The 115343-nt window shown below is 61.8% G+C and carries 95 protein-coding genes (2 of these 95 only partly in view); 57 read left to right on the top strand and 38 right to left on the bottom strand.

The window, feature by feature from the left end; translation table 11 throughout:
* On the bottom strand, positions 1–113 hold the 5' portion of the coding sequence (locus U5A67_RS17665) for a tyrosine-protein phosphatase (protein WP_321815494.1). The gene continues 1873 nt to the left of window position 1, outside the view; the window shows 113 of its 1986 coding nt (coding positions 1–113); its start codon is at positions 111–113; its stop codon lies off the left edge, out of view.
* A 339-nt stretch (positions 114–452) separates the two neighbouring features.
* Between U5A67_RS17665 and U5A67_RS17670 the strand changes: the two genes are divergently transcribed.
* Positions 453–1031 (top strand): TetR/AcrR family transcriptional regulator, encoded by a 579-nt coding sequence (locus U5A67_RS17670; protein ID WP_205980583.1) that lies wholly within the window; start codon positions 453–455, stop codon positions 1029–1031.
* 202 nt (positions 1032–1233) lie between these two features.
* On the top strand, positions 1234–2169 hold the full coding sequence (gene catA / locus U5A67_RS17675; protein WP_321815495.1) for a catechol 1,2-dioxygenase: 936 nt from the start codon (positions 1234–1236) through the stop codon (positions 2167–2169).
* A 90-nt stretch (positions 2170–2259) separates the two neighbouring features.
* Here the strand turns inward: catA and U5A67_RS17680 are convergent, their stop codons facing one another.
* On the bottom strand, positions 2260–3660 hold the full coding sequence (locus tag U5A67_RS17680; protein WP_321815496.1) for an MFS transporter: 1401 nt from the start codon (positions 3658–3660) through the stop codon (positions 2260–2262).
* A 352-nt stretch (positions 3661–4012) separates the two neighbouring features.
* Here U5A67_RS17680 and U5A67_RS17685 point away from each other — a divergent pair, with 352 nt between their 5' ends.
* Entirely contained in the window at positions 4013–5125 is a 1113-nt protein-coding gene (locus U5A67_RS17685; RefSeq protein ID WP_321815497.1) for a porin, read from the top strand.
* Here U5A67_RS17685 and U5A67_RS17690 read toward each other — a convergent pair.
* Together U5A67_RS17690 and U5A67_RS17695 are read right to left on the bottom strand one after the other, a co-directional pair.
* The gene (locus U5A67_RS17690; protein WP_205980587.1) at positions 5122–6162 is read right to left on the bottom strand and encodes a LysR family transcriptional regulator; all 1041 of its coding nucleotides are present in this window, start codon (positions 6160–6162) and stop codon (positions 5122–5124) included. The genes U5A67_RS17685 and U5A67_RS17690 overlap by 4 nt on opposite strands.
* Positions 6159–7139, bottom strand: a complete 981-nt coding sequence (locus U5A67_RS17695) for an AraC family transcriptional regulator (RefSeq protein WP_321815498.1) — start codon at positions 7137–7139, stop codon at positions 6159–6161. Before U5A67_RS17695 ends, U5A67_RS17690 begins: the two co-directional genes overlap by 4 nt.
* Before the next feature lie 239 nt (positions 7140–7378).
* Between U5A67_RS17695 and U5A67_RS17700 the strand changes: the two genes are divergently transcribed.
* Positions 7379–8491, top strand: coding sequence for an NAD/NADP-dependent octopine/nopaline dehydrogenase family protein (locus U5A67_RS17700; protein ID WP_321815499.1), 1113 nt, complete (start codon positions 7379–7381; stop codon positions 8489–8491).
* Positions 8488–9495 (top strand): 3-hydroxybutyryl-CoA dehydrogenase, encoded by a 1008-nt coding sequence (locus U5A67_RS17705; protein ID WP_321815500.1) that lies wholly within the window; start codon positions 8488–8490, stop codon positions 9493–9495. The genes U5A67_RS17700 and U5A67_RS17705 overlap by 4 nt, the downstream gene beginning before the upstream one ends.
* 54 nt (positions 9496–9549) lie before the next feature.
* Here the strand turns inward: U5A67_RS17705 and hpaC are convergent, their stop codons facing one another.
* On the bottom strand, positions 9550–10083 hold the full coding sequence (gene hpaC, locus U5A67_RS17710) for a 4-hydroxyphenylacetate 3-monooxygenase, reductase component (RefSeq protein ID WP_321815501.1): 534 nt from the start codon (positions 10081–10083) through the stop codon (positions 9550–9552).
* A 274-nt stretch (positions 10084–10357) separates the two neighbouring features.
* Between hpaC and U5A67_RS17715 the strand changes: the two genes are divergently transcribed.
* Positions 10358–10993, top strand: a complete 636-nt coding sequence (locus tag U5A67_RS17715; protein WP_205980592.1) for a response regulator transcription factor — start codon at positions 10358–10360, stop codon at positions 10991–10993.
* 53 nt (positions 10994–11046) lie between these two features.
* Here U5A67_RS17715 and U5A67_RS17720 read toward each other — a convergent pair whose 3' ends face one another.
* The 5 genes from U5A67_RS17720 to U5A67_RS17740 are packed head-to-tail and all read right to left on the bottom strand — an operon-like array spanning position 11047 to position 15157.
* Positions 11047–11790 (bottom strand): SDR family NAD(P)-dependent oxidoreductase, encoded by a 744-nt coding sequence (locus U5A67_RS17720; RefSeq protein WP_321815502.1) that lies wholly within the window; start codon positions 11788–11790, stop codon positions 11047–11049.
* Between the two features lie 44 nt (positions 11791–11834).
* Positions 11835–12968, bottom strand: coding sequence for an amidase (locus tag U5A67_RS17725; protein ID WP_321815503.1), 1134 nt, complete (start codon positions 12966–12968; stop codon positions 11835–11837).
* On the bottom strand, positions 12965–13504 hold the full coding sequence (locus tag U5A67_RS17730) for a nuclear transport factor 2 family protein (protein ID WP_321815504.1): 540 nt from the start codon (positions 13502–13504) through the stop codon (positions 12965–12967). The genes U5A67_RS17725 and U5A67_RS17730 overlap by 4 nt, the downstream gene beginning before the upstream one ends.
* A 9-nt stretch (positions 13505–13513) precedes the next feature.
* Positions 13514–13885 (bottom strand): hypothetical protein, encoded by a 372-nt coding sequence (locus U5A67_RS17735; RefSeq protein WP_321815505.1) that lies wholly within the window; start codon positions 13883–13885, stop codon positions 13514–13516.
* Between the two features lie 54 nt (positions 13886–13939).
* A complete protein-coding gene (locus tag U5A67_RS17740; RefSeq protein ID WP_415767860.1) occupies positions 13940–15157 on the bottom strand; it encodes an acyl-CoA dehydrogenase family protein in 1218 nt (405 codons plus the stop codon).
* A gap of 215 nt (positions 15158–15372) precedes the next feature.
* Here U5A67_RS17740 and U5A67_RS17745 point away from each other — a divergent pair, with 215 nt between their 5' ends.
* Positions 15373–16842: an ATP-binding protein gene (locus tag U5A67_RS17745; RefSeq protein ID WP_321815506.1), complete on the top strand. Its 1470-nt coding sequence runs from the start codon at positions 15373–15375 to the stop codon at positions 16840–16842.
* Here U5A67_RS17745 and U5A67_RS17750 read toward each other — a convergent pair.
* From U5A67_RS17750 to U5A67_RS17760, 3 genes are read right to left on the bottom strand one after another with little or no spacing between them, the layout of a single operon-like run.
* On the bottom strand, positions 16839–17225 hold the full coding sequence (locus U5A67_RS17750; RefSeq protein WP_321815507.1) for a tautomerase family protein: 387 nt from the start codon (positions 17223–17225) through the stop codon (positions 16839–16841). The genes U5A67_RS17745 and U5A67_RS17750 overlap by 4 nt on opposite strands.
* Before the next feature lie 52 nt (positions 17226–17277).
* Positions 17278–17778: an aromatic-ring-hydroxylating dioxygenase subunit beta gene (locus U5A67_RS17755; protein WP_205980600.1), complete on the bottom strand. Its 501-nt coding sequence runs from the start codon at positions 17776–17778 to the stop codon at positions 17278–17280.
* The gene (locus U5A67_RS17760; RefSeq protein WP_321815508.1) at positions 17775–19052 is read right to left on the bottom strand and encodes an aromatic ring-hydroxylating dioxygenase subunit alpha; all 1278 of its coding nucleotides are present in this window, start codon (positions 19050–19052) and stop codon (positions 17775–17777) included. The genes U5A67_RS17755 and U5A67_RS17760 overlap by 4 nt, the downstream gene beginning before the upstream one ends.
* A 131-nt stretch (positions 19053–19183) precedes the next feature.
* Here U5A67_RS17760 and U5A67_RS17765 point away from each other — a divergent pair, with 131 nt between their 5' ends.
* Positions 19184–20200 (top strand): LysR family transcriptional regulator, encoded by a 1017-nt coding sequence (locus tag U5A67_RS17765; protein WP_321815509.1) that lies wholly within the window; start codon positions 19184–19186, stop codon positions 20198–20200.
* Here the strand turns inward: U5A67_RS17765 and U5A67_RS17770 are convergent.
* The gene (locus tag U5A67_RS17770; RefSeq protein WP_321815510.1) at positions 20145–21119 is read right to left on the bottom strand and encodes a PDR/VanB family oxidoreductase; all 975 of its coding nucleotides are present in this window, start codon (positions 21117–21119) and stop codon (positions 20145–20147) included. The two genes, U5A67_RS17765 and U5A67_RS17770, sit on opposite strands and share 56 nt — an antisense overlap.
* Before the next feature lie 157 nt (positions 21120–21276).
* Positions 21277–23226, bottom strand: a complete 1950-nt coding sequence (locus U5A67_RS17775; RefSeq protein WP_321815511.1) for a TonB-dependent siderophore receptor — start codon at positions 23224–23226, stop codon at positions 21277–21279.
* Between U5A67_RS17775 and U5A67_RS17780 the strand changes: the two genes are divergently transcribed.
* Positions 23225–23425 (top strand): hypothetical protein, encoded by a 201-nt coding sequence (locus U5A67_RS17780; RefSeq protein WP_241023107.1) that lies wholly within the window; start codon positions 23225–23227, stop codon positions 23423–23425. The genes U5A67_RS17775 and U5A67_RS17780 overlap by 2 nt on opposite strands.
* Positions 23426–23606: 181 nt before the next feature.
* Here the strand turns inward: U5A67_RS17780 and U5A67_RS17785 are convergent, their stop codons facing one another.
* Positions 23607–24488: an MBL fold metallo-hydrolase gene (locus tag U5A67_RS17785; RefSeq protein WP_321815512.1), complete on the bottom strand. Its 882-nt coding sequence runs from the start codon at positions 24486–24488 to the stop codon at positions 23607–23609.
* A gap of 173 nt (positions 24489–24661) precedes the next feature.
* Positions 24662–25756, bottom strand: coding sequence for a porin (locus U5A67_RS17790; protein WP_321815513.1), 1095 nt, complete (start codon positions 25754–25756; stop codon positions 24662–24664).
* Between the two features lie 165 nt (positions 25757–25921).
* Here U5A67_RS17790 and U5A67_RS17795 point away from each other — a divergent pair, with 165 nt between their 5' ends.
* The gene (locus U5A67_RS17795) at positions 25922–26899 is read left to right on the top strand and encodes a LysR substrate-binding domain-containing protein (protein ID WP_321815514.1); all 978 of its coding nucleotides are present in this window, start codon (positions 25922–25924) and stop codon (positions 26897–26899) included.
* 120 nt (positions 26900–27019) lie between these two features.
* A complete protein-coding gene (locus tag U5A67_RS17800) occupies positions 27020–27931 on the top strand; it encodes a LysR family transcriptional regulator (protein WP_205980608.1) in 912 nt (303 codons plus the stop codon).
* Here the strand turns inward: U5A67_RS17800 and gabP are convergent.
* The 3 genes from gabP to U5A67_RS17815 all read right to left on the bottom strand — a co-directional run bounded on the left by gabP (position 27901) and on the right by U5A67_RS17815 (position 31330).
* Positions 27901–29319, bottom strand: coding sequence for a GABA permease (gabP, locus tag U5A67_RS17805; RefSeq protein ID WP_321815515.1), 1419 nt, complete (start codon positions 29317–29319; stop codon positions 27901–27903). The two genes, U5A67_RS17800 and gabP, sit on opposite strands and share 31 nt — an antisense overlap.
* 123 nt (positions 29320–29442) lie before the next feature.
* Positions 29443–30861, bottom strand: coding sequence for an FAD-binding oxidoreductase (locus U5A67_RS17810; RefSeq protein ID WP_321815516.1), 1419 nt, complete (start codon positions 30859–30861; stop codon positions 29443–29445).
* A complete protein-coding gene (locus tag U5A67_RS17815; RefSeq protein ID WP_321815517.1) occupies positions 30845–31330 on the bottom strand; it encodes a cupin domain-containing protein in 486 nt (161 codons plus the stop codon). The genes U5A67_RS17810 and U5A67_RS17815 overlap by 17 nt, the downstream gene beginning before the upstream one ends.
* A 326-nt stretch (positions 31331–31656) precedes the next feature.
* Between U5A67_RS17815 and U5A67_RS17820 the strand changes: the two genes are divergently transcribed.
* From U5A67_RS17820 to U5A67_RS17830, 3 genes are read left to right on the top strand one after another with little or no spacing between them, the layout of a single operon-like run.
* Positions 31657–32430: a DUF4118 domain-containing protein gene (locus U5A67_RS17820; RefSeq protein WP_205980690.1), complete on the top strand. Its 774-nt coding sequence runs from the start codon at positions 31657–31659 to the stop codon at positions 32428–32430.
* Between the two features lies 1 nt (position 32431).
* Positions 32432–33361: an alpha/beta hydrolase gene (locus U5A67_RS17825; protein WP_321815518.1), complete on the top strand. Its 930-nt coding sequence runs from the start codon at positions 32432–32434 to the stop codon at positions 33359–33361.
* Entirely contained in the window at positions 33358–34161 is an 804-nt protein-coding gene (locus tag U5A67_RS17830; RefSeq protein WP_415767861.1) for a MipA/OmpV family protein, read from the top strand. The genes U5A67_RS17825 and U5A67_RS17830 overlap by 4 nt, the downstream gene beginning before the upstream one ends.
* Before the next feature lie 17 nt (positions 34162–34178).
* Here U5A67_RS17830 and U5A67_RS17835 read toward each other — a convergent pair whose 3' ends face one another.
* Positions 34179–35150 (bottom strand): aliphatic sulfonate ABC transporter substrate-binding protein, encoded by a 972-nt coding sequence (locus U5A67_RS17835; RefSeq protein ID WP_321815519.1) that lies wholly within the window; start codon positions 35148–35150, stop codon positions 34179–34181.
* Between the two features lie 265 nt (positions 35151–35415).
* Here U5A67_RS17835 and U5A67_RS17840 point away from each other — a divergent pair, with 265 nt between their 5' ends.
* From U5A67_RS17840 to U5A67_RS17850, 3 genes are read left to right on the top strand one after another with little or no spacing between them, the layout of a single operon-like run.
* On the top strand, positions 35416–36918 hold the full coding sequence (locus U5A67_RS17840) for a sugar ABC transporter ATP-binding protein (RefSeq protein WP_321815520.1): 1503 nt from the start codon (positions 35416–35418) through the stop codon (positions 36916–36918).
* Positions 36915–37988 (top strand): ABC transporter permease, encoded by a 1074-nt coding sequence (locus U5A67_RS17845; RefSeq protein ID WP_415767862.1) that lies wholly within the window; start codon positions 36915–36917, stop codon positions 37986–37988. The genes U5A67_RS17840 and U5A67_RS17845 overlap by 4 nt, the downstream gene beginning before the upstream one ends.
* A gap of 43 nt (positions 37989–38031) precedes the next feature.
* Entirely contained in the window at positions 38032–39102 is a 1071-nt protein-coding gene (locus U5A67_RS17850) for a substrate-binding domain-containing protein (RefSeq protein WP_415767863.1), read from the top strand.
* Positions 39103–39184: 82 nt separating this feature from the next.
* Here U5A67_RS17850 and U5A67_RS17855 read toward each other — a convergent pair whose 3' ends face one another.
* A complete protein-coding gene (locus U5A67_RS17855) occupies positions 39185–39547 on the bottom strand; it encodes a cupin domain-containing protein (RefSeq protein ID WP_205980695.1) in 363 nt (120 codons plus the stop codon).
* 202 nt (positions 39548–39749) lie between these two features.
* Here U5A67_RS17855 and metE point away from each other — a divergent pair, with 202 nt between their 5' ends.
* A complete protein-coding gene (metE, locus tag U5A67_RS17860; RefSeq protein ID WP_321815521.1) occupies positions 39750–42044 on the top strand; it encodes a 5-methyltetrahydropteroyltriglutamate--homocysteine S-methyltransferase in 2295 nt (764 codons plus the stop codon).
* Between the two features lie 107 nt (positions 42045–42151).
* Positions 42152–42370 carry a hypothetical protein gene (locus tag U5A67_RS17865; protein WP_321815522.1) on the top strand — a complete coding sequence of 73 codons (219 nt, stop codon included), beginning with the start codon at positions 42152–42154 and terminating at the stop codon, positions 42368–42370.
* Positions 42371–42381: 11 nt separating this feature from the next.
* Here U5A67_RS17865 and U5A67_RS17870 read toward each other — a convergent pair whose 3' ends face one another.
* The 8 genes from U5A67_RS17870 to phnX form a co-directional block, all read right to left on the bottom strand.
* The gene (locus tag U5A67_RS17870; protein WP_321815523.1) at positions 42382–43239 is read right to left on the bottom strand and encodes a helix-turn-helix transcriptional regulator; all 858 of its coding nucleotides are present in this window, start codon (positions 43237–43239) and stop codon (positions 42382–42384) included.
* Positions 43240–43272: 33 nt separating this feature from the next.
* The gene (locus tag U5A67_RS17875; protein WP_321815524.1) at positions 43273–43830 is read right to left on the bottom strand and encodes a carboxymuconolactone decarboxylase family protein; all 558 of its coding nucleotides are present in this window, start codon (positions 43828–43830) and stop codon (positions 43273–43275) included.
* A 93-nt stretch (positions 43831–43923) separates the two neighbouring features.
* Positions 43924–46401, bottom strand: a complete 2478-nt coding sequence (locus U5A67_RS17880) for an NfrA family protein (RefSeq protein WP_321815525.1) — start codon at positions 46399–46401, stop codon at positions 43924–43926.
* Complete coding sequence (locus tag U5A67_RS17885) at positions 46398–48581, bottom strand: glycosyl transferase family protein (protein WP_321815526.1); 2184 nt, start codon at positions 48579–48581, stop codon at positions 46398–46400. Before U5A67_RS17885 ends, U5A67_RS17880 begins: the two co-directional genes overlap by 4 nt.
* Positions 48578–50836, bottom strand: a complete 2259-nt coding sequence (locus U5A67_RS17890) for a cellulose biosynthesis cyclic di-GMP-binding regulatory protein BcsB (protein WP_321959729.1) — start codon at positions 50834–50836, stop codon at positions 48578–48580. Before U5A67_RS17890 ends, U5A67_RS17885 begins: the two co-directional genes overlap by 4 nt.
* 961 nt (positions 50837–51797) lie before the next feature.
* Positions 51798–53249 (bottom strand): MFS transporter, encoded by a 1452-nt coding sequence (locus U5A67_RS17895; RefSeq protein WP_321815715.1) that lies wholly within the window; start codon positions 53247–53249, stop codon positions 51798–51800.
* A gap of 31 nt (positions 53250–53280) precedes the next feature.
* Positions 53281–54408, bottom strand: coding sequence for an iron-containing alcohol dehydrogenase PsrA (psrA, locus tag U5A67_RS17900; RefSeq protein ID WP_321815528.1), 1128 nt, complete (start codon positions 54406–54408; stop codon positions 53281–53283).
* Entirely contained in the window at positions 54405–55289 is an 885-nt protein-coding gene (phnX, locus tag U5A67_RS17905) for a phosphonoacetaldehyde hydrolase (RefSeq protein WP_321815529.1), read from the bottom strand. The genes psrA and phnX overlap by 4 nt, the downstream gene beginning before the upstream one ends.
* Before the next feature lie 181 nt (positions 55290–55470).
* Between phnX and U5A67_RS17910 the strand changes: the two genes are divergently transcribed.
* Complete coding sequence (locus U5A67_RS17910; RefSeq protein ID WP_321815530.1) at positions 55471–56346, top strand: LysR substrate-binding domain-containing protein; 876 nt, start codon at positions 55471–55473, stop codon at positions 56344–56346.
* A gap of 48 nt (positions 56347–56394) precedes the next feature.
* Here the strand turns inward: U5A67_RS17910 and U5A67_RS17915 are convergent, their stop codons facing one another.
* Positions 56395–57054, bottom strand: a complete 660-nt coding sequence (locus U5A67_RS17915; protein ID WP_321815531.1) for a glutathione S-transferase family protein — start codon at positions 57052–57054, stop codon at positions 56395–56397.
* A gap of 265 nt (positions 57055–57319) precedes the next feature.
* On the opposite strand from U5A67_RS17915, the gene U5A67_RS17920 reads away from it, so the two are divergent.
* Positions 57320–58681: a polyhydroxyalkanoate depolymerase gene (locus tag U5A67_RS17920; RefSeq protein WP_321815532.1), complete on the top strand. Its 1362-nt coding sequence runs from the start codon at positions 57320–57322 to the stop codon at positions 58679–58681.
* Positions 58682–58796: 115 nt separating this feature from the next.
* Positions 58797–59930, top strand: a complete 1134-nt coding sequence (locus U5A67_RS17925) for a GGDEF domain-containing protein (RefSeq protein WP_321815533.1) — start codon at positions 58797–58799, stop codon at positions 59928–59930.
* Positions 59931–59957: 27 nt separating this feature from the next.
* Here the strand turns inward: U5A67_RS17925 and U5A67_RS17930 are convergent, their stop codons facing one another.
* Entirely contained in the window at positions 59958–60716 is a 759-nt protein-coding gene (locus U5A67_RS17930) for a YkgJ family cysteine cluster protein (protein ID WP_321815534.1), read from the bottom strand.
* A gap of 477 nt (positions 60717–61193) precedes the next feature.
* Between U5A67_RS17930 and U5A67_RS17935 the strand changes: the two genes are divergently transcribed.
* From U5A67_RS17935 to U5A67_RS17980, 10 genes are all read left to right on the top strand, one after another.
* Positions 61194–62984 (top strand): methyl-accepting chemotaxis protein, encoded by a 1791-nt coding sequence (locus tag U5A67_RS17935; protein ID WP_415767864.1) that lies wholly within the window; start codon positions 61194–61196, stop codon positions 62982–62984.
* Positions 62985–63107: 123 nt separating this feature from the next.
* On the top strand, positions 63108–63824 hold the full coding sequence (locus U5A67_RS17940; protein WP_205980714.1) for a gluconate 2-dehydrogenase subunit 3 family protein: 717 nt from the start codon (positions 63108–63110) through the stop codon (positions 63822–63824).
* A 46-nt stretch (positions 63825–63870) separates the two neighbouring features.
* Positions 63871–65640, top strand: coding sequence for a GMC family oxidoreductase (locus tag U5A67_RS17945; protein ID WP_205980715.1), 1770 nt, complete (start codon positions 63871–63873; stop codon positions 65638–65640).
* Complete coding sequence (locus U5A67_RS17950) at positions 65637–66917, top strand: cytochrome c (protein WP_321959730.1); 1281 nt, start codon at positions 65637–65639, stop codon at positions 66915–66917. Before U5A67_RS17945 ends, U5A67_RS17950 begins: the two co-directional genes overlap by 4 nt.
* A 340-nt stretch (positions 66918–67257) precedes the next feature.
* Entirely contained in the window at positions 67258–68289 is a 1032-nt protein-coding gene (locus tag U5A67_RS17955) for an ABC transporter substrate-binding protein (RefSeq protein WP_415767865.1), read from the top strand.
* Positions 68290–68352: 63 nt separating this feature from the next.
* Positions 68353–69150 carry an ABC transporter ATP-binding protein gene (locus U5A67_RS17960; RefSeq protein WP_205980717.1) on the top strand — a complete coding sequence of 266 codons (798 nt, stop codon included), beginning with the start codon at positions 68353–68355 and terminating at the stop codon, positions 69148–69150.
* Positions 69151–69202: 52 nt separating this feature from the next.
* Positions 69203–70057 carry an ABC transporter permease gene (locus U5A67_RS17965; RefSeq protein WP_415767874.1) on the top strand — a complete coding sequence of 285 codons (855 nt, stop codon included), beginning with the start codon at positions 69203–69205 and terminating at the stop codon, positions 70055–70057.
* A gap of 88 nt (positions 70058–70145) precedes the next feature.
* Complete coding sequence (locus U5A67_RS17970; RefSeq protein ID WP_321815537.1) at positions 70146–71516, top strand: sensor histidine kinase; 1371 nt, start codon at positions 70146–70148, stop codon at positions 71514–71516.
* Between the two features lie 9 nt (positions 71517–71525).
* Complete coding sequence (locus tag U5A67_RS17975; protein ID WP_321815538.1) at positions 71526–72230, top strand: response regulator; 705 nt, start codon at positions 71526–71528, stop codon at positions 72228–72230.
* A 188-nt stretch (positions 72231–72418) separates the two neighbouring features.
* Positions 72419–73546: a porin gene (locus U5A67_RS17980; RefSeq protein WP_321815539.1), complete on the top strand. Its 1128-nt coding sequence runs from the start codon at positions 72419–72421 to the stop codon at positions 73544–73546.
* A gap of 43 nt (positions 73547–73589) precedes the next feature.
* Here U5A67_RS17980 and U5A67_RS17985 read toward each other — a convergent pair whose 3' ends face one another.
* Positions 73590–73889 carry a hypothetical protein gene (locus U5A67_RS17985; protein WP_205981084.1) on the bottom strand — a complete coding sequence of 100 codons (300 nt, stop codon included), beginning with the start codon at positions 73887–73889 and terminating at the stop codon, positions 73590–73592.
* Between the two features lie 405 nt (positions 73890–74294).
* On the opposite strand from U5A67_RS17985, the gene U5A67_RS17990 reads away from it, so the two are divergent.
* The 12 genes from U5A67_RS17990 to U5A67_RS18045 all read left to right on the top strand — a co-directional run bounded on the left by U5A67_RS17990 (position 74295) and on the right by U5A67_RS18045 (position 94758).
* Positions 74295–74855 (top strand): GNAT family N-acetyltransferase, encoded by a 561-nt coding sequence (locus U5A67_RS17990; protein WP_321815540.1) that lies wholly within the window; start codon positions 74295–74297, stop codon positions 74853–74855.
* Between the two features lie 164 nt (positions 74856–75019).
* Positions 75020–75388, top strand: coding sequence for a DUF6916 family protein (locus U5A67_RS17995; RefSeq protein WP_321815541.1), 369 nt, complete (start codon positions 75020–75022; stop codon positions 75386–75388).
* Between the two features lie 64 nt (positions 75389–75452).
* Entirely contained in the window at positions 75453–76064 is a 612-nt protein-coding gene (locus U5A67_RS18000) for a phage tail protein (RefSeq protein WP_321815542.1), read from the top strand.
* Between the two features lie 49 nt (positions 76065–76113).
* Positions 76114–83379, top strand: coding sequence for a DUF4347 domain-containing protein (locus U5A67_RS18005; RefSeq protein ID WP_321815543.1), 7266 nt, complete (start codon positions 76114–76116; stop codon positions 83377–83379).
* On the top strand, positions 83376–85010 hold the full coding sequence (locus U5A67_RS18010; RefSeq protein ID WP_321815544.1) for a TolC family protein: 1635 nt from the start codon (positions 83376–83378) through the stop codon (positions 85008–85010). The genes U5A67_RS18005 and U5A67_RS18010 overlap by 4 nt, the downstream gene beginning before the upstream one ends.
* A gap of 41 nt (positions 85011–85051) precedes the next feature.
* On the top strand, positions 85052–85831 hold the full coding sequence (locus tag U5A67_RS18015) for an efflux RND transporter periplasmic adaptor subunit (RefSeq protein WP_321815718.1): 780 nt from the start codon (positions 85052–85054) through the stop codon (positions 85829–85831).
* A 4-nt stretch (positions 85832–85835) separates the two neighbouring features.
* Positions 85836–87353 (top strand): efflux RND transporter periplasmic adaptor subunit, encoded by a 1518-nt coding sequence (locus U5A67_RS18020; RefSeq protein WP_321815545.1) that lies wholly within the window; start codon positions 85836–85838, stop codon positions 87351–87353.
* Positions 87354–87371: 18 nt separating this feature from the next.
* Positions 87372–89486 carry an HlyD family efflux transporter periplasmic adaptor subunit gene (locus U5A67_RS18025; RefSeq protein WP_321815546.1) on the top strand — a complete coding sequence of 705 codons (2115 nt, stop codon included), beginning with the start codon at positions 87372–87374 and terminating at the stop codon, positions 89484–89486.
* 771 nt (positions 89487–90257) lie between these two features.
* Positions 90258–90692: a phosphate-starvation-inducible protein PsiE gene (locus U5A67_RS18030; RefSeq protein WP_205980727.1), complete on the top strand. Its 435-nt coding sequence runs from the start codon at positions 90258–90260 to the stop codon at positions 90690–90692.
* A gap of 281 nt (positions 90693–90973) precedes the next feature.
* Entirely contained in the window at positions 90974–91900 is a 927-nt protein-coding gene (locus tag U5A67_RS18035; RefSeq protein ID WP_205981066.1) for a choline ABC transporter substrate-binding protein, read from the top strand.
* A 178-nt stretch (positions 91901–92078) separates the two neighbouring features.
* Positions 92079–93728, top strand: coding sequence for an APC family permease (locus U5A67_RS18040; protein WP_415767866.1), 1650 nt, complete (start codon positions 92079–92081; stop codon positions 93726–93728).
* A 244-nt stretch (positions 93729–93972) separates the two neighbouring features.
* Positions 93973–94758 carry an FkbM family methyltransferase gene (locus U5A67_RS18045; RefSeq protein ID WP_321815547.1) on the top strand — a complete coding sequence of 262 codons (786 nt, stop codon included), beginning with the start codon at positions 93973–93975 and terminating at the stop codon, positions 94756–94758.
* 78 nt (positions 94759–94836) lie between these two features.
* On the opposite strand, the gene betA is transcribed toward U5A67_RS18045, so the two are convergent.
* From betA to betI, 3 genes are read right to left on the bottom strand one after another with little or no spacing between them, the layout of a single operon-like run.
* A complete protein-coding gene (gene betA / locus U5A67_RS18050) occupies positions 94837–96558 on the bottom strand; it encodes a choline dehydrogenase (protein WP_321815548.1) in 1722 nt (573 codons plus the stop codon).
* A 26-nt stretch (positions 96559–96584) separates the two neighbouring features.
* Entirely contained in the window at positions 96585–98066 is a 1482-nt protein-coding gene (betB, locus tag U5A67_RS18055; RefSeq protein WP_321815549.1) for a betaine-aldehyde dehydrogenase, read from the bottom strand.
* A 17-nt stretch (positions 98067–98083) separates the two neighbouring features.
* Positions 98084–98695 carry a transcriptional regulator BetI gene (betI, locus tag U5A67_RS18060; protein WP_205980734.1) on the bottom strand — a complete coding sequence of 204 codons (612 nt, stop codon included), beginning with the start codon at positions 98693–98695 and terminating at the stop codon, positions 98084–98086.
* Between the two features lie 270 nt (positions 98696–98965).
* Here betI and U5A67_RS18065 point away from each other — a divergent pair, with 270 nt between their 5' ends.
* From U5A67_RS18065 to fdhA, 8 genes are all read left to right on the top strand, one after another.
* Entirely contained in the window at positions 98966–100105 is a 1140-nt protein-coding gene (locus tag U5A67_RS18065) for a porin (RefSeq protein WP_415767867.1), read from the top strand.
* 741 nt (positions 100106–100846) lie between these two features.
* Positions 100847–102232 (top strand): L-serine ammonia-lyase, encoded by a 1386-nt coding sequence (locus U5A67_RS18070; protein WP_205980737.1) that lies wholly within the window; start codon positions 100847–100849, stop codon positions 102230–102232.
* Positions 102233–102260: 28 nt separating this feature from the next.
* Entirely contained in the window at positions 102261–103505 is a 1245-nt protein-coding gene (locus U5A67_RS18075; protein WP_321815550.1) for a sarcosine oxidase subunit beta family protein, read from the top strand.
* Between the two features lie 30 nt (positions 103506–103535).
* Positions 103536–103868, top strand: a complete 333-nt coding sequence (locus U5A67_RS18080; RefSeq protein WP_205980739.1) for a sarcosine oxidase subunit delta — start codon at positions 103536–103538, stop codon at positions 103866–103868.
* Positions 103865–106873 carry a sarcosine oxidase subunit alpha family protein gene (locus U5A67_RS18085; protein WP_321815551.1) on the top strand — a complete coding sequence of 1003 codons (3009 nt, stop codon included), beginning with the start codon at positions 103865–103867 and terminating at the stop codon, positions 106871–106873. Before U5A67_RS18080 ends, U5A67_RS18085 begins: the two co-directional genes overlap by 4 nt.
* Positions 106863–107507, top strand: a complete 645-nt coding sequence (locus tag U5A67_RS18090) for a sarcosine oxidase subunit gamma (protein WP_321815552.1) — start codon at positions 106863–106865, stop codon at positions 107505–107507. The genes U5A67_RS18085 and U5A67_RS18090 overlap by 11 nt, the downstream gene beginning before the upstream one ends.
* A complete protein-coding gene (locus U5A67_RS18095; protein WP_321815553.1) occupies positions 107504–107947 on the top strand; it encodes a dihydroneopterin aldolase in 444 nt (147 codons plus the stop codon). The genes U5A67_RS18090 and U5A67_RS18095 overlap by 4 nt, the downstream gene beginning before the upstream one ends.
* 55 nt (positions 107948–108002) lie before the next feature.
* Positions 108003–109199 (top strand): formaldehyde dehydrogenase, glutathione-independent, encoded by a 1197-nt coding sequence (gene fdhA, locus U5A67_RS18100; RefSeq protein ID WP_205980744.1) that lies wholly within the window; start codon positions 108003–108005, stop codon positions 109197–109199.
* 81 nt (positions 109200–109280) lie between these two features.
* Here the strand turns inward: fdhA and U5A67_RS18105 are convergent, their stop codons facing one another.
* Positions 109281–110303, bottom strand: coding sequence for a GlxA family transcriptional regulator (locus tag U5A67_RS18105; RefSeq protein ID WP_321815554.1), 1023 nt, complete (start codon positions 110301–110303; stop codon positions 109281–109283).
* Between U5A67_RS18105 and U5A67_RS18110 the strand changes: the two genes are divergently transcribed.
* Positions 110242–110511: a hypothetical protein gene (locus U5A67_RS18110; RefSeq protein ID WP_321815728.1), complete on the top strand. Its 270-nt coding sequence runs from the start codon at positions 110242–110244 to the stop codon at positions 110509–110511. The two genes, U5A67_RS18105 and U5A67_RS18110, sit on opposite strands and share 62 nt — an antisense overlap.
* Positions 110512–110514: 3 nt before the next feature.
* On the opposite strand, the gene U5A67_RS18115 is transcribed toward U5A67_RS18110, so the two are convergent.
* Positions 110515–110760, bottom strand: coding sequence for a hypothetical protein (locus U5A67_RS18115; protein WP_321959731.1), 246 nt, complete (start codon positions 110758–110760; stop codon positions 110515–110517).
* 19 nt (positions 110761–110779) lie between these two features.
* On the opposite strand from U5A67_RS18115, the gene U5A67_RS18120 reads away from it, so the two are divergent.
* The 4 genes from U5A67_RS18120 to U5A67_RS18135 all read left to right on the top strand — a co-directional run.
* Entirely contained in the window at positions 110780–112054 is a 1275-nt protein-coding gene (locus U5A67_RS18120) for a serine hydroxymethyltransferase (protein WP_321815555.1), read from the top strand.
* 22 nt (positions 112055–112076) lie between these two features.
* Positions 112077–113048 (top strand): dipeptidase, encoded by a 972-nt coding sequence (locus U5A67_RS18125; RefSeq protein ID WP_321815556.1) that lies wholly within the window; start codon positions 112077–112079, stop codon positions 113046–113048.
* 49 nt (positions 113049–113097) lie between these two features.
* Positions 113098–113640, top strand: coding sequence for a DUF5943 domain-containing protein (locus tag U5A67_RS18130; RefSeq protein ID WP_321815557.1), 543 nt, complete (start codon positions 113098–113100; stop codon positions 113638–113640).
* A gap of 132 nt (positions 113641–113772) precedes the next feature.
* Positions 113773–115343 carry the 5' portion of an NADH:flavin oxidoreductase gene (locus U5A67_RS18135; RefSeq protein ID WP_321815558.1) on the top strand. Its footprint extends 493 nt past the window's final position, so only the first 1571 of its 2064 coding nucleotides appear in the window; its start codon is at positions 113773–113775; the stop codon falls past the right edge of the window.

Below are 115343 nucleotides of genomic sequence, written 5' to 3' on the forward strand. Positions count from 1 at the left end.
AGCGTCGAGAGGATCGGGGTATCGATGGCATAGGTGACGTCGCTGGCGTGGGCGTAATTGATCGTCAGACACAGGCTGGTCACCGCGCATGCAATGGCGTTCCGTGCTTGCATATTCTTGTTTTTCCTTTCTTTTGAAATAGTCGGCGCCCCGCCAAAGGCTGTCGCTACGGCGTTTCCCGGCGAATGCGCGGGCGCCATGGAAACATACGGATATGTATGTTTCATGAAAAAATACAGAGTTGTATTTTTTGAATGGGTGTGTATCGAGAGGCCGGAAACGCCGCGCGATGGCTCGATATGTCCGGTCCGGGCCGCCTTGGCTGGCGCTCTAGTAAAATCGGAATTTCCGTTTCTGGATTGCCAGACGGACCAGACCAGACCGATATGTCCGATCAAGCATTTCCCGACTCCAAACCGCTAAGTCCCAAAGCACTTCGCACCCGCGCGCGGATGTTTCAGATCACCGCGGAAATCATCGGCCGCGAAGGCTATAGCGCGTGGAGCGAGGAATATCTCTGCGAGTTGTGCGACTGCACGCGCGGTGCGCTGCGTTATCAATTTCCGCAGGGCCGCTACGATCTGTTTCCTGCCTTTATTGCGTCGGCGCTGGATCACGATGCGGCGATGATGAGCGCCATGCAGTCGCTCACCACGAAAGAACGGCTATATCTGATTCTGAGCAGCCTGGGCGAGCGGCCGCCTTCCGAAATGACGGTGGCGATGCTCGAAATCTGGATGGCTTCGCGTGGCGATGCACGTTTGCAGGAAAAGATCCAACCGTTGTTGGCGGGCGCCGATGGCCGTCTGCTTGGATTGCCCGAAGGCGAGCGTGATCCTGAAGTGCTGGCGCTTTTCAATATCCTCTTTGGTATCAGCCTGAGCAGCGTGCGCGACGATTTCGATCCGGCGGCGCTGAAGGCGTCACTCGACTGGCTGCTGGCTCAATTGCCGGTGCCGGAGTCACTGGCGCGCAAACGCGCTGAACTCACAAAGGCGCGCGAAGCAAAGCGTTTCGCGTCGGCGGGCTGACTGCGGCGAGCGTGTTCTTGCTCGACCTGATTAGTTTGGATTGCAGAATATTGGTGTTCCGAGTTTCGGTGTTTGTGATATCCATCAGATTGATGATGGTGGGAATATATGATTGATTTGACAGATAAATCAGTCATCGCTAATTTGCCCTTCTGAAATCCACGCTGCTGTTCCCCACAATACGAATCAGGAGACACCCGTCATGAGCGTCAAAGTATTCGATTCCCCAGAAGTGCAAGATCTGCTGAAGGCCGCTGCGAATCTCAACGGCAATGCCGGCAATGCACGCTTTCAGCAAATCATTCATCGTTTGCTCGGCGATCTGTTCAAGGCCATCGACGATCTCGACATCACGCCCGACGAAGTCTGGGCTGGCGTCAACTATCTGAACAAATTGGGCCAGGATGGCGAGGCGGCGCTGCTTGCAGCAGGCCTCGGTCTGGAAAAATACCTCGACGTTCGTATGGATGCGCAGGACATGGCAGCTGGTCTGAACGGCGGCACGCCGCGCACGATCGAAGGCCCGCTCTATGTGGCCGGTGCGCCCGTGCGCGACGGTGTGGCGAAGATCGACTTCGACGAAGACGCGAACGCAGGCCCGCTAATCATTCGCGGAACCGTGAAGGGTACGGACGGCAAGCCCATTGCCAATGCCGTCGTCGAATGCTGGCACGCCAATTCCAACGGGTTCTATTCGCATTTCGACCCGACGGGTAAGCAAACTGATTTCAATCTGCGCGGTTCGGTGAAAACCGGCGCAGACGGCGTGTACGAGTTTCGCACGCTCATGCCCGTGGGTTACGGCTGCCCGCCGCATGGCGCCACGCAGCAGTTGCTCGATGGTTTGGGCCGCCACGGTAATCGCCCGGCACACGTGCATTTTTTTGTCACGAGCGGCGATCACCGCAAGCTCACCACGCAATTCAATATCGAAGGCGATCCGCTGATCTGGGATGACTTCGCCTACGCCACGCGCGAAGAACTCATTCCGCCTGTCGTGGAGAAAACGGGCGGCATTGCGCTGGGTCTGAAGAACGATGCGTACACGCATATCGAATTCGACGTAACGCTAACGCCGCTGCTGCAAGGTTCGGACAGTCAGATCGTCAACCGTTTGCGCACTGAGGCCGTGGCGTAAAGCTATTTCCGTTGCGCCGATAGTCGAAAAAAGCCTGCCTGACGAATTATTCGTGAGGCAGGCTTTTTCTATGGCTACCGGGCAGTGCGTTCAGTTTGTCATCGCGCCGAGTTTAGATGTATCGAGCGCACGATCCGTGGTGCCATTGTGCGCGATCTGCTCGCTTGCAAGCGATTCGCGATAGAACCGGCATCCCACGCCGAGCAGCACGACCGCCAACGAAGCCGCGCAGGCATTGACGATCGACACCGAATGGCCGACGGCCAGCGGCGAAGCAAATACCTTATCGGTGAACAGCGCAACGATGGTCGTGCCCAGCCCCAAGGCCAGCAGATTCTGCACCAGCAAAAACAGTGCGGAAATCTGCGCACGCAGTTGATTGGGCGCGAGCGTTTGCATCGCAGCGGTCGAAGTTGGCATGGGAAACGACGCGAAGAACATCGCCACCACGAGCACTGCAAGCGAGCCATACAGTCCCGGCACTTGGGTGAACAATGCGGCGGGTACCAGCATACAGGCCGCGCCGATACAACTCGCGCGCATCGGTGCGTCCTGATAGCCGCGTCGCAGCAGCCAGTCATTGAACCAGCCGCCGCAAAATACGCCTGCAGTATTCGCCACCAGCAGCACGGTGCCGAGCGTATAACCGGCCTGCACTGGGCTCAGGCCAAAGTGGCGAATATAAAAAGCGGGCGTCCAGCTCATCAGCGAGAACAGGGTCATCGCGTAGAAAGAAAAGCCAAAGTAGTGGCAGCCGAACGTGGCGCGATGGCGGAACACGAAACGCAGGGCGTCGGCGGTCGTCATGCGTGCGGCGCGGCCGCTGCCGTCCTGTGCGAGTCCTTTGCGCTGCGGGTCGCGCACGGTGAACAGCACCAGCAGCGCAACCACGAGCCCAGGCAAGCCGACGATGAAAAACGTCATCTGCCACGGATGAATCTGTCCGAATAGCGGCAAGGTGAATGCCGAAGCATGCTTGAGCAGCGCGATCACATAGCCGCCGACCAGAAACGCCACGCCGCCGCCAATAAACGAACCGAGCGAATACACCGCAATCGCGCGCCCCAATTTCTCTTTCGAAAAATAATCGGCCAACATCGAATAAGCCGCCGGCGAAAGCGCGGCTTCGCCCACACCTACTGCCATGCGCGAAACGAACATCTGCAGGAAGTTCTGGCTGACACCGCATGCCGCAGTCGCGAGACTCCAGATCGTTATCCCCACGGAAATCAGACGCGGCCGCGCGTAACGGTCGGCGAGAAACGCAATCGGCAGCCCCATGAAGGCGTAGAACAGCGAAAACGCAAAGCCGCTGAGCAGGCTGAATTGCGTATCGCTGAGCACGAGATCGCGTTTGATCGGCTCGATCATGAGCACGAGGACCTGGCGGTCGATAAACGAAAACACATACGCGAGCATGCAGACAATCACGACATACCAGGCGTAGGCGTCGCGTCGGCCGGGGCGGGCGGCGGCCGCAGTAGTGTTCATACGGATTCTCCAAGGGGATGTGGAATGCGTCCGGTGCGACTGCGCACGCGAGCGGTGTAGGCAAACGCAGGCAATGTAGCCAGCCAAAATCCCGCGACAAATGGGGAGAATTACTTCGCGCTTAGTGAGTTGCCCCCATCGGGCTAAAGAAAACACCCATACGCGCCTGAGTGAAACGCGCGCAAGTGCCGATGGCAAAGGGATTCGCGCCACTGCGCAGATGCCGTCTATAAGCGTTATAGAGAGCGTTTAATCGACCGGAGAATTTGGTCTTCATAGACTCGCAGCGCAATGCAGATCAATGCAAGGCCACACGGCCATGCTGAATTCGGGTCATTAGATAAAGACACAGATGAAACCTCACTCGCTCAAACGCATCTCCCGCGCCGCGTGCAGCGCTGCGCTTCTTTTTCCTGCCCTGGCTTTTGCGCAATCGAGCGTGACCCTGTACGGGCGTATCGATACCTCGCTCGAATATACGAATTTTGGCCCTAACCACGTGATGCGAATGGGAACAGGCAATCTGTTCGCGACTGAATGGGGCATGAAGGGGATCGAAGATCTGGGTGGCGGTTACGCGGCGATCTTCAAACTCGAGAATGGCTTTAGTTCGGCGAACGGCGCGTTTTCGAACAATGGCGCGATGTTCGGGCGTGAAGCGTGGGTGGGTTTGACGAGCCCATACGGCGGCGCGCAGTTTGGCGAACTCTATACGATCCTGCACACCGTACTGGTGACTTACGCTCTGCCTGGTTATGGCGCGGGTCTGGAATGGGGCAATGCGACCAATAACTTTGTCGGGCCTGCGTATCTGCGCGTGCATAACGCGATGCGCCTGACTTCCGCGCCATGGAACGGCTTCATGTTGCGCGCCATTGCGGCGCGTGGCGCGAATGGTGCGAGCGGCCAGCCAGCGACGCTTGGCGATAGCTATGGCGCGGGAATCAACTATGCGCGCGGCCCGCTCTCGCTCGATGTTGCATGGATGGAGCAGAAGTTCAGCCCGGTAACGGCCGCTTCGTTGACTAGCGAAAGCCCTACAGCGCAGGGCAATTATTTCGTGGCAGGCGCATCGTATGACTTCGGCTGGGCCAAACTGGCGGGCTTGTATCTGCGTCACCGTGGCGGGCCGGATGTGCAAACGGCGGTCGATTCGCTGAGTGCCTATCCGCATCACGATGTCTATGAAATCGACGCTACCGTGCCGCTTGGGCGCGCCAAACTGCTGGCGAGCTATGGCCACTATCGCAAGACCAGTGACAGCGACGGTAATGCCGATTCCTATGCGTTGCGCCTCGATTACCCGCTCTCGAAACGCACGGTGCTGTATACCGGCGCGGCGATGGTGCGCAACGGCAGCCATGCGTCGTTCACGATCAACGGCGCGGGTGGCGGTGGCGTAGCCGTGGCGAAGGCGGGCGCCACCGCGAGTTCGCTGGTGGCGGGCATGCTCGTATCGTTCTAGTCGTCGAGGTCGCTGGCGTCGCCGGTCTCCACGCACGGTGACGCGAGCCACGCATCGAATGGCTCGCGCTCGCCGATGCCGAATAACTCCACCAGCAACGCGCGCAGCCAGCGATGTCCGGGATCGACATCGAAGCGCCGGTGCCAGTAGGCGTTGACACTCCAGCTCTGCGCGTCGGCGATTTCGTGGATCGCGCAGGCGTGCTGCGCGGCGAAACTCAATGCGATAGTACGTGGCACGATGGCCGCGTAATCGGCGCCTTGCAGTAGCGATGGCAGCACGAGAAAATCGGGCAGCGAAGCGCGCACGCGCGGCATCAATTCATGCCGTTCGAGCAGCGTCATGGACTGCGGATGCGACATTACCGCCACCAGGCGCAAGCTGGCTGGCGCGCCTGCATCCAGGATGAAATCGTCGCCGAGACCGAGCCTTCGGTGGGCGCCTTCGGAAAGAATCAGCACACAGCGCTCGCTCAGCAATTCCGTACGTTGAAAATGTTCGGATGCCTGATTGAAGTGGCCGATGGCGAAATCGATCTTTCCCGCTTCCAGCGCGATATTGAGTTGCTGCTCATCCAGGTGCAGCGTTTCCACCACGGCGCCCGGCGCGCGGGCGTCCAATGCGCCCAATAAGGTCGGCAGACAGGCGCTCGCTGCGAAATCGTTCATATGCAGGCGAAACACGCGCTGGGTCGTTTCGGGCGTGAAGCTCGCGCCATCGTCGAGTACGTCCTGAAGAATCGCGAGCGCCTTGTCGACCGAAGCCGCGAGACGCCGTGCGCGCGGCGTGGGCTCCACGCCCAGGCCCGTGCGCACGAACAGCGCGTCGCGAAACATCAGACGCAGCCGCCCGAGTCCGTAACTGACCGAAGGCTGGGTCACGCCAAGGCTCAACGCAGCACGCCCCACATGCTTCTCCTGATAGACGGCGCGAAACGTCTTGAGCAGGTTGAGGTCGAGATCCTGCACGCGTAGCGCGGCGGGATGCGCAGGCGAGCTTCCGTTTGTCAGCGTAGTGTCGTTGAGTGGATGACTCATGCGATCCGCCCGCGTGTGGACGAAGGCGCGTGGCCGAAACGGCGCACATAGGCTTTCGTGAAATGCCCGAAGCTTTGCACGCCGCAAGCGAGCATGGTCTGCGCGATGTTCGCCTGCGGATCATGCGTGAGTCGTGCGTGTACCGCTTCAAGGCGCCGCTCGCGCACATAGGCCGCCGGTGACATGTCCAGGAACTGCGCGAAGCCGTTCTGCAGAGTACGCGGCGAGACGCCCGCCACGCGCGCGAGAACGGCAAGCGTGAGCGGCGTATCCAGATGCGCGTCGATATGATCGCGTGCGCGGCGCACATGGGCAGGCAGCGGCGTACGCGTATCGCTGCGCGCCATCGCGTCGCTGTACGAGTGCGGAAGCTGTGTGAGCAGCATCGTCATCAGCCACTGCGTGAGATCCGTGCCGAATAGCGTGGCGGCGCTCGCGCCCTCGCACTGACTGTGCACTCGATGCAGATGGCCCAGCGTGTCGCGCACGATTGCCGCGCCGCGATGCGTGGCGTCCACACTCATGGCAAAGCGCAGCGGCGTGCGCGGCGTGGCTTGAAGCAGTTCGGCCAGCTTGCGTTCGAGCGCCTCGCGTTCGATACGCAGCAATAAGCTGCGGCAATCATGACTCGTTTCGATACGGCTTGCACGCGCGGGAGAAGAGACGCTGATCGCGCCGCGCGTGACCGCTGCATGCTCGCGGCCCGAACTCAATTCACATGCGCCCGCAAGCGTGAGGCGAAACAGGAACTGCCCGGCATTGCCCGCGAAATCGATACGCGTCGCGCGTCCATAGCTGAGTTCGGCGAGACCGCCGTGCGCGAGCGCGACGTCATAGAGTTCGGCGTTCATCGGCTCGCGCCCGCGCGACTGCATGCTGTGGGGACCGAGCAGCCGCGCGACGGTGCGTTCGACATCGGCGCTTGCGTGGGTGGCATGAAGCAGATTGTTGGGCGTGCGGGATAGGGCGGGAGTCATAAGCCGGTCTCGTCGATTCATCGTGCGGGCGGGTTCCATGATCGGCGAGAAAAAAAGTGTTCGCAACCAGGGCTTGCCGGATTCTCACAGAACTTGCGCGAATTGAAGCGACACGGCAGGGCGCCGCGCGTAACTTCATTGCAGTGCGCACGCAAACGCATTCGATGGTTTATCGATGGGGATCGCGTGCCTGATTCACGTAACACAGGCGCGTAACGCGCAATTGAGGAGAAGCTGGAATGAAGGTCTGCGTTCTGGGTGGTGGTCATGGATGCCATGCTGCGGCAATCGATATGCTTGAAAAAGGGCATGAAGTGGCCTGGTGGCGGCGCGATCAGGACGCCGCAAAAAAACTGCGGGCACTTGGCGAACTGGAGGTGCAGGATTGGCGCGGAACCCGGCGCGTACCGCTTGCGGCGCAGCGCACGCCTGGTGCGATTTGCGTGATCGACGATCTGGCGCAGGCACTGGAAGGCGCGCAACTCATTGTGATTCCGCTGCCGGCTACGACGCACGAACCGCTTGCCCTGCAACTCGCGCCATTGCTGAGAGATGGCCAGGTCGTCTATTTGCCTCCCGGCACATTTGGCAGCATGGTGTTCGCCGATGCACTCGCCGCAGCCGGTAATCAGCGCCGTGTGGCGATCGCCGAAACCGGCACGCTGCCGTATCTCGTGCGCACGCATGGTGCGAATCGGGTGGTGATCAGCGCTTACGCCACGCGTCTGCCTACGGGCATTTTCCCCGCCAATGCAGCGAATTGGGCCTTTGAAATCCTCGAAACGGCCTATCCTTCGGTCGAGCGTATTGAAGATGCCTTGTCTGCCGCATTGATGAATGCCGGCCCCGTAATTCATCCGCCGCTGATTCTGATGAACGCCGGTCCGCTCGAACATTTCGAAAGCTGGGATATTCATAACGAGGGCACGCAACCGTCCATTCGCCGCGTGACCAATGCGCTCGACGCCGAACGTATGGCCGTGCGCGAGGCACTGGGATATGGCGCGCCGCATTTCCCGCTGGCCGATCATTACGCGAGCGAAGGCGACGAATGGATGTATGGTCGCGGCGCGCACGGCAAGCTCACCGATAGCGGCGATTGGCGCGAAAAGATCGATTTGCAGACGCATCGTTACATGCTGGAGGACACGCGCCTCGGCCTCTCGTTCATCGTTTCGTGCGGGCGCTATGCCGGCGTGGCGACGCCTGTTGCCCAGGGGCTGCTCGCACTGGCGAGCGCGGTGAGCGGGCGCGATCTCTATGCGCAGGGTCGTTCGCTCGAAGCATTCGATCTCGCGCAATATTCGCCGGAGCAATTGCGCAACTTGCTCGACAGCGGAGTGCGCGCATGAACGCGGCGCTGCATATCGACTGCGTGCATGTCGTGGGCGCGGGGCGCATGGGGCAAGGCATTGCATTGGCTGTTGCGTTTGCGGGTCTACAGGCCACGCTCGTCGATTTCAAGGCGCGAGCCGATGGCGAGCATCAAGCGTTCGTCGACAAGGCGCGCATATCGATTGGCGAACAATTGCAATCGCTCGTGGCGTTCGGTCGCGTGACGGCGGAGCAGGCGGCGTGCGTGCTCGGGCGCATCGGTTTCGTGAACCGTGCATCGGGCGCGGCGGCCTTGCGCGAAGCGAAACTGATATTCGAGGCCGTGCCGGAAGTGCTGGATGTGAAGGCTCAGGCATTGCGATGGATGGAAGAGGCGGTCGATGTACAGGCCGTTATCGCTTCGACGACTTCGACCTTTCTTGTCACGCAATTGCAGGCATTCAGCACGCGGCCGGGGCGCATCATCAACGCGCATTGGCTCAATCCCGCGCATCTGATTCCGCTCGTGGAAGTGAGCCGCAGCGAGACCACCGACGCCGATGCCGTTGCGCTGACAACCGATCTGCTCGCACGTATCGGCAAGCGGCCGATTGTCTGCGCGCCGTCGGCGGGCTATATCGTGCCGCGTATTCAGGCACTCGCGATGAATGAAGCCGCGCGCATGGTGGAAGAAGGCGTGGCCAGTGCCGAAGATATCGATACGGCAATACGTACCGGCTTCGGCTTGCGTTTCGCCGTTCTCGGCTTGCTTGAATTTATCGACTGGGGCGGCTGCGATATTCTGTTTTATGCCTCGCACTATCTCGCGCGTGAAATTGCGCCACGCTTCGAGCCCGCGCAGGCTGTCGTCGAGAATATGGAACAGGGGCGCGATGGCTTGCGGACGCTAAAAGGCTTCTACGATTACGCCGATGTCGATGTGCCGGCCTATGTGCGTCAGCGAGTGCAGTCGTTTGGCGCCTTGCTCGATCATCTGGGGCTCGCGCCAGCATTCGATGGTGCGTTGAGACAACCCGCCTGACGAGCGTATTATCAACACGTCAAAGCGCCCGAAAGGGCGCTTTTTTATGGAGTCTCACGCAAGCGCGGGACGCGCAATCCGATGAAAATTGCGGCTGAAGTAGACCAGCCCGTCGCCGTCGTTGCGCACGCGAATATGCGTGGCTTCGACAAACATCACCGAATGCGAACCGACTTCCTTGAGCTCCACGATACGGCCTTCGATGCTTGCAAGCGCATCGCGCAGAACCGGCACGGCGGATTCTCCGTCGTCCCAGCCGGGCAGCGCGAAGCGCTCTTCCATCGGCAACTTTGTCATACCCGCGAAATGCTTTGCGAGGTCTTCGTGTTCGCCCGGCAACACATTGATGCAGACTCGCCGGTTGCCCTCGAACGCGGCGTGCATGGCGCTGGAGCGATTGAGGCAAACCAGCACCGTGGGCGGTGTATCGGTCACGGAGCAGACGGCGCTGGCGGTAATGCCGCAGCGGCCAAACGGCCCATCGGTCGTGATGATATTCACGGCCGCAGGCAGATGCGCCATGGCCTGACGAAAATGGGCGCGCGCGTCGTCGGCTGCGGCGGGCGTGGTGTGTTGGGAATGGGTCATGACGTCGGTTCCGGGAGTAGGCGATACGTCTAGATTAGGGCACGGGAATTTTGAAAAGTATCGGCGCGAATGGTGCCTGAGTAAGCGCTTGTCCGCACTGTTCTAAAGATTTCTTTAGAGCGGCGCGGCGCGCACGAGCGGCTTTACCTAAGCGCTATTCCTACTTCCCGCCATAATTTCGACCGGCTAGGATAGTGCGCAAGGCGCTATTGCTCATTGCGGCGCACCTTTTGCCACGCGTTTCAAACCGCAGTCACTTTTCTGGAGAGAGCAGATGACGGGCCCTGCTCAGCTTGTTTATGTGGTCGACGATGATAGCGGCATGCGTACGTCGCTGGCGTGGCTGCTCGATTCGGTGGGTATCAAATCGGAAGGCTTTGGCAGCGCGACCGAATTTCTGGCGGCATTCGACGTGAACAAGGCCGCGTGCCTGATTCTGGATGTACGCATGCCGGAGCGTAGCGGTTTCGATGTGCAGGCGGAATTGAACAAGCGGGGCGCGACACTGCCGGTGATATTCGTCAGCGGTCACGGCGACATTCCCATGTCCGTGCGCGCGATGCAAAACGGCGCGATCGATTTCGTCGAAAAGCCCTATAACTCGCAGCAGATGCTGGACAAGGTGCAGCGCGCGCTCAAGATGGCGGGCGAGCGCCACGCGGTCGAACTCAAGCGCAGAGAACTGCGCAAGAGAATCGAATCATTGACGGCCCGCGAAAAGGAAGTGCTGCATGGCGTGGTCGACGGCAAGGGCAGCAAACGTATTGCAGCGGATCTGTCGATCAGCGTGAAGACGGTCGATGTGCATCGCGCCAGCATCAAGGAAAAGCTTGGCGCGGAATCGATTGCGATGCTGGTGCGCGATGTCGTGGCGGTCTGGAACCCGGACGAAGGCGCAGAGAAGAACTGAATCGCCAGACATGCCAGCTTGCCAGCCGCAGCAACGGCCGGCAAGACGCTGCATTAGCGCATATAGAGGCCGCCGTTGACGTCCCAGCATGCGCCGTTCGCGAACCAGGCTTCGCCCGAGGCCAGCAGTATCGCGGCATCGGCAATATATCCGGCGCTGCCCAGACGCCCAACCGGAATACCTGCGATCAACTTGTCGAGCTTGTCCGCAGGCACGCTTTCGTGAACGATCGGCAAATCGAGCGGGCCCGGCGAAATGGCATTGACCGTCACGCCTTTGGCGGCCAGATCGCGCGCGAACACCTTCGTCAACGTAAGCGTGCCGCCTTTGGCCGCCGCGTAATGAGCGCCAGTAGCCGAGCCACCATTCTGTCCCGCAAGAGAAGCGATATTGACGATGCGTCCTTCACCACGATCGGCAAAATACTGGCCAAATACCTGGCAGCCAAATAGCACGCTTTTCAGATTGACGTTGATGACCTGATCGAATTGCTCGCCGGTGATTTCCATCACCGGGACGACTTTGGATGCCCCGGCGTTATTGATCAGCGCATCCACCTGGCCCCAGCGTGCCACGACGGCTTTCAATGCGGCTTCGAAATCGGCTTTCGAGGTGACGTCTAGCGCAATTGCACACGCCGTCGTGCCATCGGGGCTGAGCGAAACCGCCACGTCGTGGGCGGCGTCAAGCGCGAGATCGGCCAATGCAACACGATATCCAGCGGCATGGAATTTCGCGGCGAGCGTGGCGCCCAGTCCGCGCGCTGCGCCGGTTATGACAGCGACTCTTGATGTCATGCGAATAGACTCCGAAAAATTGAGCGTTGTTGCTCGTGCAACGATTACGTATTCAATGCTGCTTCGATTCGCGACGCTACGGCACACACGAGTTCATCGGCGCCATGACGGCCAACAATCTGAAGCCCGGCTTTCAACGCCGTTCCGTGCACCGGAACCGGCAGGCTAAGCGCGGGATGTCCGCTCAGATTGAATGGCCGGATCAGCGACGACATCGCAATGACCGAGGTGCCGTTGCGGGCCTGTTCGAGCGTGATGGGAAAGTCGGGCAGCGTGGGCATCACCAGGACGTCGAATTGCGCGAGTGCGCGATCGACATCGTCGCTAAAGTGCTTTCGCACGCGTTCGGCATTCGCGACATCTTCGTCCGTGGTGTTGGCCGCGGCGCGCAGACGTGCTTCGAGATCGGCTTGAAGCTGGCCTGTTTCGACAAGTCGCCCGAATGCCGAATAAGTTTCGCGATTGATAATGGCAAGGCCAGCGGCGAATGCCTGAGCAAGACCGGGCAGTTCGAGCAACGCAGATGTAAAGTCGGCTCGGCGGACTGCCAGGTCGACCGCGTCCGATATCTCTTTGCGCGCTTCGGCTTGCACAATGCCGACGCGTGCCGAAGCCGCACCGCCTTCAGCGATAGCGCGATCGAAGCGATCGCCAATAGCGGACATCGCCAGCGCAATCGTGCGCATATCGCGCGCAAAAGGGCCAACGCAATCAAGTGTGCTGATGGCCGGTGCTGCGCCGCTGCGAGAAACACGCCCAAACGTAGGCTTGAAGCCAATCACGCTGCAACACGCTGCCGGCCCGCGTATAGAGCCGCCCGTATCGGTGCCGATCGCGGCGTCGGCAATACCCGCACCCACGGCGGCCGCTGATCCGCTGGACGAACCGCCGGGAATGCGCGAGGCGTCTTGCGGATTCAATGGCGTGCCGGTGTAGTCGTTAATGCCGGTCATGCCGAACGCAAGCTCGTGCATATTGGCTTTGCCGACGATTCTCCAGCCGTGATCGAGCAGGTTCTGGACCACTACAGCATGCGACGGTGCAGGCGCGACATCGGCGAGCGCACGGCTTGCGGCCGTGGTGCGATAGCCCTTGATATCGATTGAATCCTTGATGACGATCGTCGGGCTGTCTGCCCCGTTGCCGCCGAGCGAAAATGATTCGAGCAAAGCACTCATGCTGAAAGTTCCTGATCTGTCGATGGCAAGGCCGCGCGCGGTGTCACTGTCCACGGCGCGTCGAACATGCGCTCGGTGCGGAAGTGGCTGATCAGCCAGTCGTGGCCGTTTTCCGCAGGCGTAAAGTCAACCACAAGACGCGCGCCGATCAATTCCGCGCGGCTATCCACGTAACCGGAGGCTTGCAGCATGATCCAGCGTCCTGTTGCCTGTTTGCCATTCACGTGAATCGTTTCCGATGTGACGAAATGCACATTGGTCGTGAAATGCGGCGTGGGCGGCAAATAACGCGAAAGCAGGGCGACGATTTGCGCGCGTCCCACCGAACGGCCGAAGGTCTGTGCGTAATGCGTGCCGATGCCTTCCCAGACGGCGTTTTCGGTGAAGAGCGCGCCCAGCGATTCGCCGTCCAGCACGGTTGCGGGCACGTCGCACAGCGCCATATAGCGCGTGAACGTTTCGCGCACGGCGCGTTCTGCTTCCAGATTAGCGAGCCGGGCTTCGAGTGCCGCGATGCGGACATCGGAATCGGTCATCGCTCGAACTCACGCATTCGCTGCGGGCGGCACGACCAGCTGGCGCCCCACGCGCGCTTCGATCTTGCCGTAGCGCCAGAGGTTGTATTCGCCAACCGGCGTCGTGCGATAGAGATTGCACACGGCCGTGACGGTGTCGAAATCCACCACGTCAGCCATGATGTAAAAGGTCCACGGCGCGCCATCGGACTGACCGACGGTGAGGCGGTCGTCGTCCATGATGCCGAGTATCTGCACGCCTTCCATTGCGTCGATGGCCGAAAGCATCTTGCCGTATGCCTGCCATACGGTACCAATCTGTTCGCGCGGCAGATCGAAAAAGTTCTGCGTCACGCCGCAGCAAAAGAGAACGCGCAGAGGGAGTGTGTTTGCTTGAGTCATCGAATGAATGCCTTTTAAAAGTCGAATGAATGAGTGCGGCCAGTAAAGCGCACGTTACAGATAGCCGGGAATCGGCGGCACGCCCACGAATACGGCGCCTGCGCCGTCGTAATTGCCTTCGGCGAGAAACGCGTGCTGCGTGACGACGATCGCGTCGCGCAAGAGGCGTTGCAGCGGATGCGAGCGGTAGATCGCCATCGTGCCGCCCAGGCGGTAGGCGCGCATGACCACGTCGGCGCCTTCGCGTGCGACCTGCGTGGCTGCCAGGCGCAACAGGCTGACCTGATCGGGCGTGGCGCTATTGCCGGCGGCAATCGACGCCCACACGCTTTCGGTTGCCTCGTAGAAGAAGGCGCGGGCGGAGCGCAATTGAGCTTCGGCTTTCGCCAGTTCGATGCGGTAGTAGGCGCGGTCCGCGAGTTGGGGCGCGCCCGTGGTCGTGCGACGGCCGCCCGACATCTGGTTCGCCACATCGAGCGCGGCCCGCGCGAGGCCAAGATTCACCACGGCGAGCACTTGCGCCGCGTAGGCAACGGTGGGGTAGCGATAAAGCGGTTCATCGACGGTAGCCGGGCCGCCGCGCACAAAGGTCCAGTCGTCGGACACCATCTTGCCTTTCAGGCGCAGGTCGTGGCTGCCGGTGCCCTGCATGCCCACCACGCTCCAGTTCTCGACGATTTCGATATCCGATGCACGAAATACAGCGGTGCGCGGCTTGCCCGGTGCGCCGCCGTCGCCCGCGCCGGTATCGATCCCCACGCCCAGCCAGTCCGCGCCCTTGCAGCCGCTTGCGAACTTCCACGTGCCTTCCACACGCCAGCCGCCGCCCGGCGCGGCCTGAACCTTCTGAACTGGAAACAGCCCCGCGCCGAAGGCCTGGTCCGGGCCCGTCGCATAGATTTTGGCCTGCGTTTCCAGCGGCAGCGCGGCGAGATAGATATTTGCCGAACCGAAACTCGCGACCCACGCAGCCGAGCCATCCGCGGTCGCAATGCGCTCGATCATGCGCAGGAATTCGGCAGGCGGGCGGGCATCGCCGCCGAAGCGCTTTGGCGTGGCGGCGCGATAAATGCCGGCCTGCTTGAACATGTCGATGACATCGCGGGGCACGTGGGAAAGCCGTTCGAATTCCTCGCGACGCGCCACGATGACTTCGACGAGCGCATCCATGACCGCCTCTTCGCTGGCGGCGTCGTGCAGAACGGAAGGCGCGGACGAAGCGGACGGAATGTGGCCGGTCTGCGGCGAAATGGCGGTCGCGGTAGCGGGCATGAAGCTTCTCCTGAATGGGGGCGGCGTGTTGTTGACGATGTGTTCCGATTTGTAGATCAGTCTAGGAACGACAAAATTGACCAGCAATTGGGGCGCAGACTCGAAAAACTGGGGAAATCCAGTGGCCATCTAAAGAAATCTTCAGGTACCGGAGTCGCGCGGCCGGTGCTATCTTTTCAATGGCGCGATCAGACCCATTCGAGAGAACCTTGCACATGACGTCCCTGGCAGAAGCCGATTTCCACCGTTTGCTCGACGCATTGACGCTTTGCGTGCTGCTGCACGACGCGCAAAGCAAGGCCATCGTCTGGGCAAACCGCGCGGCATGCGAGGCACTCGGCTTTAGCGTGGACGAACTGATTCCTTTAAAGGCCGTTGACATGACGCGGCCGGAACCGAAATACGATCGCGAACTCGCTATTGCGGCAATGAACCGGTCGGCCATGCAAGGCCCGCAGGTCTACGAGTGGTGTTATCGCTCGAGGACAGGGCACGACATGCTTTCCGAAGCGATTGCGACCACGGTGAAGCTGGAGGCGCGCACGGTTGTCATGGTGCAGTTCCGCGATATCAGCGCGGAAGAATCGATTAAGCGCAGATTGCGCGCGCACGAGGCGCGCCTGCGTGAATTCATGCAGGATCTCGGCGAAGGCGTTGCGCTGCTCAACGAGGCCGCTGAAATCCAGTACATCAGCGAATCGGGCCGGCGTTTGCTGGGTTTGTCGGTGAACGATGCGGCAGGTTCGATCGTCGATTACACCGCCGCGGAAGAGAGCGCGCGCCTGCTGAATCAACTCGATAATGCGCCCGCAGACGGACCGTCGAGCCCAGGCCGCTATCAATGCGCCGATGGCGAGCGCTGGTTGCGCATTACCTGCCGGCGTATCGATCTGGAAGAAGATTTGCGTGGCGTGCTGATTCACTTTCGCGACATCACCGATGTAGTGCGAACCGAAGAGGCGCGCCGCACCGAAGCGCGCATGCTCGAATACGCGGGGCGTTACAACGCGATGGGCGAAATGGCGATGGCGATCGCGCATGAATTGAGTCAACCGGTAGCGGCAATCAGAAACTTTGTGGAAGGCGCGATTCAACGGCTTGCGCAGGCGGCGCCAGGCGAATCGATTGTCTGGGGTTTGCGTGCCGCGGATCGTCAGGCAGAGCACGCCGCCACGATTATCAAAAGCGTGCGTGAGTACGTGGCGCGGCGCGATCCCAACATTGCCATTACGGATTTAAGGACGATTCTTTCCGAAGCCGCCTGGTTCGTGCAGTTGCGCGCGCGCGAGGCCAATGTCTCTGTTCATGTCGAACTATCCGACGATCCGCTGATGATCGAATGCGAGCGTGTCCTGATTGGCCAGGTGGTACTCAATCTGGCGTTCAATGCCATCGATGCGCTGGCTTCGGCAGAATGCGCGCAAAAGCAATTGACTATCGGCGCGTGCCTGAATGACGGTCAGGCGCTGGTTTTCGTGCGCGATAACGGTCCGGGTATTTCGGAAGGCCACGAACGCCTGTTCGATGGATTTTCATCGTCGAAGGAAACCGGCAACGGCATTGGTCTTTCGCTTTGCAAAAGCATCATCACGCGGCATGGCGGCGTGATTCGCGCCTTCCCCGTGCAAAGCGGCGGACTCGAATGCCGCTTCTGGTTGCCGCTCGACGAGGCAGCCGCAAGCTAACGCCCGAGCGACTTTGCGGTCTTGCCGCCAATGCCGAAATCCGTATTCGGAATGTCCTTGATCATCACGCGCGTGGCGTTGACGGGCGTATCGAGAATACGCGCGCTCGTTTCGCACAGCGCTTGAATGAGTGCGCGTTTCTGTTCATCGGTGCGACCCGCGATCAGTATGGCGACGATAACGGGTAGAGAGGGCGGCGTGTCTTCAGAGGCTGCGCGACCGCCGATGCCGTAATCGCTGGCGGGCAACTCACTGAGCAGAATACGGACTGATTCCGCCGGCGCGCCAATTGCATTCACGGTAGCGTACGTAAGCGTGTCGATAAGCGTGGCTTTGCGCGCTTCGGCATGGCCCGCAGGCATATAGACTTCGAGCGTGGGCATAAGATGGACAGCCAGTGAGAAGGCCCCGCAGACATATCGGGGCCGTTGCGGTTTAAAGAAGGAAGCCGATTGCGTTCAGCGCGTCGGTCGAATCGATCAGCCGGATAACCTTCTGCAGAAGACGCGGTTCATCGCCATCGAAGCGGATGCGATGCGTGAGGTCGGCGGCGAAAATCGTCGGCACCGAGCGCTTGTAGGCCACGATGATCTGCGCCGATTGCACTTCGACTACATTCGCTTCGTCGCTCGCCAGCGTAAAGCGCGAGACCGTCCGCACGGTGCGTGCCGCATCCGATGCAGAAGCCGAGTAGCCCGACGTCATGCGCTCCACGCGTTTCTCGCGCATGTCGTGGTCGTCGTAGGCGTAGTTGAGCGTGGCGGCGAAATCCGTGGTCGTGGGATCGATCGGCACAACATAGAAGCCTTCGGTGTCCCACAACTGCAGCCACTCGTGATATTCGCGGCGATCGAGCATTTCGGCTTCGCGCCAGATCAGGCGCACCGCGCGCGAAAACGTATCTTGCGACATCAACTTGTTGCGATCGTCCATCATGCCTCCATCATCTTGCACCACTGCGCATAAGCTTCGCGCATGCCGGTCTCGTCGGTGGCGTGGGCGGTTTTTTCGCCATTCGGCGCGGTGGTTTCGCGATTCAGGCCACGATTGACGAGGATCGGCGTGTTCGGGCCCGCATGCGCGCCGCGTTGCACGCGCTCCCAGGCTTCTGCGTCGTCGGGGCTGCCGAAACCGAACGGACCCTGAAAGTGTTCGTGAATGCGCAGACGCACGCGATTGGCTTCTTCGGGGCCGCCATCCATGCCCAGCGCCACGTGACGGATTTCCGTTTCATCGGCGGAAATCGGCCGCAACACGCGGAAGAACGCCATGGACAGCGCGAGATTCGGGAACAGGTTGAGATTGAAGCCCACGCCAATGAGCGAGCGCACGATGCGGCGCACTTCTTCGGGTGTGTGCTTTTCAGAAAGCTGCGCCGCGAGTGAATCGAAACGCTCGGGCAGCGGCGCGCCGTCGTCCTGATCGAGATCGACCAGTTCGGGCACGAGCACGGCAAGGCTATGACCATTGCCGAGCGAGCGGCAGAACGCCTGATCGCTGGTCATGAAACTCGTGATGACCGCAGTGGTTTCTTCGTCGATCGATTTGAGCCAGGACTTGTGCACGACCGGGAAGTGATAGAGATCGGTGGTGTTTTCAAGCTGGATCTTCCAGTTGCCTTTAAAGCGGAACTTGTGTTCGCCATTGGCCTTGACCGGATAACCCGCGCCTTGCTTCATGAACAGATCGATCCACGGCTTCGCACCGCCGAGGAAGTCTTCGAGCGGTTCGATATCGGCATTGAAGCTGGCGAAGATCAGCCCTTGATAAACGCCTACGCGTAGCTTTTCCAGTGGCAGATCGCCTTTCTCGCACACGCCTTCGTAACCGTCGCCATAGGGCAGCGCGCGCAGCGTGCCGTCGAGCGCATACGACCAGCTATGGTACGGGCAGGTGAAGCCCTTGGCGTTGCCCTTATGTTCTTCGCAGACCGTCGCGCCGCGATGGCGGCAGCGGTTTTGCAACACGTTGATGGTGCCGGTCTTGTCGCGCACGACGATCACCGGCTGGCGGCCGATAGTCGTGGTGCGGAAGTCGCCGGGATTCGGCAGTTCGCTTTCGTGCGCGACCCAGATCCACGTCTTGTAGAAGATGCGATCGAGTTCCGCTTCGAACAAGCTGGAATCGTGATAGAGAGACGGCGAAATGCGGTCGGCTTCTGCAAGGCCGCGCAGCGCACTCGTGTCGATGCTTTGCCAGGTTTCGCTCATGATGTGAGGTACGGTGGGGTGAGAATGAATCGCTGGCTGCTTGGCCAGTGCGTATAGGCAGTGTCGTCCGGTGGCTCTCATGCGTCAAATTGATCTAAAATTAAGGCGCACATAAACCAGATGGATATCTTATGCAGACGCTCGATGGTGTCGACCTCAACCTGCTGCGTGTTTTCCTCGCAATCGTCGAAGAACAGAGCCTGACCAAAGCAGGCGAACGCCTGGCGCTTTCGCAGCCCGCCATGAGTTATTCGCTCGCGCGCCTGCGCGCCTTGTTCGACGATCCGCTCTTCGTGCGAACGCGTCACGGCATGCAGCCCACACCGATTTCACAGGAACTGGCGGTAATCGTCGAAAGGGCGCTCGATTCGGTTCGCGAAGCGCTTAGGTATGCCGAGCGATTTGATCCGAAGGTGAGCACGCGCGCTTTCCGGCTGTCTTTGTCCGATGCGGGGGAAATGGCGTATTTGCCGTCGATCTGCGAGGAAGTGAAACGTCTCGCGCCGCGCGTCAAGATCTGCATCGAGCCGCAGCCGGTCGGGCAGATCGAAGAGGCTTTACGTTCGCGCAAGCTCGATTTCGCGATCGGCAATTTGCCGGAACTGACGTCGCGTACGCGCCATCAGGTGCTGTTCGAAGAGGGCTATGTGTGCGTGCGTCGGCGGCGGCCGGAAATGGCCCGGCGCCACAAGATCACGTTGGCGGAATTCGTTGAAGGCGAGCACGTGCTGATCCGCTCGGTCGAGCATAGTCATCACGCGATTGACGACGCGCTGCGCACCAAGGGCGTCGCGCGAAATATCGGCCTGGAAGTCCCGCACTTCGTCGCGTTACCGGGCGTGCTGGCCGTAACGGATCTGATCGCGACTTTGCCGCGACGTCTCGCCGATCTACTCGCGCGTGGCGGCGGGTTTGAGATTTTCGAACTGCCAGTGCAGATTCCATCTGCTGCAGTGACGATGCACTGGCACGAGCATTTTCACGAGGACGAGGGGATCGCGTGGATGCGCGATCTGCTCGTGAATATCATGCAGCGGTTTGCTGGCACGGCGGGCGCGGCTGCTGCGCCGCGCGCCGCCAGAAAGCCGGCCGTCAAACGTCCAGCACCAGCAAAGGCGAGCGCGAGCGCGAAACGCAGCAGCAAATAACCTTGTTGCTCGCGCGTTCGGCCTTGCTCAGACAATGGTCGCGATGGTCGGGATCGCCTTCGACCACATCGACCATGCAGGTGCCGCACACGCCTTCGCCGCACGACGTATCGATTTCGATACCGATCGCGGCGAGCGCGTCGACAATGGTGCTGTCTTTGCCCACGCGCACGACCTGGCCGCTGCTCGCGATCCGGACTTCGAATTCATCGAGCGTCGCGCCCGTATCGGTAGCGGCGGCGGGATCGGCGCCGAAGCGCTCCAGATGCACTTCGGCAACGGCGGGCGTGGCTTCGCCAGCCTTGACCACGGCATCCATGAACGGCGCGGGGCCGCACGTGTAGACGTGCGTGCCGCTTTGAATATCGGAGAGACAGGTGTGCAGCGTTGCGTCCAGATCGTCGCTGCCAATGCCAAAGTGAAAGCGCACATGCGATGCAAACGGCTCCTGCGAAAGCACGGGCAGGAAGGCCGCATGTGCTTCGCTGCGCGCGAAATAGTGCAGCACGAAAGGCTCGCCGCTTGCGGCCAGTTGGTAGGCCATCGAAAGCAAGGGCGTAATGCCGATGCCCGCGCCAATCAGCACATGCGCATGGGCTTCGCCCACGAGGCGAAAGAGATTGCGCGGCTGACCCACCAGCAGCTCGCAGCCTACGCGCACATCGTCATGCAGCGAGCGTGATCCGCCACGCGATTCGGGCTCGCGTTTGACGGCGAAAAGCTGAAAATCGCCAACTGCCGGATCGCTGCACAGCGAATATTGACGCGTAATGCCGGACGGCGCGGTCACGTCGATGTGCGCTCCGGGTTCGTAGTTTCCGAACGGCTGGCCGTCCATGCGGGCGATGCGAAACGAGCGAATGCCGTGCGCTTCGTCACGGATATTTTCGACGCGAACTTTGAAGGTATGGGCTTGCATGGGGACACCATTGGGAGGCGATATTTCCTGGGGATGCCACGAGGGCAGTGTGTCGCCGCAGGATATCGACCCTTGATCAATCCGGCAAATTGATGAAAATTTGCCTTATCCATTTGCCGGATTGATATCTGACGCAGTGTCCGCGTGCTGCTCGCGCTCAATAGCGATAGCCCAGCGTGAGCATCAACGAGCGATCGTCGCCCAGCGCTACCGCATTGCTCAAGCCGCCCGTGTAGTAATGCTTGTTGAAAATATTGCTCAAACGCAGCGCGGCGTGCCAGCGCGGCGCGGTATAACCCACGCCTACATCGCTGACGACAAAACCCGGAATCGTGTAGCCATACGCATAGAGATTGCTCTGGCCGCGCACGCCGCCGTTGATTTCCCAGCGATACAGTTCGCCCGGCAGTTTGTAGCGTGCGAAGACGTTGAAACTGTGGCGCGGCACGTTATTGATGCGCGTGCCGTCGGTCGAAGGCGTCTGGCCGCCATCGTCGGCGATCACGGCGGAGGTATAGGCATAGCCACCCGTGATGCTCAGATGGTTCGTCGGCGCCGTGTTGAAGCTGAATTCGAAGCCGCGCGAATGTTCTTCGCCCACGGCAATGCTGTAGCCGTCGTTGTTCGGATCGTCTTCCAGCACGTTGCGGCGGCGCAGATCGAAGGCGGCGACGGTCACGCTCGTGCGGCCTTTTTCGATGTCGAATTTCACGCCGGCTTCCCATTGCTTGCCGGTTTCGGGATCGAATGCCGTACCGCTCACGTCCGCGCCGCTGTTTGGATAGAACGAAGTCGCGTAGCTCACATAGGGACGCACGCCCGGAAACAGTTCGTACATCAAAGCAACCGATCCGGTGGTGGCGTTCGAAGGATTACCGCTGCGTGTGCCGGTGAGTTCGTTGAGCACGTCGCTCGACGCACTGTCGTATCGCACGCCTGCGAGCACGCGCCAGCGCTGGCCCAGCGCAATCTGATCGCGCGCATAGAAGCCAAGATCGCGAATCGTCGTATACGTATGCGTTTTTGGCGTGGACGGGCAGGTGATCGTGCCGGTGTAGACCGGGTCGTACATATTGATCGAACCCACCGAGCAGGTGGTCGAATTCGCGTCCTCGCGCCCGCGCATATAGTCTATGCCGAAGGTCAATTCGTGGCGGCCGAGCGCGGTATCGAAAGTTTTCTGCGCGTTATTGTCGAGCGAGATGGTGTCGCCAGACCATTGCGAATCGGTGGCGGTGCGGCTGAGCGTATAACCGTTCGAAGCGACCTTGCCATTGGCGACAAGCTGGCCGCCCAGCGAGAACTGCTGCCAGCGGAAATTCTGGTTCACGGTCCAGCCCGAATCGAAATGATGCGCGAAGCTATAACCCACGCGCGCTTCGTGGCCCGAATAAGGCTGTTGATCGGGCTCGCCGGTGAAGGTGTCGCGCGACAGGCTGCCGTTCTTGTTCGCGAGTAGCGTGCCGGACCATGGCAGGCCTTGCTGGCGGATGTAATTGCGTTCCTGGTAGCTCGTGAGAATGGTGAATTCCGTGCGCGGACCGAGATCGAGCGAGAGCGACGGCGCGATATAGCGATTGCGCGACCAGACATAATTGGTCTGATCGTTGGAATTCATCGCGAGCGCGTTGATGCGAAACGCGGCCTTGCCGTTTTCCGAGAGCGGCGTGCCCATATCGACGCTGCCCTGGTAGTAGCCGTGACTGCCGACGGTGGCATCGACATCGGCGAAGGTGTAGTCCACCGGGCGCTTGCTGACCATGTTGACCATGCCGCCGGGCAGCACGAGGCCGGAAAGCAGCGTGGCCGGTCCTTTGAGCACTTCGATCTGCTGCAGGCCGAAGGTTTCTTCGGCGAAGCGGTTGTTGATGGCTGCGCGCAGACCATCCAGATAGATCGAATCCGACGCGGTCTGGCCGCGAATGATGAAGTCGTCCCAGCCACGCCGGCCATAGGTGCCGGAGATCACGCCGGGTACGTCGTGCAGCGCGTCGTTGAGCGTCTGGACCTGCTGCGCGTCCAGCAGGTCGCGCGTGACGACGCTGATCGATTGCGGCGTTTCGCTCAGCGGCACCGACGATTTCGTGACCTGCGCAGCCTTGGGCATGTCGAAGGCCGCAGCGGGGGCGCTGCTGGCGGAGATCTTCACGGTGGGCAATTCGGTGGCGCTGTCCGTGCTGGTTGTTGCCGTGCTGGCGGCGCTGGCGGCCGTGGTGCTGGCTGCATCGGCAGCGGCGGCTTGCGCGAAAACCAGCGTAGGCGCCGCCGCGAAGGCGAGCAGGAGTGCGGCGTGGATCGGGCGGTAGCGCATCAAAGGAACCCCAAGCGTAATGCGAATCATTATTAATTGAGTCGCGCATCGTACTACGGGTTAATCCCTACCGGCAATGCGTGTTGTATCGGCGCAAATCGTTTCTGGCGGGTTGCTTTCCGCTGCGGAAGCCGCGCCTGCGGCCGCTGGCACGGCAGGCGCGGGGCAGGCGTTGCTCAGAACTGGTCGAGATCGTGCGCGACGTAGATATCGCCGGCGAAGGTCGTGTGCGCTTGACTGACGAGCCTGGCCGCGCTGGCGTCGGTAGGTCCGACGATGCCCAGGTGCGTGAAGACCAGACGGTGCACGCCCGCCGCGCTGGCCAGTTGCCCGGCCGCTTCGGGCGTCAGGTGCTGGGTGCGTAGATGGGCGATCAGCGCGTCCTTCATCGGGCCTTTCATGTTGGGCATGGCGCGGGCCAGGTCGGCCACTACCCCGTCCACGTCGATCACCTCGCTCACCAGCAGATCCGCGCCATGTTCGAGTTGCGCGACGGCGTCGCTCGGGCCGGTATCGCCGGTGACGCCAATCGAGGCGCCGTTGTAATCGAAGCGATACGCGAGCGACTGCGTGCCGTTATCGGCGTGATGGCCTGGCGCATCGTCGAAATGCGAATTTTGCGCGGCGCGCACGCGCACGCCATCGACATTCAGATCGCTGCCGCCTTCGATCGTGATCACGCGCACCAGATCGTCGGGCGAGCGCTGATGCGAATGTCCTAATTCAATGCGCGCCACCGGTTTCATCGACTGCAATAAGCCTTTCACGACGGCGTCGGTGCTGGGCGGCCCGTAAATGGTCAGCGGCTTTTGCGCGTTCTGCATCCAGCGCAGGCCAATCAGCGCCTGCAGGCCGCCGATATGATCCATGTGCAGATGCGTCACGAACAGCGTATCGACATCCGCGGCACGCAGGCGCAAGGCGGCGAGCCGTTCGAGCGCGCCGTCGCCGCAATCGACCAGCCAATGCCGCTTATCGACGCTCAACAGATTCGCGGGCTGCGAGCGCTCTGCATACAGCGACGGGCCTGCGGCGGTGCCGAGTGTCGTCCACGTCATTGGGCCGGTATTGGTTTGAGTTTGAGCGGCGCTGGCGTGACTGGAGATTGGCACAATGCCGGCAAACAGACAAAGAAAAAGACTCGCGCGTGCAATGCGCCTGGGAGGGGAGCGGAATGATTTCACGATTGACTCGGAGAAGAAAAGCTAAAGGATGCGCGTGCGAGACATCGTTAAAACGAATGGACGATGCTCGCGGTGACGGTAATCTGGTGTGAATTCGATGAGGGCTGCAAGAACAGCAGCGCCGCGTGCTGACCTTGACCGGTGACGTTTTCGATGGCCGTTTCGAGGTTCAATGTGGTTCTCGCCGAAAGCGAATAATGTAGGCCGGCGTTATAGATATGCCAGCGTCCACCCATTCCGACCGAATAGTCATAGCCCGCGCCAGCCAGCAGCGCAGGCGTGATTTGATACGTCACGTCCACTTCGCCCGTTTGCAGTCGCTCGGTCTGGTGATACGCGCGCATATTCGTGTACGCGTAAATGGCGTAGACCGTTGCCTTGCCGATCTGATAGCTGACGTTCGAAGCCGTGGTGAGCAGATTATCGAGCGCAATGCCGTTGGTGATCGTGGCGGAAGCGGGCTTTCCGAACGCATAAGGCAGGCCGATCGATGCCGGGTTGATCGTGATGCCATTGATATTGCTGAGCGTGCTCTGCGCCTGAAAGCCGCCATTGCGATAGCCGATTCTGAAACCATAAGCGCGACCGGTATTGGTCACAGGCGCTGCGGTCGAACCGAAGCTGTACATCGCGCCGAAATCCAGGCCGCGATAGCTGGGACTTTCATACGAAATCGCGTTGTTGAAAAAGGACTGAACGATCTGGTCGAAGTTGCCGGGATGGAAGCCGAAGATCGAACCGTGAGCGGCGACATAGGGCGCGAGGCTCGTCGCGAACTGGCGGATTCGCCCCAGTTTGACGGTGCCATACGTGGTGTCGGAAAGCCCAACCCACGCTTCCTGGCTGAACATCGAACCAGTTGTGTTGATCGCGCCGTTGGTGGGTTTGAAGATGGTGGCGAGCTTGAAAATGGCGCTGGTTCCGCCGCCCAGATTCTCCTTGCCGAGCAAACCGAATTGACTCGGAATGCCGGTGTTATTCGATTCGCTCCAGGATCGATGCCCGCCTGCGTTGCTGTTATAGGTCAGCCCGACATCGACGATGCCAAATAGCGTGACACTCGATTGCGCCTGCGCCACCTCCGCTTGTAAAAGTCCAGCGCACAGCAATGCGCCGCTGGCGCACGCAAATTTCGAGGGCATGGTGTCTCCAGTATTTATTGTGTTGTTGCGCGGCTTGCCGGCCTGCGTACTATGCTGGAGGATTGTGTATCGATTGATGAAAGGTTAAGCTTGATTGATAACTACAGCATATGAGTGTGTTTTCCCATGCGAGCCACTTCAAGAGACCCCCTCGAACAGGGTGAGATGCTTGTCCACGCGAGCGGCGCGATTACTGGTGCGATCGTCGAACAGGCCTTGCGCAAGCTGCGTCTGCGCGATCTGGAAACGCTGCGGATTCTGGATAAAACGCGCAGCTTCGCCAGAACGTCGGAAGCCGTAGCGCTTTCGCAACCTGCGTTGTCGAAGTGGCTGCGCGAACTGGAAAGCGCGCTGGGCATCGCGCTATTCGAGCGGACCACGCGCCGCGTTGCGCCAACCTCCTATGGCGAGGCGCTGCTTGAATTCGTCGGCCGTGTGCTGGCGGAAATGCAGAACGTTGGCCCGACGCTGGAGGCATTGCGCACGGGCACCGGTCGGCCGGTTTCGCTGGGCTGTCTGCCGAATATGGCGCAACTGATCGTGCCGGGCACGCTTGGCAGGCTGGTGGAGAATGGCCATTCGATTCGTCTGAATGTTCAGGAAGGCTCGTTTACGAGCTTGCTGACGCAAGTGGAGCGGCGGGAGCTGGACGTGCTCGTGTGTCATCAGAATGCCACCGTGCTTTCATCGGGGCTTGAAGTCGTGCCGCTGTATCGCGATGAAATCAGTGTGGTGTGCGGGCCGAAGCATCCGCTCATGCGGCGCAAGACAGTCACCTGGCAGGATGCCGCGGAATTTCCATGGATCGCGCCGCCATCGGGCACGGCGTTTCGTAATGCGCTCAACCGGGAATTCGCGGAGGCAGGCGTAGCGCCGCCGCGCGTGATGCTCGAAACGCTCTCGAAGGAAACCAGTGCGCTGATCGCGCAGCGGCTGCCGTGCCTCTATATCACGTCGTTCAAGAACTGGCGGCTTGCCGACCGTCGCGGCGAGAAAGTGCATCGTTTGCCATTGCGGATCACGACGATTCCCGAAGCGGTGTGCGCGGCATTTTGCAAACCGGCGGGGTTCTCGGTTGGCGCGGTGATCGAGGCGATGAAGCAGATCGATTTTGAAGTGGCGGGGGTGAGCGGGTATGGGTGATTGCAGCAGCAGCAGGGCGTTTATTTCAGGTTCTTATGCCTGATTTTCAGGCCAGACGCTAAAATCCCACCAGCCTCACTGAAAAGCATCTGCCTGAGGAGGGCGCCAGACGTGCCGGTTGTGAAGATACATCTCGAAGGGCAGATTTCGGATTTCGATCTGCGCCTGCTGCGTATATTCAAGGTCGTAGTGGAATCAGGCGGCTTTACCGCTGCTGAAGTCGAACTCAACATCTCGCGCTCCGCAATCAGCACCGCCATTGCCGATCTGGAAACGCGGCTCGGTTTCAGTCTGTGCCGCCGGGGACGTTCGGGATTTTCGGTGACCGATGCCGGTGCTCAGGTCTACGAAAAGATGCTGGTGCTGTTCGGTTCCATCGATACCTTTCGCACGCAGATCAATGCCATTCACACGCAACTGAAAGGCGAAATCCGCATTGGCATTACCGATAATCTCGTGAGCATGCAGCGCATGAAGATTGTCGGTTCGCTACGCACGCTCAAGACGGCGGCGCCTGGCGTGCTGATCAATATCCGCATGATGCCGCCTACCGAGATCGAAAAGGCCGTGCTCACTTCCGAACTCGATATCGGCATGATTCCGCAATGGCGCACCACGCCGGGCCTCAATTACGAGCCCATTTACGATGAAGAATCGGGCCTGTATTGCGGCGCGGAGCATCCGCTTTTCTCGATTCCCGATGCACAACTCGATGCCGCTACGGTGCTGAGCCACGACTTCGCGGTGCCCGCTTACGCACAGCCCGAACGGATTCAGGCGATCTACCGCAGCAAGCAGGCATCGGCTACCGTGAGCGATCGCGAGGGCGTGGCTTTTTTGCTGCTCACAGGTTGCTTTATCGGCCTGCTGCCCACGCACTACGCGCAGCAATGGGTGAGCACGGGCATGATGCGCCGTGTGCTCCCCAGTGAGTTCACCTTCGTGAGCCAGTACGTGGCCGTGAGCCGCGCCACCAGTACCGACGACCAGATTCTCGCGACTTATCTGGCCGCACTGCGCAAAGCCGTCTGAGGCGTCACGCGGCGCGCGCGCATGATCCCCAGCAGCGCAATGGCGCCGGCCAGTACCGCCGTCGATCCCACTTCGTAGCGATGCGCGGGCAGCACGACCATCGTGACCAGCACGGCGGCGATCAGCAGAATCACCGCCCATGTGAGGTACGGATAAAGCCACATGCGGCACTCGATACGCACGCCATCTTTCGCGAGCACGCCGCGCATGCGCAGTTGCGATACGGCGATCACCAGATAAACCAGCAGCGCGATCGCGCCCGATCCCGAAAGCAGGAAGGTAAATACTTCGCTGGGCGCAAAGAAGTTCGACGCGGTGACCAGCAAGCCGATGACGGTGCTGCCGATCACCGCCGCGCGCGGCACGCCTTCGCCCGATGTGCGATGAAAACGCTGCGGCGCATCGCCGCGTTTGCTCAGCGAAAACAACATGCGCGACGAAATATAGATCGCCGAATTCAGGCAACTTGCCACCGCGGCCAGCACGACCACGTCGACAATGGCTTTCGCATGCGGGACATGCATCAGTTCGAGCGTGCGCTGATACGAGCCATGCAGCGGCAACAGCGGATCGTTCCACGGCACCACCGAAATCACCACGAATACCGAACCCACATAAAACAGGCAGATGCGCCAGATGACCGAGCGCGTCGCTTTAGAGATCTGCCGTGCGGGGTCTTTCGATTCGGAAGCGGCAATCGTCACGACTTCCGCGCCGATAAAGCTGAACATCGTCGTGAGCAATGCGCCGACCACTGCGCCGGCGCCGTTCGGCGCGAAGCCGCCGTGTGCTTCCACAAGCCGCGAAACCCCACTGATGGGCGCAGCGGGGATCAGCCCGAGTATCGCCGCTACGCCAAAGCCGATAAACAGCACGATCGACACGACCTTCAACATGGCGAACCAGAATTCGAATTCACCGTACTTGCCCACGCTAAAGAGATTCGTGACGGTGAGCAGCGCCGTGATGCCGAGCGCAAATACCCAGACATGCACGGCGGGGAGCCAGGTGTTGAGGATGGTTGCGGCCGCAATCGCTTCGAGCGGCACGACCAGCACCCAGAACCACCAGTAGAGCCAGCCGATCGTGAAGCCCGCCCAGTGACCGATGGCGCGATCCGCGTAGGTGGAGAACGAACCCGTGTCGGGCGAGGCGACGGCCATTTCGCCGAGCATGCGCATCACGAGCACGACCAGCAGGCCCGCGAGAATATAGGCGATGATCGCGGCGGGTCCGGCTGCTGCAATCGCACGGCCCGACGCCACAAAAAGGCCCGCGCCGATCACCCCGGCTACCGAGATCATGGTGACGTGCCGCTGTTTGAAGCCGGGCGTGAGTGACGAATGAGATGCCGGCGGCTGGGCGCCGGCCGTGGGAGATATCGACATGTGTGCTCCTCCATGAAATGGATTGATCGCGTAGTACGTTGCGTATTCAATCGTTCTACTGACGATTTGACGAATGCCGGTTAGGGCGGATAAGGCAACAACGACGATCTTCAATAAGCTGCGTTAGCGCATGAGCAGCGACATCGAATCGCTCAGCTTCATCGCAAAGGCTTTTTTCCACTGCGTTGCCGCGCCAATGCGGCAGAGATTCTCTTCCCACTCGAAGGTGGACATGATGGCGCGCGAGGTGAGCCAGCGGACCGGCTCCGGCTCCCATGCGCGCAGCACGCGGCTGGGCGCCTGGCTGGCGAATACCCAGGGCATGGCGGTGCGTTCGGTTTCGCGGCCCAGCACGAGGTCGGCCAGCGTGCGTGCGAACAGATGCGAAGGCCCGACGCCCTGGCCGCCATAACCGCCGGCCATACCGATACCGCTCGCCTTGTCGAAGACTACGTGCGGCGCGAAGGCGCGCGCCATGCCGAGCGAGCCGCCCCAGCCGTGCGTGATGCGCACGCCTTTGAGCATCGGGAAGAGATCGTAGAGCAGTGCTTCGCGCAGACGGAATTCTGGATCGGCCAGTCGAAACGTACTGCGTGGCCGGCTCCTGAAACGATATCCGCCGCGTGCGCCGAAGATCATGCGGCCGTCGCGCGTGCGCTGGCCATAGCTGACCATCTTGCTGCCGTCGCAGAAGGCGGGGCGCGTGTGCAGACCGATTTCGTCCCAGAGCGCGTCGCTCAGGGGTTCTGTCGCGACGATCAGGCTTTGCACGGGAATCACGTAGCGGCCGAAGCCGGGCACGCTCGACGCATAGCCTTCCAGCGCGGGGATCACGATGGGCGCCTTGACGCGGCCCTGCGCTGTTTCGACGATGCCGGCGCGAATCGCCGTCGCGCGGCTTTGCTCGAAGATCGGCACGCCCAGCCGTTCGACGGCGCGCGCAAGACCGCGCACCATCCGCGCCGGATTGATGGTCGCGCAATGGCGTTTGAATACGCCGCCGAAACCATCGCGCAACTGCACCGTGCGATCGAGTTCGCGCTTGCTCAGCCAGTAGCAATCGTCTTCGGTATGGCCAGCCGCGTAGAGTTGCGCGAGCACGGCGCGCTGGCGCTTTTCCTGTTCGGGGAAGCGCGCCGCCGCGTAGACCACGCCGCCCTTATGGAAATCGGCGTCGATCTGCTCGCGCGCGAGCGCAGCGGCAATCGCATCGACGTTCTCGAACAGCAGCTTGCAGCAGGCTCGGCGCTGCGCCATCGGCAAGGGCGCGACGTATTTTTCGAGCCCCGAAATGTAGCCCGCGACCCAGCCGCCGTTACGCCCCGAAGCGCCGAAGCCCGCCGTTTCCGCCTCGACGATCACGACGCGCAGGTCCGGCGCGTGCTGCTTCAGGTAGTAGGCGCTCCAGAGTCCCGTATAGCCCGCGCCGACGATGGCAACATCGGCATCGATATCGCCCGCGAGGCTCGCGCGCGGTTCAAGCGATTCCACCGATTCGTCCAGCGTGTCGAGCCAGAAACTCGCCTCAGCATACTTGCTCATCGCGCGCCCTCGGCTGGTCTGCAGGCACGGCGGCCGCGGCGCATTTCGCGATCACGAAGTATTTGCGCACGCGCGTGAGCGATTCCCAGGTGCCGTCGAAGCCGGGCTCGACGATAAAGGCGTCGCCGGGTCCGAACGATGCGGTATTGCCGTGCTGGTCGGTGAGTGCGACGGCGCCTTCGAGGATGAAGCAGAACTCCATGCTGTCGGGATGCGCCTTTCGCTTACAAAATGCTTCCGACTCCCAAACACCGCTGCTGACCACGCCGTCGACCGAGTGAAATGCGGGCCAGCTACGCGTATCGCCGTTGCCGCTGATCAGCGCTGCGGGCACGGTCGGGCTGACTTGCGGCGCGTGGCCGGGCAGGGGATTGAGGGGCGTGATGAATGCGACCGGCATGGTGTCTCCTTGTGAACGCCTGATGTCGTGAAAGGTCGATTCACTATAAGGAGCGGCCGCGTCGATCAAATATCGACGTGCTTAAGCTTACTTTAATTCTTGTTGACGTAATCTAACCGTCATCGACGTCAGAAAAATCGAAGCTTAAGGGAAGTCCCGGTTAGGGAAATCGCGACGGATTTAATCTTTCTGATAAGTGGGAAGGGTTGTAATCGGTGGTAATATACGCGGCCGCGAAGGAACCTCGCCGCACCTGCCAGCCATTGGCCAGCCATCTTGCGCCGTCCCTTCCTTACACAGATTACAAAGAGCGCCATCGGCGATATTCGCTGCGCTGGCCGCTCACCTGGCACTTCTCGTATCGGCCCGCCAAAAGAACGGGGCCCTGAATAAACATGAAACTCCGTAATGCCCGACTCTGGGCACCCCGAGGCCCGCGCCGCTGGTGCTATGCCGCCGCCGCGCTTGCGATTGCGAGCGTCGTGCGCATTGCGCTGCATCCGTGGCTCGGTCCGATGATGCCGGGCACGGCGTTCTGTATCGCCGCCTCGCTGGTCGAGTACTACTTTGGACTCGCGCCCGCGCTGACCGTCATGTTCCTCGGTCTCGGTATCGCCGATTATCTGTTCGTGCCGCCTTACGCCAATATTTCCGTGCTCGATTTTCATGACACGGTGCTGCTGGTGTCGTATCCGCTGGTCACGCTGCTTGTCATTACGCTGATCGAGCGCCTGCGCCGCGAACAGTTTCGCGCGCAACTGATTACCTCGGTGGCGCAATCGCGCTATGAAATGCTGCTGCGCCACGACAACGAGCGCGCGCTGGCACGCCGCGCCGAAGACGAAACGCATCGCCTGCTGCGCCATCTTGCGCAGCACCACGAAGGTTTCATCATGATCAAGGCGCTCGAGCGCAACGCCGCGCAGCGCGCGAGCGTGGGGCAAAGCACGGCGGCGCTGCCGGCCGCTACGGAAGTGGCGCCGGGGCCGCTATACGACGCCGTGCATCCCGAGGACATCCAGCGTCTGAGCAATACGTTGTGGCCGGGCCATCATCGCGTGCGTCTGCGTCGCGCGCAGAATGAACGCGAATTCAGGATGACGAACTGTAACTGCGAGCGTTTCACTACGCATGCGGGCGATTTCCTCGTCCTGCGCACGGAGGACTGAGATGGCGACTGCCGAGATGGAACCGGCCGTGCGCGAAGCGCCCGCCCTGCGCGCGACGGGCATTTTCAGCGAAGGTGACGGCCATGCCGTGCTGCTGTTGCACGGGCTGTCGAGTTCGCCGATCGAATTGCGCTACCTCGCGCGCTATCTGCAGAACGAAGGCTTCACCGTTTGCGCACCGCTGATCGAAGGCTATAGCGCCGGCTCGAAAGAGAAGACCATGGAACAGTGGGTCGAGGCCGCCGCGCGCGAATTCGACGCGCTGGCCGCGCGTTACGAGCGCGTGTCGATCTGCGGTCTGTCGATTGGTGGCGCGCTGGCGATGCGCCTGATTCGCGAGCGCCCGGGCGCGCAGTCGCTGGTGCTGCTTTCGCTGACGCTCGCGTATGACGGCTGGGCGATTCCCTGGTATCGCTTCCTGCTGGACTGGGCTTACTACACGCCGTTGCGCCATACCTATCTTTATCGCGAATCGGAGCCGTTTGGCGTGCGCAACGAAGCGCTGCGCAAGAAGATCGCGCGTGCCATGCAGCGCAATTCGTTCAGCGAAGTGGGGCCGTCCACGATCGCGCTGCCCGCGCTGCATCAGGCGTTGCGTCTCGCGCGTGCGGCGCGCAAGGACGTGGCCGCGATCGAGAACGATACGCTCGTGATTCACGCCATCGACGATGAAACCTCCAGCCCGCGTAACCCGCGCTATGTGATCGATCATATCGGCGCGAATTTTCTGCGCACGGTCTGGCTCGACGATTCGTATCACATGATCACCTCGGATAACGAGCGCGAGATCGTTGCGCGCGAAACTACCCTGTTTCTGCGCGAGAGCGAAGTGGCGCACGGCGCGCGCGATGCGCAGAACCAGCCGGTGGTGTCGAAGGCGCTCGCGCGCCGTTTGCGCCAGCTGGCGGCAGTGGGAAGGAAGAAGGCGTGAAGCTGTCGAATCTATTTAAAGCGCTCGCGTGTGCGGCCGTGTTCGCATTCACGCAACAGGCCTACGCCGACGACGCATCGTCGCAAAGCGATAGCAGCACGACGCCAGCCGAATCGCCGTGGAAGATCGCTATCGGGCCCGGCGCGTATTTCGCGCCGCAGTATCCTGGCTCGCGCCATATGAAGGTCTATCCGTTCCCGGCGCTGGATATTTCGTACCGCGATCGCATTTTTTCGCAGGGGCCGGACGTGCTCGGCATCAACGTGCTGACCTCGGAGAATTATCACCTCGGTGCTTCGCTGAGCTTCGATTTCCAGTCGCGCACGGCATCGGATGATCCGCATCTGCGCGGCCTCGGCAACGTGGACGACGGCCCCAAACTGCGTATCTTCGGCGATTACACGGTCTGGGCCTTTACGGGTGCAGTGGCGGTGTATCAGGACATTTCGGGCAATGGGCAAGGCACGACGGCCAGCGCCGATCTCTACGCGTCATTGCCGCTGCAGGGCTGGCTCTTTTCAGTCGGCCCTGGCCTCACGTGGGCGAATGCGGTGTACACGCGCACGTTGTTTGGGATTTCGTCGGCGCAAAGCGCGGCCTCGGGATTGCCGCAATATGCCACGGGTTCAGGCATTCGCGACCTGCATATGACGTTCTACGCCACGCACGATTTTTCGAAGCATTGGGTCGGCTCGGTCAACGCCACGCTGGGGCGTCTGGAACACTATGCAGGCGGCAGCCCGATCACCGAGCGCCGCCGCGAGCTGACGACATTCGCCGCGCTCGATTACCGCTTCTAAAGCGGCGTTTTCCGCGTTTAAACGAACACCTCGGGATAAACGAAACGCGCGACATCCACGCGCTCTTTCACCAGCCCGAGCGTGTGAAACGTATCGACGATATCCTGCTGCTCCTTGACGATATCCGGCGTGACAGCGACGGTGGTGTAATTGCGCCGCCCGGTCGCGAGCTTGAGCACATCGGGGCGCACGCCTAATTGCGGCGCCAGCAGATTCGCGGTGTCCTGCGGATGATGCTGCGTCCACGCATTCGCCTTCGCCAGTTCCTGAAACAGCACGCGGATCACCTGCGGGTTCTGCCTGACGAATTCGGGCCGCGCCAGATGGAAGGTGCGGTTGTTCGACAGACCCGTGCCGTCGCGCAGCTCGCGCGGCGAAGTGGCAAGCTGCTGGCCGGCGAGAAAAGGGTCCCAGAGCCCGGCGGCATCGACATTGCCCGAAAGATATGTCGCGCTCACATCTGCCGCGCTCGTTAAATAAACGGGCTGGATATCGCTGTATTCGAGCCCCGCTTCGTGCAGCGCGCGTACCAATAGATATTGCACATTCCAGCCGCGCCCGATCGCCACTTTCTTTCCCTTCAATTCGCGGATCGAGCGAATGGGTGAATCGGCCGCCACGAAAATGCCAATGCCCTTGGGATAAGGCTGCTCCGCGCCCAGATAGACCGCATTCACGCCCGCAGCGTTGGCGAAAGCCGAAGGCGTATCGGCCGCGTGGCCGAAATCGAGCGCTCCGGCGTTGAGCGCTTCAGTCAGTTGCGGCCCAGCCGCGAATTCCGCCCAGCGCACGTTCCAGTCGAGCGCCTGCAAGGCGCGCTCAAGACTGCCAGTGCCCTTGAGAATATTCAGCGTATTGAACTTTTGATAACCAATGCGCAAAGTGCGCGATTCAGCGGCCTGCGCATTCGCGATGAACGCCGGAACGGTGGCCGCGCCGAGCGCGCTTGCGGAAAGCTGGCGGATAAACTTGCGTCTGCTGTGTTGCATGATGTCGTAATCGTCGATTGAATAAGTTATTCGCGGCGCTGACTCATTACTTTTGGCGCGAGTGGTTTTGCGACGATTTTATGGACGGCTCGCAGCGGATCGAACCAAGCGTTTCGCATAACCTTATCGGGCCGTTGGCATAGCGTCATATCCGCACTCGATGCTTTAGCAAAAGCACGCGCATGGATATGAGCATCGCTTCGTTGGGCGCACGATATCGGCTCGCTACGATGGACGCCATCATTCATCGTGGAGCCGCCGTCTCATGTCCGCCGCCGTCTTTACCGCCCGCTCGATCGCGAAGCGCTTCGGCGCGACCGTTGCGCTCGCGCGGCTCGATCTGACGATCCACGCGGGCGAAATCGTCGCGCTGATGGGCGCCAATGGCGCGGGCAAATCCACGCTTGTGAAGATCGTCAGCGGCGTGCAGCCGGCCGACGAAGGCGCGATGACGCTCGACGGGCAAGCCTATGCGCCGGGTTCGCCGCTGGCCGCGAAACGCGCAGGCGTGGCCACGGTCCATCAATCGATCGCCGATGTGGTCGTCCCCGCACTGCCGATTGCGGACAACCTGCTGCTCGACGAATTCTGCGGCGGCGTGGCGGCGATCTGGACGCCGCGCGCCCGCCGCCTTGCCCGGGCGCGCGAACTGGCGGCACGCGTGGGCCTCGATGACGTCGATCTCGACGCGCCACTCGGCTCGCTCTCATTGGCGTCGCAACAGCGCGTGGTGCTGGCGCGCGCGCTGGCTACGCGCCCGCGTCTGCTGATCCTCGACGAACCCACAGCCAGTCTTTCCGCCGCCGAAGCCGAACGTTTGTACACCTTGATCGATGGCCTGCGCGAAGAAGGCGTGGCTGTGCTGCTGGTTTCGCACCGGCTGGCGGATCTGCGCAGGCTGGCTTCGCGCGTGGCGGTCGTGCGCGATGGCCGCATCGTTGCCGTGCAGGACGTGAAAGACGCGCCCATCGATTTCGATGCTGCGCTGGAGACGATGATCGGCAGGCGGTTGCCGGTATCGGGCACAGCCGCGCAGCAAAGCGGCGCGCGTGTGGCGAAACCGGCGCTGGAATTGCGCGGCTTGCGTCTGGGGCCGCAAACCGATGCCTTCGATCTCGACGTGCGCGACGGCGAAATCGTCGCCGTAGTCGGGCCGGTGGGCGCAGGCAAGACACGGCTGGCGCAGGCGATTTTCGGCGCTACGCGAGCGAGCGCAGGCACGATGCATCTCTACGGCGAACCGTGGTGGCCGCGCACGCCGCGCGATGCGATTCGTGCGGGCGTTTTCATGGCGGGCGAGGACCGTTGGCGCAGTTCGCTGTTTCCCGATGCCGTGCCGTTTGCTTCCGTGGCGGGCACGATCGGCTTTCCATTTCTGCCGCGCTGGAGCCGCGCGGGCGTGGTGGGGCGCACGCACGAGCATGAGGTCGCGCGCGAGGCCATCGAGACGTTCGGCATCCGTTGCACCGGGCCCGACGATCGCGTGGCGCGTCTTTCGGGCGGCAACCAGCAGAAGGTGTTGCTTGCGCGCTGGCATGCTGAACCCGCACGGCTGCTGCTGCTCGACGAACCGTTTCAGGGCGTCGACGCAGGCGCGCGCGCCGATATCACCGCGCATCTGCGCCGCCGCGCGGCGGGCCGCGCCACGCTGGTATTCGTGAGCGATCTGGAAGAGGCGCACGAGGTCGCCGACCGCATCGTGCATTTCGATCGCGGCACGGTGGAATACGTCGATCAACAATCATTAGATATCCTGAATCAAGTATGAGGCCCGTTACCGTGAAAACCGCCGCATCCACGCTTGCCAGCGACCTCGCACCCGACCGTGCCGATACGGCTTCGCGCCGCCGCGCCGCGCTTGCCTGGATCGAACGCCTGAGCCTGCTGGCCGTGCTCGCCGCGATGATCATCCTGTTCGCCGTGCGCGAACCGGCCTTCGTGAGCGTCGACAACCTCTTCAGTATTCTGCAAGCGGTATCGATCGTGGCGCTGCTCGGCATAGGCGTGACGATTACGCTCGCGGCCGGCGGCTTCGATCTTTCGGTGGGCAGCGTGGCAGCGACGGCGCAAATGGCCGCAAGCTACGTACTGGTCGTGTGGCACGGCAATGCGTGGGAGGCCGCGGCGGCCTGTCTCGTACTCGGCATTGCTGCGGGGCTGTTCAACGGCGTGCTCATCACGCGCCTGCATGTGCCCGATCAACTCGCTACGCTTGGCACGCTGTTTCTGCTCGCGGGCCTGCAACTGATTCCCACGGGCGGGCGTTCGCTCGCCACAGGCACGATCCTGCCCGACGGCAACGAAGCAAGCGGTACGTTTCCCGCCGCCTTCCTTGCACTTGGCCGTGCGCGTCTGTTCGACGTCGTGCCTGCGCCGGTACTGGTGTTGCTGGTGCTGACCGTGCTGGTTTCCGCCGTCATGGCGCTCACGCGTTGGGGACGGGTGATCTATGCGATCGGCGGCAATGAAACGGCCGCGCGTCTGGCGGGCGCACCGGCTGCGCGCTATCGCGTGGCGGCTTACGTCGCGTCTGGCGCGATTGCGTCATTGGGCGGTCTGCTGATTGCGGCGCGCGTGGGGCGCGGCGATGTGAGCGCAGGGCATTCGCTGTTGCTCGATGCCGTAGCGGCGGCGCTGGTGGGGTTCGCCGTGTGGGGCGTGAAGCGACCCAACGTGCCGGGCACGGTGATCGGCGCGGTCTTTGTGGGCGTGCTGCTCAACGGCCTGACCATGCTCAACGCGCCGTATTACCTGCAGGATTTCATCAAGGGCGCGCTGCTGGTGGTCGCACTGGCATTCACGTTCAGCATCGGGCATCGCGGCAGCACACATCGATAAAAAACCATGGAATCCTGACGATATCAAGAGGAGCAATATAAACATGGCAAAGCACGGTACGACATCTCGCAGCGCGCTATCCCGCGCAATCGGCACGCTCACGCTTTGCGCGGCGGCCATGTTGAGCGCGGGCGTGGCCCACGCGGGCGCACTCAAAGGCGCGCCCGCGCCGTTCGACAAGGGCGGCGTGAAGATCGCGCTGGTCAATTACCTGTCCGAAGGCGACTTTTTTCAGGCTTACGAGGCGGGCGCGCAGAAACAGGCGAAAGCGCTCGGCATCGATTTGCGCATCTACGAGGGCCGCCAGGACGCAGCGCAGCAGCGCGACCAGATCCAGCAGGCAATCAACCTGGGGGTCGCGGCGATCATCGTGAATCACGGTTTGCCGGAATCGCTCAAGGACGTCGTGCAGCAGGCGCTCGACAAGGGCATCAAGGTCGTGGCGTTCGACGTCGATCTCGCCAATCCGCGCGTGCCGCAGATCGAGCAGAGCGACCACGATCTGGCCTCGCTGCTGCTGCAACAGGCGGTGAAGGACAACGGCGAAGCGTTTTCGGCGGGCTATGTCTATGTGGCGGGGTTCGCGCCGCTCGATCGCCGCGACGCGGTCTGGCAGGCCTTCAAGAGCGCGCATCCGAAGGTGCACGAACAAGCGCGTTGGGGCACGGTGGATAACCCGATTGCGCAGTCGGTGGCGAATCAGGCTTCGGCGGCGTATCGCGCGCACCCGGATATCCGCGTAGTGATCGCACCGTATGACGAATTCGCGCGTGGCGCGAGCCTGGCGGCGGGCGAAGCGAATCTCTCGGGCAAGCTGCGCATCTATAGCGCCGATATTTCGACAGCCGATATCGAGGCGATTCGCGCGCCGAACAGCGCATGGGTCGCCACCGCGGCGACGAATCCGGCGGTCGTGGGCGCAGTATCGGTACGAGCAGCGGCGCTGGACGTGGCGGGGCAACCGCTCGATCATCACATCACCGTAAAGCCCACGCTGGTGACGCGCGACGACCTTGTGAAGAACGACATTCACACCATTGCGGAGCTGGGCGCGAAGTTTCCGGCATTTCGCGTGAGCACCGCAGCAACGGCTGGATGGATTCCGGTGGATTGAAATCGATCGACGTCAGATGGCACGCCGAAAAGCCCTGGGCCATGACTGGCCGCAGGGCTATTTGCTTTCTACGCCTTGTGCTTCAGGCCTTGAATTCAACCGAAACAAACACTTTGCGGCAGCGTTCGACGACTTCCCACGTGCCCTTGAAACCAGCCGGAATCAGAAAGCGATCTCCGGCACGCACGGTACGCTGTTCGCCGGATTCGTCGCGCAGAATCGAAACGCCTTCAAGAATCTCGCAGTACTCGTTCTCCGTGAAATTCACGGTCCATTGACCGCACTCGCTTTCCCAGATGCCGGTGGAGAGCTGACCGCAGGCGCTCGTAAAGTGCATATGGGCAGCCTGGCGCGGCACACCCGAGATAACGGCTTCGGGTTTCGGCTCCCATTCGAGCGTTTCTTTGGCGGGCTGCGAGTAATCGACGATGTCCTGAATACGCATGATGATCCGGGTAGTGAAGGGACCAAAGTGATAACCCGACAAAAAGCCGGACGCAAGCTCATCGCCTCCAGGGATTCCATGAACATGAAGGAATCTAATGAATCAATGAAATAAGACCATTTTTCTTCATATGCGTCTGTCTCTATGATCGCTGCCATTCACAGCTTTTGTTCCTCGCAACCTTTATTGAATGGCACCCGGCATGGTCACGACACATAATCTCGGCTTCCCGCGCATCGGCGCGAAACGCGAACTCAAGTTCGGCCTCGAACGCTACTGGAAGGGCGAATCGTCGCGCGACGAACTGAAGGCGCTCGGCGCGCAACTGCGTGCGCGTCACTGGAGCGATCAGCGCGAACTCGACCTCGCGCCCGTAGGCGATTTTGCGTTCTACGACCAGGTGCTCGATATGAGTTTTACGCTCGGCAACCTGCCGGCGCGCGTACAGGACTTTCATGGCGATGCGCTCGACAATGCCTTTCGTGTGGCGCGCGGCCGCTCGGCGACAGGTGCGCCAGCCCACGCTGGATGCTGCGGTGGCGTTGCCGCCGGCGAAATGACGAAGTGGTTCGACACGAACTATCACTACATCGTGCCTGAATTTACGGCCGATACGCACTTCACGCTGGATGCGTCGCGTCTGGTCGAACAGCTTGCCGAAGCTCGCGCGCAAGGCGTGAAAGCCAAGCCGGTGATTGTGGGGCCGGTCACGTATCTGTGGCTCGGCAAGGCGAAGGACGATTCGGACAAGCTGGCGCTGCTGCCGCGTATTCTGCCTGCTTACGCCGCGCTGCTCGACGCGCTGGCGAAGCAGGGCGTGAAGTGGGTACAGATCGACGAACCGGTGCTCGTGACCGAACTTGACGATGCGTGGCAGCAGGCCTTCGTGACGGCCTACGATGCGCTCAAGACGCGTGAGGTCAAGCTGCTGCTGGCTACGTATTTCGGGCAATTGCAGGGCAATCTCGATCTGGCTGTCGAACTGCCGGTTAATGGCCTGCATATCGACGCGATCAACGCCCGCGAAGAAGTCGCGCTGGCCGCGCAAAAGTTACCTGCGCACAGCGTGCTGTCGGTGGGCGCGATCAATGGCCGCAATATCTGGAAGACGGATTTGAATGCGGCGCTCGAATGGCTGGAGCCGCTTGCACGGCAACTTGGCGATCGTCTGTGGATTGCGCCGTCGTGTTCGCTGCTGCATGTGCCCGTCGATCTCGCCAGCGAACAGAAGCTCGATGCTGAAATCCGCTCATGGCTTGCATTTGCGCTGCAAAAGCTCGATGAAGTGAAGGTACTGGCCATTGCGTTGAATCACGGACGCGAGAAGGTTGCTGCGGAACTCGAAGCCAACGCTGCTGCCATTGCTACGCGTCGCAATTCGCCACGCGTGAATAATCCGGCTGTGAAATCCGCGCTTGCGAGCATCGACGCTAAACTCGGAAATCGTCAGCATGACTATGTAATTCGTGCGCCGAAGCAGGCAGCGATTCTCAACTTGCCTGCGTATCCCACTACTACAATCGGCTCGTTTCCGCAGACCGCCGAAATCCGCCAGGCGCGGAGTCATTTCAAGGCTGGCGCGCTGGATCAAGCCGGCTATCAGGCCGCGATGCGCAAGGAGATCGAGCGCAGCGTGTACGAGCAGGAGGCACTGGAACTCGACGTGCTCGTGCATGGCGAAGCCGAGCGTAACGATATGGTCGAATACTTCGGCGAGCAACTCGATGGTTATGCGTTCAGCCAGTTCGGCTGGGTGCAGTCCTACGGTTCGCGCTGCGTGAAGCCGCCCATTCTGTTCGGCGATATCAGCCGCCCGAAGGCGATGACGGTCGAGTGGATCACCTACGCGCAATCGCTCACGAACAAGCCGATGAAAGGCATGCTCACGGGCCCCGTGACGATCCTTAACTGGTCGTTCGTGCGCGACGACCAGCCGCGTTCGGTGTCGTGCTATCAACTGGCATTGGCGATTCGCGCAGAAGTGCTCGACCTCGAAAAGGCCGGCTTGCGCGTGATCCAGATCGACGAAGCCGCGTTGCGCGAAGGTCTGCCGCTGCGTCGCGCACAATGGAATGAGTATTTGCGTTGGGCGGTCGAATCGTTCCGCATCACGGCCAACGGCGTGCAGGACGAAACGCAGATCCACACGCATATGTGCTATTCGGAATTCAACGACATCATTGCGTCGATTGCCGATATGGATGCGGATGTTATTACCATCGAGACTTCGCGGTCGGATATGGAATTGCTCGACGCGTTCGATCACTTCAATTATCCGAATGAAATCGGGCCGGGCGTGTATGACATTCACTCGCCGAATATCCCTGGGCAGGATCACATCGTTCGGCTGATGCAGAAAGCGGCGGAGCGTATTCCGGCGCAGCGTCTGTGGGTGAATCCGGATTGCGGTCTGAAAACGCGTCAGTGGGAGGAGGTGGTTCCGGCACTGACGAATATGGTGGCGGCGGCGAAGACGTTGCGGGCGCAGGTGCAGTAAGTTTTCGTTTGCCATTGACGGGCAAGGCGTGCGCAATAGGGTTTTTCTGGTGCGCACGCCTTGTCAGAGAGTTTAGCGATATCCATGTGCATGGGAGTGCGCGAGCGATGCCTGAAGAATATCGATTCGATGTATTTGGCCGCCAGATGGCGATCGTGAGAAGCGAAAGCAGGTGGGTGGCGTACCTGATCGGCACGGAAGGCAAACGCCGGCGCGCGGCCTTCGAGATTCCCGATTTCATCGCTGCCGATGAGTTGATGCAGTATCTCGATGATCTCTTTCACGAGGATGCGAGCCCGCAGCGGCCCACTGTCGAGCGGCTTTGACGTTACCGCACTTATACGTCCTCGCCTCCGAACACCTGCCTATGCCACGCCTCGGTTTCATCATCGGCGGGAAACATGCATTCCAGCCGGATCTCCTGCGCGGCCACGCTCGTGGGCGTCCCCACGCTCGTCACCATCGAGAAATAGCGCAACACCTTGCCGTCGCGCTCGAAGCCTAAAGGCACAACCGGCAGCGCGGACGTGGAATCCGCAGGCGCATGATAAGCACGCCAGTCGCGCGGGACATCGGGATACGCCAGCAGTTCGTCGAGCAAGGATTGCGTGCCGCCATCGATTACATGGCCAATTGTCTCGCGATGCACACGTTGCAGCAGACTGCGCGCCACGTTTTCCCATTCATGCACGAAAGACCGCATCCCCTGCGGTTCGAACATCAGATGCAGCATATTGCGCGGCCCCGTGCGCGCATGCATGTCGATGAATTGCCCGAAGAAACGCGGCGCGGCTTCATTGGTCATCAACACATTCCAGTAGCGATCCATCACGATCGCCGGATACGGTTCATGCTGACGCACCACGCGCTGCAACGCGCGAATCACGCCCTGCATTTCCTGCGCATTCCACGGCGCTTCCGAATACATCGGCGCATAGCCTGCTGCGTGCAGCAGCGCATTGCGCTCGCGCAGCGGCACATCGAGTGTCTGCGCGAGCGTGAGGAGGGTTTCGCGGCCGGGCACGCTGCGGCCGCTTTCGATAAAACTGATCTGCCGCTGCGAAATGCCGGCCTGCAGCGAAAGATCAAGTTGACTGACGCCGCGCGCGTCGCGCCAGTAGCGCAGCAGCACGCCCAAAGCGTGACCGGTTTCGCGTGAACTTTGACGGGCGGCGTCTTTCATCGTGATGTCCATGAATCCTCGTGGAGGCTTCCGACTATAACGAATTCAGCGGCCGTTCGCCCGCCACGCGAACGCTTCGAATTGCGCTTCGAGCGCCGGTTGCGTGACGCTGCCGGTGTAGTTCGTAATGGTCGAAGCGGCCACCACTGCGATCACTTCGAGTATCTGTTCAGCACTAAATCCAGCGCCAATAAAGCGCTGCTGATCCATTTCGGCGAGCCGTCCGCGCGTTTCGATCAGCGTGCGTGCCAGTGTAGAAAGCGCCGCGTCTTGCGCGTCGCGAGGCACCCCACCGGCGCGGATCGCATCGACATCGGCATGATCAAGGCCTTGTTGCAAGGCGAGTGCGCTATGAAATGCGACGGCCCATTCGCTGGCATTCGTCACCGCATTGGTGAGCAGCAGCACCTGGATCTGCGTCTCGCTGAAACTGCTGGCGTGAACGCGCTGGAACAGGCTGATAAAGCCATTGATCAGCACCGGCGACGCCGCCATTTTTCCGGCGATATTCGGGATCACGCCGAATGCCTGCTGGAGTTGCTGCAAAACGGGTTGCGATTGTGCGGGCGCGTTGTCGATTGTATAGAGGGGAAAGCGGGACATGATGGCTCCTTGCCGTGGAGCGCGGCCGATTTAGCCGCGCGACAGGCAAAGAGTAGGCGCGTGGGCGCAGCGCGCCAATTACATCCGATGTCATCAATACGAGAACGTCGCGCCAAAGAACACACCTTTCGCGCGATCGTCGCCCGCCACGCGCACGCGATATTGCACCGAAACATCGACGAACGAACGCGGCGCATCATAAGGGCCGCCGCGAAACCAGAAGCGCGCCGCCACGCCCGCGCCGATACCCACGGGCACGCTATGGTCGATCGCCGAATCGTAATCCGCGCCCGCCACCAGATGCGGGAACACCGTGAGGCGCGGGTCGATCGCATCGAGCCTGAAGGTGCGCCCGAGCCGTACATTCGCCGTCGCATACGTCGACGGATGCTCGATATAGTGGCCCACTTCGCCATATGCGATGCCGGTCCACCAGCTCGGCACGTCCTGCCTCAACGTCGTGCCGAAGCCGTCCGACCACGCCGCGCGCGCGAGCCAGTCGCCGCGCACGCTGGAGCCGATCGGCAGGATGCGCTCGAAAGCGAAGATCGCGTTGGTGGACGTGAAGGGCTTCACGCGCGCGCCCAGCGCTGCCTGCAAGGTCTGCACGCCCGAAGGCGAATCGCCCTTGACGCCGAAGTTTTCATAGCCGCGCGCATAGAGTTCGAAGGCGCGTTCGCCGAGGCTGCCAAATGGACGCCAGTACGCTTCGGTGCCCGCCTGCCAGTTGTTGGCGATACCGGGCGTCGGGTTGGTGACGAGGCCGTTCTGGATGCCGCCGCCGCGATAGTTGAGCGAGGCGTTGAAGCCCCAGTTGCGGGTGGCATCGGCGTGGGCGCTGCGGGCATCGGCGAGGGCTTGCGGGGTCATCGGCGTGGCGTTGTCGGCGTCCTGCGTGCCGTGGTCGATGGCGCGTTCGAGCCAGGCGGCGCCCTGCGCGTTATGGTGCGTCTGCAAGGCGGCGTAACCGGCGTCGCCGGTTGCGGAGGCTGGCAGCGCGCCCTGGGCATCGGCCTGGGCGAAGGCCGCGTAGGCGCGCCGGGTATCGCCTGCGCGTTGCGCGAGGTACGCAAGCTGCAGCGGGTCCATGCCGTCGATTACGCCGTTGGCGAGCGCGTCGCGGGCGGCAGCGCGCGCGGCGCGAGCATCGCCGTTCGCAACCAGTGCGTCGATCAATTCCAGCCGATGCTGCGGATCGTCGGGCGCAGCGGCAACAGCGTTGCGCAGCGCTGCAACCGCCGCGGCGTGATCGCCTCGCGCCGTGGCTTCGCGCGCGGCGCGAACATCCGCGAAGGCAGGGTCGGCGGCGTAGAGATCGCACGCAGCGCCGAAGCGATCGTCGTGGCAATCGAAGATCGGGCGCGCGAGCGGGTCGATGTCCGCCACGTTGCGTTGCGCGTGTGACGCAAGCATGCGCTGGGCGCGCTGGCGTCGCAGGGCAATGACGGCGTCGGTATCGTCATGGGCCTTTTCGAGCGGGGCGAGTACGTCTAGCGCATCTTGAGGCCGATGCTGCGCCAGCCGTACATCGGCGATGATGGCGCGTGCGGTGCGGGCATCGCGCGCGGCGCGTTTCGCGTCGTCGCTTTCCTGGTTATCCGAACTATTTTCTGAAAGCGCTATCGCTTGCGAGAAATCATCGTCCGCGCCATGCCCATGCTGGGCCGCGCGGGCATAGCCGCGTAACGTCCATGCGAGCGGATTCGTGCGGTCGTGCTGAATCGCCGCGCTGGCAGCCGTTTCTGCGTCAGCCAGATCGCCACGCGCGAACAGCACATCGAGCAGTTGCATTCGGAATGCGCTTCGGTCCGGTGCGTAAGTGACCGCTTGTTGCGCCAGCTTTTGCGCGGCATCCAGATCGCCGCGCTGGCGCGCGTCATAAGCGGCAATCGATACTTGCGGTGCGAGCTTTGCGCCAATAAATGCGAGCCGTGAACGCAGTTCTCCGGTCGCGCCAAAGCGTGCCGATGCGTCCTGCGCAGCGCTCCACGCTTCAGCGTCGCGACCTGCTGCGGAAAGCGAATCGATCAACAGATAGCGCAGCCGCTCGACATCGGGCGCGAGCGAAATAGCGTTCTGCGCATCGTCGATAGCGGCGTTGTAGTCCTTGCGTGCGTACGCGTTATAAGCGGCGCGTGCTTCCACTCCGGCGCGGCCTGGCAGATCGCTCGCGCCGCCGGCACCGGCCGCCGCGATCTGCGCGCGCCGCGTGACCAGCGCTTCCATCGGCCCAAGATCGCGGATCGCATCGCTCAATTCGCGCTGCGCTTCATCGCGGTGTCCACCCGCCGCCAGTGCATTGGCGCGCAACACGCGTAGCTCGGCCACATCGGGCCGCTGGCGTATGGCTTCGCTTGCCAGCGATGCGCTTTCGTCATAACGGTGCGCGTCATACGCGGCATAGGCTTCGCGCGCGACTTGATACGCTGCGCCCGAAAGCGCCAAAGGCAGCGGATGATCGGCAAAAGCCACGGGGGCGTGCAGGGCGGTGAGCGCTGCCAGAAGCCATCCGGCAGCGGCCGCGCGCGGCGCGCGGCGTTCGGTTGATCGTGCAGGTGCGGCGCGCGTCATCGGCCTCCCGTTTGCGCGTCGCGCAGTTGTTGTTGTGCGGCGATGGCGCTTTGCAGCGCTTCGCGCGAAATGATGTGGCGCGCCACCATGAAGTCGCCGATACGGCCGTCGCGGTCGGGGCGATATTCCTGCAAGGCGGCATCGAATCTAGCCCTTGAAACAAGGCCCATTTCGATCAGCAGGTCGCCCAGCAGCGGCACGCCGCGGGTGGCGCCCAATTCCACTGGAGAAAGCACGGCCACTTCGCCATCGGCATCTACGAGCAGCGGTTCTTCCACGCGGCGCAGAATGCGAAGTCCGGCCGTCACCTCGCTTTCGCGCACGATATGCAGTGCCACCGTGCGTTGCGTGAGTGCGTGCAGTTCGTCGAGCGCCGTATCGGTGAGCAGACTTGCGGCCACGAACACGGCATGACCGCTTTCGTCGATCCCTTGCGGCAGCGTGCGCAGACGCACGAGCACATCCACGGGCACCTGGTTAGCAGGGTTGTCAAGCCGCGCGGGCACGAATTCGCCGCGTGGCAGGTCGGTCTGGAACGCCACGGCTTCGGCGAGCGTTTCCTCGTCCAGCCAGCCATTGGCCATCAGCACGCGCCCGAGCGGTGCTTCTCGTGCATGTTCTTCATGCAGCGCGCGCTCTAGCGTGTCTGGGTCAATCGCTTGCCACGACACCAGCAGTTCGCCCAGCGTCTGTCGCGTATTGCGCAAGCCACCGGCGCTGGGGAAATCGTGCATCGTCTTGTCCCACGTGAGACGCTTGCCCGTGACCAGATGAATGAGAAACAGCCGCCACGCCCGCAGTGCCGCCAGAAAGTTGATGAAGTTGCTGATCACCAGACGCGGCACCGACAGCACGCCATGCTCCCAGCCATAAAGACGCGTCGTAAAGATCACGCGTTGCGTCACGCGCAGCAGCAGCGCAATAAAATTCGCCGTGAGCAGCGTACTCATCCACGGCGAATCGATAAAAGGCGAGGGGAACAGATCGGGCGTGAGGCCAAGCAGCGAAGCGATTGCGAACAGCGTGAACTGGATCACCAGCAGATAGCCCACCATGCCGACAAACGATGTCACGATGCCTTTGCGGTCGCGCATCAGCAGATAGCGGTTCGCCAGCGAGCCGGTCCAGCCGGTGATCGTCCAGCCTTGCAGGCCGATGCCGAGTGTCCATCGCGCGCGTTGTCGATACGCAGTCCGAAGCGTATCCGGGAAGTATTCGCGCACGCACAGCGGCATCGTCATGGTGACTTCACGCTCGGGGCCCAGGCCGAACCATGTCGTGCGATGAGTGACGAACTGCACGGGAAAGCGCGCGAAAATCGACTGCAACCCCATGCGCCCGATGCGCTCGCCGATGTCGTAATCCTCGGTGAGACTTTCGGTGTTGAAGGGTTGTGCCTCGGTATCGGCGATCAAGGCCAGCATGGCGCGGCGCGAGAAGCAGGTGCCCACGCCCGCCGAAGGCACTGTGCCCACGAGACTTTCGCGCACCACCAGATCCTTCGCGTGCCATTCCGCGAATTCATCCATATAGGTGCCCGCGACCAGCTCGCACCATTCGCGTTCGAGCGACGCCACCGGCAACTGGATCATGTCCTTGCGCGGCAGCAGGTAATTGAAGAACTTCAATTCGAGCGGATGCAATACGTCTTCGCTGTCGTGCATGACGATGCCCGCGAATTCGGTGCCGGCCTCGAATTCATAGCGGAAAATCGCCTGCACGATCCAGTTCAGACAATCGGCCTTGCAGGTCGGGCCATCGTGCGGCACTTCCACGCGATGCAGATGCTTGTAGCGGTGACGCATGCGCTCGACTTCGGCGATGGTTGCCGCATCGTTCTGATAGGTGCCGACAAACACGCGATACGCGCGGTAATCGAGCACGCGCACCAGGTCCTCGATCATCGCGGCGATCACATCGTGCTCCTGCCATGCGGGCACCATGATCGCGAGCGGCTGCTCGCTGCGCTGCTTGAGTTGCGCGACGGTGAGCGGCTTGTGTTGCCGCTTCACCGTGAAATGACGCACCGTTTCGCGAATCCAGTACCAGAGATCGATAAACAGATCGTCGAGACTCGAAACCAGAATGATCGCCGACACGATGAAGGCCGCGTGTTCGAGCCACTGGTAATACTCCGCGAGCGCGATGCGCCCATAAAAGCCGAGCGTGGCGAGCATCATGGCTTGTCTCGCGGCGGCGCATTTTTATTGACGCCATTTCCATTTCCATTGCCGTTGCCATCGCCATTACCGTTGCTCGCGCCGGTCGGCGGTTGCTGGGCGGCGGCGCGGCGTTCTTCGCTGGTCTGTGCGGTGCGGCGCTTGCGGGCGAAGTGCGCGATCACGATCAAGGCGAGCAACAGCAGCATCAGCGCGAACGGAATGCCCCAACGTGCCCAGTGGTGCGTGACCCATGCCGTGCTGCCCGTGCCTGTCGCGGCGAGATCGTCGGGATTGATGGTGTCGAAGCGCTTGAGCACGCCGGTGCTATCCACCACCGCAATGTTGCCGCGCGAGAGCTGGAGCTTGTCGGTGAGCACGGGCGCGGTGCCGGTCGATCGATAGACGATGCCGTGCGCGTCGCCCGAGGTGCCAACACTCAGCACCGCGAGACGCGAAAGGCCGGATACGTCGATGAGTTTGTCGCCCTTGGTCGAGTCCAGTTGGAGGCGGTCGGGTGAGAAGGCGACTGGGTCGCTTTCGTCGGCCAGGCCGACATCGGTGGCGAGGAACGGTCCCGTGGGATGCGCAGTCTGGCCATTGGCGACGACTTCGAAATGCGCGGGCAAGGGTGCCACGCCCGCGGCGCCGGTGAGCACGGCCAGACGCGGCACGCTATGCAGCGCATCGTTCAGATACGCTTGCGGCACGATCACCGTGGCGGACGATGCATAGCGCGCGGCCATGCCTACAAAATCGGCGCCTGGCGTGCCGTCCGCGAGCTTCAGATAGCTGCTGGGCAGCACCGCCACAGGATAGGACTGGCGCGCCTGACAACCCGCGTCCGGCTGACGGCGGAAGGTCACGCGCAGATTGTTGGTGCGCGCGAGCGCGTAACGTGGAATCTTCAGGCGCAGACGTTCGCGATGCCCATCCACGTCGAGCAGCTTCGCGCCGATCATCACGTCGTTGAAATAGACCGTGGCCGTGGCGGCGCCGTTGGAGAGCGTGGGCGACGCCGCGAGATCGAGCACGACTTCGTCGGGCAGCTTTTTTTCGCCGGATGCAGCGGCCAGATCGAAGCTTGCTTCCCACGAGTCGATCGAATGCACGTCGACGCTACGCGGTTCGCCGCCGAGGTCGGAAAGCAGAATGGTGTCGCCGTGCAGGTGCGCGCCCGGATCGATGTGGTGCACCACCACGCGCTGCGATACGTCGATGGGACGCCAGCTATGCGCGAGCACGCTCGCGCCCGCGTTGTCGCCCACCACGATCACCGCGCGGCCGCCGTAGTGCGCCACGCGTGCTTCACCGGCCGCGAGCGGCGCGACGATCTGTGCGGCGGTGTTGGCGCGCCAGGCGTCGAAGCCGGGCAATGCGCCTGGCGCGCTCGTGGACACCTGGGCGCGCAAGGCGTCGAGCGCGGCGTTGAAGCGCGTGCGCAAGGCGGCGTCGGCGAGCAGCACGTCGGGGCCGAACGCATTGCGCGGCGCGAGCGCGAGCAATGCGCCCAGTTCGGCTTCGCTGGCGACGACATGATGGCTCGCATCCGGCGCGCCGAAAGCCGTTGCGAGCGCATCGAATGCGGGGATCGCACGCAGCGTGGTGGGAATCGCGCTTGCGTCCAGACCACTTAGATCGACGGGCTGGCCGACAGCGGGCACGGCCTGCATGGTGGGCCGCTTGCCGTCGCGCTGGAGCAGGGCATCGGTGCGCCAGGCCGTGTCGAGCGAGGCGGCGTCCAGGTGCGCGCCCGCTACCGTTAGAACGGGCGCGTAAGGCAGCGCGCTCCATGCGGTGCGCAGATCGCGCACGTCGGCGGGATCGAAACGGTAGCTCAGGCGCGTGGAGGGATCGACGCGCAACACATTGCCGATGGCGGTCTGATCGGTACAGACGTTGTCGTTGATGACCGATGCGTAGCCCAGGCCCAGCCGCACGAAGCCCACGGAACGCGCTGCACCGTCCACGCCCAGATTGACGCTCACGCCGCCTTCGGACTTGTCGAGCGCGCGCGAGGCGACCGGCGAGCCATCGAGCGAAAGCAGCATGGTGGTGCGGCCGCCATCGCCGCGCACGTAGCCGCCGTCGAATTGCAGCGTGGCGTCGCTGATCGGTACATCGGCGGGCACGGGCAGAAAGAACTCGCGGCGCGTATCGGGCGCGGTGAGCGTGACGGCGCTGAGCAGACCCAGCTCGCGCAAGGTGACGACGCGCGTGACCGGAACGCTGCGGTTCAGTTGCGCAAAGCCATCTGTCACGGCGTCGGCCGCCATGGCAGACGTGTTGATTAGTATGCCGAAGCAGATGGCAGGGAGAATGAGCGCGCGCGGCGCGCGATGCGTGCTGGAGATCAAGTGCAGTTCTCTCGGGACGAGTTGGACCGGCAACGGACCGCGAGTCCGTCGCAAGGAGCTGGCGCTGCGTTAGAACGCGCGCTTGCGGCGATCAGTCAGTGAGTCAGAACGATGCGTGCAGCGGTGCAGGCTGCACGCAAGGCAAAGGCGGCGCGTGGGCGTGCACGCACATCGGCCTGTCGTTGCGCTGGGCGCGCGACGCGAGAGAAGGGGCTGCTGAATGCTGGTGCCGGGCCCCGAAAGTCATGCCCGGCTGTACTGCAGAAATCGACCGCGTAGTGTAGTGCATGGCGTCGCCTCTGTTTTATTCGTATTGGGTCAAATATTAATCGGTGACGAATGGATGAAGCGATGCGAACATGTAAAAAAGTTTTTCAGAGAGACTTTCAATAATATGAACGATTAAACGAACAGGAAAATCTTGCGATAAAAAATGGACTAATCTCAGGTGTTCAATTGTCGATTGGGAAAAAACTTCCGCACGTCATTGAACTGGCAATTCGGGTGCATCATTAGCTACCGATAAATATGACGAATGCCCGGCGTAGCGGAGCCTGTGCGGAATGGGGGCGAGCGTTGTCGCAGCGAATGCGCGATTGCGTTTCGCTTTTTCGACAAGGAGTGAGCGCTTAGCGGTGAGTTAATCCTTGGCGGCGCTCTATTGCACCTTTTTTACGTTTCTCTTTGCTGGTTTTTCATGGTCCGGTCCATAGGCTTCTTTATTGTCAAATCAGATAATAATGGGCGGGATGCGCCATCCAGTTATTAAACCGCTTCTTTCAGCAAGAAGCGATCCCGGCATGTCTGTCGCCCAAAAGAAAACGGCGCCCGGTTCTTCATGAACCGGGCGCCGCATCATGCAACACAAGACATTTCGCTATCAGGCTACGCGGGGCACTCCATCTGCCTGCACGGCGTAACCGTCATCGACACTGCCTTCTTCGAGCGAAACGTTGCGCGTTTCGCGGCCCATCATCCACCACGCGGCTGCCGCAATCGGGCCGGGCAGGGCGAGCAGCAGCAGCCCGATCAGCGCTGCCGAAGGCGTGCCCGACGCCGCGTACACATTGGTGAGCATCAGCGGCGCGATCACGGCGCCCAGTCGTCCCACCGCGACGGAGATGCCAAGGCCCGTGGCGCGAATTCGCGTAGGCAGGATTTCCGACGACACCACATAGCCCGAGATATACGCCCACGTCACACCGAACTGGATCAGGCAGTAGCCGATCACCATGCCGGGCAGCGTATGCATCGCGTAGATTACGATGATGGCGAGCGTCGTGAAGGTGTAGCTCACGAACAGCGAGGCGCGTCGGCCCCACGCTTCGACCAGCACGGAGGCGGTCAGGCCGCCTGCGAGCGCGGCCGCATTGCCGTAGACGTAGTAGATCGGCATGTCGGCGGCCGAGACCTTCATATACGGCAGGATCACCAGCGCCATCAGCGAAAGCACGCCATACACCACGGCGGCCTGCGAGAAGTTGAGCGCGCTGGCGAGGCCGCAACGCATGCGGTACGCACCGAACAGCTCACGCACGTTGCGCCAGAAAGCGGGGTGCATCGGCACGAGCGTGGTCTTGGGGTATCGCTGTGCGGCTTGTGCGCGTTCCTGTTGCGAGAGCTTGCTCTGCGCAGCGCTGGCGGCGATGCGCTCGACGATGGCTTCTGCCTCTTCTACGCGGCCCTGTTGCAACAGCCAGCGCGGCGATTCGGGAATCACACGGCGAATCCAGAAGAACAGCAACGCCATGGTGGTGCCGAAGCCAAAGCCCACGCGCCACGAGATCGCACCGGGCAGGTGGTTGAGCACGAAATACGAAATGGCGGCCGAAATCAGTGCGCCCACCGGAAAGCCCGAGAGAATCAATGAATCGGTGCGGCCGCGATGACGCTTGGGAATGAATTCGCCCATCGTTGCGGTGACCGCCGAATATTCGCCGCCCACGGCGAGCGCGGTCATCGCGCGGAAGAACAGGAACGACTCGTAGTTCCACGAAAACACCGTAGCGACGCTGAAAAACGCGTACCAGAGCAGCGTGGCCAGAAAGAGTTTCTTGCGACCATAACGATCTGCGAGATAACCGAAGCCAATCGCGCCCACCAGCATGCCGAACACCCAGATACTCACGGCAAGCGAGCCTTGCGCGGAACTGAGGTGCCATTGAGTCTTCAGGACACCGAATACACTGCCGATAATGTTGGTCTCGAACGAATCGAGCGCCCAGCCCACGCCAAGCGCGACGAGCATCAGCGTATGAAAGCGCGTCCAGGGCATGTTGTCGAGCCGCATGAGCGCGTCGGTTTGGACGGTGCGCGGCGCAGGGTTTTGCATAGTCACGCTGGAATCTCCTGAGCGATGAATATCAGTGCGCGGCGGCAGCTTGCGCGCGCGAGGTGAAATCGATGTGCGGGAAGTTGGCGCGCTGGCCAATGAAGTTGCGGCCACGCGCGCCGTCGAAGGCCTGATCGACGATGGTTTCCCATTGCGCCGCATCCACGCCATAAGCGGCGGGATGCTGCGCGACGCCCAGCGTGTCGAGCAGATCGGCCAGGCGTTCGGGCGCCTGATCGATATCGCCGAAAATCTCACCGATCGCGGCGTCGCAATCCGGGTCCACGCCCAGTGCGGCGGCCATCACGGCGGGCAGGCAGAACGAGCAGGCAATGCCGTGCGCCACGCCGCGCGAGAGCGTGATGGCGTACGAGATGTTGTGCGCGAGCGCGGTGCGCGTATTCGAAAACGCGAGGCCGGCGCGCAGCGCGCCCAGTGCCATCGCGCCACGTGCTTCGATATCCTGAGGATTCGTACTCACACGTTGCAGGCCCGAAATCAATTCGCGCGCCGCGTGAATCGCAAGACCGCGTGTGACGGGATTCGCGTGTACGTTCCAGATACTTTCGAGCGCGTGCGAGAGTGCGTCCAGTCCGCTGGCGATGGTCGGCTGCATCGGCAAGCCCACCATCAGGCTCGGATCGACGATCACCGCTTCTGCGTAGAGGTCTTCGCGCGAAAGCGAGAGCTTGCGATCGTTTTCCGGGTCCCAGACAGTGGCCCAGCAGGTCACTTCGCTGCCGGTGCCCGCCGTGGTGGGAATCGCGATGATCGGCAGCGCGCGACGGCCAGTGGAAGCGGCGCCTTCGAGGTAGGCGAGCACGGGTTCGAATGCGCCGTGTTCGGCGGCCAGCACTTTCGCGCTGTCCATCACCGATCCGCCGCCCAGCGCGATCAGCACTTCGGGCGCTGTTTCCAGCGCGGCGAGTTGCTCGCACGCACGGCGCAGCATCGGCACTGAAGGATTCGCTTCGACCGAATCGATGCGCGCGAGCGCAGCGCCGTTGCGGGCTTCGATGCGATCGGCGAGGGCCGCGAACAAGGCGTCGGGATAAGTGACGATCACATAGCGGCGGCCCGCAATGGCTTCGCCGATTTCATCGAGCGAGCCCGCGCCAAAACGCACGCGCACCGGGTTATGAAAATGCCAGGCGTTCATGCGGCTTCCCCGGTGGCCATGCTGCGCTCGATTGCGTCGATCACGGCGGGCAGTTCGGCAATGCTGTCGATGAGGAAATGCGCGCCGGTGCGGGCGAGTTTTTCGCGCGCGGGGACGAGCAGCGCTTCGCGTGCCGCAGCGTCGAGCGCCTGCCATTGCGCGAGCGAAAGGCCCACTTCGTTGCCGGTCGCGACGATGCCGACGGTCCACATTCCGGCGGCGAGACCGGCTTCCAGACCCGTGGGGCTGTCGTCCACCACCACGCAGCTTTGCACGTGCGCCGCGCCCAGCGCGAGCGCGTTGGCTAGGCACATATCGGGCCACGGCCGGCCGCGCGCCACATCGCTCACGGTGCAGCAGAAGTCCGGCGCATAACCGTGCGCGGCGGCGATCGGCTGAAGATTCTTCATGACTTCACGCGGATAACCCGTCGTGCTGCCGATGGCGATACCGCGTGCGCGCAGTGCCGCGATCGTCTCAAGCGCGCCGGGAATCAGTGCGCTGTATTTGGCGACGTTGACTTCGTCGATGCGCAGAAACGAGGCGTAGAGCGTGTCGATATCGTCTTCGTTCGAAGCGCGGCCGAACTGCGCCTGCCAGCGTGCCTGAACGCTTTCATCGCGCAGGATCAGGGCGATGTGTTCGCGTTTGGCGGCGCCCATCGGTGCGCGTGCTTCGGCCACGGTGATCGGCAGTTGTGCGAGCGCGAAGGCTTCGCAGAAGGCTTCGACCGGCGCGATACAGCCGAAGTCCAGCACCGTGCCGGCCCAATCGAAAATCGCGGTGGTCAGGCGGCCCTGATAAGGCGCTGCGCGGCGCGGATTGCGCACGCGTGGTTCGGCGGCGTCGTGAAGGGAATGAACGTTGAGAGAAGTCGTCATGCTCGCACCAGTGGGGTCGGGGTGTGGGTTTTAGATCAGACGAATCGTCGCTGGATTCGAATGGGTTTCGGCCCGGTGTGAGCAACAGAATAGTTTTGACACATGACGCCGCTATGATCGAAATACCCGTTGAATTTCGGTGTTGCCACCGAAAATTCCGATCGATAAAAATGACGCTTATATGACATTGACCCAGATCCGCGCCTTTATCGCGGTGGTGCGTCACGGCGGCTTCACTGCAGCAGCACGCGCGCTCAATATGAGTCAGACAACCGTGACGTCGCAGATTCAGGCGCTCGAGCAGGAACACGGCGTTCAACTCTTTCACCGGCGCGGCCGCCGCGTCGAACTCTCTGAAGTGGGTCTCGATCTTTTGCCGATCGCGCGCCAGATTGGCGGCCTGGAAAACGACGCGATCTCGCTGCTGCGCGATAGTGGCGCGCTCACGCATGGCTCGCTGAAGATCGGCGCAGTGGGGCCGTTTCATGTAACGGAAATGATCGAGGCTTATCACGCGCGGCATCCGAACATGCATCTCTCGGTGGCGCTCGGCAATTCGGAGCATGTGATGCGCGAACTGGATGCGTACGCCTGCGATGTGGGCGTGGTCGCGCGCGCATCGGCCGACGAGCGCTATCACATGCAGCTATACGCGCGTTATCCGGTGGTGGTGTTCGTGCATGCGGCCCATCCGTTCGCGCAGCGCGGCACGGTCGAACTGGCGGAGCTGGCGAGTGAACGCCTCTTGATGCGCGAAGCCGGGTCGACCACGCGGCTGGCGCTGGAAGAAGCGCTGGCTGAAATTGGCGCGACGCCGCGCGTGGCGATGGAGATCGGCAGCCGCGAGGCGCTGCGCGAAGCCGTGGCACGCGGCCTGGGTGTGGGGACGGTGTCCGAATCGGAATACGTAGCAGACGAGCGTTTGCGCAAAGTGCGTATCGCGGGCGATCCGATTTCAACGCACATCCACGTGTGCTGTCTCAGGGAACGGCGCGAGAGCCGGCTGGTGGCGTCGTTCTTTTCAGCGGTGCAGGGTCTGTGTGCGCCCTTGCAATAATTCGTATGGCGAAATAATGTGGGTAATCATGCACGAAATCATGCGCGATCAGAATTCCATGTCGAGTTCGTCGATATCGATAGTTTCAGCTTGCGCCGCGGCAATCCATTCGGCGACATAAGGCTGCTTGAGCACGCGCATGCAGTACTCGCCGATATCGGCGTCGATCGGCACTTCGTAGGTCAGCAGGCGCGTGACCACCGGCGCGTACATCGCATCGGCGGCGCCAATCTCGCCGAATAGCCACGGGCCGCCATATTGCGCCAGACACTCGCGCCAGATCGTGACGATGCGTTCGATATCGTCCTGCGCGCGCGACCAGATGCGGAAGTTTGGAAAATGTCCGCGCAGATTCATCGGCAGCGCAGAACGCAGCGCGCTAAAGCCCGAATGCATTTCGCCGCACACAGAGCGGCAATGTGCGCGCGCCTTGCGGTCCGTTGGCAAGAGCTTGGCCTGCGGATTGATTTCGTTGAGATATTCGCAGATAGCCAGGGTGTCCCAGATCTCGCTGCCGTCGTGGTGCAGGCACGGGACGAGAATCGACGGTGAAAGCAGCAGCAGTTCGGCGCGCGCGGCGGCATCGTCGACGGGTACGGTGATGGTTTCGAATTCGAGGCCCGCGAGTTTCGCGAGCAGCCAGCCGCGCATCGACCACGAAGAGTAATTGCGGCTGCTGATCGTAAGGCTCGTATTCGTCTGATTCATGCAGGTCTCCTGACCACGGATTTCCAATACTTCACTACTCCATTGCGCATTGCCGAGTACTCGGCAACGCACACATCGCGGGCGCGGCGCACCGTGAATGTCGGCGTCATGCACTACGCTGAGGCACACGAGCATCGCGAGGCTGCGTGAAGCAACGATAGCGCCGATGGGTGCATCGATTCAGGTGCAAGGCTCATGCCAATGCGGCGCGTACTGGCATAGCTATTGCCTGCCATGCAGGGACTTTGCCCGCACGACAGCCGCCATGAATCTGCTTGCCTATCCGATGTATCAAGCGTTCGCCGATCTGATGCGTCCGTGGCGCGCCGCCGCGTCGCTCACGCGCAGCGTGCTGGCGACATGGCCCACGCTGGGCGCCGCATACGGGGCACGCGAACTCGACGCCTGGTGCGAACAACTGGAGATGGCGGGACTCACGCATGCGCGTCCGCCCTTCGATATCGATTCGGTGCTGGTGAATGGCGCACACGTGACCGTGACCGAAGAGGTTGCGAAACGCACGCCGTTTGCCACGCTGCTGCACTTTCGCAAGAACATGGACACAGCGCTTACGCCACAACCGCGCGTATTGCTGGTCGCGCCGATGTCCGGCCACTTCGCCACGTTGCTGCGCGGCACGGTGCGCACGATGCTCGCCGATCACGACGTCTATATCACCGACTGGCACAATCCGCGCGACGTGCCGCTCGCCGCGGGGCGCTTCGGTTTCGACGAATACGTCGAGCACGTGATGGCGTTTATTCGCCGCATCGGCCCCGATGCGCACCTGGTGGCGATCTGCCAGCCCACGGTCGCCGCGCTCGCGGCGGTCGCGCTGATGGCCGCCGACAACGATCCCGCGCAGCCCGCGAGCATGACGCTGATGGCCGGACCAATCGATTGCCGCGTCAATCCCACTTCGGTTAACGACCTCGCCAATAGCAAGCCAATTGAATGGTTCGAGCGCAATCTGATTGGCGCGGTGCCGGGCGGGTTTGCGGGCGCGCATCGGCGTGTATATCCGGGCTTTGTGCAATTGAGTGCGTTTATGTCGATGAATCTCGAACGGCATCTGGCTTCATTCGATGAAATGCGGCGGGAACGCGCCAATGGCGACGCTGCAAAAGCGCAGGCGATCCGCGTTTTCTATGAAGAATATTTCGCCACCAGCGATCTCACGGCGGAGTTTTATCTGGAGACCGTGCGTTCGGTGTTTCAGGAATATGCACTGCCGCTCGGCAAACTCAAGGTGGGCGAGCGGCTGGTGGAGCCGCACGCGATCCGGCACACGGCATTGCTCACGGTGGAAGGCGAAAAGGACGATATCTGCGCAGTAGGGCAGACCGTGGCGGCGCAGGAATTGTGTTCGGGTTTGCGGCCGTATATGAAAACCCATCACGTGCAAACCGGCGTGGGGCATTACGGCGTATTCAACGGCCGACGCTGGGATACGCAGATTTATCCGCTGGTGCGCTCGACCATCCATGCGCATGAACCGCGCGCGCGACGCATGGGGGCGCAGTCGGCGGTGGACGGTTCGAGTCAGGTAACCTTGCGCGCGTTGCTCGATGCCGACGCACACGCGGCCGCCGCCATTGCAAAGGCCGCTGAAACGCAATCCAAATAAGCTTGCGTAACGCCGCATTCAGGCGCTTTGCGCAAAATGAATCATTGCCTGAAACGGATTAAAGGCCCGTGGTGAAATTGCCGATAAGCACGGCATATCCATCCCCGGTGCTCCTGTGACCGAATCAACCTCCATCGGCGAACGTCTGCGTTTGCTCGTGAACACCGTCCAGCATAACGAGCGCGCACTGCAGCGCTTTCAGCATGTCGAGTTGCTGCTGATCGAGGCCGAAGATTTCGCGGCCTTTCTCGACATTCTGACCGGCGAACTCGTGCAGGTTTTCGATCTCGGCGCGGCCACGCTATGGCTCGACGAAGGCGCGCGCCTCGCGGCCGAACTGCACGCGGCCGTCGCGCAGTCCGCACCGGCGAGCGATCACTTGCGCTGGGGACGTACCGCCGAATTCGACTTCCCCGAAGCATCGCCGATGCTCGGCGCCGTGGATGCGCTGAGCGACGAAGTGCGCGCCGCCTTGTTCGGTTCGATATCGGACGATGCGAGCGTCGCTATTCTGCCGCTGCGCCATCGTTCGGGCCCGCTCGGCTATTTGAGCCTGATCGGCAAGAATCGCGAGCGCTTCGCCGACGGCATGGCGACCGATCTGCTCGCGCGGTTCGCGGGTTTCGTGAGCGCGGGACTCGTCAATGTCGCGCAGCGCGAACAGCTCAAGCATCTGGGCATGACGGACTCGCTCACGGGATTGCCGAACCGGCGCTACTTCGAAATGCGGCTCGAAGAGGAATTGCAGCGCGCGGCGCGCCATGGCGTGGCGGTGGCGTGTCTATTCATGGATCTCGACCATTTCAAGCTGGTCAACGATACGCACGGTCACGCCGTGGGCGATCGCGTGCTGGCCGCGGTGGGCGCGTGTATTCGCTCGGCGGTGCGGCTCGGTGAAACCGTCGCGCGCTTCGGCGGCGAAGAATTCGTGGCTGTGCTGCAAGGCGACCGCTCGAATGCCAACGTGGTGGCGGAGCGCGTGCGCCGTGCGGTGGAGGCGCTGGTCGTGCGCAGCAACGACGGCGCGCAGGTGCCGGTGACCTTGTCGATCGGCGTGGCGGTGACGCCGGGCACATCGGCCGATAAAGGTGCGGCGGCGCGCGCGCTGATCGACGCCGCCGACCGCGCGCTGTATCGCGCAAAGCGTTCGGGCCGCAACCAGGTCGTATTCGCGGCGGACGGCGAGCATGAAAGCGAAAGCGGAACTGCCGCCGAAGATGAAGCCGATTCGCGCCAGGAGCAGGTCTGAATGGGCGTGAGCGGGCCTGACCTGGCCTTATAAGCCGATGTAATGGCAGCCTTCGCGATTCGCATCGTTATCCATGGTGCCACGCGCACCCACTTCAATTAGCGTGTCCACGGTTGCGCGCCGGTTCGACACCAGCGTCCACACTGTTTGCGCTGCAGGTTCGCGCGCGTCCTGCTGCACATCGAGCAGCGCCGCGAGCAGGCGCTCGCGTTCGGGCGACGCGACCACAAACCCCTCGTTGGCCACCGATGCGTGCTGAAGACCCAGACGTTCGCAAAGCGCGCGCTTCATCTCGACCGAGGCTTCGTCCGCGCGTCGGCTCGCGTCGATCGCATCGCGCGTGTCGGCCTGCATCAGCACGCCATCGACGGCAAACGGCGTGGGCGCTTGCCACGCTTCGTCGGGACAGAGTTTGAATTCCGGCTTCATCGCGTAGAACGGATTGATTTCGGCGGGATAGATGCGGCACACGAGCGGCCGCTCCGTATAAATGCCGCAACGCAAGTCTGCGCCGAGATTCGGGCACGGGCCGGAAAAGGTCGCGGCCAGTGTAATGCCCACGCGCACCGGCAATTCGCCGCTCATGGCCGCGAAGGTGCGTGCGCGCTTATAGGCGGCGTAGGCGTTGCTCGCGTCGGGCTCGGCTGGCCAGGGAATCGCTTCGCAAAGCAGGTCGACCTGGCCGCCGCGTTCGATCCAGCGGGTCGCTTCGGCAAATGTGAGCGGCAGGCGCAGATCGGTGCAGCATTTGCCGCAACTCGTGCAATCGAAATGGGTACTGTCCAACGGTGGGAATCCTTTTCATCGCGCCTGGAGCGATTGGCGCGTCAGACTGAACGATAGCGCGGCTCGGGGTAAGGCGATGTAAGGAGCAGTGGGGCGGATTGGGGCCACTTTGGGGTTTTCGAATTACAGTTTTGTCAGCCTTCCCGCATGGCTTACGCAAGCTTTACAGCGCGATTTAATTGCGCTCATCGCTCACACGGCCGTCACATTGATCCAATAAAACTCACTCGTGCGGCTTTTTAACTAAAGTTTTACTTTCAAATGCCGTTACTGCGCCTGTCACGGTGAGAAGTGGTAGGGAAAAACGAGCCGAGCGCTGATACAAGCGCCGCGCCGTGGCAAGCGATGCGCGCGCCAGACAGATAAAAGACACGTAACAGCGGCCGCGCATCGGCTAACAAGAACGACAGCACCTTGGTCCAGGTGGCGACAGTAAAACGGAAGAGACAATTTTTTAATTCTTGGGGTTTGTCTCTTATGCAACTTTCGCGACTTAGGGTGGGTACGCGCCTCACCGTGGGTTTCGGTGCGCTGCTGGTGCTGTTCGCCGTCGTGGTGGGCTCGGCACTGTTCGTCCTGCATTCGCTCAATACGGTTATCTATTCGGGCCTCAACGTCGGCACCGCGCAGATCGGCCTGCTTGGCCGCGCGCTGGGCAAGGCGCAGGGCGCGTCGCTGGCGATGCAACGCCTGATCGTCGCGCACGATCCCGCCGACATGGAAACGCAAAAGCGTAACGTCGACGAAAAGCTGGGCGACTATCACGACGCCATGACGCGCATGCAGACCCTGTTTGCGCAGAGCGACACCACGGATGCGCGCGAGCGCGATTTCATCGCGCAGATCGACCAGCTTGGTCAGGTAGCGGAGCCGCTCGTCAAGAAGAACGCCGAACTCGGCATGCAGGCCGACCCGGGCGCACCTGAAATGCTCTCGAAGCAGACCGGCCCGGCACTCTCCGATTGGACCGATGTGCTCGGCAAGTTCCGCGATTACGAAGTAAGCCGCGCCGCCGCTACGGCCGCCGCAGCGAGCTCCACCTATAGCGCGGGCCGCAATACCCTGATTGCGGCTTCGCTATTTGGCCTCGTGATTTCAGTGGGTTTTGCCGTGCTGATCACGCGCAGCATTCTCGTCCAGCTTGGCGGCGAACCGGCTTACGCGCAGGAGATTGCCCGTCATATCGCCGATGGCCGTCTGGACATGCCGATCGACACGGCGGCGAGCGATCGCACCAGCCTGCTGCATTCGCTGCGCCAGATGCGCGATCAGCTTGCCAGCACCGTGCGCGGTATTCGCGATGCAACCGATAGCGTACGGACGGCCTCGGGCGAAATTGCCGCTGGCAATACCGATCTTTCGGCGCGCACCGAACAGCAGGCCGCCTCGCTCGAAGAAACCGCTTCGAGCATGACGCAGATTACGACCGTGGTGCGCCAGAGCGCTGAAAACGCGCGTCAGGCTGCGGGACTCACGACCACGGCCATCGAAGTGGTCGATGCGGGCGCAACGACCGTCGAAGGCATGGTGAACACCATGTCGCGTATCAGCGAGAATTCCAGCAAGGTTGCGGATATCACCACGCTGATCGAAGGCATCGCGTTCCAGACCAATATTCTCGCGCTCAACGCGGCGGTGGAAGCCGCGCGTGCGGGCGAGCAGGGTCGCGGTTTTGCGGTGGTGGCCAGCGAAGTGCGCAGCCTCGCGCAGCGCTCGGCGGCAGCGGCGAAGGAGATCAAGGAGGTGATCGGCGCTTCGGCCACGGCAATCGATGGCGGCGCGCGCCAGGCTTCGGAAGTCAGCTCGGCGATGGCGCAGATCAAGCAGTCGATTCGCCATGTTTCCGATATCGTCAGCGAAATCTCCGCCGCTGCCGAGGAACAGAGCACCGGCATCGCCGAAGTGAATCAGGCGGTGGGGCAGATGGATACGGTCACGCAGCAGAACGCGGCGCTGGTGGAAGAAGCGGCGGCTGCGTCGAAGTCGCTGGAAGATCAGGCCGAGCGTTTGCGCACGGCTGTTTCGGTGTTCAGCCTTTCCTCGCAGGCTGCGTATGCTGTCCAGCCCGCGCCGTTGCCAGCGGCAGTGCAAACCGCATCTACGCCGCCCGCCGCGCCGCGCCGTGCGCCCGTGGCTTCCAAAGCCAAAGCGCCCGCACCGCGCGAGCCAAAGCTCGCCAAAGCGGCCAAAGAGCCGCAAGCCAGTGCCCCCGCGCGTGAAACTGCTCTTGCGGCAGTGAACGCCGATCAGGATTGGGAAACCTTCTAAGCCTGCATGCGCGGGGTGTCGATTGCGTATCCCGCGCACTGTTCGGCACAACCCCTACAATGCGCCGCCGCCGTATGGCGTGCGCTTTGCAGATTCAAACAAATAATAAGGAGCGGCTCGATCATGTCGTCCCCACAATTCTCACGACGAAAATTCCTTGTTTCTTCCTTGCTCGCGTTGCCCGCATTGGGCATCGCCGTGCATGGCATGAGCGCTGCGCAGGTTGCGGAAATCGCCGCGCCTGACCTCGCGGCCTATCACCCGGCATTCTTTTCCGCCGATGAATGGCGCTTCGTGCTGGCAGCCTGCGATCGCCTGATTCCCGCCGATGGCCGCGGCCCCGGCGCACTCGAAACCAATGTGCCGATCTTTATCGATCAGCAATTGCACGGCGAATTCGGCCACGAAATCTATCTGCAAGGCCCCTTCGATCTGAAGGCGCCGCCGACGCTCGGCTATCAATTGCCTTATACGCCGCAAGAGATTTATCAGCGCGGTATCAAGACCGTCGACGCATGGTGCGAGCAGCAGCATCAGAAGCGTTTCAGCGAACTCGATGCAGACAAGCAGGACGCCGCACTCAAGGCCATGCAGGCCAATGAGATCGACTTCGCGCAGTTTGGCGAACCGGCGCTCAAAGGCAGTCAGTTCTTTGGCGAAATGCTTTCGGATTCGAAAAACGGCTATCTGTCCGATCCGATTTACGGCGGCAATAAAGGCATGAAAGCGTGGATTGCGATTGGCTTTCCGGGCGCACGCGCGAGCTTTCTGGAGTGGGTCACGCAACATAACGTGAAATACCCGCTCGGCCCCGTGAGCCTCACCGGCATGCGCGCCTGACGCGGTGCTGCCGATCGACTGAAGACAGACAGATTCAAGGAATAACGTGGCAAACATCACTAATGACGCCGTAGACGTCGTGGTCGTCGGGCTGGGCTGGGCCGGTTCGCTCATGAGTATGGAACTGGCGCAGGCGGGCCTGAAAGTGCGCGCGCTGGAGCGCGGCGAGGACCGCAGCAATAGCGACTTCGCGTACCCGAAGCCCGCCGATCAATACGCTTACGCCGTGCGCAACAAGGTCATGGTCACGCCGCGCGATGGCGCGCTGACCGTGCGGCATTCGGCTAACGACACCGCGCTGCCGACCCGCAAATGGGGCGCTTTTGTGCCTGGCACGGGTGTGGGCGGTTCGGGTCTGCACTGGACCGGCGTGCTGATCCGTCCGACGCCAACCGACCTCAAGCTCAAGACTTACGCCGATCAGGCCTACAAGAAAGGCCAGCTCGAAGAAGGCATGCAGGTGCAGGACTTCCCGTTCACGTGGGACGAAATCGAGCCGTATTACGACTTCTTCGACAAGGTCTGCGGCCTCTCGGCGAATACCGGCAATCTGCGCGGCAAGATCATGGAAGGCGGCGATCCGTTCGAAGGGCCGCGCTCGAATCCTGCGCCGCTGCCCGCGCTGGAAGACACGCTTAATACGTCGATGTTCGCCACGGCGGCGCGCAAGCTAGGCTATCACCCGTTTCCGAATCCTTCCGCGAACGTTTCGCGCGCATGGACGAACCCGTATGGTTGCCAGATCGCGCCGTGCAATTACTGCGGCTTCTGCAGCAAGTATCCGTGTCTGAACTTCTCGAAGGCTTCGCCGCAAACGGCGGTGCTCGATGCGCTCAAGCGCATGGACAACTTCTCGTACCGCGTCAACGCGAATGTGCTGCGCGTGGAGTTGCACGAGGACGGCAAGACCGCGAAGGGCGTGACCTACGCGGACGAGCACGGCAACGAAGTGTTCCAGCCCGCGAAGATCGTCGTGCTGGCGGGCTTCCAGTTCGTGAACGTGCGGCTGATGCTGCTTTCGGGTATCGGCAAGCCTTATGACCCGGTCACAGGCAAGGGCACGATCGGCCGTAACTACGCATTCCTGAGTAATGGCGGCGCAACGCTGTTCTTCAAGGACAAGAATTTCAATCCGTTTGCCACGGCCGGCGCGACCGGTCAGATGTTCAACGATGTCTCGCCGGGCAATTTCGACGGGCCTTCGCTCGGGATTATCGGCGGCGCGAAGATTCATAGTTCGCAGTCTTCGGGCGCACCGATCGGCACCGCGCTGCCGCATGGCACGCCTGCCTGGGGCAAGGGCTGGAAAGAGGGCATGCAGGACTGGTACGGCCATTCGATGAAGATCAGCATCACGACGAGCTGCATGTCGTACCGCGATCATTACGTCGATCTCGATCCGAACTATAAAGACCCGTGGGGCCAGCCGCTGCTGCGTATTACGTTCGACTGGAAACAGAACGAACTGAAATTGCAGCAGCATCTGCGCAAGATCGTGCTGGACGTCACAAAGGAACTGAACCCGGATAGTTATTCGGAAAGCTTCCTGTCGCTCGATTCGCACTGGGATATCACGAAGTATGTGTCCACGCACAACGTGGGCGGTGCGGTGATGGGCGATTCGCCGGAAACCAGCGCATTGAACCGCTATTTGCAAAGCTGGGACGTGCACAACGTCTTCGTGCCGGGCGGCAATGCGTTCCCGCAGAACTTCCAGGCGAATCCCACTGCCACGATTGGCGCGATCACGCTGATGGCCGCGCGCGCGATCAAGGAGCAGTACCTCAAGAACCCCGGCCCGCTCGTGCAAGCATGACCATGAAACTATTCAAGACTTTGACGGCTGCAATCATGACGGTTGCAGCAGGCATGGGCATGGCCGCGGCGCATGCTCAAGGACAGACCCAGGACGCGCAGGCCGCGTTGATTCAGCACGGCGCATACCTCGCACGTGCGGGCGATTGCATGGCCTGTCATAGCACGACAGGCAGAAAGCCCTATTCGGGCGGTCTCGCGATCAAGAGCGGTCTGGGTACGATCTACTCGACCAATATCACGCCGGACACGCGCAACGGCATCGGCCATTACACGGAAGCGCAATTCGCGAATGCGTTGCGCAAGGGCATTCGCGCGGACGGCACGAATCTCTATCCGGCGATGCCTTACCCGTCGTATGCGAAGCTGACCGACGCAGACGTGCATGCGCTCTACGTCTATTTCATGCAGGGCGTGACGCCGAGCGACGAGCCTGCTCCGCTCACGAAGCTGAGCTTCCCGTTCAACCAGCGCTGGGGCATGGGGCTGTGGAACTGGGCGTTCTCATCGGACAAGCCTTTCGTGGCACCGGAAGGCGCGAACGCTGAAGTGCAGCGTGGCGCTTATCTGGTCGAAGGCCTGGGCCATTGCGGCAGTTGCCATACGCCGCGCGGTATCGCGATGAACGAGAAGGCCTTCGATGGCAGCGACGCGCGCTATCTTGCGGGCGGCAGCCTCAATGGCTGGAACGTGCCGCCGCTGCGTGGCATCGCGAAGTGGTCGCGCGCGGATATCGTCGATTATCTACAGATGGGGCGTAATAGCCAGGCTTCGGTGGCAGGCGAAATGACGTCGGTGGTGTACAACAGCACCTCGCATCTGAACGACGCCGATCTGAACGCAATCGCCGCTTATCTGCAGAGTCTGGGCAGTGCGCAGACCGTTGCGCGCGCACCTTCTTCAGCGAGCGAAACGGCGGCGCATCTCACGGCGGCGAAGAACCTCACGCTGGGCGAGCGTCTCTATCTCGACAATTGCAGCGCGTGTCACTTCGTACATGGCAACGGCGCGCCGCGTGTGTTCCCGCGTCTGGATGGCGCAAGCATCGTCAATGCGTCGAGTCCCGATGCGCTGCTGCACGTGATGCTCGCGGGCGCGAAAACGCCTTCCACGGCGAAGGCGCCTTCGGTCTTGCCGATGCCCGGTTTCGCGGCTCGCCTGAATGACGATGAAGTGGCCGCGCTGGCTACGTTCGTGCGCAGCGGCTGGTCGAATCGTGCGGCGGCTGTCGACGCGGGCGAAGTCCGCAAGGTGCGTGCAGCGCTGGCAGACCAATAACGCAGCGATATAACGCCGGGTTTTAAATCCGGCGTTAGCCCGGCAGGCCGGTAGCAGGAAGCATGGTCGATTGACCGTGACTTCGGCTACCGGCCTTTTTTTTGACCTTAAGGATTCCCTAAGCCTGACTATGCCTCGTGCGGCCATGCTGCATTGCACTGAATAACAACAATTGTCATTCAACAGAAAAAGCCTGAATAAACCCTGCGACTCATGGAAATCCCGCATGTTTCAGGGGCTTTTGCGAAAGCAGCGAGAAGGGTTCGCATCGCTAGAATGCCTTTCATTAATCGAGAGCCGGCAGCATCGTGTTGCAGGCCAACAATAATGGAGACAGTCGATGCAAACCACTTCTCGCGCGTGGCGCCGCGCTATGCCTGCTCTTGCATTCGCTACCGGCCTGCTGTTCGCCATGGCCACGCCGCACGCACGCGCGGCCGATGACGCCAGCAACAAGATCACCATCATGGTGGGCGGGATTACCAAGCTGATCTATCTGCCCGCGCGTCTGACCGAGCAACTAGGCTATTTCAAGGATGAAGGGCTGGACGTGGAGCTGCTTTCGCAGCCCGCCGGCGTGGATGCGGAAAACGAACTGCTGGCGGGCGCCGTGCAGGGCGTGGTGGGTTTCTACGATCACACTATCGACCTTCAGACTAAAGGTAAGGATGTCAAAGCAATTGTCGTATTCGGACAGGTGCCAGGCGAAGTGGAAATGGTGTCGTCGAAATCCGCCGAGAGCGTTAAATCGATGGCCGATGTCAAAGGCAAAACGCTGGGCGTGACGGGGCTGGGTTCGTCAACGAGCTTTCTCACGCAGTATCTGGCGGGTCAGCACGGCATTGCATCGACCGATTACACCATGCTGCCGGTGGGCGCGGACGCAAGCTTTATCGCTGCGGTCAAGCAAGGGCGTATCGATGCGGGCATGACCACGGAGCCCACGGTTTCCGCGCTGCAAAAGTCCGGCGATGCGAAGGTGCTGGTCGACATGCGCACGCTGGACGGCACGCGCGCCGCGCTCGGCGGCACTTATCCTGCCGCGAGCCTCTATGTGCAGGATGCGTGGGCCGCTACGCACAAGGCGCAGGCCGCGAAACTCGCGCATGCATTCGTGCGCACGATGCAGTTCATCCACACGCATAGCGCGGAAGAGATCGCCGCGAAGATGCCCGACGATTATCAGAAGGACAAGACGCTTTATGTGAGCGCCCTGAAGGCTTCGCTGCCGATGTATACGTCCGACGGCAAGATGCCCGCCGACGGTCCTACGACAGTGCTCAAAGTGCTCGCGAGCTTCAATCCTTCGGTGAAGGGCAAGCACGTGGACCTCGCCAGAACGTGGACGAACGACTTCGTCACTGCGAAATAACTGCGTCGCGTAGCGCGGCTTTGGCGCCCGTCGTGGCGCCCGATCTATCGTGAGATGCCTTTCATGAAGCAAGCTCCAACTTCCACCGCCACGCCTGCGATCGAGTTTCGCTCGGTGTCGTGCCGCTTTATCGCGCCGGACGGCAAGGCGACGGTCGCCTTGCGCGATTTCAGCATGGCCGTTGCGCAAGGCGAATTCGTCGCGATCGTCGGTCCGACCGGCTGCGGCAAATCCACCACGCTCAGCATGATTACGGGCCTGCTCAAGCCGACTGCGGGCGAAGTCCGCGTGATGGGCGCGCCCGTGAACGGCATCGATCCGCGCATCGGCTTTGTGTTTCAGGCCGATGCGGTATTCCCGTGGCGTTCGGTGCTCGACAACGTGGCGGCGGGGCCGCTGTTTCGCGGCCGCTCGAAGAGCGCGGCCTACGACGAAGCCAATACGTGGTTGCGCCGCGTCGGTCTCGACAAGTTCGGCAAGCATTATCCGCATCAACTCTCGGGTGGCATGCGCAAGCGCGTGGCGCTCGCGCAGACCTTCATCAACCGGCCCGAAATCCTGTTGATGGACGAACCGTTTTCGGCACTCGACATGCAGACGCGCACGCTGATGCAGGACGAACTGCTGCAACTGTGGGGCGGCACGGGATCGGTGGTGTTCGTCACGCACGATCTCGAAGAGGCGATTGCGCTGGCCGACCGCGTGTTCGTGCTGACGGCGCGCCCTGCAACGCTCAAGAAGGTCTACGAAATCGACCTGCCGCGCCCGCGCATTACTTCGGAAATCCGCTACGAACCGCGCTTTATCGAAATCTCCCGCGATATCTGGCATGACCTGCGCGAAGAGGTGCAAATTGCCTGACACGCTTGAACTCCGGAAACCGCCCATGACTGCATCCATGCCTTCACCGAATATGTCCGCGTCGCCATCCAATGCGTCGCTCGATGGCCATGCGCTCGCGCAGATCGAGCGCCTCGCACAACGCCGCATACGGCAGCGTCATGCGCTCGTGATCGGCCTGCGCGTGCTTGTGCTCGTTGTCGTGCTTGGCGGCTGGGAACTCGCGGGACGCCACAAGTGGATCGATCCGTTCTTCTTCTCGATGCCTTCGCTGATCTATCTGCAGATCGTCGACTGGTTTCAGAATGGAACTTCGCAAGGGCCGCTGCTGTTGCAGGTGTGGGTCACGCTGGAAGAGACCGTGCTGGGCTTTCTGATTGGCGCTGCTGGCGGCGTGGTGTGCGGCGTGCTGTTGGGCCGCAACAAGCTGCTCTCGGACGTGTTCAGCATCTATATCAAGGTCGCCAATTCGATTCCGCGTGTCGTGCTGGGGTCGGTGTTCGTGATTGCGCTTGGCCTGGGGATGGCATCGAAAGTCGCGCTTGCGGTGGTCATGGTGTTCTTCGTGGTGTTCGGCAATGCGTTTCAGGGCGTGCGCGAAGCGGATCGTTACATGATCGCAAACGCGCAGATACTCGGCGCGTCGCGTCGCCAGGTGACCACGTCGGTTGTGATTCCATCGGCGCTCTCGTGGATTCTGGCGAGCCTGCATGTGAGCTTTGGTTTTGCGCTGGTCGGTGCGGTAGTGGGTGAATTCCTCGGCTCGAAGCAGGGCATTGGCCTGCTGATTTCAACGGCGCAAGGCGCATTCAATGCGAGTGGCGTGTTCGCCGCGATGATCGTCCTCGCAGTGGTTGCGCTCTCAACGGATTATCTGCTGAGCGCACTTGAAAAGCGTTTGCTGAGATGGCGGCCCGCCGCATTCTGATGCTCGAATAACGGTCGTGCAGAAAAGAGAAGAACGGCAATTGCCGTCCCGCGTCCAACGCGGGACGGCTTTGTATGGGGGGCGTGACATGGTGCATAGCCTGCGTGCGCGTTTGCTGTTGTGGTTGTTGCTGCCGCTGGCGGCTTTCGTGCTGGTGGCGGGCGGCGTGTCCTACGATGCCGCGCGACAGACCGCCAATCTGCTGCAGGACAGTGCGTTACTGGCTTCGGCGCGCACGATTATCGAAGATGTCGATTGGGATAACGGTGCGTTGATTGCGACGATTCCGCCCGCCGCGCTGGAGTTGTTCGAATCGCCGTATCAGGATCAGGTCTTTTATAAAGTGCTCGCGGGCAAAGGGCGTTTGCTGGTGGGCGCGCCCGATCTTCCCGCGCCGCCTGCGGGCCTGGCATTGCCCGCCTGGTATGACAGCCGCTATGCCGGCATGCCCATTCGCGCCGTGGCCTACGAGCGCCTGCTCTACGATTCCGGTCATGCCGAACGCGTCACGGTTATCGTCGGTAAAACGATGGCCTCGCGCCAGGCCATGATCGACGGGCTGTGGCGGCCGCAACTCTTGCGGCAAGGGCTGATGCTCGCGCTCGTCATGCTGCTCGTACCGCTCGGGCTTACACTCGAATTGCGCCCGCTCATGCGGCTAAAAGACGACGTTGCCGATCGCGAACCCACGCAACTCGAACCGATTCGCCCGGATCATTTGCCTTCGGAACTCAGGCCGATTGTCGATGCGATCAATCAGTGCATTGCGCGTCTCAAAGTGCATGCGTCGACCCAACGCCAGTTTATTGCCGATGCCGCGCATCAACTGCGCACGCCGCTGACGCTGCTGGCGACGCAAACGCAGTTCGCAAGCCAGTGCGACGCGCGCGACCCGGCGCTGTCCGCCGCGCTCAAGGGCGTACATCGCACCAGCCAGAAAATGGCTGAATTAACGAGTCAGTTATTACTGCTGGCGCAGGCGGAATCGATGGCGTCGCCGGGCGTTGCGACGCGCGTGTCGCTTGCCGCGGTGTTGTCGTCCGTGCTCGAAGAGTTGATTCAGGCCGCGCAGCATCGCGATATCGATCTGGGCGCGGAACTCGACGAGCGCGTGAGCGTAGCGGGCAATGCGGGATTGATCGCGTCGCTGGCTTCCAATCTGATCGATAACGCAATCCGCTATACGCAGCGCGGCGGCAGCGTGACGGCGCTATGCCGCCGCGAAGGTGACGAAGCGGTGCTTCAGGTGATCGATAACGGACCGGGCATTCCGGCCGAAGCGCGCGCGCATGTATTCGAGCGCTTTTATCGCGTGGCGAACGATACCGAAGGCACGGGGCTGGGACTTGCGATCGTGCATCAGGTTGCGCGCTCGCATGGTGGATCGGTGACGATCGCATCCGGCGCGGCGCGCGTCGGACTGATTGTGACCGTGCGTTTGCCGCTCTGGCGTGAGTGAGGAGAGAACATGAAACTGCTGCTGGTGGAAGACAACGCAGAACTGTCGCACTGGATCGTCAATCTGTTGCGCGCCGAGCAATTCACCGTGGATGCAGTAGCCGATGGTGAAGCCGCCGATTCGGTGCTGCATACCCAGCGCTACGACGTCGTGCTGCTCGATATGCGCTTGCCGCGCATGAGCGGCAAGGACGTGCTCAACCGTCTGCGAAGGCGGCGCGATAACGTGCCGGTACTCATGCTCACGGCGCACGGTTCGATCGACGACAAGGTGGCATGTTTCAGCGCGGGCGCGGACGATTACGTGGTCAAGCCCTTCGATAGCCGCGAACTGGTGGCGCGCATCAAGGCGCTGGTGCGCAGGCAAACGGGCGAGAAGTCGGGGCGTCTGACTTGCGGCGATCTGGAATACGTTTCGGATACGCGCGAATTCCGCCATCACGATACCGTGCTGAACCTGCGTCGCCGCGAGCATTCGATACTCGAGGCGCTCATGCTTCAGCAAGGTAAAACCGTCTCCAAACATGTGCTGATGGAACGTATCTTCAGCATGGACGACGAACCGAGCGCCGATGCTATCGACCTCTATATTCACCGCCTGCGCAAGCATCTTGCGGATTCGAGCGCGCAGATCATGACGCTGCGCGGCCTGGGTTATATCCTGCGCGCGAAAGCCGTGCCGGTACACGAACACGAACGTATCGAAAGCGCCTAAGTATTGGTGAATTCACTTAGGCCTCCAAAGGATGCGGGAAAGGAGCGCGAAGGATTCAACCCTCTAGGATTCGTCTCATCCGTTGAACGCAGAACGAGCCGGTGCAAGCCGACGAAAACCGGCAAGCAACCGACTGCGTTCGCAGCGGAACCATCAGAACTTCAACGCAGCACTCTGAGGAGACAATCTTGAAGAAACAACATCTCGCACTGACCGTGGCGGCTGGCGCATTGGCGGCAGGCAGCGCGCACGCCCAATCGAGCGTTCAACTCTATGGCCTGCTGGATCTGAGCGTGCCCACCTATCAGACGCACGCGGACGCCGCCGGTAATCACGTAGTCGGGATGGGTCTGGGCGGCGAACCGTGGTTCAGCGGCAGCCGTTGGGGCCTCAAGGGCGCAGAAGATATCGGTGGCGGCACGAAGGTGATTTTCCGGCTCGAAAGCGAATATCGCGTGAGCGACGGGCAGATGGAAGACCCCGGCCAACTGTTCGATCGCGATGCGTGGGTGGGGCTCCAGGACGATCGCTTCGGTAAATTCACGGCCGGTTTCCAGAACACCATTGCGCGGGATGTATCGGCGATTTACGGCGATCCCTATGGCAATGCCAAGCTGACGACGGAAGAGGGCGGCTGGACCAACGCGAATAACTTCAAGCAGATGATTTTCTACGCGGGGAGCGCAACGGGCACGCGCTACAACAATGGCGTGGCGTGGAAGAAGCTGTTCGACAATGGCATCTTTGCCAGCGCTGGCTACGCATTCGGCAATTCGACGAGTTTCGGCAGCAATTCAACCTATCAATTCGCGCTGGGCTACAACGGCCCGGCTTATACCGCGTCCACGTTTTATAGCCATGTGAATCGCGATGGCTTCACGAATCAGGCGTTCTCGGTAGGCGGCAATTACACGTTCGGTATGGTGCGCGCCAACGCCGGTTACTTCCGCTATTGGGGCAATCAGGGCTCGCTCGGCCAGCGCCAGGACAATGCGTGGACCGTCTCGCTCAAACTCGTGCCGAAGGGCGCATTCGATTACGAACTGGGCTATCAGCAGATGCGCACGCACAACGCGGCCTATAACGCGGATGGCGATATTCCGAATGCCAATATCGGCGCCTTCGATCCCACCAGCGGTTTGCACAACGGCTTCAAGGAGACGCTATACGGGTCGGTGTTCTATCACCTGTCCAAACGTACCGAAGTCTATCTGGCAGGCGATTATATGAAACTGCACGGCGGCTATACCGTGGGTTCGACCTACGGCGCGACCAATCAGGTCGAAGTCACCACGGGCGTGCGTACGCGCTTCTAAGCGACACGTCGATCAAGGCGCACGCGCGCCCGCTTGCCGAGCCTCAACTCATGCTCGCGCAGGCCACGGTCGGCGCCGTGTACGCCGAAGGATAAGGCGAAGACGGCCCGCTTAACAGGCGCAGGCGCTGGGTGGCCAGCACATCGGCCTGCGCCTGCTCTCCTGCGGTGAGCGACACCGCGCCGCCCGCCGGCGCGGCCTGGTTGACGCCGCAAATCAGATCCTTGCCGCTCGACAGATGGACCTCGGTCGAGTACGACGACTGCGGTGCCGCTGCGAAACTGCCGGTGCTCCAGAGCGCCGCCGCGCAGGCAAAAATCGCATACATCGGATGAAACTTCATGGCTCGCTCCCGGGGTGAAGTGGTGGGGTGATCCATGTTCAATCAGCGAGCCTCGCCGCGCCAGCCTGAATCCGGAAAATCTATCTTGCATTGAAATAAAGGATCGGAACGCGCGAGCGTGCATGCAAACGTTTGCACATTCGTTTGCGCACTCGATCTAACTTTTTTAATCCTCACTAAACCTGTGACGCGCCATTTGCCATTCCTTACTAACTACGGCGCATGAATAGCGGTTTAAGCATCAATATTGGGGTTTCTACTCATCTCGCCCGATGACTTTCTGGTTGTTGGTCAATTAACAATTGACTACAATTCCGGCGCAAAATGTCTTACCAATCGTTTGTATACCTTACAAAAAGGGCGTGAACAGGCATCCCGATGTCTAGCACGATTAGCCTCTCGATCATGGCAAGCACCGCCCGCCAGGCCTTTGATGCCGACGGGTTGGCGCTGCGCGCGGCAACGGCGGCCGACCGGGATTTCCTTTGTGAGGTGTTCGTCAGCACGCGTGTAGAAGAATTCGCGCGCAGCGGTTGGGAGCCCGAGCGCATCGACGAGGTTTTGCGGCAGCAGTTTCAGTTACAGCACGAGTATTACCGGCAACATTATCCGAACGGTCGTTTCAATATCGTCGAATTGAATGGCGTGCCCGTCGGCCGGCTTTATTACGCGTTGCGCGAGGAGCCGACGGGCGGTGAATGGCGCCTGATCGATATTGCACTGCTGCCGGCGTGGCGCGGCGGCGGTCTTGGTACGCAGCTGATGCATGCGGTATTGGCGCAGGCGTGGCAGCAACGCCGCGCCGTGAGCCTGCATGTCGAACGCGACAATCCCGTGCGCGGTCTGTACCAGCGGCTGGGTTTCGTGAAGACGGGTGAAAACGGGGTTTATGAATCGATGCGGCGCGCCTGCGCCCCGCATGAAATTCACTCGGGGTTGATGTTCCCAATCGAGCAGGATTACTAAAGAATAATGACAACCGGTCGTAAACCGGTCAAGAAGGAACAGAAGCAAGAGCACAAGAAGGGTCCGGCGCTGATAAAGACGCCGTATCGAACTGAGAGAATGCAGGCGCGCAGGGCTGGCGGCGTGGAATACGCCGTTTGTCGCGCCGACCGCCGGGGGGCGCCGTGTCAGATATACCGACTCATGCCGAGCTGCGTGCTGCGCTCGGCCATATCTTTACGCTGGCCTCGGCAGACGAGGCGGCGCTCGCGCTGGTGCAGACGCGTCTTATCGCGGCACCGGAAGGCGTGCCCATGAACGACGGGTACGAATGCTACAGCGCGCACTTCGAACTTCCTCCCCAGATTCAGCTTGCGCAGGATACCTACCGTTTTATCGCCGATAACGGCCACATGTGGATGCTGTTCGCCACGCCGATCATGCCGATGAAAAGCGGCGCAGGCGTGCTCTGCGCGATCGTGCATCGCGAGAAACCCACCTCGAATTCCCAACCCGCAAACGAAGCGGCCCACAACGCGGACGCAGCCTGCTAGGCAAGTTGCCCGGCACAGTCCGCCGTTTTTCCTGCATGTCTTAACCACTTTTTCTGGAGGCAGCATGTCCGATCCGTTCATCGGTGAAATTCGTATGGTGGGTTTTAATTTCGCACCGCAAGGCTGGGCGTTTTGCCAGGGGCAGCAGATGTCGATTACGCAGAACCAGGCGCTGTTCGCGTTGCTCGGCACGACCTATGGCGGCAATGGCATCCAGACCTTCGGTCTGCCCGATCTGCGCGGCCGCGCGCCGGTGGGCTTCGGTCAGGGATTGGGGCTGTCGGCGATCGAACTCGGCGAGGCTGCAGGCACCGAAAACGTCACGCTCACGCAGGCGCAACTGCCGGCGCACACGCACCAGGCCACGGCGACGCCGGGAGCGCCCATGACGGCGCCGGTCAACATTCCGGCTTCGACGGCCACCACGGGCCTGCAGGGCGAGCCGAGCAGCAACACCGTGCTGGGCACCGTGAGTTCGGGCGGGCGCACGAGCAACTTCTATGTGTCGGGCGACGGCAACGTCACGCTCAAGCCTTTCAACGTTTCGGTCAGTGCCAGTGCGCCGACGGTCACGGTGCAGCCCACCGGACAGAGCCTGCCGCTTGGCCTGCGCAACCCGTATCTGGGCGTGAATTTCATTATTTCGCTGAACGGGATTTTCCCCTCGCGCGGTTAAGCACGCGTCACTCGTATTGCCGTCGCGGTTCGCGCGTGGAGTCATCGTCATGAAGAAGATCGTCAAACAGATCCTGGCGCGCTGGAACACCAGCGCAGTCGTTCGTACGCCGCGCACTGCCGCTGCGCCGCTGATGCTGGCTCTCGAACCGCGTGTGGTGTATGACGCCTCGGTGGCTGCGGCGGCGCCTGCAGCGCATACGCATGAAGCGGCGCACGAGCATGCGCACGAAGGCGCGCATCGCAGCCAGGCTGAGACGCATCCGGCCACGACGAACACCACGAGCACCGCGACCGGCGATGCGTCGTCTTCGTCGTCTTCGTCGCAGGCGTCCAGCGCGAAGCCCGCGAAGACCGCGAGCGGCACCACGGACGGCACGAATAACAGCGCGACCAGCAGCACCGCGAGCAGCGCAACCGCCACCACCGACACGACCCAGGCCGCCACCGTCACCGCACTCGAAGCGGCCGTCACGACGCGCGACACCAGCGGCGCGCATCAGGTGGTATTCGTCGATCCGGGCGTGGCGAACTATCAGTCGCTGCTCACCGGCCTGCCCACGGGCACGCAGGTCGTGATTCTCGACGCCAATAGCGACGGCTTCGCGCAGATCGCGCAATACCTGCAAACGCATTCGGGCGTGAGCGCGATTCACCTGATCTCGCACGGCGCCGATGGCGAAATCCAGGCCGGTTCGGCATGGCTGAATCTGGGCGATCTCTCGCAGTACAGCGCGGAGCTTTCCGCGATCGGCGCGGCGATGAAACCGGGCGGCGATTTCCTGATCTACGGCTGCGACGTGGCGCAGGACGCATCGGGCCAGGCGCTGGTCCAGCAGATCGCGGCGCTCACGCACCTGAACGTTGCGGCCTCAACGGACCCGACCGGCGCGAGCGCGCTCGGCGGCGACTGGACGCTCGAATATCAGGTGGGCGACGTGCACACCGACGTGATCGTTTCGGCGGCGGCCGAGCGGCAATACGACGGCCTGCTCGCGCAAAGCGTCGAGAACTTCAACGTGTCCTTCGATACCAATTCGAGCGTGACCTCGTTCACGCTGGACGGCATCACCTACACGACCAATGTGGCGGTGGAAACGGCCGTGAGCACGGACCCCTACATGCAGGCGCTTTCCGCGGCGAGCGCAAACTCCGGCGCGCTGATTATCGACACGCAAGGGGTAGGCGGCGTCAATTCGGTCACGATCTCGCTCGCGGGCGGCAAGCATATCAATCTGGAGACGCTCGACATCGACGTGCTCGCCGACGCCAACGTGACGATTACCGCCGACGGCAACACGGCCGACGCCATCGTCATCAACAGCAACGACTTATACACCGCAGAAGAAATCAGCTTCGCCGGTCACAGTTCGTTTGCCAACGCCAGCACCATCACGATCACGGGCGGCAACATGGTGCTGAACCTTGGCCGCATGGTGTACAGCGACCCCGCGCCCGTTCTGACCAATACGACCAACGCGACGACGAACTACACGGCGGGCTCGGGCGCCACGGTCATCGACAATACGGTTACCGTGACCGATGCCAACGGCCTCGCGCCGCAAACCGCCACGGTGACGATCAGCAGCGGCGCGCAGAATTCGGATGTGCTGAGCTTCTCGAACACGAATGCATCGCTGTACGGCAACCTCTCGGGCACGTACAACAGCTCGACGCACGTGCTCACGCTCTCGTCCTCCGGCAATACCGCGACGCTCGCGCAATGGCAGGCGGCGCTGGACGCCGTGACGTTTTCGAGCTCGACCGGCGCGACCGCGGGCAATCGCACCGTCACCTACGCCGTGAACGACGGCTACGCCAACAGCAACACCGTCACGCACACGGTTGCGCTGACCGAGGTGTTCTCGCTGACTTCGGGCAGCGGCAGCACGACGTTCGTGCAGGCGGATAACGCCACCTCCATGCCGGTCACGGTCGATAGCGGCATCACGATCAGCGACCCGTTCAGCAGCACCGCGCACAGCGCGACGGTTTCGATCACGAGCGGCTACGACGCCACTGGCGATGTGCTTTCGTTCACCACCAGCGCCTCGACCGGCGATATCGCCGGCAGCTATAGCGCCGGCGTGCTCACGCTGACTTCGGCGAGCGGCAACGCCACCATCGCGCAATGGCAGGCGGCGCTGCAATCGGTGCAATACACCGATACCTCGGCGTACGCGAGCGGCTCGCGCACGATCTCGTTCTCGATGAACGATGGCACGCACACCAGCACGACCTCGACGCACACGGTCACGGTGCAGCACACCGACCAGACGCCGCTGCTCGCCGACAGCGGCGGCAGCACGTCCTATGTCGCGGGCGGCAGCGCCGTGACGCTCGACGGCGCGCTGACGCTCAGCGACGCCGATAACACCACGCTCGCTTCGGCGACCATCCGCATCGCCTCGGGCTACACGAGCGGCGACATTCTTCTGTTCACGGCCAACGCCAGCAGCTTCGGCAATATCAGCGCGGCTTATACGGGCGGCGTGCTGACCTTGTCGTCGGCGGGCGCGACGGCCACGCTCGCACAGTGGCAGGCGGCGCTCGATTCCATCGGCTTCAGTTCGTCGACGAGCACGACTTCGAGCACGCGCGACGTCACGTTCAGCATCAGCGACGGCACGAAGTCCAGTGCGCTGCTGCATCGCACGGTGGCCGTCACGGCGGGTCCGTCGATCGTGCTGGATTCCGGTTCGGCGGCTTTCGTGGCGGGCGATAACGTTGCGTCCACACCGGTTTCCATCGACTCGGGTCTGATCTTGAGCGACGCTGCGAGCACGACGCTGTCCAGCGCGACGGTTGCACTCACCGGCAATTTCCACGCGGGCGAAGACGTGCTGTCGTTCACCAACGACGGCTCGACGATGGGCAATATCGTCGCCAGCTATAACGCGGCGACGGGCGTGCTCACGCTGTCGTCGACGGGCGCTTCGGCCACGCTCGCGCAGTGGCAAGCGGCGCTGCGCTCGGTGACGTACACCGACGTGGCCGTCACGCCGAATTCGGCGACCCGCACCGTGAGCTTCCAGATCAACGACGGCTCGCAGTCGAGCCCGACCGCAACGCGCACCGTCACCGTGACGGACACCGACCAGACGCCGCTCCTGAGCGACAGCGGCGGCTCGACTTCGTATGTGGCGGGCGCTTCGGCCACGGCGATCGACAGCGGGCTGAGCGTGAGCGATCTCGACAACACGACGCTCTCTACGGCCACGATCTCGATCTCGTCGGGCTTCGTGAACGGCGATGCGCTGTCGTACGTGAACACCGGCTCGTTCGGCAACATCGTCGGCGTGTACAACGCGGGCACGGGCGTGCTCACGCTGTCTTCCTCGGGCGCGACGGCGACGCTCGCACAATGGCAGGCCGCGCTCGACGCAGTGAGTTTCTCGACCGCAAGCGGGGCGAGCGGCGGCACGCGCACGGTCTCGTTCTCGGTGAACGACGGCGTGAAAAGCAGCGCGGCGCTGACCCATGACGTCGTGGTGGCGAGCGGGCCGATGGTGACGACCGATAGCGGATCGGCGTCGTTTGTTGCGGGCGACAACTCCGCGTCCACGCCGGTCACCATCGATTCGGGGCTGACGCTCAGCGACGCCTTGAGCAGCACGCTCGCGAGCGCCACCGTGTCGATCACCGGCAATTTCCAGGCGGGCGAAGACGTGCTGTGGTTCACCAACGACGGCTCGACGATGGGCAATATCGCTGCCAGCTACAACGCGGCGACGGGCGTGCTCACGCTGTCGTCGAATGGCGCGTCGGCCACGCTCGCGCAGTGGCAATCGGCGCTGAGTTCGGTGATGTACACCGACACGGCCGTTACGCCGAATCCCGCAACGCGCACCGTGAGCTTCCAGATCAACGACGGCTCGCTCTCCAGCCCGGTCGCAACGCGCACCGTGACCGTGACGGACACCGACCAGACGCCGGTCCTCAGCGGCAGCGGGGCGAACGTGACGTTCACGGCGGCCGACAACACCACGTCCACGCCAGTGACGCTCGCGAGCGACCTGACGCTTTCGGATCTGGACAACACCACGCTGGCTTCGGCGAGCGTGAGCATCGTCGGCAACTTCCAGAACAGCGACATCCTGAGTTTCACGAACACCAACACGTCGCTGTTCGGCAACATCGTGGCGAGCTACAACGCCGGAACCGGCGTGCTGACGCTGACTTCGTCGGGCGCGGTTGCGACGCTCGCGCAGTGGAGCAATGCGCTGGAGTCGATCACGTACACGTCGAGCGCGGTGACGCCGGTGGCCTCCACGCGCACCGTGGCCTTCACGGTCAGCGACGGCACGAAGTCGAGCACGGCCTACACCGTGGGCGTGCAGGTGAGCGATACCGACCAGACGCCGCTCATCGGCGGCTCGAACGGCAGCGTGACCTTCACGCAGGCGGACAACGCGACCTCCACGCCCGTGACGATCGACAGCGGCATCACGCTCAGCGACCGCGATAACAGCACGCTGGCATCGGCAACGGTTTCGATCGGCAATTTCGATAACCAGGGCGATGTGATCGGCTTCGTGAACGATGGCTCGTCGATGGGCAATATCGTCGGCGTCTACGATGCGGGCACGGGCGTGCTCACGCTCTCGTCGAATGGCGCCACGGCCACGCTCGCGCAGTGGCAATCGGCGCTGCGCTCGCTCACCTTCACGGATACGGCGGTGACGCCCAGCAGCGCGACGCGCACGATCAGCTTCGTGGTCAGCGACGGCACGAAGACCAGCACGGCCTGGACGCGCGACGTCAGTGTGGTGGGCACCGACCAGACGCCGCTGCTCGCGGCCAGCAGCGGATCGACCACCTTCACGGCGGGCGACAACACGGCCTCCACGCCGGTGGCAATCGACACGGGCATCACGCTGTCCGACCTCGACAGCCCGACGATGAGTTCCGCAACCGTGGCCATCAGCGGCAATTTCCACGCGGGCGAGGATGTGCTGGCGCTGGGCGCGGGCAGCTTCGGCGACATCAGCGGGAGCTACGACGCCGCCACGGGCGTGCTGACGCTTTCTTCTGCGGGCGCTTCGACGCTCGCGCAATGGCAGGCCGCGCTGCGCTCGGTGACCTATACCGATACCGCGATCACGCCGGACGCCGCAGACCGCACGATCGCCTTCAGCGTGAACGACGGCACGAAGAACAGCGTGACGGTGACGAAGATCGTGAGCGTGGTGGATACGGACCAGACGCCGGTGCTCACCGGTACGCAAAGCGGCATCTCGTACCTGCAGGGCACATCGGCGCAGAACATCGACAGCGGCATGACGCTGAGCGACCGCGACAGCCTGACCACGCCCTCGCTGCCGATGACCATCACGGTGGATTTCGCCTCGGGCTTCCAGAGCGGCGACACGCTGACGCTGAACTACAACGCCGCGACCATGGGCACGGGTCTTTCGGTGACCTTCAACACGGCCAATGGCGAACTGGTCATCACGGCGTCGGGCGGCAAGACCATGGCGCAGTGGGACGCGATCCTCGACGGCATCCAGTTTTCGACCACCACGAGCGTGACGGCCGGCACCCGCACGCTGACGATTACCGCCAACGACGGCACCAAAACCAGCACGGCGCTGGGCTATACGATCGACGTGCGCAGTTCCGCGCCGGTGCTCACGAGCACGGGCAGCGTCGGCGCGACGTTTGTTGGCGGCGACAACGCAGCGGGCGCGAACGTGACCGTGGACAGCGGTTTGACGCTGACCGATCCGCTCGGCAACGTGGTGCAGAGCGCGACCGTGGCGATCACCGGCAATCTGCATAGCGCGGAAGACGTGCTCGGCTTCATCGCCGATAGCAGCAACGGCACGACCGGCAATATCGCGGGTTCATACGACAGCGCCACAGGCGTGCTCACGCTCACGTCGGCTGGCGGCACGGCTACGCTCGCGCAATGGCAGGCGGCGCTGCGCTCGGTGTATTTCGCCGATACGGCTTCCGTGCCCAACAGCGATACGCGCACGATCAGCTTCAGCGTGAGCGACGGCACGCAGTCGAGCGCAACCATCGCGCGCGCGGTCAGCGTCACGGCCACGCATCAGACGCTGATCGTGAGCGCCGGCGACGGTTCTCCGCTCACGTATACGGCCAGTGCGAAGGCCCCGGCGCTCGATATCGGCACGGGCATCACGCTGACCGATCTGAACGCCACGCCGCCGACGTCGGCGAGCATTGCTTTCAGCGGCACGTTCGACGCGCAGCACGATCTGCTGATCTTCACCTCTAGCGCCGCAACCGGCGATATCACCGGCAGCTACGACGCCGCCACGGGCGTGCTCAAGCTGACTTCGGCGAGCGGCACGGCGACGCTGGCGCAATGGCAGGCGGCGCTCAACAGCATCGGCTATCGCGATACGCAGGCCGAGCGCCACGACAGCACGCGCACGATCGCCTTCACCGTGAGCGACGCCAACTCCACCAGCGCAGCCGCTACGCGCACGGTGCAGATCGCGGGCGTGGCCGATCCGGTCGGCACGCCGATCCTGCCGCAGCCGCCCGTGGTGAGGCCGCCGGTGACGCCGTCGTTCGCGCCGCCGCCGGTGAGCACGCCGTTTGCGAATCCGCTGATCGCCAACGACGACAGCGGCCATAACGACGGCGTGTCGAATCCGCTCATCGTGCTCGACTCGCTCGCGCCGGTCGCGGACGTCGGCACGCTGGTGGTGCCCGCGAGCCATACGTTCACGGTCGATGGCGTGCACGGCCGCTCGCTGGGCGACACGCACGTCGACGCGCTCGATTCGCTGCTGCCCGCCGATGCGCGCGACGCCACGGACTCCGCGCAATGGCTGCCGGTATTGCAGGTGCAGGTGCTCACGCACGCCGACGGCGCATTCGCGCTCTCGCTGATGTCGATGACGGCGAACCACGGCATGCGCATGATCGATGCGTCCGCAACCAATGCGGCGATCACGCAGGCCGATGGCGCACCGTTGCCCGCGTGGCTGCACTACGACGCGCAAAGCGGCGAACTGAGCGGCGTGCCGCCCAAGGGCGTGCATGAGGTGCGCGTGATGGTGTCGGTGCGCGATGCGTTCGGTCATGTCACGCGCCGCGAAGTCGTGGTTTCGCTCGATGCAGGCAACAACGGACACAGCGCGCACGATGCCCGGGCGGACAAGGCCGCGCCGTCACACAAGAGCCCGGGCGCGAAGCCCGCGCCGCACGCTTCGCTGGCCAAGCCGTCGCTCGCCGCGCAGTTCGCGAGTGCGCACGCGGCGCTGCATGTGGCGCACCCGCTGGCGGCGCAGACGGCCGCTCACGATGCACAACCCACCGCGTCAGGGCAGCACGCATGAACGCGCGGTCCCTTAGCGATATTTCAATCCTGGAAAAGAGATCAACTGTCGTGAAATCCCTGTCGCTTGCGGTGCGTGCACCGCGCCCCACGCTGGTCGCGGTATCCGTCGCCCTGTTGTGGCTGTCGGGCTGTGCGATCAAGCCCACTCCGTTCACCGACGCCGAACGCGCGCAAACCGCGCAGGCCGACCGCACGTCGATGTTCGCGAACCAGCAGCCCGTGACAGGGCCGATCTCGCTCGACGAAGCGATGGCGCGCGCGATCCGCTACAACCTCGATCATCGGCTGAAGATGATGGAAGAGGCGCTCGCGCAGCGTCAGCTCGATCTGTCGAATTTCGATCTGCTGCCCAAACTCACGGCGCAGGCCGGTTATACGAACCGTAATCATCCGCTCGCTTCGTCGTCGCAAGGTCTGTACACGAACGAGCAGTCGCTGATTCCGTCGTACTCGACCGATCAGAACGATCGCACGGCCGATCTCACGCTTTCGTGGAATCTGCTCGACTTCGGCGTGAGTTATTACGAAGCGAAGGAGCAGGCCGACCGCGTGCTGGTGCTCGAACAGCGCCGCCGCAAGGTCGTGCAACTGATGATGCAGCAGGTGCGCGAAGCCTACTGGCAGGCGGTGGGCGCACAGCGTCTGCGCGATCGTATCGGGCCGCTGCTCGATCAGGCGCACGCGGCGCTCGACGATTCGCGCGCGACGCAGCAACAAGGGCTGCGTTCGCCGATCGATACGCTCAACTATCAGCACGCGCTGCTCGACCTGATGCGTCAGCTCGAAGCCGTGCGCGATCAACTCGAAGAAGCCAAGCCGCGGCTGGCCTCGTTGATGAATCTGGAGCCGGGCAAGGATTACACGCTGGCGGCTACCGAAGATTTCGCGGTGCCGCAGTTCGACATGGCCATGCCGCAGATGGAAGACATGGCGCTGCAACGTCGCCCTGAGCTGGTTGAAGCGGGCTATAACGAGCGCATCAGCGTCAATGAAACGCACAAGGCGATGGCGAAAATGCTGCCGGGTATCGAGCTCGAACTCGGCGGCCATTACGATAGCAACAGCTTCCTTGTCTATAACGCGTGGCGCGCGGCCGGTATCAGCGTGAGCTGGAATCTGCTGAATCTGCTCAATTACAAGGCGATTCACGGTACGGCCGAAGCGCAACTCGAAGTCGCTAAAACGCAGCGTATGGCGCTGAGCATGGCGGTGCTCACGCAGGTGCACGTGGCGCGCAGCGAACTGGGTGCGAAGGAGCGCCAGTTCGTGCTGCTCAAACAGCTCAACGATGTCGATCAGCAGATTCTCCAGCACACGCGCAATGCGACGCTGGCGAATGCGCAGGGCAAGCTCGAGGAAATTCGCGTGGCGACGAGCGCGATGATGTCCGAATTGCGCCTCTATCAAAGCTATGGCGAGCTGGAAAGCGCCTATGGGCAGATGCTGGCGACGCTCGGCCTCGATCCGGTGCCCGATAACGTGCGCGGACACGATATTGCCTCGCTCAAGGAATCGATCGGCGAAGAACAGAAGCGTTGGGATCTGCTTGCGCATGGCGGCGTGCCGCCCGTTGCGCAACCGGGACCGACCACCACCGCAGCGGCAGCAGCAGGAGTTTCGCAGCAATGAAGCAGTGTGCAATACAGCAGTGGGTTCGACCGGTGGCGCTGATGCTGGGCGTTGCGTTGATCGCGGCATCGTCGGCTTGGGGTGCAGCGCCTGCTGCGCCAGTCGCCGCGGCGCCTTCCATCGCAGCACCGGCCGCATCGGCTGCTTCGTCTGATGCAGGCGATGGCAAGATCCGCATTCAGCTGGTGTCGCGCGATCAGGTGGACGTATCGAGCGAAATCTCGGCGAAGATCGCCGCGCTGCCGTTCCGCGACGGCGACGCGTTCCGCGCGGGGCAAACGCTCGTGTCGCTCGATTGCTCGCTCTACAGCGCGCAGTTGCGCAAGGCCCAGGCCGATTCCGATGGCGCGCGCGATCTGCTCGACGTGAACCGCAAGCTCGTGGCGCTGCATTCGGTGGGCGAACTCGAAGTGCAGCAGGCCGAAGCCAAACACAAGGCGAGCGCCGCCGAAGTCGCCTATATGCAGGCGACGGTGCGCAAATGCACGATATCCGCGCCGTTCGACGGCCGCGTGTCGAAGCGCAGCGCCGCGCCGCAGCAGTTCGCCGAGGCGGGCAAGCCGCTGCTGACGATCGTCGATACGAGCCATCTCGAACTCAAGATGATCGTGCCGTCGAAGTGGCTGATGTGGCTCAAGCCCGGCCATCCGTTGAGCGTGCAAGTCGATGAAACCGGCAAGACCTATCCGGCGAAGGTGGCACGGATTGGCGCGCGCGTCGATCCGGTGACGCAGACGGTCGATGTGACGGCCGCGCTCAGCGCCAACGCGGCTGACCTGCTGCCCGGCATGAGCGGCTGGGCCACTTTCCCGGCGCACTGAAATCATGAGCGAGTCGGGCACGCCCAGCGGCGCAGGGCAGGATACCGCGCAAAACGACGCACCGAGCGGAGAACAGCGCGGAGAACAGCGCGGCGCGCAAAGCAGCGCGCCTCATGTCCGCATCGAAGGCCAACAGCTGGCGGTGCTCTGGCAACTGGGCGCGCGCGCACGCGCGGCCAGCAGCGAGGCGACGCTCGGCTTCACCATCGTCAACGAAACGCTTGCGCTGCTGCCGTACCGGCAGGCGGCGTGGTGGCGCGGCAGTGCGCCGGGCGCGATTGCCGCGGTGTCGGGCTTGCCGCAAAGCGATGCCAACGCACCTTACGTGCAGTGGCTGGGCGCGCTCTGCAAGGCGCTGGCGCGCACGGCGCCTGCCGCGCCCGATGCCGAAGCCGCCGCACGCGTGGAAGGGCAGCCCGCGCCGGTGCTGCCCGCGCGGCCGCACGTGCGGACCTTTACCGCCGACGATCTGCGCGCCGACGCCCCGCATGTCGCCGACGAATGGCAAGCCTGGTGGCCCGCGCACGGCGCGTGGCTGCCGCTGACGAGCCGCGATGGCCGCGCGCATGGCGGCGTGGTGCTCGCACGCGACGACGCGTGGAGCGCGACCGATTGCGCGCTGCTCGAAGAACTGGGCCTGGTCTGGAGTCATGCGCTCGATGCGTTCGCGCCGCGCGCCTCGTGGCTCGAACGCGCGCGTGCGTTGCTCAAGCCGGGGCGCACGCAGCGCCGCGTGCTGATCGGGCTCGCGCTGGCCTGCATGATCCCGCTGCGCCTGACCGTGCTCGCGCCCGCCGAAGTCACGCCGAAGGACCCGTTCGTGGTGCGTGCACCGCTGGACGGCGTGATCGACAGGCTTTACGTGCAGCCGAACCAGCCGGTGCAGCGCGGCACGCCGCTGCTCGGACTCGACGCCACCACGCTGCAATCGCGCTACGCGGTCGCGCGCAAGGACTTCGACACGGCGCAGGAAGAGTTTCGCCAGACCGCCCAGCTTGCCGTCACCGACGACCGCACGCGACTCGATATGGCCGAGCGCAAGGGCAAGCTCGACCAGAGCCAGGTGACGCTCGACTACACCGCGCAGCAACTCGCGCGCGTGAAGGTGAGCGCGTCGCGCGCGGGCGTTGCAGTATTTAGCGATCCGAACGAATGGACCGGCAAGGCGGTGGCCGTAGGCGAGCGTATTCTGCTGATCGCCGATCCGTCGCATGTGGAACTGACCGCTTGGCTGCCCGTCGCCGATAACATCGACGTGAAGCCGGGCGCGACGCTCACGCTTTACCCGAAGAGTTCGCCGCTGGCGAGCTACGACGCGCACATCGACTCGATCGCCTATCGTGCCGAACCGACGCCCGAAGGCGTGCTGGCCTATCGCGTGCGCGCGAGTTTCGCGGCGGGCGAGGCGAATGCACCGCTTGGCGCGATGGGCACGGCGCGCATCCACGGATCGTGGGTGCCGGCGATCTACTACGTGCTTCGCCGCCCGCTGGCGCTGGCGCGCCAATGGCTTGGCTGGTGACGCCAGGCACTTCGCAACATGCCCCGACTTCCTCCCTTACGCCAGGAGCTGACGCTCACGCGCGGCGCGTCCACGCCTGAAGGCGCGCCGACGTGGATGCTCCATGATCCGGCCGCGAACCGCTTCTTCCAGATTGGCTGGCCTGCATTCGAACTGCTCGCGCGTTGGCCGCTCGACGACCCGCGCGCGATTGTCGAGAGCGTGAATCGCGAGACCACGCTCACGGTAACGCTCGACGATATGGAGATGCTGCTGCGCATGCTGCGCCAGCAGAACCTGCTGATCGCCACCCACGCACAGGACACCGCGCGCCTGCAGCAACACGCCGACGCCCAGCGCAGCACGAGCGCGATGTGGCTGCTCAAGCACTATCTGATGATTCGCGTGCCGCTCTGGCATCCGATGTCGTTTTTGCGCCGTACCGCGCGTTATGCGGCCTTTGCCTACCGGCCTGCATTCTGGCTGGCGGTGGCGGCGTGCGCGCTGATCGGCCTGTTTCTCGCCTCGCGCCGCTGGGACGAATTCCTGCATACCTTCCACAATTACGCGGATTGGCGCGGCTTGATCGGCGTGGGCGTTGCTTTGGGCTGCGCGAAAGTGCTGCACGAATTCGCCCATGCTTATACGGCGCAGCGCTACGGCTGTCGCGTCCCGACGATGGGCGTTGCGTTGCTCGTGATGGTGCCGGTGCTGTACACGGATACCACCGAAGCGTGGAAAGTGCCGCAGCGACAGCATCGCTTATGGATTGGCGCGGCCGGCATGCTCAGCGAAATCGCGCTGGCGGCGGTCGCTACGCTCGCATGGAGCGTGCTGCCCGACGGCTCGTTGCGTGCGGGTGCATTCCTGCTCGCCACCACCACATGGATTGCCACGCTTGCGATCAACGCGAGCCCATTCATGCGTTTCGATGGCTATTTTCTGCTGTCCGACTGGCTCGACATGCCGAACCTGCATGACCGCGCTTTTGCGCTGGGGCGCTGGTGGCTGCGCGAATGGCTGTTCGGATTCGGCGATCCGCAGCCTGAACCGTGCACGGCGTCGCGGCGGCGCTTTTTGATCGGCTTTTCGTTTGCGACGTGGCTGTACCGGCTGATCGTCTTTATGTCGATTGCGCTGGTGGTGTATCACGCGTTTTTCAAACTGCTGGGCATGGTGCTGTTTTGCGTGGAATTCGGCTGGTTTATCGTGCGGCCGGTGTGGCGCGAAGCGGCGGCCACGTGGCGGCGGCGTACGGAACTGCATTGGCGTCGCGAGACTTTGCGCAGTGCGTTGATCGGCGCGCTGCTGTTGGGCTTTTTCGTGCTGCCGTGGCACGCGGGCGTGAGCGCGCCCGCTGTGTTGGGGCCGCAGCGCGCGCAGGGCGTGTATACGGTCGAGGCTGGCTATCTGGATGCGGCTGTGCCGCCGGTGCGTGACGGTGCGAGCGTGCATGCGGGCGATACGCTGGCGGTGCTGGTCTCGCCGGACCTCGATTACAAGCTCAAGGCCGCGCAGGCCGATGAAGCGCAATTGCGTTGGGAAGTGGCGCAGCAGCCTTTTGATGAGCGCTTGCAGCAGCAGGGGACGGCGCTGGCGCGGCGGTGGGATGCGGCGCGGCAGACGGTGGCGGGATTGCAGGCGGAGATAGCGCAGTTGACGCTGCGGGCGCCTTTTGATGGGACGGTGCAGGAGGCGGGCGACCCGCCGGTGACCGGGGCGTGGCTTGCGCGTGGGGAGCGTGTCTATGATGTGATTGCGCCGGTTGGCGTTAAGGGTGACGCGTTTGTTGGCGAGAACGATGTGGGGCGGCTCAAGGCCGGGCAGAAGGCTGTGTTTGTGGCTGGGGTGGCTGAGATGGCTTCCAGGCGCTGTGTTGTCGAAGCAGTCGATAAGGTTAATCTGGCGACTCTGGATGAGCTTTCTGTGGCTAGCGTTTATGGGGGGCCGATTCCGGCTGAGCAGGACGCTAAAACCCATCGTGTTGTGCCTTTGCAGGCGACCTGGCAGGTGCGGTTTGGGAAGTGTGATGGGGCGGTTGGGGTTGCCAGGGATGTGGAGGGGACTGTTTTTCTTGGGGCCGGGCGCGAGAGTTTGATGGGGAGTGGGGTGCGGTTTGTTGTCGCGGTGTTGCAGAGGGAAGTGGGTTTTTGAGCTTTTTTTGTTTTCTTTTTCTTTGGCATTTCCTTGAATTCGTGTCGGTCTATTAGCGTCGCCCCTGTGCGGGGCGGCACCTACTTTTCTTTGCAGCGGCAAAGAAAAGTAGGCAAAAGAAAGCCGCTCACACCGCCAGTGTGACGCAGTCCACAAACCGCCGTTCAGGGGGAAAGGTATAGGAGCATCCGATCCCTCGCACCCTACCACTAAGTGACAAGGCGCCCGCCCACCCGGGGACGCTGCGCGCCCCGAGGGGCATAACGAAAACGCAAACCGAAGGTTTGCTGGATTCACAAAAACGCTTGAATTTCAGGGGTTTCCCACGCATACCCGGCCGTTGCACGCGCAGCGAGCAACGGGATGAATGACGGCTTTGTCACTCAGTTTGAAGGTGCGAGATGGCAGACGCCCCTATACCATTCCCCGCGTAAGGCTGTTTGTGGACTGCGTCATTCTGGCGTTTGTAGCGGCTTTCTTTTGCCTACTTTTCTTTGCCGCTGCAAAGAAAAGTAGGTGCCGCCCCGCACAGGGGCGACGCTAATAGACCGACACGAAAACAAGGAAATGCCAAAGCAAAAAAGAAATGCAAAAACAAAAACAAAAAAGCACCAACCACATTCCACCACACCAAAAACCCTAAAAAGAAACCACCAACCCCCCCGTCCCATCCTTACAACAACATTCCCCCACCCACCCCAACATTCACATTCCCAAGCTACGATAAAACCCACCCGTCTGACCGGATTGAATCGAAGGAACCCAGGGAATATGAAATACGAACACGCGCTACAAAAAGCGATCAAAGTGCGCCTCGAACGCGCGATGGAGCTTGCCGAACTATTCGGCCTGTTCATCATCGGAATCGGCACAGTGGCCGCAATGGTCCACCTCATCTACCGCATGGTGAATTCGGACGGCGTATCGCTGACCGATCTGCTGCTGATGTTCCTCTACCTGGAAGTGTTCGCGATGGTCGGCCAATACCTCAAAGCCGGCCAGCTGCCCGTACGCTTTCCGCTCTACATCGCGATGGTATCGATCGCACGAGACCTGATCCTGCGCGCCGGTATGAATACCGAACTTCACCTGCTGGCATCGGCAGGCGCGATCGTGCTGATCGCACTAGGCGTGCTCATGATTCGCTACGGCCAGTTCAAATACCCCAGCGAACCGGTCGAACAAAAGGCCGAAGATACCAAGTAAGCGCTTCAAACCCTCCGCATCACAGGCCGCGCACAGCCACGCGCGGCCTCTCCAGCCCCATACGAAAAGCAAGCGGAACCGTCAGCGTTCCGTAACCCGTACCACAGCCTTTCGAAGCCTTCCCGCTTCTTTCATGCTCCGTTTCATGACTTGTCGTTTCAGCGCAAGTCGTCGTCGCGTTTGCTACGTTCGCGCGCTTATTGCCGCGCGACGATTAAGCATCGATCGACCCCGATGAAACCCGAGGAGAAGAAGAAATGGCACGATTCAGGAAAGTCCCGATGTGCGCCGCCGTGCTGGCGGCGCTCGCAGGCTCCAGCGCCTTCGCGGCCGATCCGGCCATGTGCAGGAGCGTGCGTTTCGCGGATGTCGGCTGGACCGATATTGCCGCGACCACCGGGCTGGCCTCGACCATTCTCGCGGGCCTGGGCTACGCGCCCACGACCACGCTCGCTTCCGTGCCCATCACCTTCGCCGGCCTCAAGTCGAAGCAGATCGATGTGTTCCTCGGCTACTGGTCGCCGACCATGGACCCGATCATCGAGCCGTTCGTCAAGGCCGGTACGATCAAGGTGCTCAATACGCCCAATCTCACCGGCGCCAAATACACGCTGGCCGTGCCCGATTATGTCTATCAGGGCGGTCTGCATTCGTTCCAGGACATCGCGAAGTTCGCGGACAAGCTGCAAGGCCATATCTACGGCATCGAACCGGGTAACGATGGCAATGCGTTGATCCAGAAAATGATCAGCGGCAATCAATATGGCCTGGGCAAATTCAAGCTCGTCGAATCGAGCGAGGCGGGCATGCTCGTGCAGGTCAATCGCGCGATTCGCGACAAGCAATGGATCGTGTTCCTCGGCTGGGAACCGCATCCGATGAACGTGCAGATGAAGATCGACTATCTCACGGGCGGCGATGCCGTGTTCGGCCCGAATTATGGCGAGGCGCGCGTGCTCACGGCCGTGCCGCCCGACTATAGCGCGCGTTGTCCGAACGTTTCGAAGTTCGTTTCCAATCTCCAGTTCACGACGTCGATCGAAAACCATCTGATGGTGCCGATCATGAATAAGGAAGACCCGGATAAGGCCGCCGCGGCCTGGCTCAAGAGCAATCCGCAGATGCTCGACAAATGGCTCGCTGGCGTGACGACCTTCGACGGCAAGCCGGGATTGCCCGCCGTGCGTGCCTATCTGGGCACGCATTGATGTCGTGATTCAAGACTTTGAATAAGGCTTTGAATAAGGCTTCGAATGGCAGCGGGCATGAGGTGTGCGAAGTCACGCCATTTGTCTGCGGATTTCCGGTGTATGCGCCGCGCTACGCCGGAAATCCCGATAGGCCCGGTAATTTTGTTCGATTAGCGTTGAACAAAGGAGGAGATAGATGGAGCAGGCTGGAATAGGAGCAGGCAGTGCAGAGCAGGGACGCGCAAGCGAAAGCCCCGGTTCGGGTTTGCGGCGCGGACTCACCTGGAAAGACGCCTTCTGGGTCACAAGCGGCGTGCCCGCAGGCGTGCTATTCACGCTAGGCGGCGTATGCGCGACCATCGGTCAGCCCGCATGGGCGATCTGGATCGCGTCGATTACGATGGGCCTGATCCAGAGCGCGACTTACGCCGAAATTTCAGGCCTTTTCCCGCATAAGTCGGGTGGCGCTTCGGTGTATGGCGCGATTGGCTGGGTGCGTTACAGCAAGATGGTGGCGCCCGTTTCCGTGTGGTGCAACTGGCTTGCCTGGTCGCCCATGCTCGCGCTCGGTTGTGGACTCGCGGCGAATTACGCGCTGGCCACGCTGTTTCCGCCCGAAGCCACCGTGCGTCAGTGGCACTGGACGATTGCGAATCTCGGCTTTATTCAACACGGTCTGACCTTGCGTATCAACGCGACGTTTCTGATTGCCGCCGCGTTCTTGCTGATCACGTTCCGTCTGCAACATAGCGGCGCTTCGAAAGCGGCGCGCACGCAGAAGATTCTTGGCATTGCATCGCTTACGCCGCTGCTGATCGTCGGCATCGGTCCGTTCGTGACCGGCGATGTGCCGGCGACTCATCTGTTTCCGCTGCTGCCGCTGGGTCACGATGCACGCGGCAATCTCACCGCATCGCTTTTCGGCGCATGGAACGGGCAGGGCGTGGTGATGGCGCTGGGCGCAATGTTCATGGCGGGCTGGGCTTCTTATGGCTTCGAAACCGCAGTCTGCTATACGCGCGAATTCCGCGACCCGCGCCGCGATACGGCGCGCGCAATCTTCTGGTCGGGCGCCTTGTGTCTCGTGGTGATGACGCTCGTGCCGCTCGCGTTTCAGGGGGCGCTCGGCACGCAGGCAATGCTGGACCCGCGTATCGGCGACGGTACGGGCGTGGGCACGGCGATGGCGTCTATCGTCGGCGGCGGCGCATGGGTCGGCAATGTGATGGTCGTCATGTTGATGCTGTCGATCCTGCTGATCGTGATGACGTCGATGATGGGTTCGTCGCGCACGCTGTATCAAGCTTCGGTCGATGGCTGGCTGCCGCGTTATCTGTCGCGCGTGAACGAGCATGGCGCGCCCACTGCGGCGATGTGGACGGACCTTGGTTTCAATCTCGTCTTGCTGGCGATGTCCGATTACATGACGGTGCTGTCGATCTCGAACGTCTGCTACATGCTGTTCGTGTTCCTGAATCTGCAGTCAGGCTGGATTCATCGCATGGACCGTCCGTCGTGGCATCGGCCGTTTCGTTGCCCGACCTGGCTGCTCGTAGCCGGTGCGGTGTGCGGCTACGCGAATCTCGTGTTCGTGGGCGCAGGCGCGAATCTGCAAGGCGAAAACACCTTGCGCGATGGGCTTTTTGCGGTGCTGCTGATCGTGCCGGTGTTTGCCTATCGCCATTACTGGCAGGATCGCGGCCGCTTTCCGGCTGGCAGCGCGCACGATATGGAACTGGCGGTGACGGTGCGCAGCCGCTGGAAGTCGCTGGCGCCGTATGGTGCGCTCGCGCTGGCCGCAGCGACAATTGCCGCTTCGCATTATTTCGCGGCGAGGGTGGGTTAAGTCGAGTGGTTGGCGCGTAGCGCTTGAGTTGGGGTGACCTCTGCGAGTTCTGACGGATCGTCGAACTCGCTTTTTTATTTTATGCATTGGCTGGTAATTTTCGCTTTCTCTGCGCCACGTCAGACGCCCTCTGTTTTCCCGCACCTATACTCAACGGCCTTTTCCTGTACCCGTTCCGATATCGATAAGCAGTACAGCGAAATCGTTAATGCGTGCCGTCGAATAGAAACAATAAATGCGGAAAATGGAGGTCGAATTGAAGAAATTGAACAATGTGCTGGTGCCCACGCCGCATGGTCTCATGCTGGTCAACCGTAACGAGGCGTCTTTTGCGTTTGGAACCGGCGTGGCGCTGCTGGAAGAAGGCGGCTATGACCCGCGCGAGATTGGCTTGATGCGCGAGATCGTCGAGGTATTGCCGCCGGAGTGCGTGGTGCTCGATGTGGGCGCGAATATCGGTGTGCATACGCTGGAGTTCGCGCGGGCATGCGAATCGAAGCGCGGTATCGTGCACACGTTCGAGCCGCAGCGGATTTTGTTCCAGATGCTGGCGGGCAATGTGGCAATGAACAATTTCCAGAATGTGCATTGCCATCTCGCGGCCGTTGGTGCGCAACAGGGCAAACTCAAGGTGCCGCGTATTGATTATTCGATACCTTCCAGCTTTAGCGGTATTGAGTTTGGCAATGGGCAGCAAAAGGAATTCATCGGGCAAGCGCCGCAATGGGATGCCGCTGAAGAGACCGTTCCCATCATTACGCTCGATAGCCTGAATTTGCCGCGCGTGGACTTCATGAAGATCGACGTGGAAGGGATGGAGATCGACGTGCTGCGCGGAGCCAGCAAAATCATCGATACATTCCGTCCGCCAATCTATATCGAATATGGAAAGAACGATCCGCTCATGTTGGCTAAAGCGATCTGGGACTTCGGCTACGATATTTTCGTATTCAGTGCGCTGGACTGGATTGCAACACCGAAGGAGGATTCGGTTGTGCAAATAGCCGGTCTGACAAAACTCATGCCTTAAGCGGCCGCGTGTTCGAATACGCGCAGCCCCGGTTCTGCGTGACAGACAGAGCCGGGGCTTTTTTTGTTGGCGCGAGTTTCAGACTGTCGCCGGCTGACCGTTGCGTTTCGCCACTGGATTCTGCGGCACCACGCCGCCGCGCGCAGGCGCACCGTTGGCGACGTAGTAAGGCGTTTCCACCCGCGCAAGCGCGGCGCGCCCGCGAATACGATCGGCGATTTTCTCGGCCATCATGATGGTCGGCGCATTCAGATTGCCCGTGGTGATCAGCGGCATGATCGACGCATCCACCACGCGCAGACCGTCGATACCATGCACGCGGCCTTCGGCATCCACCACCGCCATATTGTCGTAACCCATCGGGCACGAGCAGGAAGGGTGATAAGCCGTTTCAGCGCGGCTGCGCACGAAAGCGTCGATCTGCGCATCGGTTTTCAGATCCGCGCCGGGATTTAATTCGCGCCCGCGGAAGCGATCGAGCGCAGGCTGCGCAATGATCTCGCGCGTAATGCGAATGGCGTCGCGGAATTCGCGCCAGTCGAGCGGCTCGGCCATATAGTTGAAAAGAATCGACGGATGCTGGCGCGGATCACGCGAACGCAGTTTCACACGGCCGCGACTGGGCGAGCGCATCGATCCCACGTGCGCCTGGAAGCCGTGCATTTCGATTGCATTGCTGCCGTTGTAATTGATGGCGACCGGCAGAAAGTGATACTGGATATTCGGCCACGGATCGTCGTCGCGTGTGCGGATAAAGCCACCCGCTTCGAAGTGATTGCTCGCGCCGATGCCGGTGCCGCGCAACATCCATTCAAGGCCGATAGCGGGTTGATTGCGCAGTTTCAATGCAGGGTAGAGCGAGACCGGCTCCTTGCACTCGTACTGCATGTACATTTCCAGGTGGTCCTGAAGATTGCGGCCCACGCCCGGCAGATCGAGCACGACGGGAATGTCGAGTTCGCGCAGCCACTCGCCCGGACCCACGCCCGAGCGCTGCAGGATCTGCGGCGACGCAATCGCGCCTGCACAGAGCAGCACTTCGCGTCGCGCATGACGTGTGACGCGCGCGGGGCCGTCCATGAACACCACGCCGCGCGCACGCTTGCCGCTAAAGAGAATGCGATCGGTCACGGCATGCGTGACGATGTCCAGATTCGGCCGATGGCGCGCCTGATCGAGATAGCCGCGCGCCGTGCTGGCGCGCCGGCCTTTCGCCGTCACCGTGCGATCCATGGGGCCGAAGCCTTCCTGACGATAGCCGTTGAGATCGTCGGTGCGCGGATAGCCCGCTTCGACGCCCGCTTCGATCATCGCTTCGAACAGCGGATTCACGCCGGGCTTGCTGGTCGTCACATGCACGGGACCTTCGCCGCCGTGATAATCGTTCGCGCCCACATCGCGCGTTTCCGCTTTGCGGAAATACGGCAGACAGTCCAGATAGCTCCAGTTTTGCAGACCTTCGATAGCGGCCCAACCGTCGTAATCGAGTGCATTGCCGCGGATATAGCACATGCCGTTGATCAACGACGATCCGCCCAGGCCCTTGCCACGCCCGCATTCCATGCGGCGGTTGTCCATATGCGGCTCGGGGTCGGTTTCGTAGGCCCAGTTATAGCGCCGCCCCTGCAAAGGATAGGCGAGCGCAGCGGGCATCTGTGTGCGAAAGTCGAAGCGATAGTCGGGGCCGCCCGCTTCCAGCAACAGCACCTTGACGTCTGGATCTTCGGTGAGGCGCGTGGCGAGCACATTGCCCGCCGATCCCGCGCCGATGATGATGTAGTCGTACTCCTGCGAGGCCATATGCGGTTCCCTCTCTGCGGCGCTTTTTAAAAGACGGGCTGATACGGTCCCAGCTCGACCTGAACGGATTTGATGCGCGTGTAGTGCTCGAGCGTGGTGAGGCCGTTTTCGCGTCCCACGCCCGATTGCTTGTAGCCGCCCACCGGCATTTCGGCGGGCGACTCGCCCCACGTATTGATCCAGCAAATACCCGCTTCCAGACGATGAATCGCGCGATGCGCGCGCGCCAGGTTTTCCGTCACGACGCCAGCGGCCAGACCGTAGAGCGTATCGTTCGCTCGATCGATTACTTCGCTTTCCTCATCGAATACGAGAATGCTCATGACCGGGCCGAAAATCTCCTCGCGTACGATCTGCATGTCGTCGCGGCAATCGGTAAAGACCGTGGGCTGCACGAACTGGCCGCGCGCGAAGTCGCCTTCGATCCGACGTGCACCGCCTGCGAGCAACCGCGCTCCTTCGCGCTTGCCGCTCTCGATATAGCGCAGCACTTTTTCGAGTTGCGCCGCACTGGCAAGCGGCCCGAAGTTGGTGGCGGGGTCGCTGGGCTGACCCACGCGAATGCCCGCCACGCGCTCGATGACGCGTGCTTCGAAGGCCTCGCGCACGGCGCGATGCACGAATACACGCGTGCCGTTGGTGCAGACCTGGCCCGCGCTGAAGAAGTTGGCGGTGACGGCGATATCGGCGGCGCGATCGAGATCGGCATCGTCGAAAACGATCAGCGGTGACTTGCCGCCCAGTTCCATCGTCACTTCCTTGAGCGACGATGCGCCCGCGGCCGCCATCACTTTCTTGCCCGTTTCCACGCCGCCCGTGAACGAAATTTTCTCGATGGCGGGATGCGTGCTCAGCAGCGCGCCCACGCGTGCATTGCCCTGTACGACGTTGAATACACCAGGCGGCACACCCGCTTCGATATAGATCTGCGCGAGACGCGAGGCAGAAAGCGGAGTGATTTCGCTGGGCTTGAAGATCATTGCGTTGCCGGCTGCGAGTGCAGGCGCGGATTTCCAGCAGGCGATCTGCAGCGGGTAATTCCACGCGCCGATACCGGCCGTCACGCCCAGCGGTTCGCGCCGCGTGTAGACGAACGAGCTTTCGCGCAGCGGAATCTGCTGGCCTTCGAGTGCGGGCACGAGGCCCGCGTAATACTCGATCACGTCGGCGCCCGTGACGATATCGACGCTACGCGTTTCCGCGATGGGCTTGCCGGTATCGCGCATTTCGAGCTCGGCGAGTTCGTCGTTGCGCTCGCGCAGCAATTCGACGGCGCGGCGCAGGATGCGCGAGCGCTGCATGGCGGTCATGGCGGCCCAGACGCGCTGGCCCGCGCGTGCGGATTGCACGGCGCGCTCGACATCGGCCGCGCTGGCTTGCTGCACGATGGCGAGCAGTTCGCCGGTGGCGGGGTCGTGCGTTTCGAAGGTTTCGCCGCTGGTGGCGTCGGCGTACTGGCCGTCGATAAAGAGGCGTTCGGGGCCGAAAGCAGTCGTGCGAGTGGTCATGCGAATGTCGCTCCAGTTCAGGCGCGCTGGGCCGCACGCGGGCGGGCGTGCGCTTCCAGCAGAAGGTCGATGTAGTCGTTGGCAAGGCGCAGCGCGGCCTTTGTATCGAACGGCTCGCCGGTGGTGGCGCCACGCAGCCACAGACCGTCGATCATGGCGGCAAGCCCGCTGGCGGCGCGGCGCGAGGCCGCGTGCGGCAGTGCGCGGCCGAACTCCACACAGAGATTCGAATACAGCCGCCGCGTATTGACGTGTTGCAGCCGCCGCAGCGCGGGCACATGCATGCTCTCGGCCCAGAACGCGAGCCAGGTCTTCATCACGGGGCCGCTAACCTGCGAAACGTCGAAATTCGCCGCGACGATCGCGCGCAAACGCGCCCGTGCCTGCGGCCGCGCAGCCTTGAGCCGGCGTTGCGCAGCCGCACCGAGATCGCGCAGCACATGGCGCATGGTGGCTTCGAGCAGCGCATCCTTGCCGCCGAAATAGTGGCTGACGATGCCCGTGGAAATGCGCGCGCGCTGCGCCACGGTAGCAAGCGTCGTGCCGGACAGACCCGACTGATCGATCGACTCCAGAGTGGCATCGATAAGCTGGGCGCGGCGAATTTCGCGCATTCCGATCTTGGGCATGGCATTCCTGGTGCATCGTGAAGGGCTTAACTTTAAGTTTTTTTTATTGAACGATCAATCAATAAAAAACGGGATGGGTCCTGTATGACGTATTTTCGAAGCTGCTTGACGGATTCGCGATGATCCTGGGCCGTCATGTCGCATCAAGCCTGGCGGGCGTCGTTTGAGCGCAAGTGGCGGGAGATTTGGACTTATACGTTTTGCAGGTCCGTGCGCTGCTTGCAGCATGCGGCCTTTCAACCGTAGTGCGAGTCTGGAGAGACCGACACCATGAAAATAACGAATACGGCGGCCTTGAGTGCCATTGCGCTGGCGACGATGCTGATGTCGAACGCGAGCCATGCGCAGAGCAGCGTGACCCTCTACGGCATTATCGACGCGGGTGTGACGTGGGTGAACAACGCTGGCGGCTCGCATCAGGTCAAATTCGACGACGGTATTTCCTATGCGAACCGTTTTGGCTTAAAGGGCACGGAAGACCTGGGCGGCGGACTGAAAGCGGTGTTCGAACTGGAAAGCGGTTTTCACCTGGGCAACGGGCAACTGGCGAACGGTGGATCGCTATTTGGGCGTGCTGCTTATGTGGGACTGCAAAGCGATTGGGGAACGCTTACGCTCGGTAACCAGATCGATATGACGCAGGAGTTTGTTTATCTGTTCAATATCACCGCGTGGGCGAGCGGCTATGCGATCAATCAGGGCGACTTCGACCGCATGAATGGGGATCATCTGCCTAATTCGATCAAGTTCATGTCGAATACCTATGGTGGGTTCCAGTTCGGCGGTATGTATTCATTCAGCAATACGCCAGGGGATTTCCATACGGGTAGCGCGTGGAGCGTGGGAGCGCAGTATCAGCATGGCGATTTTGCTATGGGGACCGCGTATACGCAGTTGAATAATCCTTCAGGGATTTATGCGTTCGATCCTTATGCCATGATTGGTGTGCGGTCTTTTTTTGGGCGGCCTACTGTGAGCGTGGATGCTTCGGGGGCGGTTACCGATCTTTATTCCAGCGATTCGTTTCCTGTTGATAAACAGGGGACGTTTGGGATTGGGGCTAGCTATGCGATCGGCGCTGTGACGCTTTCTGGAGACTTCACTTATACGCAGATCAAGGCGTTCGGGGACAGCGAACATATGCTCGTGGCCGAAGGCGGCGCTAACTGGCAGGTTACGCCGGCTTTTAGTGCTATTGGCGGGTATCAGTACACTCACTTCGATGGGCATCACTGGAATCAAATCTCGGCTGGGTTGCATTATCTGCTTTCCAAGAATACCGATGTTTATCTTTCTGGCGACTGGCTTAAGGCTTCGCAAGGGGTCGATGCTGTGATTGGGTATAGCTTTACGCCTTCTTCCACTACTACGCAGGCCGATGTGCGTATTGGGATGAGGCATTCGTTCTGATCGGGTTTCTTTTGTTTTGGCATTTCCTTGAATTCGTGTCGGTCTATTAGCGTCGCCCCTGTGCGGGGCGGCACCTACTTTTCTTTGCAGCGGCAAAGAAAAGTAGGCAAAAGAAAGCCGCTCACACCGCCAGTGTGACGCAGTTGGCAAACAGCCTTTTAGGGGGAAAGGTATAGGAGCATCCGGTCCCTTGCACCCTACCACTAAGTGACAAGGCGCCCGCCCACCCGGGGGCGCTGCGCGCCCCGAGGGGCATAACGCAAACCGAAGGTTTGCTGGTTTCACCGGCAAACCCAACCGTTGCGCGCGCAGCGAGCAACGGGATGAATGACGGCTTTGTCACTACCTTTGAAGGTGCGAGGTGACGGACGCCCCTATACCTTTCCCCTTTAAAGGCTGTTTGTGGACTGCGTCATTCTGGCGGTGTGAGCGGCTTTCTTTGCCTACTTTCTTTGCCGCCGCAAAGAAAGTAGGTGCCGCCCCGCACAGGGGCGACGCTAATAGACCGACACGAAAACAAGGAAATGCCAACCTCCAAAAAAACCAAAAAAATGCTGCACCGCACCACCCATAGTTTTTCCGCCAAAAACCATCGCCAACCCGCACCAACCCTCTAGTCGCCCCCCAACTGGCGACCCCATCCTAATCCCATGCCGCTTTTGTTCTATCACCCCCCACCCAGATTTTGATCTACTGCTCCCATCGCCGCGCAAGCGGCCCCACCGAACTCAGGGAAGTCAGATGAACGTCAGCGTCTTCGACCTGTTCAAGATCGGCATCGGTCCGTCGAGCTCGCACACGGTTGGTCCGATGATTGCCGCCTGCCGCTTCGCTTCGCATATCGAAGACGCCAATCTGCTCGGCTTCGTGCGCCGCGTCAAAGTGGAGCTATACGGTTCGCTCGGCGCGACCGGCAAGGGCCACGGCACCGATAAGGCCGTCCTGCTCGGCCTCGAAGGCCATCTGCCCCATAGCATCGACCCGGACAGCATCGAGCCGCGCCTCGCCGAGATCCGTCGCGACAAGTCGCTGATGCTGCTCGGCAAGCAGGAGATCCGCTTCGAGGAGCGCGAGTGCATCGGTTTCTTTCGCAAGACGCTCGGCGGCACCAATACGCTGCACTCGAACGGCATGCGCTTTCAGGCTTTCGATGAACAAGGCCAGTTGCTGGTGGAGAAGGAGTATTACTCGGTAGGCGGCGGTTTCGTCGTGAATCGCGAGGGCGATCGCGTCAATGGCGTGCGCGGCGTGCAGGAGGTGCCCTGGCCGTTCCGCACCGGCGACGATCTGCTGCGCGTTTGCCGCGAAAGCGGTCTTTCGATCGCGGAAGTCGTGTTCGCCAACGAATGCGTTTCGCGTTCGCCGGAAGCCGTGCGCGAAGGGCTTATGGCGATCTGGCAAACCATGGCCGCCTGTGTGGAGCGCGGCTGCCGCATGCGTGGCGAGCTGCCCGGCCCGATGCAGGTGCGCCGCCGCGCCGCCGATCTCTGCGCGAATCTGCGTGCACGTTCGGAAGAGTCGCTGCGCGATCCGCTTTCGATGCTCGACTGGGTCAATCTCTATGCGATGGCCGTCAACGAGGAAAACGCCGCAGGCGGCCGCGTGGTCACGGCGCCCACCAATGGCGCGGCCGGCGTGATTCCCGCCGTGCTCCATTACTACGTGAAATTCACGCCGGGCGCGAACGATAAGGGCATCGTCGATTTTCTGCTGACGGCAGCGGCCATCGGCATCATCTATAAGGAAACGGCCTCGATTTCAGGTGCCGAAGTGGGTTGCCAGGGCGAAGTGGGCGTGGCCTGTTCGATGGCGGCAGCGGCGCTCGCGGCGGTGATGGGCGGCACGCCCTCGCAGGTGGAAAACGCCGCTGAAATCGGCATGGAACACAACCTGGGCATGACCTGCGATCCCGTGGGCGGTCTCGTGCAGATTCCCTGCATCGAACGCAATGCAATGGGCGCGATCAAGGCGCTCAACGCCTCGCGCATGGCGCTCAAGGGCAATGGCGAGCACTACGTCACGCTCGATAACGTCATCAAGACCATGCGCGAAACCGGCGCCGATATGAAAACCAAATACAAGGAAACGTCTCGCGGCGGCCTGGCCGTGAACGTCATCGAATGCTAATGGAAATGCGCAACGAGGGAACCGTGAAATGAGCCGCTATTCGATATTCAGTCTCTTCCGCAACGGGTTGTCGTATCACGAGAACTGGGAGCGGCAATGGAAAAGTCCCGAGCCGAAAAAGGAATACGACGTGGTGATCGTCGGTGGCGGCGGGCACGGTCTGGCGACCGCTTATTACCTCGCGAAGGAACACGGTGTCAAGAACATCGCGATCCTCGAAAAAGGCTGGATCGGCGGCGGCAATACGGCGCGCAATACCACCATCGTGCGTTCCAATTATCTGTGGGACGAATCGGCGGGCCTTTATGAAAAGGCCATGAAGCTCTGGGAAGGTCTCGCGCAAGACCTCAATTACAACGTGATGTTCAGCCAGCGCGGCGTGTTGAATCTCGCGCACACGCTGCAGGATGTGCGCGATACGGAACGACGTGTGAATGCGAACCGACTCAATGGCGTCGATGCCGAATTTCTCACGCCCGCGCAGATCAAGGAAATCGAGCCCACCATCAATCTGAATAGCCGTTATCCCGTGCTGGGCGCGTCGATCCAGCGTCGCGCAGGCGTGGCGCGCCATGACGCCGTGGCCTGGGGCTTCGCGCGCGGCGCCGATCGTCTGGGTGTCGACATCATCCAGAATTGCCAGGTGACCGGTATTCGCCGCGACGGCGCGCGTGTCACGGGCGTGGATACGGTAAAGGGTTTTATCAAGGCGAAGAAGGTCGCCGTGGTGGCCGCAGGCAATACCACCACGCTCGCCGATATGGCCGGCGTGCGTCTGCCGCTCGAAAGCCATCCGCTGCAGGCGCTGGTGTCCGAGCCGATCAAGCCGGTCGTCAATACGGTCATTATGTCGAACGCCGTGCACGCCTATATCAGCCAGTCCGATAAGGGCGATCTGGTGATTGGCGCGGGCGTCGATCAATACACGGGTTTTGGTCAGCGCGGCAGTTTCAATGTGATCGAAGGCACGCTGCAGGCCATCGTCGAAATGTTCCCGGTGTTCTCGCGCGTGCGCATGAACCGGCAGTGGGGCGGCATTGTCGATGTCTCGCCGGATGCCTGCCCGATCATCAGCAAAACCGATGTGAAGGGTCTCTATTTCAATTGCGGTTGGGGCACGGGTGGTTTCAAGGCCACGCCAGGTTCGGGTTGGGTCTTCGCGCATACGATCGCCAACGACGAACCGCATCCGCTGAATGCACCGTTTTCGCTGGACCGTTTCTATACCGGCCATCTGATCGACGAACACGGCGCTGCTGCCGTTGCGCACTAATCATCCACGGGCTTGAAAGGAGTACACGCTATGTTGCTGATCGAATGTCCGTGGTGCGGTCCGCGTGCCGAAGCGGAATTTACCTGTGGTGGCGAGGCGGAAATCGCGCGCCCGCTGGAGACCGAAAAACTCACTGATAAAGAATGGGGCGATTACCTGTTCATGCGCCATAACCCGCGTGGCGTGCACAAGGAGCAATGGCTGCATGCGCAGGGTTGCCGCCGCTGGTTCATGGCCACGCGCGATACGGTCACTTACCAGATTCACGGCTACGAGAAGTTCCGCACGGGCGGCGCTGTCAACACGAACGAAAGCCAGAACACGAACCAGAGCAATACGGGCACGCAAGGGAGCAAGGCATGAGCCAGAAGAATCGTCTGGGCGCCGGCGGGCGCATCAATCGCGCGATTCCCTTGAGCTTTACGTTCAACGGACGCACGTATCAGGGCTATCAGGGCGACACGCTGGCATCGGCATTGCTCGCCAACGACGTGCATTTTGTCGCGCGCAGTTTTAAATATCACCGTCCGCGCGGCATCGTTACGGCCGATGTGGCCGAACCGAATGCAGTCGTGCAACTGGAAAGCGGCGCATATACGGTGCCGAATGCGCGCGCCACGGAAATCGAGTTGTATCAGGGCCTCGTTGCCAACAGCGTGAATGCCGTGCCGAATCTGGAAAACGACCGCATGGCCGTGAACCAGAAGTTCTCGCGTTTCATGCCGGCCGGTTTCTATTACAAGACCTTCATGTGGCCGCGTAAATTCTGGCCGAAATATGAAGAGAAGATTCGCGAGGCCGCGGGTCTGGGCAAGGCGCCCGAAGTGCTCGACGCGGATCGCTACGACAAGTGCTTCGCGCATTGCGATGTGCTCGTGGTCGGTGGCGGTCCGGTGGGTTTGCTGGCCGCGTTGACGGCGGGGCGCAGCGGCGCGCGCGTGATTCTCGTCGACGATCAGCGCGAACTGGGCGGCAGTCTGCTCGCAGGCAAGATCGAAATCGACGGTCGTCCCGCCATTCACTGGATCGAAAAAATCGAGGCCGAACTGGCGGCATTGCCCGATGTGCAGATTCTGTCGCGCAGCACGGCCTTTGGTTATCAGGACCACAATCTCGTCACGATTACGCAGCGTTTGACCGAGCATCTGCCCGTGTCCACGCGTCAGGGCACGCGCGAGTTGCTGTGGAAGGTGCGTGCGAAGCGCGTGATTCTGGCGACCGGCGCGCACGAGCGTCCGATCGTATTCGGCAATAACGATCTGCCGGGCGTGATGCTGGCATCGGCGGTATCGACGTATATCCATCGCTATGGCGTGCTGCCCGGCCGCAATGTGGTGGTGTTCGCGAACAACGATGCGGGCTATCGCTGTGCGCTCGATCTCAAGGCATGCGGCGCAGCGGTCACCGTGGTCGATCCGCGTGGCCAGGGCGCGAGCGAATGGCAATCCGCCGCGCGCCGCCAGGGCGTGAAGATCATGAATAACGCGGCAATCATGAGTGCGCGTGGCAAGACGCGCGTGAACGCCGTTGAAGTGGTCGCCTGGAATAAAGGCCAGACCGGCGCGAAGCAGGCCGATCTTCCCTGCGATCTGGTGGCGATGTCGGGCGGCTTTAATCCGGTGCTGCATCTGTTCGCGCAATCGGGCGGCAAGGCGGCCTGGAGCGACGCGAAGGCGTGCTTTATTCCCGGCAAGCGCGTGCAGCCCGAAGTGAGCGCGGGCGCGGCAGTGGGCGAATTCAGTCTCGCACGCGGTCTCACGCAGGCCATCGATGCGGGCGTGGACGCTACGCAATCGCTGGGCTTCGCCGTGAAGCGCCCAGAGATGCCGAAGGTCGCCGATCACGCCGAAGCGCCGATGCAACCGCTCTGGCTCGTAGGCAGCCACGCGGCCGCGGCACGCGGGCCGAAGCAATTCGTCGATTTCCAGAACGACGTGGCGGCCGCCGATATTCTGCTGGCGGCGCGCGAAGGTTTCGAATCGATCGAGCACGTCAAGCGTTATACGGCGATGGGCTTCGGCACCGATCAGGGCAAGCTCGGCAATATCAACGGCATGGCCATTCTTGCCAATGCGCTCGGCAAGACGATTCCGGAAACCGGCACCACGACGTTCCGCCCGAACTACACGCCGGTGACCTTCGGCACTTTCGCGGGCCGCGAACTGGGCGATCTGCTCGACCCGATCCGCAAGACCTGCGTGCACGAATGGCACGTGGAAAACGGCGCATTGTTCGAAGACGTGGGCAACTGGAAGCGTCCCTGGTACTTCCCGAAGAAGGGCGAAGATCTGCATGCAGCGGTGGCGCGCGAATGCCTCGCGGTGCGCAATAGCGTGGGGATTCTCGATGCCTCGACGCTCGGCAAGATCGATATTCAGGGCCCGGATGCTGCGAAGCTGCTCAACTGGGTCTATACGAATCCGTGGCTCAAGCTCGAAGTGGGCAAGTGCCGCTATGGCCTGATGCTCGATGAAAACGGCATGGTGTTCGACGACGGCGTGACCGTGCGCCTCGGGCCGCAGCACTACATGATGACGACCACGACGGGCGGCGCGGCGCGCGTGCTCACGTGGCTCGAACGCTGGCTGCAAACCGAATGGCCCGATATGAAGGTGCGTCTGTCTTCCGTGACCGACCATTGGGCGACCTTCGCCGTGGTCGGCCCGAAGAGCCGCAAGGTGCTGGAAAAAGTCTGCGCCGATATCGATTTCGCCAACGCGGCGTTCCCGTTCATGTCGTATCGCAACGGCACGGTGGCGGGCGCGAAGGCGCGCGTCATGCGCATCAGCTTCTCGGGCGAACTCGCTTATGAAGTGAACGTGCCGGCCAACGCGGGCCGCGCGGTCTGGGAAGCATTGATGGCCGCTGGTGCGGAATTCGACATCACGCCGTACGGCACGGAAACGATGCACGTGCTGCGTGCGGAGAAGGGCTACATCATCGTCGGTCAGGACACCGATGGATCGGTGACGCCGTTCGATCTGGGCATGGGCGGGCTGGTTTCGCAGACCAAGGACTTTCTCGGCAAGCGTTCGCTGTCGCGCTCCGATACGGCGAAGGAAGGCCGCAAGCAGTTCGTTGGCCTGCTCACCGAAGACGCGCAATACGTATTGCCCGAAGGCGGCCAGATCGTTGCGCCGGAATCGCGCGCCGGCACGGACGGCACGATGCCGATGATCGGCCACGTGACGTCCAGCTATTACAGCCCGATTCTCAAGCGCTCGATTGCGCTGGCGGTGGTGAAGGGTGGTCTCGGCAAGATGGGCGAAAAGGTTGTGGTGCCGATGGCGGATGGCCGTCGCGTGAGCGCGACCATCGCCAGCCCGATTTTCTATGACACGGAAGGGGTGCGTCAGCATGTTGAATGAAACGAGAGAACCGATGCCCCTCGCGGAATGCGTCGCGGCAGTGTGGCTGGAATCGCCGTTCGTCGGCGCGGATGATGTCATGAAGCAACACGCAGCACGCCCGTCCAAGGCCTTCGCCATGCGCGAGCTGCCGTTCCGCGATCTGGTCAATGTGCGCGGCGAACCCGGCGATGCTGCGTTCACCCGTGCCTTTGCAGAGGTCGTGGGTTGCCGCCTGCCGTTGCAGCCGAATACGCGCTCCGCAGGCGCCGATTACGACGTGCTCTGGCTCGGCCCCGACGAATGGCTCGTGCGCTCGACCGCTGCCGTGGAAGCCGGCGTGCTCGAAGCGAAACTGGCCGAAGCGTTGAATGCGGACAGCGGCGCGTGGGCGGCGGCGGTGGACGTCGGCAGCGGCTTTACGACCGTGGAATTGACCGGCACGCGTGTGCGCGACGTGCTCGCGCGCGGTTGTCCGCTCGATCTGCATCCGGGCGTGTTCAAGGAAGGCCAGTGCGCGCAGAGCTTCTTTTTCAAGGCGTCGATCGTGCTGATTCCCATCGGCGCGGATCGTTATGAAGTGGTCGTGCGGCGCAGTTTCGCCGATTACTTCTGCCGTATTCTGCTCGACGCCGCTGCGCCGCTGATGTCATGAAGATCGTCGATGAAGGCATCGTGCAGGCGCTTTCGCCTCACACGCTGGCGGCCGGGAGGGGCCGCGGCTGGAGCGTGTTTGTCGAAGCGCTGAGCGTGCCGGTGCGCGTGGGCATCCACGCGTACGAGCATGAAGCGCCGCAGCCGGTCGTGATCGATGCGCAACTGGGCTACGGCTGCGCGCCGGATGAGTCCGGCGAATGGATCGATTACGACGGCTGGTGCACGCGCGTGAGCGAATGGCTCGCACAGAAACCGCATACGCGGCTGCTCGAAACCCTGGTGGCCGACCTTGCGGCGCTGTCGTTTCGCGAATGGCCCGCGTTGCAGACGCTCACGCTCGCCGTTCACAAACCGAAGATTCGCCCCGGCACGCGGCGCGTGGGTGTTGCGCTCGAATGGACGCGGGCCGATTTTCTTGCATGGAGCGCTGCGATGTAAGCCGTAGCGCTGTGTCAACCGAGGCAAAAAGCCCATCACACAGGAGACAGCAACGATGAGTAGCAATCGAGGCGTGGTGTATCTCGGACCGGGCAAAGTCGAAGTCCAGAATATCGACTACCCGAAGATGGTCGATCCGTCCGGACGTTCGATCGGTCATGGCGTGGTGCTCAAAGTGGTCAGCACCAATATCTGCGGTTCGGACCAGCATATGGTGCGCGGGCGCACGACGGCGCCGGTTGGTCTCGTGCTTGGGCACGAGATTACCGGCGAAGTGGTCGAAGTGGGCCGCGACGTGGAAACGCTCAAGATCGGCGATCTGGTTTCCGTGCCCTTTAACGTGGCGTGCGGACGTTGCGCGATGTGCCGCGAGCAACATACGGGCGTGTGCCTGAACGTGAATCCTTCGCGTGCGGGCGGTGCGTATGGTTATGTGGATATGGGCGGCTGGATTGGCGGCCAGGCGCAATATGTTCTGGTGCCTTACGCCGATTTCAATCTGCTTAAATTCCCGGATCGCGATCAGGCGATGGCGAAGATTCGCGATCTCACCTGTCTATCGGATATTTTGCCCACGGGTTATCACGGCGCGGTAACGGCAGGCGTGAAGCCGGGTTCGACGGTGTATATCGCGGGCGCGGGGCCGGTCGGGATGGCGGCGGCTGCTTCGGCACGTTTGTTGGGCGCGGCTTGCACGATCGTCGGCGATATCAATGCGGAACGTCTCGCGCATGCCAAGGCGATGGGTTTCGAAGTCGTCGATCTTTCGAAAGACGCCACGCTCGGCGAGCAGATCGAGCAGATTCTCGGCAAGCCGGAGATCGATTGCGCGGTCGATTGCGTGGGTTTCGAAGCGCACGGTCATGGCGCGTCGGGTCATGCCGAAGAAGCGCCCGCCACGGTGCTCAATTCGCTGATGGAAATCACGCGGCCTGCGGGCATGATCGGCATTCCTGGCTTGTACGTGACCGATGATCCGGGTGCAACCGATGTGGCGGCCCGTCACGGCAGTCTGAGCATTCGCTTTGGCCTGGGCTGGGCGAAATCGCATACGTTCCATACCGGGCAGACGCCGGTGCTCAAGTACAACCGCAACCTCATGCAGGCGATTCTGTTCGACCGTCTGCCGATTGCGAAGATCGTCAATGTATCGGTGATTTCGCTGGAAGAAGCGCCCGAGGGCTACAAGAAGTTCGATGGCGGCGCGCCGCGCAAGTTTGTTATCGATCCGCACGGGATGCTGGCGGCGTAATTAAAACTTGCCGCGTTAAATAAAAAAGGCAGCCCTTGAATGGGCTGCCTTTTGGCGTTTGATTCTTTTAAGCTGATTTTTTCAGGCGTGTACGGGAATTGCCGGTAAATGCCGCAATGGTGCGTCTACGCCCGCCATCGGCGCAACGCGTTTGCGGCGCTCGCCAGTAGGCGCGATACCAAACGCGTCGCGATAACTCTTGCTGAAATGGCACGCCGACTGGAAACCGCAGGCCATGGTGATCTGCATGATCGACATATCGGTCTGCAACAGCAGCTCTCGCGCGCGGCGCAGACGCAGCGTGAGGTAATAGTGCGTGGGCGTCATGCCCAGGTGCTCGTGAAAAAGCCGTTGCAACTGGCGTTGCGACATATTCGCGAGCCGCGCCAGTTCTTCGCGCGAAAGCGGCTCTTCGATATTGCTCTCCATGAGCGAAATGACTTCGAACAGCGATTTATTCGCCGAACCCAGCCGTGCAACCAGCGGCATGCGTTGCTGCGCGCTGGTGTCGCGAATATGCTCGACCACGAATTGCTCGGCGATCTGCGTGACGCGCGAGGTGCCCACGCGCGGCGTGATGAGGTGCAGCATCATATCGAGCGGTGCAACCCCGCCCGTGCAGGTCACGCGATCGCGGTCGATTACGAACAGTTCCTTGAGAAAGCGCGTAGAAGGAAACTCTTCCTTTAGCGCCGACATGTTTTCCCAATGGATCGCGCAGGCATAGCCTGCCAGCAGACCCGATTTGGCGAGCGCATAGGTGCCCGTACACAGGCTGCCGAGCGCCACGCCCATGCGCGCGAAACGGCGCAGCGTATTCAGATGCGCGGCCGAGGTGACGTGCTGCACGTCGATGCCGCCGCAGACAAACACAATATCGGGCTGTCCGGCGCATTCGGCCGGGCCCGTATCGAAGCCAATACCGCTACTGGACGTGACCGTGCCGCCTTCGGGGCTGATGATGGACCAGCGATAAAGCGGCTGCCCGCTCAGGTAATTAGCCATGCGAAGGACTTCGATCGCGTTAGTAAAGGCGATCATCGTGAAGTTCGGCAACGGCATGAACGCGAAATGCGCTAGCGACGCGGTGCGCTCGGGAGACATGGGGAACCATTCCTTTTATTCGATGGCGACGCTCGGGGCGCGACCAGGCTACGGCATTCTGGAGTCGGGCACCATCGGTCTGCCATGCGGCAAAACCCTGATGCGCCAACCTCCTTACAACGAGCTTCGGTCTTTTCCCCTGAGGAAACGGTCGTGCTATCCGGCGCGCATGAAGCGCATCAACCAGACAGCCGGTAAAGCACGCTGAACATCAACGGAACGCATCGGGGAATGGCCGTTTCGAGTGTACGAGAAATTTATTCGGATCAGAAAGAATTTGCAGCGGTGTGACGGAGACCCGCCGATTCACCACGACTTGTGAAAAACGGACGTTGATGGCGGAAAAGGAAAAGAACGCGTCTGAAATCGGATATCGATCAAAAAGCCGAGAGACAAGAATAGAGCCGTCGGAAGCCACGGTTGTGTAGCAAAGCAGCGCCGGGCCGCCCACCCCCATTTATCGTCATGGATGCCCTATGTCGAACTCGCAAGCTTTCTTTTCGCAACCGCTCGCCCAGCGCGATTCCGCGGTGCGCAACAGCCTCCTGAAAGAACTCGAACGCCAGCAGTCGCAGGTGGAAATGATCGCCTCGGAAAACATCGTGTCGCGCGCGGTGCTGGAAGCGCAGGGCTCGGTGCTCACCAATAAATATGCCGAAGGTTATCCGGGCAAGCGTTATTACGGCGGCTGCGAATTCGCCGACGAAATCGAAACGCTCGCGATCGACCGTTTGAAGCAGCTTTTTGGTGCAGGCTTCGCCAACGTGCAGCCCCATTCCGGCGCACAGGCCAATGGCGCGGTCATGCTGGCGCTGGCCAAACCGGGCGATACGGTACTCGGCATGTCGCTGGACGCGGGCGGTCACCTCACGCACGGCGCGAAGCCGGCGCTCTCGGGCAAATGGTTCAACGCGGTGCAATACGGCGTGAATCGCGACACCCTGCGTATCGATTACGAGCAGGTCGCCGAACTGGCCGGGCAGCACAAGCCCAGTCTGATCATCGCCGGTTTTTCTGCCTATCCGCGTGAACTGGACTTCGCACGTTTTCGTGCGATTGCCGATAGCGTGGGCGCGAAGCTGATGGTGGACATGGCGCATATTGCCGGCATCATCGCGGCGGGCCGTCATGCGAACCCGGTCGAGCACGCGCATGTGGTGACGTCGACCACGCACAAGACCTTGCGCGGCCCGCGCGGCGGCGTGGTGCTGACCAACGACGAAGACATCGCAAAGAAGATCAACTCCGCCGTGTTTCCCGGCCTGCAGGGCGGCCCGCTCATGCACGTGATCGCCGGCAAGGCGGTGGCTTTCGGCGAAGCGCTCGACCCGAGTTTCAAAACCTATATCGACAACGTGCTGGCTAATGCGGCCGCGCTGGGCGAGGTGCTGAAGGCCGGTGGCGTCGATCTGGTCACGGGCGGCACGGATAACCATCTGCTGCTGGTCGATCTGCGTCCCAAGGGTCTGAAGGGCACCCAGGTCGAGCAGGCGCTCGAGCGCGCCGGCATTACCTGCAACAAGAACGGTATTCCTTTCGACACGGAAAAGCCTACGGTGACGTCGGGCATTCGCCTGGGTACGCCGGCGGGCACGACGCGCGGTTTCGGCGTGGCGGAATTCCGCCAGATCGGCGCGCTGATTCTGGACGTCTTCGACGCGCTGCGGGCGCATCCCGAAGGCGACCCGGCCGTCGAACAACGCGTGCGCCGCGAGATTTTCGCGCTCTGCGAACGCTTTCCCATCTATTGAGACCCCACGGAGCATAACCACGATGAGCACCCTGCACGACAACAGCATCATCATCGACGGCCTGAATATTTCGAAGTTCGAGCGCTCCGTGTTCGAGGACATGCGCAAGGGCGGCGTCACCGCCGTCAATTGCACGGTGTCGGTCTGGGAAGATTTCCAGAAGACGGTCGATAACATCGCCGAGATGAAGCAGCAGATCCGCGAATACAGCGAGATCCTCACGCTCGTGCGCACGACCGACGACATTCTGCGTGCGAAAAAAGAAAACAAGACCGGCATTATTTTCGGCTTCCAGAATTCGTATGCCTTCGAGGACAACCTTGGTTATATCGAGGTGTTCAAGGAACTGGGCGTGAATGTGGTGCAGCTTTGCTACAACACGCAGAACCTGGTGGGCACGGGTTGTTATGAGGCGGACGGCGGTCTTTCCGGTTATGGCCGCGAAGTGATTCAGGAAATGAACCGCGTGGGCATCATGGTCGATCTCTCGCACGTGGGCGGCAAGACTTCGTCGGATGCGATTGCGGCGTCGAAAAAGCCGGTCACATATTCGCATTGCTGCCCCTCGGGTCTCAAGGAGCATCCGCGCAACAAGAGCGACGAACAACTGAAGGAAATCGCGGACGCCAATGGTTTCGTGGGCGTGACGATGTTCGCGCCGTTCCTCAAGCGCGGCGCAGACGCCACCGTCGAGGATTATCTGGAAGCAATCGAATATGTGGTCGATCTGATTGGCGAGGACCGCGTGGGGATCGGCACGGACTTTACGCAAGGTTATACGACCGAATTCTTCGACTGGATCACGCACGACAAGGGCCGTTATCGCCGTCTGACGAATTTCGGCAAGGTGGTGAATCCGGAAGGCATTCGCACCATCGGCGAATTTCCGAATCTGACTGCGGCGATGGAGCGGGCAGGCTGGAGCGAATCGCGTATCAGGAAGGTGATGGGCGAAAACTGGCTGCGCGTGTTCGGCGAAGTCTGGAACGTCTGAAGCACCGCGCTTTTCAAGCCTTTAAAAACCCCACGATCAGGAAAACACGATGCAACCGCAACTGCCCATCGACGTGAACCCGGAAACCGGCGTCTGGACCACCGACGCGCTGCCGATGCTCTACGTGCCGCGTCACTTCTTTACCAATAACCACACTGCCGTGGAAGAAGCGCTGGGCCGCGATGCCTATGCGGAGATTCTTTACAAGGCCGGTTATAAATCGGCGTATCACTGGTGCGCGAAGGAAGCCGAAATACACGGCATCGAAGGCATGGCGGTTTTCGAGCACTATCTGAATCGTCTTTCGCAGCGTGGCTGGGGTCTCTTCAAGATTGTCGAAGCCGATCCGGCCAGCGCCCGCGCGCGCATCGAACTGCGTAATTCGTCCTTCGTGCTGGCGCAACCGGACAAGCACGGCACGGACGAAAAGCTTTGCTATATGTTCGCCGGCTGGTTTGCGGGCGCGATGGACTGGGTCAACGACACGGTGTCGGGCGGCAAGAGCGCACCGCGCGCGCAGTCGCGCGAAGTGCGTTGCGCCGCCGAAGGCCACGCGCATTGCGTGTTCGAAGTGTCGCCGCTCACGGCCTGAGACGCCTGCGCAGAACCTGAGAAGAACACGGCATGCGAATCGATAAGCATGCCAAATTAAAAAAGCCTGGCCGCAGCAACAAATTCGCAACAATAAGCTCGCAATACAACTGAACACCTGAGGTCGTCCGCGATGCGTTATCCCAATCTGTTCAAGCCCCTGACGCTCAACCAGCTCACGCTGCGCAACCGCATCGTCAGCACCGCCCATGCCGAGGTCTACGCGGAGCCGGGCGGCCTGCCAGGCGACCGCTATATCCGCTATTACGAGGAGAAGGCCAAGGGCGGCGTGGGTCTCGCCATCTGCGGCGGCTCCAGCCCGGTGTCGATCGACAGCCCGCAAGGCTGGTGGAAGTCGGTGAATCTTTCGACCGACCGTATTGTCGATCCGCTTTCGCGGCTGGCCGAAGCCATGCATCGCCATGGCGCGAAGATCATGATTCAGGCCACGCATATGGGCCGCCGTTCGGCGTTTCATGGCGAACACTGGCCGCATCTGATGTCGCCTTCGGGCATTCGCGAACCGGTGCACCGCGGCAATGCCAAGATTATCGAGGTCGAGGAAATCCGCCGCATTATCGGCGACTTCGCGACGGCCGCGAAACGCGTGCAGGACGCGGGCATGGACGGCATCGAGATTTCGGCGGCGCACCAGCATTTGATCGACCAGTTCTGGAGCCCACGCACCAACTTCCGCACCGACGAATGGGGCGGCTCGCTCGAAAACCGTCTGCGTTTTGGCGTCGAAGTGCTGCAGGCCGTGCGCGAAGCCGTGGGCAAGGACTTCTGCGTGGGCCTGCGCATGTGCGGCGACGAATTCCACGAAGACGGTCTCGATCACGAACAGTTGAAAGAGATTGCCCAGGCGATGTCCGAAACCGGTCTGATCGATTATCTCGGCGTGATTGGTTCGGGGGCGGATACGCACAACACGCTCGCCAACTGCATGCCGCCGATGGCGTTGCCGCCCGAGCCTTTCGTGCATCTCGCAGCCGGTATCAAGTCGGTGGTGAAACTGCCGGTGATGCACGCGCAAAGCATTCGCGATGCGGGCCAAGCCGAGCGTCTGCTGGCAAGCGGCATGGTCGATCTGGTGGGCATGACGCGCGCGCAGATTGCCGACCCGCATATGGTCATCAAGATCCGCGACGGCCGCGAAGACGAAATCAAGCAGTGCGTGGGCGCGAATTACTGTATCGACCGCCAGTACAACGGCCACGACGTGCTGTGCGTGCAGAACGCGGCGACTTCGCGCGAAGCCACCATGCCGCATGTGATTGCGCGCACGCGTGGTCCGAAGCGCAAGGTCGTGGTGGTGGGCGCGGGCCCCGCCGGGCTGGAAGCGGCGCGCGTGGCGCGGCTGCGTGGCCACGATGTCGTGCTGTTCGAAAAGGGCGATGCGGTAGGCGGGCAGATCCTGCTGGCCGCGAAGGCGCCGCAGCGCGAGCAGATGGCCGGCATCGTGCGCTGGTTCGATATGGAAACGAAACGCCTGGGCGTGGATCGCCGTCTGGGTGTGGCCGCCGATGAAGCGATGATCTTCGCTGAGCAACCCGATATCGTTGTGCTCGCAACCGGAGGGTCGAGTTTCACGCAACAGGTGCCGGCATGGGGCGTGGAAGATGGCCTCGCCGTGAGTTCGTGGGACATTCTTTCGGGTCGCGTGGAGCCGAAGCAGAACGTGCTGATCTACGACGGCGTGAG

The sequence above is a fragment of the Paraburkholderia sp. J69-1 genome, from assembly GCF_905220255.1.
In the GTDB taxonomy this organism is placed as follows: domain Bacteria; phylum Pseudomonadota; class Gammaproteobacteria; order Burkholderiales; family Burkholderiaceae; genus Paraburkholderia.

Excerpts from the sequence above, each read along its gene's own strand:
- U5A67_RS17670 (WP_205980583.1), top strand. The coding sequence starts at position 453 with ATGTTTCAGATCACCGCGGAAATCATCGGCCGCGAAGGCTATAGCGCG.
- catA (WP_321815495.1), top strand. The coding sequence starts at position 1,234 with ATGAGCGTCAAAGTATTCGATTCCCCAGAAGTGCAAGATCTGCTGAAG.
- U5A67_RS17680 (WP_321815496.1), bottom strand. The coding sequence starts at position 3,660 with ATGAACACTACTGCGGCCGCCGCCCGCCCCGGCCGACGCGACGCCTAC.
- U5A67_RS17685 (WP_321815497.1), top strand. The coding sequence starts at position 4,013 with ATGAAACCTCACTCGCTCAAACGCATCTCCCGCGCCGCGTGCAGCGCT.
- U5A67_RS17690 (WP_205980587.1), bottom strand. The coding sequence starts at position 6,162 with ATGAGTCATCCACTCAACGACACTACGCTGACAAACGGAAGCTCGCCT.
- U5A67_RS17695 (WP_321815498.1), bottom strand. The coding sequence starts at position 7,139 with ATGACTCCCGCCCTATCCCGCACGCCCAACAATCTGCTTCATGCCACC.
- U5A67_RS17700 (WP_321815499.1), top strand. The coding sequence starts at position 7,379 with ATGAAGGTCTGCGTTCTGGGTGGTGGTCATGGATGCCATGCTGCGGCA.
- U5A67_RS17705 (WP_321815500.1), top strand. The coding sequence starts at position 8,488 with ATGAACGCGGCGCTGCATATCGACTGCGTGCATGTCGTGGGCGCGGGG.
- hpaC (WP_321815501.1), bottom strand. The coding sequence starts at position 10,083 with ATGACCCATTCCCAACACACCACGCCCGCCGCAGCCGACGACGCGCGC.
- U5A67_RS17715 (WP_205980592.1), top strand. The coding sequence starts at position 10,358 with ATGACGGGCCCTGCTCAGCTTGTTTATGTGGTCGACGATGATAGCGGC.
- U5A67_RS17720 (WP_321815502.1), bottom strand. The coding sequence starts at position 11,790 with ATGACATCAAGAGTCGCTGTCATAACCGGCGCAGCGCGCGGACTGGGC.
- U5A67_RS17725 (WP_321815503.1), bottom strand. The coding sequence starts at position 12,968 with ATGAGTGCTTTGCTCGAATCATTTTCGCTCGGCGGCAACGGGGCAGAC.
- U5A67_RS17730 (WP_321815504.1), bottom strand. The coding sequence starts at position 13,504 with ATGACCGATTCCGATGTCCGCATCGCGGCACTCGAAGCCCGGCTCGCT.
- U5A67_RS17735 (WP_321815505.1), bottom strand. The coding sequence starts at position 13,885 with ATGACTCAAGCAAACACACTCCCTCTGCGCGTTCTCTTTTGCTGCGGC.
- U5A67_RS17740 (WP_415767860.1), bottom strand. The coding sequence starts at position 15,157 with ATGCCCGCTACCGCGACCGCCATTTCGCCGCAGACCGGCCACATTCCG.
- U5A67_RS17745 (WP_321815506.1), top strand. The coding sequence starts at position 15,373 with ATGACGTCCCTGGCAGAAGCCGATTTCCACCGTTTGCTCGACGCATTG.
- U5A67_RS17750 (WP_321815507.1), bottom strand. The coding sequence starts at position 17,225 with ATGCCCACGCTCGAAGTCTATATGCCTGCGGGCCATGCCGAAGCGCGC.
- U5A67_RS17755 (WP_205980600.1), bottom strand. The coding sequence starts at position 17,778 with ATGATGGACGATCGCAACAAGTTGATGTCGCAAGATACGTTTTCGCGC.
- U5A67_RS17760 (WP_321815508.1), bottom strand. The coding sequence starts at position 19,052 with ATGAGCGAAACCTGGCAAAGCATCGACACGAGTGCGCTGCGCGGCCTT.
- U5A67_RS17765 (WP_321815509.1), top strand. The coding sequence starts at position 19,184 with ATGCAGACGCTCGATGGTGTCGACCTCAACCTGCTGCGTGTTTTCCTC.
- U5A67_RS17770 (WP_321815510.1), bottom strand. The coding sequence starts at position 21,119 with ATGCAAGCCCATACCTTCAAAGTTCGCGTCGAAAATATCCGTGACGAA.
- U5A67_RS17780 (WP_241023107.1), top strand. The coding sequence starts at position 23,225 with ATGTCGAAGGCCGCAGCGGGGGCGCTGCTGGCGGAGATCTTCACGGTG.
- U5A67_RS17775 (WP_321815511.1), bottom strand. The coding sequence starts at position 23,226 with ATGCCCAAGGCTGCGCAGGTCACGAAATCGTCGGTGCCGCTGAGCGAA.
- U5A67_RS17785 (WP_321815512.1), bottom strand. The coding sequence starts at position 24,488 with ATGACGTGGACGACACTCGGCACCGCCGCAGGCCCGTCGCTGTATGCA.
- U5A67_RS17790 (WP_321815513.1), bottom strand. The coding sequence starts at position 25,756 with ATGCCCTCGAAATTTGCGTGCGCCAGCGGCGCATTGCTGTGCGCTGGA.
- U5A67_RS17795 (WP_321815514.1), top strand. The coding sequence starts at position 25,922 with ATGCTTGTCCACGCGAGCGGCGCGATTACTGGTGCGATCGTCGAACAG.
- gabP (WP_321815515.1), bottom strand. The coding sequence starts at position 29,319 with ATGTCGATATCTCCCACGGCCGGCGCCCAGCCGCCGGCATCTCATTCG.
- U5A67_RS17810 (WP_321815516.1), bottom strand. The coding sequence starts at position 30,861 with ATGAGCAAGTATGCTGAGGCGAGTTTCTGGCTCGACACGCTGGACGAA.
- U5A67_RS17820 (WP_205980690.1), top strand. The coding sequence starts at position 31,657 with ATGAAACTCCGTAATGCCCGACTCTGGGCACCCCGAGGCCCGCGCCGC.
- U5A67_RS17825 (WP_321815518.1), top strand. The coding sequence starts at position 32,432 with ATGGCGACTGCCGAGATGGAACCGGCCGTGCGCGAAGCGCCCGCCCTG.
- U5A67_RS17835 (WP_321815519.1), bottom strand. The coding sequence starts at position 35,150 with ATGCAACACAGCAGACGCAAGTTTATCCGCCAGCTTTCCGCAAGCGCG.
- U5A67_RS17840 (WP_321815520.1), top strand. The coding sequence starts at position 35,416 with ATGTCCGCCGCCGTCTTTACCGCCCGCTCGATCGCGAAGCGCTTCGGC.
- U5A67_RS17845 (WP_415767862.1), top strand. The coding sequence starts at position 36,915 with ATGAGGCCCGTTACCGTGAAAACCGCCGCATCCACGCTTGCCAGCGAC.
- U5A67_RS17850 (WP_415767863.1), top strand. The coding sequence starts at position 38,032 with ATGGCAAAGCACGGTACGACATCTCGCAGCGCGCTATCCCGCGCAATC.
- U5A67_RS17855 (WP_205980695.1), bottom strand. The coding sequence starts at position 39,547 with ATGCGTATTCAGGACATCGTCGATTACTCGCAGCCCGCCAAAGAAACG.
- metE (WP_321815521.1), top strand. The coding sequence starts at position 39,750 with ATGGTCACGACACATAATCTCGGCTTCCCGCGCATCGGCGCGAAACGC.
- U5A67_RS17865 (WP_321815522.1), top strand. The coding sequence starts at position 42,152 with ATGCCTGAAGAATATCGATTCGATGTATTTGGCCGCCAGATGGCGATC.
- U5A67_RS17870 (WP_321815523.1), bottom strand. The coding sequence starts at position 43,239 with ATGGACATCACGATGAAAGACGCCGCCCGTCAAAGTTCACGCGAAACC.
- U5A67_RS17875 (WP_321815524.1), bottom strand. The coding sequence starts at position 43,830 with ATGTCCCGCTTTCCCCTCTATACAATCGACAACGCGCCCGCACAATCG.
- U5A67_RS17880 (WP_321815525.1), bottom strand. The coding sequence starts at position 46,401 with ATGACGCGCGCCGCACCTGCACGATCAACCGAACGCCGCGCGCCGCGC.
- U5A67_RS17885 (WP_321815526.1), bottom strand. The coding sequence starts at position 48,581 with ATGATGCTCGCCACGCTCGGCTTTTATGGGCGCATCGCGCTCGCGGAG.
- U5A67_RS17890 (WP_321959729.1), bottom strand. The coding sequence starts at position 50,836 with ATGGCGGCCGACGCCGTGACAGATGGCTTTGCGCAACTGAACCGCAGC.
- U5A67_RS17895 (WP_321815715.1), bottom strand. The coding sequence starts at position 53,249 with ATGCAAAACCCTGCGCCGCGCACCGTCCAAACCGACGCGCTCATGCGG.
- psrA (WP_321815528.1), bottom strand. The coding sequence starts at position 54,408 with ATGAACGCCTGGCATTTTCATAACCCGGTGCGCGTGCGTTTTGGCGCG.
- phnX (WP_321815529.1), bottom strand. The coding sequence starts at position 55,289 with ATGACGACTTCTCTCAACGTTCATTCCCTTCACGACGCCGCCGAACCA.
- U5A67_RS17910 (WP_321815530.1), top strand. The coding sequence starts at position 55,471 with ATGACATTGACCCAGATCCGCGCCTTTATCGCGGTGGTGCGTCACGGC.
- U5A67_RS17915 (WP_321815531.1), bottom strand. The coding sequence starts at position 57,054 with ATGAATCAGACGAATACGAGCCTTACGATCAGCAGCCGCAATTACTCT.
- U5A67_RS17920 (WP_321815532.1), top strand. The coding sequence starts at position 57,320 with ATGAATCTGCTTGCCTATCCGATGTATCAAGCGTTCGCCGATCTGATG.
- U5A67_RS17935 (WP_415767864.1), top strand. The coding sequence starts at position 61,194 with ATGCAACTTTCGCGACTTAGGGTGGGTACGCGCCTCACCGTGGGTTTC.
- U5A67_RS17940 (WP_205980714.1), top strand. The coding sequence starts at position 63,108 with ATGTCGTCCCCACAATTCTCACGACGAAAATTCCTTGTTTCTTCCTTG.
- U5A67_RS17950 (WP_321959730.1), top strand. The coding sequence starts at position 65,637 with ATGACCATGAAACTATTCAAGACTTTGACGGCTGCAATCATGACGGTT.
- U5A67_RS17955 (WP_415767865.1), top strand. The coding sequence starts at position 67,258 with ATGCAAACCACTTCTCGCGCGTGGCGCCGCGCTATGCCTGCTCTTGCA.
- U5A67_RS17960 (WP_205980717.1), top strand. The coding sequence starts at position 68,353 with ATGAAGCAAGCTCCAACTTCCACCGCCACGCCTGCGATCGAGTTTCGC.
- U5A67_RS17965 (WP_415767874.1), top strand. The coding sequence starts at position 69,203 with ATGTCCGCGTCGCCATCCAATGCGTCGCTCGATGGCCATGCGCTCGCG.
- U5A67_RS17970 (WP_321815537.1), top strand. The coding sequence starts at position 70,146 with ATGGTGCATAGCCTGCGTGCGCGTTTGCTGTTGTGGTTGTTGCTGCCG.
- U5A67_RS17975 (WP_321815538.1), top strand. The coding sequence starts at position 71,526 with ATGAAACTGCTGCTGGTGGAAGACAACGCAGAACTGTCGCACTGGATC.
- U5A67_RS17985 (WP_205981084.1), bottom strand. The coding sequence starts at position 73,889 with ATGAAGTTTCATCCGATGTATGCGATTTTTGCCTGCGCGGCGGCGCTC.
- U5A67_RS17990 (WP_321815540.1), top strand. The coding sequence starts at position 74,295 with ATGGCAAGCACCGCCCGCCAGGCCTTTGATGCCGACGGGTTGGCGCTG.
- U5A67_RS18000 (WP_321815542.1), top strand. The coding sequence starts at position 75,453 with ATGTCCGATCCGTTCATCGGTGAAATTCGTATGGTGGGTTTTAATTTC.
- U5A67_RS18005 (WP_321815543.1), top strand. The coding sequence starts at position 76,114 with ATGAAGAAGATCGTCAAACAGATCCTGGCGCGCTGGAACACCAGCGCA.
- U5A67_RS18010 (WP_321815544.1), top strand. The coding sequence starts at position 83,376 with ATGAACGCGCGGTCCCTTAGCGATATTTCAATCCTGGAAAAGAGATCA.
- U5A67_RS18015 (WP_321815718.1), top strand. The coding sequence starts at position 85,052 with ATGCTGGGCGTTGCGTTGATCGCGGCATCGTCGGCTTGGGGTGCAGCG.
- U5A67_RS18020 (WP_321815545.1), top strand. The coding sequence starts at position 85,836 with ATGAGCGAGTCGGGCACGCCCAGCGGCGCAGGGCAGGATACCGCGCAA.
- U5A67_RS18025 (WP_321815546.1), top strand. The coding sequence starts at position 87,372 with ATGCCCCGACTTCCTCCCTTACGCCAGGAGCTGACGCTCACGCGCGGC.
- U5A67_RS18030 (WP_205980727.1), top strand. The coding sequence starts at position 90,258 with ATGAAATACGAACACGCGCTACAAAAAGCGATCAAAGTGCGCCTCGAA.
- U5A67_RS18035 (WP_205981066.1), top strand. The coding sequence starts at position 90,974 with ATGTGCGCCGCCGTGCTGGCGGCGCTCGCAGGCTCCAGCGCCTTCGCG.
- U5A67_RS18040 (WP_415767866.1), top strand. The coding sequence starts at position 92,079 with ATGGAGCAGGCTGGAATAGGAGCAGGCAGTGCAGAGCAGGGACGCGCA.
- U5A67_RS18045 (WP_321815547.1), top strand. The coding sequence starts at position 93,973 with ATGGAGGTCGAATTGAAGAAATTGAACAATGTGCTGGTGCCCACGCCG.
- betA (WP_321815548.1), bottom strand. The coding sequence starts at position 96,558 with ATGGCCTCGCAGGAGTACGACTACATCATCATCGGCGCGGGATCGGCG.
- betB (WP_321815549.1), bottom strand. The coding sequence starts at position 98,066 with ATGACCACTCGCACGACTGCTTTCGGCCCCGAACGCCTCTTTATCGAC.
- betI (WP_205980734.1), bottom strand. The coding sequence starts at position 98,695 with ATGCCCAAGATCGGAATGCGCGAAATTCGCCGCGCCCAGCTTATCGAT.
- U5A67_RS18065 (WP_415767867.1), top strand. The coding sequence starts at position 98,966 with ATGAAAATAACGAATACGGCGGCCTTGAGTGCCATTGCGCTGGCGACG.
- U5A67_RS18070 (WP_205980737.1), top strand. The coding sequence starts at position 100,847 with ATGAACGTCAGCGTCTTCGACCTGTTCAAGATCGGCATCGGTCCGTCG.
- U5A67_RS18075 (WP_321815550.1), top strand. The coding sequence starts at position 102,261 with ATGAGCCGCTATTCGATATTCAGTCTCTTCCGCAACGGGTTGTCGTAT.
- U5A67_RS18080 (WP_205980739.1), top strand. The coding sequence starts at position 103,536 with ATGTTGCTGATCGAATGTCCGTGGTGCGGTCCGCGTGCCGAAGCGGAA.
- U5A67_RS18085 (WP_321815551.1), top strand. The coding sequence starts at position 103,865 with ATGAGCCAGAAGAATCGTCTGGGCGCCGGCGGGCGCATCAATCGCGCG.
- U5A67_RS18090 (WP_321815552.1), top strand. The coding sequence starts at position 106,863 with ATGTTGAATGAAACGAGAGAACCGATGCCCCTCGCGGAATGCGTCGCG.
- U5A67_RS18095 (WP_321815553.1), top strand. The coding sequence starts at position 107,504 with ATGAAGATCGTCGATGAAGGCATCGTGCAGGCGCTTTCGCCTCACACG.
- fdhA (WP_205980744.1), top strand. The coding sequence starts at position 108,003 with ATGAGTAGCAATCGAGGCGTGGTGTATCTCGGACCGGGCAAAGTCGAA.
- U5A67_RS18105 (WP_321815554.1), bottom strand. The coding sequence starts at position 110,303 with ATGTCTCCCGAGCGCACCGCGTCGCTAGCGCATTTCGCGTTCATGCCG.
- U5A67_RS18115 (WP_321959731.1), bottom strand. The coding sequence starts at position 110,760 with ATGGGGGTGGGCGGCCCGGCGCTGCTTTGCTACACAACCGTGGCTTCC.
- U5A67_RS18120 (WP_321815555.1), top strand. The coding sequence starts at position 110,780 with ATGTCGAACTCGCAAGCTTTCTTTTCGCAACCGCTCGCCCAGCGCGAT.
- U5A67_RS18125 (WP_321815556.1), top strand. The coding sequence starts at position 112,077 with ATGAGCACCCTGCACGACAACAGCATCATCATCGACGGCCTGAATATT.
- U5A67_RS18130 (WP_321815557.1), top strand. The coding sequence starts at position 113,098 with ATGCAACCGCAACTGCCCATCGACGTGAACCCGGAAACCGGCGTCTGG.